Annotated in this window: 108 protein-coding genes, 1 tRNA gene and 1 other RNA gene (2 of these 110 only partly in view); 40 read left to right on the forward strand and 70 right to left on the reverse strand. The window is 69.5% G+C overall.

Going from position 1 to position 111,555, the window contains the following annotated elements:
- Positions 1–494, forward strand: partial view of an LOG family protein gene (locus MIAR_RS06350; RefSeq protein ID WP_285632966.1) — the 3' end only. 601 nt of this gene lie to the left of the window's left edge; the window shows 494 of its 1,095 coding nt (coding positions 602–1,095); the start codon falls outside the window, past its left edge; the stop codon is at positions 492–494.
- A gap of 10 nt (positions 495–504) precedes the next feature.
- Positions 505–1,344 (forward strand): transposase, encoded by an 840-nt coding sequence (locus MIAR_RS06355; RefSeq protein WP_285632969.1) that lies wholly within the window; start codon positions 505–507, stop codon positions 1,342–1,344.
- A gap of 21 nt (positions 1,345–1,365) precedes the next feature.
- On the opposite strand, the gene MIAR_RS06360 is transcribed toward MIAR_RS06355, so the two are convergent.
- Positions 1,366–1,662 carry a DUF7882 family protein gene (locus tag MIAR_RS06360; protein WP_285632972.1) on the reverse strand — a complete coding sequence of 99 codons (297 nt, stop codon included), beginning with the start codon at positions 1,660–1,662 and terminating at the stop codon, positions 1,366–1,368.
- A gap of 141 nt (positions 1,663–1,803) precedes the next feature.
- On the opposite strand from MIAR_RS06360, the gene MIAR_RS06365 reads away from it, so the two are divergent.
- Positions 1,804–2,079, forward strand: coding sequence for a hypothetical protein (locus MIAR_RS06365; RefSeq protein ID WP_285632975.1), 276 nt, complete (start codon positions 1,804–1,806; stop codon positions 2,077–2,079).
- 202 nt (positions 2,080–2,281) lie between these two features.
- Here the strand turns inward: MIAR_RS06365 and MIAR_RS06370 are convergent, their stop codons facing one another.
- The 3 genes from MIAR_RS06370 to MIAR_RS06380 form a co-directional block, all read right to left on the reverse strand.
- A complete protein-coding gene (locus tag MIAR_RS06370) occupies positions 2,282–2,800 on the reverse strand; it encodes a hypothetical protein (protein WP_285632978.1) in 519 nt (172 codons plus the stop codon).
- 405 nt (positions 2,801–3,205) lie between these two features.
- Entirely contained in the window at positions 3,206–3,541 is a 336-nt protein-coding gene (locus tag MIAR_RS06375) for a hypothetical protein (protein ID WP_285632981.1), read from the reverse strand.
- Positions 3,542–3,766: 225 nt separating this feature from the next.
- Positions 3,767–3,839 (reverse strand) — tRNA-Lys (locus MIAR_RS06380).
- 187 nt (positions 3,840–4,026) lie between these two features.
- Here MIAR_RS06380 and MIAR_RS06385 point away from each other — a divergent pair.
- Both MIAR_RS06385 and MIAR_RS06390 read left to right on the forward strand, forming a co-directional pair.
- Positions 4,027–4,836, forward strand: coding sequence for an inositol monophosphatase family protein (locus tag MIAR_RS06385; RefSeq protein ID WP_285632984.1), 810 nt, complete (start codon positions 4,027–4,029; stop codon positions 4,834–4,836).
- A gap of 31 nt (positions 4,837–4,867) precedes the next feature.
- Positions 4,868–5,452, forward strand: coding sequence for an SPOR domain-containing protein (locus MIAR_RS06390; RefSeq protein ID WP_285632987.1), 585 nt, complete (start codon positions 4,868–4,870; stop codon positions 5,450–5,452).
- 84 nt (positions 5,453–5,536) lie between these two features.
- Here MIAR_RS06390 and MIAR_RS06395 read toward each other — a convergent pair whose 3' ends face one another.
- Positions 5,537–5,737, reverse strand: a complete 201-nt coding sequence (locus tag MIAR_RS06395) for a hypothetical protein (RefSeq protein WP_285632990.1) — start codon at positions 5,735–5,737, stop codon at positions 5,537–5,539.
- Positions 5,738–5,854: 117 nt separating this feature from the next.
- Between MIAR_RS06395 and MIAR_RS06400 the strand changes: the two genes are divergently transcribed.
- Positions 5,855–6,457 (forward strand): TetR/AcrR family transcriptional regulator, encoded by a 603-nt coding sequence (locus MIAR_RS06400; protein ID WP_285632992.1) that lies wholly within the window; start codon positions 5,855–5,857, stop codon positions 6,455–6,457.
- 169 nt (positions 6,458–6,626) lie between these two features.
- Positions 6,627–8,486, forward strand: a complete 1,860-nt coding sequence (locus MIAR_RS06405) for an alkaline phosphatase family protein (RefSeq protein ID WP_285632995.1) — start codon at positions 6,627–6,629, stop codon at positions 8,484–8,486.
- 80 nt (positions 8,487–8,566) lie between these two features.
- Here MIAR_RS06405 and ssrA read toward each other — a convergent pair.
- Positions 8,567–8,936: a transfer-messenger RNA gene (ssrA, locus tag MIAR_RS06410) on the reverse strand.
- Between the two features lie 146 nt (positions 8,937–9,082).
- On the opposite strand from ssrA, the gene MIAR_RS06415 reads away from it, so the two are divergent.
- On the forward strand, positions 9,083–9,748 hold the full coding sequence (locus MIAR_RS06415; protein ID WP_285632998.1) for an SIMPL domain-containing protein: 666 nt from the start codon (positions 9,083–9,085) through the stop codon (positions 9,746–9,748).
- Positions 9,749–9,773: 25 nt separating this feature from the next.
- Here MIAR_RS06415 and hflX read toward each other — a convergent pair whose 3' ends face one another.
- Positions 9,774–11,282 (reverse strand): GTPase HflX, encoded by a 1,509-nt coding sequence (gene hflX / locus MIAR_RS06420; RefSeq protein ID WP_285633001.1) that lies wholly within the window; start codon positions 11,280–11,282, stop codon positions 9,774–9,776.
- A gap of 105 nt (positions 11,283–11,387) precedes the next feature.
- Between hflX and MIAR_RS06425 the strand changes: the two genes are divergently transcribed.
- Positions 11,388–12,032, forward strand: coding sequence for a class I SAM-dependent methyltransferase (locus MIAR_RS06425; RefSeq protein WP_285633004.1), 645 nt, complete (start codon positions 11,388–11,390; stop codon positions 12,030–12,032).
- A gap of 13 nt (positions 12,033–12,045) precedes the next feature.
- On the opposite strand, the gene dapF is transcribed toward MIAR_RS06425, so the two are convergent.
- From dapF to MIAR_RS06510, 17 genes are all read right to left on the reverse strand, one after another.
- Positions 12,046–12,918, reverse strand: coding sequence for a diaminopimelate epimerase (gene dapF, locus MIAR_RS06430; RefSeq protein ID WP_285633007.1), 873 nt, complete (start codon positions 12,916–12,918; stop codon positions 12,046–12,048).
- Between the two features lie 35 nt (positions 12,919–12,953).
- The gene (locus tag MIAR_RS06435) at positions 12,954–13,397 is read right to left on the reverse strand and encodes a GNAT family acetyltransferase (protein WP_285633010.1); all 444 of its coding nucleotides are present in this window, start codon (positions 13,395–13,397) and stop codon (positions 12,954–12,956) included.
- On the reverse strand, positions 13,394–13,951 hold the full coding sequence (locus tag MIAR_RS06440) for a dihydrofolate reductase family protein (RefSeq protein WP_285633013.1): 558 nt from the start codon (positions 13,949–13,951) through the stop codon (positions 13,394–13,396). The genes MIAR_RS06435 and MIAR_RS06440 overlap by 4 nt, the downstream gene beginning before the upstream one ends.
- Before the next feature lie 53 nt (positions 13,952–14,004).
- Positions 14,005–14,916: a tRNA (adenosine(37)-N6)-dimethylallyltransferase MiaA gene (gene miaA, locus MIAR_RS06445; RefSeq protein WP_285633016.1), complete on the reverse strand. Its 912-nt coding sequence runs from the start codon at positions 14,914–14,916 to the stop codon at positions 14,005–14,007.
- 118 nt (positions 14,917–15,034) lie between these two features.
- A complete protein-coding gene (miaB, locus tag MIAR_RS06450; protein ID WP_285633018.1) occupies positions 15,035–16,588 on the reverse strand; it encodes a tRNA (N6-isopentenyl adenosine(37)-C2)-methylthiotransferase MiaB in 1,554 nt (517 codons plus the stop codon).
- A gap of 78 nt (positions 16,589–16,666) precedes the next feature.
- Positions 16,667–17,305 (reverse strand): regulatory protein RecX, encoded by a 639-nt coding sequence (locus MIAR_RS06455; RefSeq protein WP_285633020.1) that lies wholly within the window; start codon positions 17,303–17,305, stop codon positions 16,667–16,669.
- Between the two features lie 122 nt (positions 17,306–17,427).
- Positions 17,428–18,477: a recombinase RecA gene (recA, locus tag MIAR_RS06460; protein WP_285633022.1), complete on the reverse strand. Its 1,050-nt coding sequence runs from the start codon at positions 18,475–18,477 to the stop codon at positions 17,428–17,430.
- Between the two features lie 273 nt (positions 18,478–18,750).
- Complete coding sequence (locus MIAR_RS06465) at positions 18,751–18,972, reverse strand: DUF3046 domain-containing protein (RefSeq protein WP_285633024.1); 222 nt, start codon at positions 18,970–18,972, stop codon at positions 18,751–18,753.
- A 16-nt stretch (positions 18,973–18,988) separates the two neighbouring features.
- Positions 18,989–19,297 carry a helix-turn-helix domain-containing protein gene (locus MIAR_RS06470; protein WP_285633026.1) on the reverse strand — a complete coding sequence of 103 codons (309 nt, stop codon included), beginning with the start codon at positions 19,295–19,297 and terminating at the stop codon, positions 18,989–18,991.
- Between the two features lie 174 nt (positions 19,298–19,471).
- Positions 19,472–19,954: a CinA family protein gene (locus tag MIAR_RS06475; RefSeq protein WP_285633028.1), complete on the reverse strand. Its 483-nt coding sequence runs from the start codon at positions 19,952–19,954 to the stop codon at positions 19,472–19,474.
- Complete coding sequence (gene pgsA / locus MIAR_RS06480; RefSeq protein WP_285633030.1) at positions 19,951–20,526, reverse strand: CDP-diacylglycerol--glycerol-3-phosphate 3-phosphatidyltransferase; 576 nt, start codon at positions 20,524–20,526, stop codon at positions 19,951–19,953. The genes MIAR_RS06475 and pgsA overlap by 4 nt, the downstream gene beginning before the upstream one ends.
- Positions 20,526–23,270 carry a DNA translocase FtsK gene (locus tag MIAR_RS06485; RefSeq protein WP_285633032.1) on the reverse strand — a complete coding sequence of 915 codons (2,745 nt, stop codon included), beginning with the start codon at positions 23,268–23,270 and terminating at the stop codon, positions 20,526–20,528. The genes pgsA and MIAR_RS06485 overlap by 1 nt, the downstream gene beginning before the upstream one ends.
- Before the next feature lie 59 nt (positions 23,271–23,329).
- Positions 23,330–25,006, reverse strand: coding sequence for a ribonuclease J (locus tag MIAR_RS06490; RefSeq protein WP_285633034.1), 1,677 nt, complete (start codon positions 25,004–25,006; stop codon positions 23,330–23,332).
- Positions 25,007–25,070: 64 nt separating this feature from the next.
- Positions 25,071–26,048: a 4-hydroxy-tetrahydrodipicolinate synthase gene (dapA, locus tag MIAR_RS06495; RefSeq protein ID WP_285633036.1), complete on the reverse strand. Its 978-nt coding sequence runs from the start codon at positions 26,046–26,048 to the stop codon at positions 25,071–25,073.
- A gap of 89 nt (positions 26,049–26,137) precedes the next feature.
- On the reverse strand, positions 26,138–26,899 hold the full coding sequence (locus MIAR_RS06500) for an SDR family NAD(P)-dependent oxidoreductase (RefSeq protein ID WP_285633038.1): 762 nt from the start codon (positions 26,897–26,899) through the stop codon (positions 26,138–26,140).
- A complete protein-coding gene (locus MIAR_RS06505; RefSeq protein ID WP_285633039.1) occupies positions 26,899–27,375 on the reverse strand; it encodes a dihydrofolate reductase in 477 nt (158 codons plus the stop codon). The genes MIAR_RS06500 and MIAR_RS06505 overlap by 1 nt, the downstream gene beginning before the upstream one ends.
- Positions 27,372–28,181, reverse strand: a complete 810-nt coding sequence (locus tag MIAR_RS06510) for a thymidylate synthase (protein WP_285633041.1) — start codon at positions 28,179–28,181, stop codon at positions 27,372–27,374. Before MIAR_RS06510 ends, MIAR_RS06505 begins: the two co-directional genes overlap by 4 nt.
- 96 nt (positions 28,182–28,277) lie before the next feature.
- Between MIAR_RS06510 and MIAR_RS06515 the strand changes: the two genes are divergently transcribed.
- The 3 genes from MIAR_RS06515 (at position 28,278) to MIAR_RS06525 (ending at position 29,701) form a co-directional block, all read left to right on the forward strand.
- Complete coding sequence (locus MIAR_RS06515) at positions 28,278–28,703, forward strand: TlpA family protein disulfide reductase (RefSeq protein ID WP_285633043.1); 426 nt, start codon at positions 28,278–28,280, stop codon at positions 28,701–28,703.
- Positions 28,700–29,188, forward strand: coding sequence for a DUF4395 domain-containing protein (locus MIAR_RS06520; RefSeq protein WP_285633045.1), 489 nt, complete (start codon positions 28,700–28,702; stop codon positions 29,186–29,188). The genes MIAR_RS06515 and MIAR_RS06520 overlap by 4 nt, the downstream gene beginning before the upstream one ends.
- Before the next feature lie 87 nt (positions 29,189–29,275).
- A complete protein-coding gene (locus MIAR_RS06525; RefSeq protein WP_285633047.1) occupies positions 29,276–29,701 on the forward strand; it encodes an OsmC family peroxiredoxin in 426 nt (141 codons plus the stop codon).
- Between the two features lie 24 nt (positions 29,702–29,725).
- On the opposite strand, the gene MIAR_RS06530 is transcribed toward MIAR_RS06525, so the two are convergent.
- Positions 29,726–30,169 (reverse strand): hypothetical protein, encoded by a 444-nt coding sequence (locus MIAR_RS06530; RefSeq protein WP_285633050.1) that lies wholly within the window; start codon positions 30,167–30,169, stop codon positions 29,726–29,728.
- Between the two features lie 110 nt (positions 30,170–30,279).
- On the opposite strand from MIAR_RS06530, the gene MIAR_RS06535 reads away from it, so the two are divergent.
- Both MIAR_RS06535 and MIAR_RS06540 read left to right on the forward strand, forming a co-directional pair.
- Positions 30,280–31,290, forward strand: a complete 1,011-nt coding sequence (locus tag MIAR_RS06535; RefSeq protein WP_285633053.1) for an ATP-binding cassette domain-containing protein — start codon at positions 30,280–30,282, stop codon at positions 31,288–31,290.
- Positions 31,287–32,117, forward strand: coding sequence for an ABC transporter permease (locus tag MIAR_RS06540; RefSeq protein WP_285633056.1), 831 nt, complete (start codon positions 31,287–31,289; stop codon positions 32,115–32,117). Before MIAR_RS06535 ends, MIAR_RS06540 begins: the two co-directional genes overlap by 4 nt.
- An 81-nt stretch (positions 32,118–32,198) precedes the next feature.
- On the opposite strand, the gene MIAR_RS06545 is transcribed toward MIAR_RS06540, so the two are convergent.
- The 6 genes from MIAR_RS06545 to MIAR_RS06570 form a co-directional block, all read right to left on the reverse strand.
- A complete protein-coding gene (locus tag MIAR_RS06545; protein WP_285633060.1) occupies positions 32,199–35,363 on the reverse strand; it encodes an ATP-binding protein in 3,165 nt (1,054 codons plus the stop codon).
- The gene (gene dapB / locus MIAR_RS06550; protein WP_285633062.1) at positions 35,360–36,106 is read right to left on the reverse strand and encodes a 4-hydroxy-tetrahydrodipicolinate reductase; all 747 of its coding nucleotides are present in this window, start codon (positions 36,104–36,106) and stop codon (positions 35,360–35,362) included. The genes MIAR_RS06545 and dapB overlap by 4 nt, the downstream gene beginning before the upstream one ends.
- A gap of 53 nt (positions 36,107–36,159) precedes the next feature.
- Complete coding sequence (locus MIAR_RS06555; RefSeq protein WP_285633065.1) at positions 36,160–36,762, reverse strand: histidine phosphatase family protein; 603 nt, start codon at positions 36,760–36,762, stop codon at positions 36,160–36,162.
- A gap of 80 nt (positions 36,763–36,842) precedes the next feature.
- A complete protein-coding gene (locus tag MIAR_RS06560; RefSeq protein ID WP_285633068.1) occupies positions 36,843–37,868 on the reverse strand; it encodes an aldo/keto reductase in 1,026 nt (341 codons plus the stop codon).
- Positions 37,869–38,077: 209 nt separating this feature from the next.
- Positions 38,078–40,351, reverse strand: coding sequence for a polyribonucleotide nucleotidyltransferase (locus tag MIAR_RS06565; protein ID WP_285633071.1), 2,274 nt, complete (start codon positions 40,349–40,351; stop codon positions 38,078–38,080).
- 261 nt (positions 40,352–40,612) lie between these two features.
- Complete coding sequence (locus tag MIAR_RS06570) at positions 40,613–42,553, reverse strand: GDSL-type esterase/lipase family protein (RefSeq protein WP_285633074.1); 1,941 nt, start codon at positions 42,551–42,553, stop codon at positions 40,613–40,615.
- A 143-nt stretch (positions 42,554–42,696) separates the two neighbouring features.
- Here MIAR_RS06570 and MIAR_RS06575 point away from each other — a divergent pair, with 143 nt between their 5' ends.
- Both MIAR_RS06575 and MIAR_RS06580 read left to right on the forward strand, forming a co-directional pair.
- Positions 42,697–43,308 carry a DedA family protein gene (locus MIAR_RS06575; RefSeq protein WP_285635659.1) on the forward strand — a complete coding sequence of 204 codons (612 nt, stop codon included), beginning with the start codon at positions 42,697–42,699 and terminating at the stop codon, positions 43,306–43,308.
- A gap of 5 nt (positions 43,309–43,313) precedes the next feature.
- Positions 43,314–43,487, forward strand: coding sequence for a DUF5302 domain-containing protein (locus MIAR_RS06580; protein WP_285633077.1), 174 nt, complete (start codon positions 43,314–43,316; stop codon positions 43,485–43,487).
- Between the two features lie 91 nt (positions 43,488–43,578).
- On the opposite strand, the gene MIAR_RS06585 is transcribed toward MIAR_RS06580, so the two are convergent.
- The gene (locus MIAR_RS06585) at positions 43,579–44,976 is read right to left on the reverse strand and encodes a cation:dicarboxylate symporter family transporter (protein ID WP_285633080.1); all 1,398 of its coding nucleotides are present in this window, start codon (positions 44,974–44,976) and stop codon (positions 43,579–43,581) included.
- 144 nt (positions 44,977–45,120) lie between these two features.
- Here MIAR_RS06585 and MIAR_RS06590 point away from each other — a divergent pair, with 144 nt between their 5' ends.
- Positions 45,121–46,395 (forward strand): sensor histidine kinase, encoded by a 1,275-nt coding sequence (locus MIAR_RS06590; protein WP_285633083.1) that lies wholly within the window; start codon positions 45,121–45,123, stop codon positions 46,393–46,395.
- Positions 46,392–47,081 (forward strand): response regulator, encoded by a 690-nt coding sequence (locus MIAR_RS06595; RefSeq protein WP_285633086.1) that lies wholly within the window; start codon positions 46,392–46,394, stop codon positions 47,079–47,081. The genes MIAR_RS06590 and MIAR_RS06595 overlap by 4 nt, the downstream gene beginning before the upstream one ends.
- Before the next feature lie 12 nt (positions 47,082–47,093).
- On the opposite strand, the gene MIAR_RS06600 is transcribed toward MIAR_RS06595, so the two are convergent.
- Both MIAR_RS06600 and MIAR_RS06605 read right to left on the reverse strand, forming a co-directional pair.
- Positions 47,094–47,738, reverse strand: a complete 645-nt coding sequence (locus MIAR_RS06600; RefSeq protein WP_285633088.1) for an FMN reductase — start codon at positions 47,736–47,738, stop codon at positions 47,094–47,096.
- A 1-nt stretch (position 47,739) separates the two neighbouring features.
- A complete protein-coding gene (locus MIAR_RS06605; RefSeq protein WP_285635662.1) occupies positions 47,740–48,939 on the reverse strand; it encodes an LLM class flavin-dependent oxidoreductase in 1,200 nt (399 codons plus the stop codon).
- Positions 48,940–49,100: 161 nt separating this feature from the next.
- Here MIAR_RS06605 and MIAR_RS06610 point away from each other — a divergent pair, with 161 nt between their 5' ends.
- Positions 49,101–50,228, forward strand: coding sequence for an acyltransferase family protein (locus MIAR_RS06610; protein WP_285633092.1), 1,128 nt, complete (start codon positions 49,101–49,103; stop codon positions 50,226–50,228).
- Between the two features lie 3 nt (positions 50,229–50,231).
- On the opposite strand, the gene efeB is transcribed toward MIAR_RS06610, so the two are convergent.
- Genes efeB through efeU form a run of 3 tightly spaced genes read right to left on the reverse strand, consistent with a single transcriptional unit; the run spans position 50,232 to position 53,675 of the window.
- A complete protein-coding gene (gene efeB / locus MIAR_RS06615; RefSeq protein ID WP_285633095.1) occupies positions 50,232–51,497 on the reverse strand; it encodes an iron uptake transporter deferrochelatase/peroxidase subunit in 1,266 nt (421 codons plus the stop codon).
- A gap of 7 nt (positions 51,498–51,504) precedes the next feature.
- Positions 51,505–52,737: an iron uptake system protein EfeO gene (gene efeO / locus MIAR_RS06620; RefSeq protein ID WP_285633097.1), complete on the reverse strand. Its 1,233-nt coding sequence runs from the start codon at positions 52,735–52,737 to the stop codon at positions 51,505–51,507.
- A complete protein-coding gene (efeU, locus tag MIAR_RS06625; RefSeq protein WP_285635665.1) occupies positions 52,734–53,675 on the reverse strand; it encodes an iron uptake transporter permease EfeU in 942 nt (313 codons plus the stop codon). Before efeU ends, efeO begins: the two co-directional genes overlap by 4 nt.
- Before the next feature lie 162 nt (positions 53,676–53,837).
- On the opposite strand from efeU, the gene MIAR_RS06630 reads away from it, so the two are divergent.
- Complete coding sequence (locus tag MIAR_RS06630) at positions 53,838–54,836, forward strand: isopenicillin N synthase family dioxygenase (RefSeq protein WP_285633102.1); 999 nt, start codon at positions 53,838–53,840, stop codon at positions 54,834–54,836.
- A gap of 1 nt (position 54,837) precedes the next feature.
- Here MIAR_RS06630 and MIAR_RS06635 read toward each other — a convergent pair whose 3' ends face one another.
- The 3 genes from MIAR_RS06635 to rpsO all read right to left on the reverse strand — a co-directional run bounded on the left by MIAR_RS06635 (position 54,838) and on the right by rpsO (position 56,419).
- A complete protein-coding gene (locus MIAR_RS06635; protein WP_285633104.1) occupies positions 54,838–55,155 on the reverse strand; it encodes a transcriptional regulator in 318 nt (105 codons plus the stop codon).
- Positions 55,148–56,002, reverse strand: a complete 855-nt coding sequence (locus tag MIAR_RS06640; protein ID WP_285633106.1) for a hypothetical protein — start codon at positions 56,000–56,002, stop codon at positions 55,148–55,150. The genes MIAR_RS06635 and MIAR_RS06640 overlap by 8 nt, the downstream gene beginning before the upstream one ends.
- Positions 56,003–56,149: 147 nt before the next feature.
- Complete coding sequence (rpsO, locus tag MIAR_RS06645; RefSeq protein WP_005048780.1) at positions 56,150–56,419, reverse strand: 30S ribosomal protein S15; 270 nt, start codon at positions 56,417–56,419, stop codon at positions 56,150–56,152.
- A 141-nt stretch (positions 56,420–56,560) separates the two neighbouring features.
- Here rpsO and MIAR_RS06650 point away from each other — a divergent pair, with 141 nt between their 5' ends.
- Complete coding sequence (locus tag MIAR_RS06650) at positions 56,561–57,853, forward strand: MFS transporter (RefSeq protein ID WP_285633146.1); 1,293 nt, start codon at positions 56,561–56,563, stop codon at positions 57,851–57,853.
- Positions 57,854–57,895: 42 nt separating this feature from the next.
- On the opposite strand, the gene MIAR_RS06655 is transcribed toward MIAR_RS06650, so the two are convergent.
- Entirely contained in the window at positions 57,896–58,444 is a 549-nt protein-coding gene (locus tag MIAR_RS06655; RefSeq protein WP_285633149.1) for a YceI family protein, read from the reverse strand.
- 295 nt (positions 58,445–58,739) lie between these two features.
- Positions 58,740–59,108, reverse strand: a complete 369-nt coding sequence (locus MIAR_RS06660; protein WP_285633152.1) for an FKBP-type peptidyl-prolyl cis-trans isomerase — start codon at positions 59,106–59,108, stop codon at positions 58,740–58,742.
- Between the two features lie 132 nt (positions 59,109–59,240).
- Between MIAR_RS06660 and MIAR_RS06665 the strand changes: the two genes are divergently transcribed.
- The gene (locus MIAR_RS06665; protein ID WP_285633155.1) at positions 59,241–60,263 is read left to right on the forward strand and encodes an asparaginase; all 1,023 of its coding nucleotides are present in this window, start codon (positions 59,241–59,243) and stop codon (positions 60,261–60,263) included.
- Between the two features lie 127 nt (positions 60,264–60,390).
- On the opposite strand, the gene MIAR_RS06670 is transcribed toward MIAR_RS06665, so the two are convergent.
- Positions 60,391–61,869 (reverse strand): PrsW family intramembrane metalloprotease, encoded by a 1,479-nt coding sequence (locus MIAR_RS06670; protein WP_285633158.1) that lies wholly within the window; start codon positions 61,867–61,869, stop codon positions 60,391–60,393.
- Positions 61,870–61,928: 59 nt separating this feature from the next.
- Between MIAR_RS06670 and MIAR_RS06675 the strand changes: the two genes are divergently transcribed.
- Positions 61,929–62,798, forward strand: a complete 870-nt coding sequence (locus tag MIAR_RS06675) for a fumarylacetoacetate hydrolase family protein (protein ID WP_285633161.1) — start codon at positions 61,929–61,931, stop codon at positions 62,796–62,798.
- Between the two features lie 62 nt (positions 62,799–62,860).
- Here the strand turns inward: MIAR_RS06675 and MIAR_RS06680 are convergent, their stop codons facing one another.
- The 4 genes from MIAR_RS06680 to MIAR_RS06695 are packed head-to-tail and all read right to left on the reverse strand — an operon-like array spanning position 62,861 to position 67,146.
- Entirely contained in the window at positions 62,861–64,321 is a 1,461-nt protein-coding gene (locus tag MIAR_RS06680; RefSeq protein ID WP_285633163.1) for an aspartate ammonia-lyase, read from the reverse strand.
- Positions 64,322–64,371: 50 nt separating this feature from the next.
- A complete protein-coding gene (locus tag MIAR_RS06685) occupies positions 64,372–65,289 on the reverse strand; it encodes a phosphodiesterase (RefSeq protein WP_285633165.1) in 918 nt (305 codons plus the stop codon).
- Between the two features lie 52 nt (positions 65,290–65,341).
- Positions 65,342–65,683 (reverse strand): peptidase, encoded by a 342-nt coding sequence (locus tag MIAR_RS06690; RefSeq protein ID WP_285633167.1) that lies wholly within the window; start codon positions 65,681–65,683, stop codon positions 65,342–65,344.
- Positions 65,680–67,146, reverse strand: coding sequence for an inorganic phosphate transporter (locus MIAR_RS06695; RefSeq protein ID WP_285633169.1), 1,467 nt, complete (start codon positions 67,144–67,146; stop codon positions 65,680–65,682). Before MIAR_RS06695 ends, MIAR_RS06690 begins: the two co-directional genes overlap by 4 nt.
- 196 nt (positions 67,147–67,342) lie before the next feature.
- On the opposite strand from MIAR_RS06695, the gene MIAR_RS06700 reads away from it, so the two are divergent.
- Both MIAR_RS06700 and MIAR_RS06705 read left to right on the forward strand, forming a co-directional pair.
- The gene (locus MIAR_RS06700; RefSeq protein WP_285633172.1) at positions 67,343–69,454 is read left to right on the forward strand and encodes a S9 family peptidase; all 2,112 of its coding nucleotides are present in this window, start codon (positions 67,343–67,345) and stop codon (positions 69,452–69,454) included.
- A gap of 203 nt (positions 69,455–69,657) precedes the next feature.
- Positions 69,658–69,825: a hypothetical protein gene (locus MIAR_RS06705; protein WP_285633175.1), complete on the forward strand. Its 168-nt coding sequence runs from the start codon at positions 69,658–69,660 to the stop codon at positions 69,823–69,825.
- 159 nt (positions 69,826–69,984) lie between these two features.
- Here the strand turns inward: MIAR_RS06705 and MIAR_RS06710 are convergent, their stop codons facing one another.
- From MIAR_RS06710 to truB, 6 genes are all read right to left on the reverse strand, one after another.
- Positions 69,985–71,013, reverse strand: a complete 1,029-nt coding sequence (locus MIAR_RS06710) for a 6-phosphofructokinase (protein WP_285633178.1) — start codon at positions 71,011–71,013, stop codon at positions 69,985–69,987.
- 222 nt (positions 71,014–71,235) lie between these two features.
- A complete protein-coding gene (locus tag MIAR_RS06715; RefSeq protein WP_285633181.1) occupies positions 71,236–73,383 on the reverse strand; it encodes a DEAD/DEAH box helicase in 2,148 nt (715 codons plus the stop codon).
- Positions 73,384–73,553: 170 nt separating this feature from the next.
- Positions 73,554–74,501: a bifunctional riboflavin kinase/FAD synthetase gene (locus tag MIAR_RS06720; RefSeq protein ID WP_285633185.1), complete on the reverse strand. Its 948-nt coding sequence runs from the start codon at positions 74,499–74,501 to the stop codon at positions 73,554–73,556.
- On the reverse strand, positions 74,498–74,890 hold the full coding sequence (locus MIAR_RS06725; protein ID WP_425561584.1) for a hypothetical protein: 393 nt from the start codon (positions 74,888–74,890) through the stop codon (positions 74,498–74,500). The genes MIAR_RS06720 and MIAR_RS06725 overlap by 4 nt, the downstream gene beginning before the upstream one ends.
- Before the next feature lie 123 nt (positions 74,891–75,013).
- Positions 75,014–75,382 (reverse strand): hypothetical protein, encoded by a 369-nt coding sequence (locus tag MIAR_RS06730; protein ID WP_285633189.1) that lies wholly within the window; start codon positions 75,380–75,382, stop codon positions 75,014–75,016.
- Positions 75,379–76,272 (reverse strand): tRNA pseudouridine(55) synthase TruB, encoded by an 894-nt coding sequence (truB, locus tag MIAR_RS06735; RefSeq protein WP_285633191.1) that lies wholly within the window; start codon positions 76,270–76,272, stop codon positions 75,379–75,381. The genes MIAR_RS06730 and truB overlap by 4 nt, the downstream gene beginning before the upstream one ends.
- An 89-nt stretch (positions 76,273–76,361) precedes the next feature.
- Here truB and MIAR_RS06740 point away from each other — a divergent pair, with 89 nt between their 5' ends.
- Positions 76,362–77,249: an HhH-GPD family protein gene (locus MIAR_RS06740; RefSeq protein WP_285633193.1), complete on the forward strand. Its 888-nt coding sequence runs from the start codon at positions 76,362–76,364 to the stop codon at positions 77,247–77,249.
- Between the two features lie 72 nt (positions 77,250–77,321).
- Here the strand turns inward: MIAR_RS06740 and rbfA are convergent, their stop codons facing one another.
- The 6 genes from rbfA to MIAR_RS06770 form a co-directional block, all read right to left on the reverse strand.
- Positions 77,322–77,744: a 30S ribosome-binding factor RbfA gene (rbfA, locus tag MIAR_RS06745; protein ID WP_285633196.1), complete on the reverse strand. Its 423-nt coding sequence runs from the start codon at positions 77,742–77,744 to the stop codon at positions 77,322–77,324.
- A gap of 135 nt (positions 77,745–77,879) precedes the next feature.
- Positions 77,880–80,645, reverse strand: a complete 2,766-nt coding sequence (gene infB, locus MIAR_RS06750; protein ID WP_285633199.1) for a translation initiation factor IF-2 — start codon at positions 80,643–80,645, stop codon at positions 77,880–77,882.
- A 94-nt stretch (positions 80,646–80,739) separates the two neighbouring features.
- Positions 80,740–81,012, reverse strand: coding sequence for a YlxR family protein (locus MIAR_RS06755; protein ID WP_285633202.1), 273 nt, complete (start codon positions 81,010–81,012; stop codon positions 80,740–80,742).
- A 69-nt stretch (positions 81,013–81,081) separates the two neighbouring features.
- Positions 81,082–82,071 carry a transcription termination factor NusA gene (gene nusA, locus MIAR_RS06760; protein ID WP_285633205.1) on the reverse strand — a complete coding sequence of 330 codons (990 nt, stop codon included), beginning with the start codon at positions 82,069–82,071 and terminating at the stop codon, positions 81,082–81,084.
- Positions 82,072–82,371: 300 nt separating this feature from the next.
- A complete protein-coding gene (locus MIAR_RS06765; protein ID WP_285633208.1) occupies positions 82,372–84,432 on the reverse strand; it encodes a PhoX family protein in 2,061 nt (686 codons plus the stop codon).
- Between the two features lie 87 nt (positions 84,433–84,519).
- A complete protein-coding gene (locus MIAR_RS06770) occupies positions 84,520–85,497 on the reverse strand; it encodes an alpha/beta hydrolase (protein ID WP_285633211.1) in 978 nt (325 codons plus the stop codon).
- 119 nt (positions 85,498–85,616) lie between these two features.
- Between MIAR_RS06770 and MIAR_RS06775 the strand changes: the two genes are divergently transcribed.
- Entirely contained in the window at positions 85,617–86,978 is a 1,362-nt protein-coding gene (locus tag MIAR_RS06775; RefSeq protein WP_285633214.1) for a flavin monoamine oxidase family protein, read from the forward strand.
- 99 nt (positions 86,979–87,077) lie between these two features.
- On the forward strand, positions 87,078–87,425 hold the full coding sequence (locus MIAR_RS06780; protein WP_285633217.1) for a hypothetical protein: 348 nt from the start codon (positions 87,078–87,080) through the stop codon (positions 87,423–87,425).
- A gap of 60 nt (positions 87,426–87,485) precedes the next feature.
- On the opposite strand, the gene MIAR_RS06785 is transcribed toward MIAR_RS06780, so the two are convergent.
- From MIAR_RS06785 to MIAR_RS06795, 3 genes are all read right to left on the reverse strand, one after another.
- Positions 87,486–88,520, reverse strand: a complete 1,035-nt coding sequence (locus tag MIAR_RS06785; protein WP_285633220.1) for an LOG family protein — start codon at positions 88,518–88,520, stop codon at positions 87,486–87,488.
- 139 nt (positions 88,521–88,659) lie between these two features.
- Positions 88,660–90,414, reverse strand: coding sequence for a proline--tRNA ligase (locus MIAR_RS06790; RefSeq protein ID WP_285633224.1), 1,755 nt, complete (start codon positions 90,412–90,414; stop codon positions 88,660–88,662).
- A 58-nt stretch (positions 90,415–90,472) separates the two neighbouring features.
- Complete coding sequence (locus MIAR_RS06795) at positions 90,473–91,243, reverse strand: isocitrate lyase/PEP mutase family protein (RefSeq protein WP_285633227.1); 771 nt, start codon at positions 91,241–91,243, stop codon at positions 90,473–90,475.
- Positions 91,244–91,349: 106 nt separating this feature from the next.
- On the opposite strand from MIAR_RS06795, the gene MIAR_RS06800 reads away from it, so the two are divergent.
- The 4 genes from MIAR_RS06800 to MIAR_RS06815 all read left to right on the forward strand — a co-directional run bounded on the left by MIAR_RS06800 (position 91,350) and on the right by MIAR_RS06815 (position 95,015).
- Positions 91,350–92,771: an RNB domain-containing ribonuclease gene (locus MIAR_RS06800; RefSeq protein ID WP_285633230.1), complete on the forward strand. Its 1,422-nt coding sequence runs from the start codon at positions 91,350–91,352 to the stop codon at positions 92,769–92,771.
- Positions 92,768–93,622 (forward strand): phosphotransferase family protein, encoded by an 855-nt coding sequence (locus MIAR_RS06805; RefSeq protein WP_285633233.1) that lies wholly within the window; start codon positions 92,768–92,770, stop codon positions 93,620–93,622. Before MIAR_RS06800 ends, MIAR_RS06805 begins: the two co-directional genes overlap by 4 nt.
- Before the next feature lie 158 nt (positions 93,623–93,780).
- Positions 93,781–94,671: a hypothetical protein gene (locus tag MIAR_RS06810; protein WP_285633236.1), complete on the forward strand. Its 891-nt coding sequence runs from the start codon at positions 93,781–93,783 to the stop codon at positions 94,669–94,671.
- Complete coding sequence (locus tag MIAR_RS06815; protein WP_285633238.1) at positions 94,668–95,015, forward strand: GntR family transcriptional regulator; 348 nt, start codon at positions 94,668–94,670, stop codon at positions 95,013–95,015. Before MIAR_RS06810 ends, MIAR_RS06815 begins: the two co-directional genes overlap by 4 nt.
- A 65-nt stretch (positions 95,016–95,080) precedes the next feature.
- Here MIAR_RS06815 and MIAR_RS06820 read toward each other — a convergent pair whose 3' ends face one another.
- A complete protein-coding gene (locus MIAR_RS06820; RefSeq protein ID WP_285633241.1) occupies positions 95,081–96,061 on the reverse strand; it encodes an aldo/keto reductase in 981 nt (326 codons plus the stop codon).
- Between the two features lie 76 nt (positions 96,062–96,137).
- Between MIAR_RS06820 and MIAR_RS06825 the strand changes: the two genes are divergently transcribed.
- Both MIAR_RS06825 and MIAR_RS06830 read left to right on the forward strand, forming a co-directional pair.
- On the forward strand, positions 96,138–96,854 hold the full coding sequence (locus MIAR_RS06825; protein ID WP_285633244.1) for an ASCH domain-containing protein: 717 nt from the start codon (positions 96,138–96,140) through the stop codon (positions 96,852–96,854).
- Positions 96,851–98,176, forward strand: a complete 1,326-nt coding sequence (locus tag MIAR_RS06830) for an erythromycin esterase family protein (RefSeq protein WP_285633247.1) — start codon at positions 96,851–96,853, stop codon at positions 98,174–98,176. The genes MIAR_RS06825 and MIAR_RS06830 overlap by 4 nt, the downstream gene beginning before the upstream one ends.
- Before the next feature lie 12 nt (positions 98,177–98,188).
- Here the strand turns inward: MIAR_RS06830 and MIAR_RS06835 are convergent, their stop codons facing one another.
- The 3 genes from MIAR_RS06835 to ispG all read right to left on the reverse strand — a co-directional run bounded on the left by MIAR_RS06835 (position 98,189) and on the right by ispG (position 100,694).
- On the reverse strand, positions 98,189–99,043 hold the full coding sequence (locus MIAR_RS06835) for an alanyl-tRNA editing protein (protein WP_285633249.1): 855 nt from the start codon (positions 99,041–99,043) through the stop codon (positions 98,189–98,191).
- 68 nt (positions 99,044–99,111) lie between these two features.
- Complete coding sequence (locus MIAR_RS06840) at positions 99,112–99,444, reverse strand: nuclear transport factor 2 family protein (RefSeq protein ID WP_285633251.1); 333 nt, start codon at positions 99,442–99,444, stop codon at positions 99,112–99,114.
- A 98-nt stretch (positions 99,445–99,542) separates the two neighbouring features.
- Positions 99,543–100,694 carry a flavodoxin-dependent (E)-4-hydroxy-3-methylbut-2-enyl-diphosphate synthase gene (gene ispG / locus MIAR_RS06845; protein ID WP_285633253.1) on the reverse strand — a complete coding sequence of 384 codons (1,152 nt, stop codon included), beginning with the start codon at positions 100,692–100,694 and terminating at the stop codon, positions 99,543–99,545.
- Between the two features lie 56 nt (positions 100,695–100,750).
- On the opposite strand from ispG, the gene MIAR_RS06850 reads away from it, so the two are divergent.
- Together MIAR_RS06850 and MIAR_RS06855 are read left to right on the forward strand one after the other, a co-directional pair.
- Complete coding sequence (locus MIAR_RS06850) at positions 100,751–101,377, forward strand: pyroglutamyl-peptidase I (RefSeq protein WP_285633255.1); 627 nt, start codon at positions 100,751–100,753, stop codon at positions 101,375–101,377.
- A gap of 173 nt (positions 101,378–101,550) precedes the next feature.
- Positions 101,551–103,428, forward strand: a complete 1,878-nt coding sequence (locus MIAR_RS06855) for a chorismate-binding protein (RefSeq protein ID WP_285633257.1) — start codon at positions 101,551–101,553, stop codon at positions 103,426–103,428.
- A gap of 23 nt (positions 103,429–103,451) precedes the next feature.
- On the opposite strand, the gene MIAR_RS06860 is transcribed toward MIAR_RS06855, so the two are convergent.
- The gene (locus MIAR_RS06860; RefSeq protein ID WP_285633259.1) at positions 103,452–104,573 is read right to left on the reverse strand and encodes a hypothetical protein; all 1,122 of its coding nucleotides are present in this window, start codon (positions 104,571–104,573) and stop codon (positions 103,452–103,454) included.
- Positions 104,574–104,600: 27 nt separating this feature from the next.
- Positions 104,601–105,920, reverse strand: a complete 1,320-nt coding sequence (locus MIAR_RS06865; RefSeq protein ID WP_285633262.1) for a M50 family metallopeptidase — start codon at positions 105,918–105,920, stop codon at positions 104,601–104,603.
- 70 nt (positions 105,921–105,990) lie between these two features.
- On the opposite strand from MIAR_RS06865, the gene MIAR_RS06870 reads away from it, so the two are divergent.
- From MIAR_RS06870 to MIAR_RS06880, 3 genes are all read left to right on the forward strand, one after another.
- A complete protein-coding gene (locus tag MIAR_RS06870; protein WP_285633265.1) occupies positions 105,991–106,575 on the forward strand; it encodes a hypothetical protein in 585 nt (194 codons plus the stop codon).
- A gap of 152 nt (positions 106,576–106,727) precedes the next feature.
- Positions 106,728–107,423, forward strand: a complete 696-nt coding sequence (locus MIAR_RS06875; RefSeq protein WP_285633268.1) for a DUF1775 domain-containing protein — start codon at positions 106,728–106,730, stop codon at positions 107,421–107,423.
- A gap of 85 nt (positions 107,424–107,508) precedes the next feature.
- Positions 107,509–109,128: a Mur ligase family protein gene (locus MIAR_RS06880; RefSeq protein ID WP_285633271.1), complete on the forward strand. Its 1,620-nt coding sequence runs from the start codon at positions 107,509–107,511 to the stop codon at positions 109,126–109,128.
- Positions 109,129–109,161: 33 nt separating this feature from the next.
- Here the strand turns inward: MIAR_RS06880 and dxr are convergent, their stop codons facing one another.
- Complete coding sequence (gene dxr, locus MIAR_RS06885; RefSeq protein ID WP_285633274.1) at positions 109,162–110,244, reverse strand: 1-deoxy-D-xylulose-5-phosphate reductoisomerase; 1,083 nt, start codon at positions 110,242–110,244, stop codon at positions 109,162–109,164.
- Between the two features lie 71 nt (positions 110,245–110,315).
- Complete coding sequence (locus MIAR_RS06890; protein WP_285633277.1) at positions 110,316–111,272, reverse strand: FKBP-type peptidyl-prolyl cis-trans isomerase; 957 nt, start codon at positions 111,270–111,272, stop codon at positions 110,316–110,318.
- A gap of 123 nt (positions 111,273–111,395) precedes the next feature.
- Here MIAR_RS06890 and MIAR_RS06895 point away from each other — a divergent pair, with 123 nt between their 5' ends.
- Positions 111,396–111,555 carry the 5' end (the start) of a lysophospholipid acyltransferase family protein gene (locus tag MIAR_RS06895; protein WP_425561556.1) on the forward strand. 617 nt of this gene lie beyond the right edge of the window, so the window shows 160 of its 777 coding nt (coding positions 1–160); it begins with the start codon at positions 111,396–111,398; its stop codon lies off the right edge, out of view.

The following is a 111,555-nucleotide window of genomic DNA, read 5'->3' on the forward strand; positions in this document are numbered from 1 at the left end:
ACCCGGATGCCCTCGCCGGTGCTCTGGCGATCCTCGCCAGAGCACCGGGTTTCGTTCCGAGTATCGACGCATGGGCGAAGGCGGCGTTCGCGGTGCGTGAGCTGTTCCCCGATGGGGGCGATTCCCTCGGCATCCCCACGTGGCACTACGGCCACGAGCCGCCCAACGCGTTCGCGAGCGCGATCGCGAAGTACTTCCGCAACGCGCAGCGCGAGGCGATCCTGCTGGAGATCTGCCAGGACGGGATCGTGTTCCTGCCGGGGGCCGGCGGCACCGTGCAGGAGATCTTCCAGGACGCCTGCGAGAACTACTACGCCGACGAGTCGTCGACCGCCCCCATGGTGCTGATCGGCCGAGACTACTGGACCCGTCGCTATCCCGCCTGGCCGCTTCTGAAGGCGCTGGCGAAGGGACGCGCCATGGAGCCGCACGTGCATCTGGTCGACACGGTGGAGGACGCCGTGGAGCTCATGCAGCCTGGCGTTGCGCGATAGGAGACATGTGATGGCCGAGACCTTGGAGAGCGTCGCCGCTGACCTCTGCACCACGCCGCCGAAGGGCTTCGTGAACGAGCGCGCCGCCCGCGCCGAAGCGGTCGGCGATCCGGACCTGTCCAGGCGGATCCGCGCCTTGCGGAAGCCGTCCGTCGCAGCGTGGGTGGTGAACCTGTTCGCCCGCGAGCGCGCCGACCGGCTGGGTCAGGCGCTGCACCTCGCAGAAGAGCTCCGCGACGCCCAAGCCGAGCTCGACGCCGGCACGCTCGCCGAGCTCGGGCGGCAACGACGCGCCCTGACTGACCAGCTCGCGAGAGAGGCCGCGGGGCTCGCTGAGGACCACGGCGAGCGGGTGACGGCTTCGACGCTGGAGGCGGTGCGGCAGACTCTGTCCGCCGCGTTCTTCGACCCGGAGGCCGCGGCCGCGGTCGCATCCGGTCGACTCGTGCGAGACCTGGAGCCGTCCGAGCCTGTCGACCTCGCCGCGGTCGTCGCAGGCGGTCCCCCTGCGCAGGTCGCCGTGGCGCCGCGGGCGACGGATGAGGTGAAGGCGCGCCGAGAGCGTCGCGATGCGGAGCGCGTCGTGCGCGATGCGGAGCAGGAGCTGGCTCGAGCGCGAGCCGAGCACGCGAAGGCGGATCGGAACCTGCGCGACGCAACCGCGAAAGCCGACCGGCTCAGGGCGCGCGTGGCGGAGCTGGAGTCGGAACTGACCCGGGTGCGGCACGACGCCGAGATCGCGACCGAAACCGTCGATGGGACGGCCGACAGCGCGGCCCGCGCCGCAGAGCGCATGGCGGATGCCGAGCGGGGGCTCGCCGACGCACGAGCAGCGCTGGACAGGCTCTAGGTCAGGCCCGTCCTCGAGGACCTATGACATCTGGTCGAGAACCAGGTCGCCACGCGCGTTCAGGAGCTCCATCATGTGCTCGATCCTCTTCGGGTCGATCACGGGCATGGCCGTGGAGTCGAAGGAGAAGACGAGCGGAATCGCGGGGTGCATCCACGTCGTGAGCCGCCCGGACTGCACGGTCTGGTCCGGGAGCCACGTCATCATGAAGCTCTCCTGCCTGCGCAGCTTGGTGCCGATCACCACCTTCAGGTGCGCAAGCGTGACGTCGTCCACCTGGATCGGCGGGCGAGAACTGTTGTACTCGAGGTTCCCCATGGCAGCTACCGTACGCCCAGAACAGCCGGTTCGACGCGCACACGACTCGGCGAATGCCGTCGGCCCGGTCGGAGTTGAGCGATCGAGGGCTCGGATGCAAGCCCCTCATCGGAGAGCGATCACGTCGCTATCGTCGCCGCCATGACTCAGCAACCGCGCGCACTCATTTCGATCGACGGCCACGACGGCATCCCGATCGCTCCGGGAGAGGACATCGGCGACCTGAAGCGACGCATCGAAGTCGCCGCCGTCGAGACGAGGTTCGTCGACTTCAGCACAGCAGACGGAACTCAGCTGAGCGTGCTGGTCTCGCCCTACCGGAGGGTGAGCATCGCCGTCATCGTGCCTCGGGAGCCCCCCGATCCCCCGCTGCTCGTCGACTTCGGTCATCTGCCTCCGGATGTGATGGACTTCTGAGCACGCGGCGAGGCGGAGCAGGCGTCGCGAAACGGCTGTGACCGCGCACGTGTGGGCAAATGCGGGCGGAGAATCCAGAATGAGTCGATGGGGACTCCATCGCACGTGACGATCCTCGCCGACAGGGTCTAGGCGCCCCACTCGTCGATATCGTCTGACGAAGGGCGCACTCGTCTTGGCCGACGCAGCCCAGTGCGAACCGTCACAAGGAGAACCACGGAACGGCGCTCAGTGGCTCACGGTTGTCGTCCGCAACCGACCTGATGGTGAGGACGTATCGTGGGCTGCCGGCAATTTGGCTGAGGGTGACCAGTTGCGCCCCTTCCTGTACGGGAAGCCGGATCGCGCCCGCAGCCGTCGGCGCTTCGTCGTCGAACTGCGCAGCCATCGTCAGCTGCGTGAAGTCCGTGAGCCACAGCCCTCCAGCTCCGACGTTGACAGCACTGGCCGCTTCACGCAAGGCCGGAGCGCGAGGGGGATCATCGGCCACAGTCACGGCCTCGTCCGCGTCGTCCGGCCCGGGATAGGCGACGAACAGGGACCCCTCGCGCATTTGCCCCACGAAGTGGCTCATGAGCTGCTCAAGCTCCCAATCCTCGTCGACGAAGCCCTGATATACGTCTGGGGCGACGAGGCAGAAGAATCCGTCCTCATCGACATGCAAGAGAACGGCATCACCCATGGCAGCACCGTAGCTGAGCGCCATCTCAGCGCGCCACATCCGAGGAAGGATTCTCGTCGCCCATCGATGTGAACTCGACCTCGCCGCTCGGATCAGCAGCTGGCAAGACCCGCGCCGACGGACGTCGAGCTCTGTCGGGTCTCTCGTCTACGTGCGGGGGCGGTGAGACGGGATGGGATCGGGCTTCTCTGCGCGTGATCTCGCGTCACGGATCGATGTCTCGCTCGTTGGCCTGGCGCCGTGCCAATGCTCACCTCGCGCGGCGTCCCATTCCGATGGCGGGGTGTGTTTCGAATCCTTGTTCTTACTCATCTTCGGACTGTACGCGCCCGACATGTGCGTGCTCACAGACTCACGAAGCGAAGCCCCCACCGGATACATCCCCAGGGCGGGCCCTTCCGCCAAAGCGCGACGGCGACAGTCGAAGCCACGACGGCGCAGCCATCAGGGCAACATGTCGATGATGCGCTGCAGCATCTCCTTGTCCATTCGCACTTCAGGGGTGCGCTCGTCCTCCACCCCATCGCGACCGAACATCAGCGTCACGGTCTTTCCCCGGCCCTTGGATGCCACGGCGAAGTTCACCAGGCGCAGTGGCGACACCAGCTCCTTGGTCTCGGACTCGAAATCGAAGTCTTCGCCGCTATCGACAGCGAGCCTGTGGAAGTCGCACACGAGAGCCTGCCAAGGACCCGCCTGTTCGGGACTCTGGGTCACGAAGATCGGGTTCGTCGGATTCTCGCTGCAGCCCTTGAAGGCACAGGCAGGCGTGTCTGTCATGAGCCTCAGTCTGCGCCTGTTCACCGACGCGATGGTCCGAACACGACGAAGAGCGCCTCTGGATTTCGGCTGCCGTGGCGCGGACAGCCAGTAGGGCAGCTCCTGCAGCGCGCATGCGCCGCCTGAAATCTCTGAGAGCAGGCCGGCTTGGTGTGTCGGCGACAAGTTCCGGCCCAGAACGCAGAAAAGCCCTGGTAGATGGCGAGATCTACCAGGGCTTGTCCGTGCACCCCCAGGGACTTGAACCCTGAACCCATTGATTAAGAGTCAATTGCTCTGCCGATTGAGCTAGAGGTGCGTGGCCCGGAATGTCATCCCCGGCCGAGGAATTACATTACCAGCGGGGACGGGTCGCGCCAAATCACCTTCGGATCCCGGGCGCGTTGCCCGCGATCCGTACCGGATGACGTGTCTGTGGCGGATCGTTTCACGACCGATACCCCGGCACCCCGGTCTGGCATACCAGCCCGGACTATCCTGTTGAAGTGACCGTCCCCCTCGCAGCCACAGACTTCCATGCCGACCTCGATCTCGCCCTTCGCCTGGCGGATGCCGCCGATGAGCAATCCCTCCCCCGGTTCGATGCGGCCGACCTCGAGGTCTCGCTGAAAGCCGATCACTCGCACGTCACCGATGCCGATCTCGCCACGGAACAGGCCATCCGCGACATCCTGCACGCCGAACGCCCCGACGACGGCATCCTCGGTGAGGAGTTCGGTGCAGAGGGCGTCACGAGCCGGCAGTGGATCATCGACCCGATCGACGGGACGGCGAACTTCCTGCGCGGCGTGCCCCTGTGGGGCACCATGATCGCTCTGGCGGTCGACGGCGTCCCGCAGGTCGGCGTGGTCAGCATGCCCGCCCTCGGGCGCCGCTGGTGGGCATCCGCCGGCGACGGTTCCTGGACCGCCACGAGCGACGGAGCCCGCAGACTGTCCGTGTCGACGGTCGATTCACTCGACGAGGCGAGCGTGAGCTTCCAGAGCATCTCGCAGTGGGCACAGGCCGGGAAGACCCCCGAACTGCTGGCCCTCGCTGAACGCGTCTGGCGCGACCGCGCCTACGGCGACATCTTCAGCTACATGCTGCTGGCCGAAGGACGCATCGACATGGTCGCCGAATTCGATGTCAAGGAGTACGACATCGCCGCGGCGGTTCCGATCGTTCGCGAGGCCGGCGGGCGGATGACGGCGTTCGATGGCACGGAGACCCTCTCCGCACTGTCCGCTCTGGCGACCAACGGCATCCTGCACGACTCGTTCCTCTCCTTGTTCCGCGACCTGCCGCGCGCCTGAGCGCGACAAGCACCCCTCCCCCACGGATCACATGAAAACCCGACTCCCCCTCGCTGCCGGCGCCCTGCTGGCCGCGCTGTCGCTCGCCGCGTGCAGCGGCCCCAGCACACCCGTCGACAAGACCCCCACCTCGACCGCTTCGAAGCCCCCGGCGACGCCGAAGGCCGAGGTGGAGACCGCTCCCGCCGACAAGCCCGCCACGACCACGCCTGCAGACCGGCCGACCTGCGAGACGATGATCACCAAGGGCACCGTCGAGGCGCTGAAATCTCAGGGCTGGACGTTCGAGGAGCGCGAGTTCCGCATCGGCGACGTCCTCGTCGACGGCGGACTCGAGTGTCTCTGGGCCGACTACTCGACGGCATCCGACCACGGCCAGATGTACGCGTGGGGACCCCTCAGCGCCGAGAACTCCCGCGCGGCCCAGGCGAGCCTGATCTCGGACGGCTGGCTGCGCTCGACCTCGAACGGCAAGACGTACATCACCGAGGATCCCGCCTACGCGATCGCCAAGGACGACGACGGGTTCGGCATGACCTACGAGTTCGGCGACGGGTGGGTGAGATTCGCCGACACCAAGCAGGGACTGCTGCTCGTCGACTGGGGCGAGAAGTGACCACCGGACACAGGGAGAGGGCGCCGCTGCATCAGCGGCGCCCTCTCGGCGTCTGTGGGTCGACGGCACTGCCGTCGACGACGATCACTTGTCGCCGCGCTGGTTCCAGTTGTCGACGCGACGGGTCGCGGAGCCGCGCTGCCGCATGACATATGCGAGGGCGAGGCTGACGAGGAGGATTCCCGCGGAGAAGACCACGCCCTGCGCGGTCGGCAGCTCCCACGCGAGCCCGAACAGGTAGAACCCGCCGAGGAACAGGACCATGAACACGATGAAGTCGACCACGTCGAACCCTCCCGATCTTCGGATAACCACTCCAGCTTAGTCCGGTTGCGACCCGTTCCCATGCCGGTCCGATGCGCGCGACGGCGATAGATTGGGAATCATGCCGAGGATGACACCGTGACGACCAGCACGAGGACCGCCCGCCGCGGACGGCCGGGTCATGATCGCGCCGACATCATCCGCGCCGGCGTCGAGCTCTTCAACGAGCAGGGGTACGACGCCACATCGGTCTCCGACCTGACGGGTCGCCTCGGCCTGACCAAGTCGGCGTTGTACCACCACGTCGAATCGAAGGAGCAGATCCTCCAGATCGCGCTGGAGGACGCGCTGGGCGGCCTCGAGAAGGCGCTTGAGAATGCACTTCAGCAGCCCACGGCCGGCTCCCGGTTGACAGCCATCATCGAGGGCGCCGTGCGGGTGCTCACGGAGCGTCAGCCTCAGGTCACGCTGCTGCTGCGACTGCGAGGCAACAGCGAGATCGAGACGGCCGCTCTGGCGCGGCGGCGCCGGTTCGACCACACCGTGACCGGCCTGGTCCGCGAGGCGCAGTCCGAGGGCATCGTGCGCACCGACCTGGATGCCGGCGTCGCGACGCGCCTGATCTTCGGCATGATCAACTCGGTCGTGGAGTGGTACCGGCCCGACGGTCCTGTCGATCCCGAACTGCTGGCGGGCGAGATCCTCGCGGTGGCACTGGGCGGGCTTCAGCCGAGAGGCTGATCAGCGTTCCCGGACGTTCACCCCCGGGAGTCCGCCCGGTCCCCGCACGCCTGAACGCGTCGCAAACATGTCTATACAACTTTGCGACCCGGCGGTCGGAAGGCACTCCGACCTCCGATAGTGGGAGGCGACGGCATCCGTCGTCATCCCCCCTCCCAGAAGGATCGCCATGCCCTCCCCGAACCGCGCTCACCGCGTCGCTTCGACCATCCTCCTCACGACCGCCATCGCCGGAGCATCCGGCCTAACGGCCGCCTCCGCGTCCGCCTCGACTCCGGCGGAAGGCCTCCGCGACGTCAAGACCCTCGTCGTCGGCATCGACGGCGCGAGCTTCGACTTCCTCGAGCCCGCGGGGATGCCGAACCTCGCGGCGCTCCGGGCGGACGGGCTGACCGCCACGAGCAACCTGTACGCGCTGCCGATGTCCGGCACGGTGTCAGGCCCGGGCTGGTCGACGATCGCGACCGGCGTGTGGCCGGACAAGCACAAGGTCGTCGACAACAGCTTCAGCGCGCCGAACTACGCCGAGTATCCCGACTACCTCACCCGCATCGAGCAGGCCGCACCTGAGCGCTCCACCCTGGTGGTCGGCACGTGGACTCCGATCCCCCAGACCGTGTTCGGCCCGGCGGTCGACGAGCGCATCGCCGGCGGCGATGATGCCGGAACCACTGCCAGGACCGTGGCGGCCCTCGCCGAGGGCGACCCCGACGACGTCTTCGTGCACCTCGACGAGGTCGACGGTGCCGGACACTCGGTGGGCACCAACGGCGCCGCGTACGGCGCCGCGCTGCGTCGCGCGGACAGCCAGCTCGGCGAGATGCTCGCGGCGATCGAGTCCCGTGCGACCCGAGCCTCCGAGGACTGGCTGGTCATCGTGACCGCCGACCACGGCCACACACCCACCGGAGGCCACGGAGGCAACACGCCCGCCGAGCGGAAGACGTTCGTGATCGCCTCCGGTCCGGGGATCGTCGCCGGCTCCGTGCGCAACGACGTCAAGCTCGTCGACATCGCCCCGACGGTGCTCGCAGCCGACGGCATCGCGACGGACCCAGCGTGGAACATCGACGGCAGCGCGCTCGGAGAGCTGAAGGCCGACGACTTCGACAGCGTCCGCCCGGCTCTGCAGCCACAGCTCGATGAGACGCGCCCCGGGACGGGAGTGCTCGGCTGGACGCACCAGGCCCCGAAGGGCTGGACCATCGACAACTCGACGATGCCTGCGGGCGGCGTGCGGGAGTGGGCCGGCTGGTCGTTCGCGACCGACGACTTCTACTCGAACGTCGAACGCGGACAGGGCCGCGAGACGAACGTGCGCAGCCGCGACGTGTTCGCGGTGGCCGACTCCGACGAATGGGACGACAAGGCGCATGACGCCGGCGCATTCGACTCGACCCTGGTGAGCCCCGCTTACCCGCTGACCGGTGCGTCCGATGCCGCGCTGTCCTTCGCGACGACCTACGTGATCGACGGTCCGCAGTCCGCCGAGGTGCTGGTGAGCTTCGACGGCGCCGAGCCGGTGTCGCTGAAGAACTACGCGAAGAACACCAACGCGAACGAACGCCTCGAGTTCGCGGTGCCGCAGGGCGCGCAGCAGGCGCAGTTCCGCTTCCGCTACACGGGAACCAACAGCGCGTTCTGGACCGTGGACCGCGTCGCGTTCCAGCAGGCGCAGCCGACTGCCACTGCAGCTCCGCAGGGCCTTCAGGCGACCTCGGGCGACGCCACGGCCACAGCATCCTGGCAGGCTCCGGCCTCCGACGGCCACTCCCCGATCACGGCCTACACCGTCACAGCGACGCCCATCGTCGACAAGGGCAAGTCCAAGCAGGCGACTCCCGTGTCCGTGCAGACCACTGCGCTCACCGCGACGCTGAACGGCCTGCGCAACGGTGTGTCCTACACGGTGACCGTCACGGCCACGAACGCCTACGGCACCTCCACCGCCTCGGATGCCGCGGTGGCATCCCCCACGGTGTCCCGCGCGACACCGGCGACTCCCCCGTCGAAGCCGAACAAGGGCTGAGGACGTCGCACCGAAAATGAAGAACCCCCGTCCTCCAGATGTGCATCAGGAGGGCGGGGGTTCTTCAGGTGACAACGGCTTGGTGGAGCTGGGGGGAATCGAACCCCCGTCCGACGCTGATCATCCACGTCTTCTCCGGGCGCAGTCTGTGAAAGCGTTCTGCTCGGCTCCGACCTTTGTCACAGACACCTAAGTCGACGAGCCCAGTCTGGGAAGAGTCCCACGTGACGTCCAGACGCCGTCACGCAGCAAGATCCCTAGATGACGCCAGGGTCCGTATCGGGATCACATACGGTCTGACGGACTATCGGGCTCGCTTAGGCAGCGAGGGCGAAGTCGTTGCGCTTTGCATTGGCAACTATTTTTTCGCAGGGGGCGTTCACGAGATAACCCTGCATCCTCGGCCCGCTTCCCGTCGATACCCAGACGCCGTCGAAACCGATCAGCCCCGTGGGCCTTCTTGCGAAGGAGCCGCTGTCACTCTGTGGAATTACCAGTCGGATGCTGTCGCACCCGAGCACCAAAGACTACAACGTATCCGCCCCTCGTGCCATTCCGCGCCACCGAAGGCGATCGCGTGACGTACAGTCGCACTCATGAGCGACGTCATCATCACCGTCCGCGGCGAGCACGAGCTGCGCATCGCGCCCGAGCGCGCCACCGTCCATCTGAACATCCGCGCCGAGGGGCCGCAGCGCGTCGCCGCGGTCGACGAGGTCACCCGGCTGGCCGAACCCGTGCGGCAGAGCATCGTCGACCGCAAGGATGCGGAGACGGTCGTGGAGTGGTCGAGCACCCGGATGACGGTGCACGCCGAGCGTCCCTGGAATGCGGACGGCCGCCAGCTCGCGCCGGTCTACCATGCGACGATCGCGTTCGCCGCGACCTTCCCGGACCCCTCCGAGCTCTCGCTGTGGGTCTCCGACGTGTCCCTGCGCGACGGCGTCGAAGTCGGCATCGTGGACTGGCAGCTCACCCCGGAGACGCGGACGCGGCTGGAACGGGATGTCGCCGCTGGCGCCGTGTCGGTGGCCGTCGCCCGTGCGGAGGCGTACGCCGCCGCCCTCGGCCTCGACTCCGTCGTGCCTCTCGAGGTCGCCGACCTTGGTCTGATCTCCCGCCAGGAGTCCGCCCCTCAGCCCAAGATGCTCATGCGCAGCGCCGCATTCGCGATGGATTCGGCCGGCTCCTCCGGCATGGTCTACGAAGCGGAGGACATCGTCGTCTCGGCGACGGTCGAGGCGCGCTTCCGAGCCGCCTGACCGTCCCCGGACGCCGGCGTCCGGCTCAGTTCACCGCGTAGGGCGCGAGCTCGGCCGCAAGCCGCTCCGACACATGCGCGTGCACCATGGTGCCCGCCTCCTCGTGCTCAGCCGAGATCAGCACCCCGGTCTCGTGCACGGCCGAGACCAGGTCGCCGCGGTCGTAGGGCACGAGCGCGCGCACCTCTACGGCCGGCATCGGCAGCATCCGCTCGATCGCCTCACGCAGCTCGTCGATGCCCTCGCCGGTGCGCGAGGAGACGAAGTGCGCGCCGGGCGCCAGCCCGCGCAGCACGAGACGCTCGTCCTCGTCGACCAGATCGGCCTTGTTGAAGACGACGATCTCGGGGATGCTGCGCGCGCCGACATCGCCCATCACGTCGCGCACCGTCTGCAGCTGGGCGGACGGATCCGGATGCGAACCGTCAACGACGTGCACGATCAGATCGGCCTGTCCGACCTCTTCGAGCGTGGAGCGGAACGCCTCGACGAGCTGATGCGGCAGGTTGCGGACGAAGCCGACCGTGTCGGTGATCGTGTAGATGCGTCCGTCGTGGGTCTCCGCGCGACGCACGGTGGCGTCCAGGGTCGCGAACAGCGCGTTCTCGACCAGTACGCCGGCGCTGGTCAGCGCGTTCAGCAGACTCGACTTGCCGGCGTTCGTGTACCCGGCGATCGCGACCGACGGGATCGTGTTGCGCTTGCGCTCGGCGCGCTTCGCGTCACGTGCCGGCGCGAACTCGCGGATCTGCTTGCGCAGCTGCGCCATGCGAGTGCGGATGCGGCGGCGATCCAGCTCGATCTTGGTCTCACCGGGGCCCCGCGAGCCCATGCCCGCTCCCCCGGCACCGACCTGGCCACCGGCCTGGCGGCTCATCGACTCGCCCCAGCCGCGCAGACGAGGCAGCAGGTACTCGAGCTGCGCGAGCTCGACCTGCGCCTTGCCCTCACGGCTCTTGGCGTGCTGGCTGAAGATGTCCAGGATGACCGTAGTGCGGTCGATGACCTTGACCTTCACGACATCCTCCAGCGCGCGGCGCTGGCTGGCGGCGAGCTCGGTGTCGGCGATGACGGTGTCGGCGCCGACGGCCGCCACGATGTCCTTCAGCTCCTGCGCCTTGCCTCGGCCGAGGTAGGTGGCGGGGTCGGGATGCGGGCGGCGCTGCAGCAGCCCGTCGAGCACGGCGGCTCCGGCCGTCTCCGCGAGGGCGGCGAGCTCGCGGAGCGAGTTCTCCGCGTCGTCCTGCGCGCCCTGCGGGTACACGCCGACGAGCACCACGTTCTCCAGGCGCAGCTGGCGGTACTCGACCTCCGTGACGTCTTCGAGTTCGGTGGAGAGGCCGGCCACGCGACGCAGCGCGTGCCGATCCTCGAGGTCCCACTGCTCGCCGTCGGCGGCGCCATGCGCGGCCGTGGCCTCGTTCTGCAGTGCTTGAGCGGCGCCGAACACTCTCGCCTCGGTTCGCGGCTCCGCGTGCGACAGCACGCGATCCAGCGCATCCGTCTGAGTGCTCTCGTCGTTGCTCTTCGTCATCCGATCCTTTTCTTCTCCTGCGTGCGCATGGGTGCTGGGGCTCACAGGGCCACAACCACTCAGAGCGCCTTAACCTTAGCCCCCGCCATCCGGTACGCTCACTCCATGCCGTCCGACCACTACTTCAGCGCGGCCCCGGCAAGTGCAGAGAACCTGCGCACCATCCATGTCACCCTCGCGGGACGGGAACTCGACCTCACCACTGCGGGTGGCGTCTTCAGCCCCGATCGCCTGGATGCGGGGACGGCCGTGCTGTTCGCCAACATGCCTCCCCTGCCGCCCGGGGGCGACTTCCTCGACCTCGGCTGCGGGTGGGGGCCGATCACGCTCACCATGGCCCTGGCCGCCCCTCACGCGACCGTGTGGGCCGTCGACGTCAACGAGCGGGCGCTCGATCTGACCCGGCGCAACGCCGAGTCCCTGGGCCTCACCAATGTCAACGCCGTGACGCCCGACGATGTTCCCGATGACGTGCTGTTCCGCACGATCCGCTCGAACCCGCCGATCCGCGTCGGCAAGGGCATCCTGCACGAGATGCTCGAGCACTGGATCCCGCGGCTGGACGAGCACAGTGACGCGTGGATGGTCGTGCAGCGCAACCTCGGCTCGGATTCCCTGCAGCGCTGGATGACGGCGACGTTCACCCCGGGATACAGCGTGCACCGCGCCGCCACGGGGAAGGGCTACCGGGTGCTCAAGGTGCGCCGGCACGGCACGCCGCCGACGGCTCCGATCGACGTCGCGGAGTGACCGGCGCCCTCGCTCAGACGAGGTCGATCTCGCCGCGGTAGACCAGCTGCGCCGGGCCGGAGAGTGCGACGTGCTCGCCGTCCTCGGCGGGGAACATCCGCACGCCCAGCGTGCCGCCGGGCACCTCGACCCGCCACTGGTGCGGCGCGCGCTCGCCCGCCCAGTGCCGCACCGCCAGCGCGGTGGCCGCGACACCTGTACCGCAGCTGAGCGTCTCACCGACGCCGCGCTCGTGCACCCGCATCCGCACCTGACCGACTCCATCCCGCACGAGGGGCTCCCCGGGCACGACGAACTCGACGTTCGCGCCTGCCGGCGGGGCGGGCTCCAGCACCGGCGTCGGGTTGAGGTCAAGTCCCTCGAGCTCCTCGTCGGATGCCAAAGCGACCACCACGTGGGGATTGCCGACATCGATGCCGAGACCGGGCCGCGCGACGGACAGTCCCGCCGCGCGCGCCAGGGGCTCACCGCCGGCCAGCCGCCAGCGGCCCAGGTCGACCTGATAGCCGTTCTCGGAGCGCATCACGTCGCGCACACCGGCACGGGTGCCGATCGGCAGCGTCGAGCCCGCCTCGAGCTCGGCCAGGCCGGAGCGCAGCAGGTAGTGGGCGAAGACGCGGATGCCGTTGCCGCACATCTCGGCGATCGAGCCGTCTGCGTTGCGGTAGTCCATGAACCACTCCGCTGCGGGCTCCTCGGCGAGGGCGGCCGCGCCGTCGGAGATCGCTGAGGACCGCACCACGCGGAGCACGCCGTCCGCACCGATGCCGAAGTTCCGGTCGCAGAGCGCCTGCACCTGGCTCGGCGTCAGCTCGAGGGTGCCGTCGACGTCCTCGATGATGACGAAGTCGTTGCCGGTGCCGTGTCCCTTGGTGAATGCGACCATGCCAACAGTCTAGAGAGGGGCGGACAGGCCGGCGCTCAGGCGGACGCCCCGGTCGGAGTGTCCACGATCAGCCGCTTGCCCGTCATGCCGATGTCGAACCGCTCGTAGCCGACCTGGTCGTAGAACGCGAAGACGATCTCGTTCCCCGGACGCACCATGAGCTGCACCTTCGGGCAGCCGAGCGCGAGCAGCCTGCGCTCGGCCTCGCCCACCAGCATGCGCCCGATGCCCTCGCCGCGCCGATCGGCGGCGCTGGCCAGATAGTAGATCCATCCGCGGTGCCCGTCGTATCCCGCCATCACGGTGCCGACGACCCGGTCGTCGTCGACGGCGACGATGAGCAGGTCGGGCCAGACCGCCCGCATCCGCTCGATGTCGGCGCGCGGGTCGTTCCACGGGCGCGTGAGGCCCGCCTCCTCCCACAGCGCCACGACATCCTCGGTGTCGGCCGGGTCGAAGGTCCTGATCTCTGCAGTCATGCCTGTGCTCCATCCTGCGCGTCGTCGAGGGTACCTGTGACACGGTACCGACCGCACAGGAAGTTCCGGTTGCGCGCCACATCGATCAGCTCGAGGTCGAGGGCGCGCGGGAGCACGGGAGCCCCTGCGCCGAGTGTGACCGGCGCGTACTGGATCCACAGCTCGTCGATCAGCCCGGCATCGGCGAACCGGCCGACCAGCTCTCCCCCGCCGACGATCCAGATGTCCTTGTCGCCGGCGGCCTCCACCATCTCGCTGTGCACCACGCGGACGTCCTCCTGCGTGAGCCGGATGTCGGCGCCGTCCGGCACGTCGAGCGCGCGGTGCGTGAACACCCAGGTCGGCAGCGTGTAGGTCCAGCCGCCCTCGTCGTGCCGCATGATCCATTCGTAGGTGTGCGCACCCATCGCCATCGCGCCAAGCCTTTCGCGGAACCCTGAGTACGCCATCGGGCCGTCCTCGTCGATGTCCTGTCGCAGGAGCCAGTCCAGGGAGTGGTCGACGGTGGCGATGAATCCGTCCAGGCTGGAGGCGGTGTAGTAGTGGGTGGTCATCACCCCATCGTGGCGAGGGCCACCGACACTGACAACCCCGTCAGGCGTCCCCGTCAGGCGTCGATGAGCCCTGCCGGGGCCGCTGTGCCTGCATCGAGCCACTCGATCCCCGGATAGCGCTTGAACCAAGACAGCTGGCGTCGGGCGTATCGGCGCGTGAGCGCCTGGGTCTCCGCGATGGCCTGCTGCTCGGTGACGTCGCCGCGCAGCTGGGCGAGAGCCTGCGCGTAGCCGATGGCACGGGAGGCGGTGACGCCCCGCTCCAGGCCGGCCTGGCGGAGCGCCGCGACCTCGTCGAGCATTCCGTCGGCCCACATCCGCTCGACGCGTCGGTCGAGTCGCTCGACGAGGGTCTCGCGTTCCGTGTGCATGCCAAGGATCCGGGTCTCCGGATGCCACAGCTCCGGTTTCTCGGGCAGTGCGGCGCCGTGGGTTGCTCCGCCCTGCTCGAGCACCTCGAGTGCCCGCACGATGCGACGGCCGTTCTTCGGGTCGATCCGCTCCGCCGTCGCGGGGTCCTGCTGCTGCAGTCGCGCGAACAGCGCGCCCGCGCCGCTCTCGTCGAGCTCAGCCTCTAGTCGCGCACGCACCGCAGCGTCCCTCGGCGGGAAGCGGAAGTCGAAGACGACGCTCGAGACGTACAGTCCCGAGCCGCCGACGAGGATCGCATCGCCACCGCGCTCGTGGATCGCGTGGATCGACGCGCGGGCGAGCGGCTGATACCAGGCGACCGCGGCATCCTCGGTCACCTCGCGGACATCGAACAGGTGATGCGGGATCCCGCGGCGCTCGGGAGGCGAGAGCTTGGCCGTGCCGATGTCCATGCCGCGGTACAGCTGCATGGCATCCGCGTTGACGATCTCGGCTGGGTTGCCGCGCGCGCGCAGCGCCTCGGCGAGCTGGAGGGCGAGTTCGCTCTTCCCGGTCCCCGTGGCGCCCACGACCGCCCAGACCCGCGCCGTCATGCTGATCCCCGCTCACGGCGCCGCACGACTCCGCAGCTCTGCGTGACTCCGCAGTCGACGGGCTCGAGGTCTGCAGACGTGCGCAGACCTGCGAGCGAGCGCGACGAGAGGATGCCCGTCACACCCCGACGCGCAGGGTCGGCAGTCCGAGCGAGACGGCGCGCGGTACTCCCGCCGCCTGCCCGGCGGGAGCAGGTACGCCGCAGCTGGCGGCCTGCGCACGATCCCACGCATCGCCGCCGCGGGTGCGCCGGATGCGCAGCGGAGCGCCGGTCGGATCGTCGGCCAGCAGGTGGAACGGTGCGCCGTGGGTGATCGTGACCGTCACCACGTCACCCGGACGGGGCAGATCCGAGCCGGGCGTGACCTCGAAGTGCACCAGACGGTTGTCCTCGGCGCGCCCCGTGAGGCGGTGGGTCTCGGCGTCCTTCTTGCCCTCGCCGACAGAGACCAGCACCTCGACCTCGCGGCCGACCTGCTTCTGGTTCTCCTCCAGCGAGATGCGCTCCTGAAGGGCGATCAGCCGGTCGTAGCGCTCCTGCACGACCTCCTTGGGCACCTGGTCGGCCATGGTCGCGGCGGGCGTGCCCTCGCGGATGGAGTACTGGAAGGTGAAGGCACCGGAGAAGCGCGACTGCTCGACGACGCGCATGGTCTCCTGGAAGTCCTCCTCGGTCTCGCCGGGGAAGCCGACGATGATGTCGGTGGTGATCGCCGCGTTCGGGATGCGCTCGCGTACGCGGTCGAGGATGCCCAGGTACTTCGAGCTGCGGTACGACCTCCGCATCGCCTTGAGGATCCGGTCGCTGCCGGACTGCAACGGCATGTGCAGCTGGGGCATGACGTTGGGGGTCTCGGCCATGGCAGCAATGACGTCATCGGTGAAGGCAGCCGGGTGCGGGCTCGTGAAGCGGATGCGCTCCAGTCCCTCGATCTCGCCCGCGGCACGGAGCAACTTGCTGAACGCCTGACGGTCGCCGAACTCGACGCCGTAGGAGTTCACGTTCTGGCCGAGCAGGGTCACCTCGATCGCTCCGTCCTCGACGAGGAGGCGGATCTCACTGAGGATGTCGCCCGGACGGCGATCCTTCTCCTTGCCGCGCAGGCTCGGCACGATGCAGAAGGTGCAGGTGTTGTTGCAGCCGACCGAGATGGACACCCACCCGCTGTGCGCGGAGTCGCGCTTGGTCGGGAGCGTCGAGGGGAACACCTCGAGCGACTCGAGGATCTCCAGCTCCGCGTCGCCGTTGTGTCGGGCGCGCTCCAGCAGCCCGGGAAGCGAGCCCATGTTGTGCGTGCCGAAGACGACATCGACCCAGGGAGCCTTGTCGAGCACGGCCTGCTGGTCCATCTGCGCCAGGCATCCGCCGACGGCGATCTGCATGCCCTCGTGCTTGTCCTTGCGGGACTTGAGGTGCCCGAGCGTGCCGTAGAGCTTGCCCGCTGCGTTGTCCCGCACGGCGCAGGTGTTGATGATGACGATGTCGGCGTCCTCACCCTCGGCGACCGGCACGTACCCCGCGCTCTCCAGCGAGCCCGAGAGGCGCTCGGAATCGTGCACGTTCATCTGGCAGCCGAAGGTGCGGACCTCATAGGAGCGGTGGCGACCGTCGGCGTCGATCGCGGCCGCGGAGGGCGCGATGATCGTCGGTTCGGAGGAGAGAAGAGACATGATCCAGCCATTCTACGATCCGCCGCGGGGTGCGGCGTCGCCGCCGACGGCCAGGCCCCAGCGCCCTCGGCGCAGCCGTCAGTCGGAGTCGACGAACCGCACTCCGCTGCGGCCGCTCCCTGCCTCGCGCAGCGCCGTGCGCGCGGCGTTCATCGCGACCGAGCCGCCGTAGCCGCGCCTGGCGAGCTGACCGAGCAGGCGGCGCAGCGCCGTGTCCGGCTCCAATCGTGACATCCCTGATGCCTTGCTGCGCGCGAACTCGAGGGCGCGCTCGGCGTCGTCATCGGGAAGCTCCTCGAGCGCCTCCTCGACGACGTCCCGCGGGATTCCACGCTGCGACAGCGCGCGGGACAGCGCGATCCTGCCCTGCCCCTTGCGCTCGACGCCGGAGGTCACCAGCAGTTGTGCGAGGGTGCGATCGTCGAGATAGCCGCGGTGCTGGAACTCGTCGAGGATGTCCTCGATCGTGTCCCGGTCGACATCGTTCTCGCGGAGCACGGAGCGCGCCTCGGACACGGAAAGCTGCTTGCCGCGGAGACGGCGCACCAGCACCTCCTCGGCACGACGGCGCAGTTCCTCGGGGTCGACGGGCGCCTCGGCATCGGGGCCCGCCTCGGCCTCGGCATCCGAGTGCTCAGCAGGCGCGTCGAATCTGCGTCGCGGGCCGTCGATGAGCGCGGAGCGCCAGAGGCCCTCGTCACCGGTGCGCCGGGGCACACCGTCGGACTCGGAGTCGGACTCTCGGCGCGGCGACGCGCCCGTCTTTGACGATCGCGCGCCGCCGAAGAGAGGGATGACGGGGGCGAGGTGCTCCTCGCCCCCGTTCGCGTGCCCCATGATCAGGCCGGACGACGCTCGGCGAGCTCGTCAGCCGGAGCCTCGGTCGAGGCCTTCACACCGATGCCCAGCTTCTGCTTGATCTGCGTCTCGATCGCGACGGCGATGTCCTCGTTCTTGATCAGGAAGTTGCGGGCGTTCTCCTTGCCCTGGCCGAGCTGGTCGCCGTCGTAGGTGTACCAGGAGCCGGATTTCTTGACGATGCCGTGCTCGACGCCGAAGTCGATCAGGCTGCCCTCACGGGAGATGCCGATGCCGTACAGGATGTCGAACTCGGCCTGCTTGAACGGCGGAGCCATCTTGTTCTTGACGACCTTGACGCGGGTGCGGTTACCGACGGCCTCGGCACCGTCCTTGAGAGTCTCGATGCGGCGGATGTCCAGACGCACGGACGCGTAGAACTTCAGCGCCTTACCACCGGCGGTGGTCTCGGGCGAGCCGAAGAAGACGCCGATCTTCTCGCGCAGCTGGTTGATGAAGATGGCCGTGGTCTTGGTCTGGTTCAGCCCACCGGTCAGCTTTCGGAGGGCCTGCGACATCAGTCGAGCCTGGAGGCCGACGTGCGAGTCGCCCATCTCACCCTTGATCTCGGCCTCGGGGACGAGGGCGGCGACGGAGTCGATGACGACCAGGTCGATCGCACCGGAGCGGATCAGCATGTCGGCGATCTCCAGGGCCTGCTCACCCGTGTCGGGCTGGGAGACCAGCAGCTGGTCGATGTCGACGCCGAGCTTGCGGGCGTACTCGGGGTCGAGTGCGTGCTCCGCGTCGATGAACGCGGCGATGCCGCCGGCGCGCTGGGCGTTGGCGATGGCGTGCAGCGTGAGCGTGGTCTTACCGGAGGACTCGGGGCCGTAGATCTCGATGATGCGGCCGCGCGGAAGGCCGCCGATGCCGAGCGCGGAGTCCAGGGCGATCGAGCCGGTGGAGATGACCTCGACGGGGGCGCGCTCGTCGCTGCCCAGTCGCATGATCGATCCCTTGCCGAACTGACGCTCGATGTGAGCGAGTGCGGAATCCAGTGCCTTCTCGCGGTCGTCGGTGGATGGCATGACGTGCTCCTCAGTGTCTCGAATGCTGCCGCCTGTAGGCTGTCGCGGCCTCTCCGGGATGGATCGACTCTGCGACAAGGCGTATGGCTGGTGCCACATCCATCACGCTAGAGGGGGCCTCCGACATCGAGTCGGGAGAGCCGCCTTCTGTGGATGAAGATCACACCAGGACCACTTGTGCAGAACGATACGCGCATCTCGAACACATCTTCGACGACACGCCGCACAGTCGCTCTCGAGTTTCGATCGCCGCTCGCGCTCAGTCCGCGTGACTCAACGCCGTCGCGGCTCCAGCCGGCCCACGCCGTAACGACGCTCGGCAGGCACGTCGGCCTCCTCGCACAGGGCGAGCCAGATGTCCCGCGGCGGGACGCCGGCGTCCAGCGCCTCCAGCGCCGTCCTGCCGAGCCCGCTGAGGATCAGGTCGTGCGTGAGAGCCGTCGCGCGCCCGCCGAACTCGTCGTCGACAGCGCGCAGGAATTCACTGCGTCGCATCCGTGCCTCTGGTCGATCAGTGCAGCGAGAGCTCGGGCTCGACCGAGGCGACCAGGTCGTCCGGTACGACGTCCGGGAAGCTGCTCAGGCCCTCGAGGACCGAGATGCGGTCACCGACCTCGCGCATGATCGTCGAGATGGGAACGTCGAGTGCGTCGGCGACCGAGGCGAGGATCTCGCTGGAGGCCTCCTTCTGACCGCGCTCGACCTCGCTCAGGTAACCGAGCGCGACCGATGCCTTGCTCGCCACCTGTCGGAGGGTGCGCCCCTTCTGCAGGCGGAAGTCCCGCAGCACATCGCCGATCTCCTGTCTGACAAGGATCATCGGAACCTCCTCTCCACGATCCCCCTCGGGGTCCCCGAGTGGATGGCCAGTCTAACCCGACTGGATGATGCTGAATCTACTGTTTCTCGCTGTGGTTCTGTTGTGAGGGATGATGCGGGTCTGACGGTGTGTCGATTGCTGAGCACATCAGGGACAACCCGCTTCCGGCATCCGCTATTCCCGCAGTGCGCGCAGCGCCATCGCGATCGCGGCGTCCCGCGCCTGCGTGCGGATCTCCGCGCGCGATCCTTCGAAGAGGTGGGATCCGGAACGCGCTCCGTCCGGCGTGACCACCCCGACGTGCACGGTCCCGACCGGCTGCCCGTCGGGTGAGTCGGGGCCGGCGATGCCCGTGGTGGAGATGCCGACGTCCGCGGGCCTGCCGTCGACCGCCACAGCGCGGCGCACGCCCTCGGCCATCTGCACGGCGACATCGGGGTGAACCGGGCCGTGCGCGGCGAGCAGACCGGCGTCCACGCCCAGCAGCGTGTGCTTGACGGGTGTCGCGTAGGCGACCACCGCTCCCCAGAGCGCAGCGGATGCCCCGGGAACCGACACGATCTCGGCGGCGACCGCTCCCCCGGTCAGCGACTCCGCGACGCCCAGCGTCCAGCCGCGCTCGCGAAGGGCTGCGACGAGGAGCTCGGCGTCGCTCATGCCCGGTCCCGGCGCCCGCGCACCTGCGCGACGACGTAGTCGACACCGCTCGCGACCGTGAGCACGAGCGCCGCGATCATGAGCACGAGCGTCGTGATCGTCCAGACCGGCATCCCGACCCAGACGTGCAGCGGCAGCAGCGCCCAGCTGAGCGCGACCGCCTGGACCACGGTCTTGATCTTGCCCATCCAGGCCGCGGCGACGACGTGCTCGTGCACGATCATGAAGCGGTGGACGGTGATGCCCCACTCCCGGATCAGGATGAGGATCACGATCCACCACTGCACCTCGCCGAGGATCGCAAGGCCCAGGAACCCCGCGCCGGTGAGGAGCTTGTCGGCGATCGGATCCCACAGCTTGCCGAAGTCGCTGACGATGTCGTACCGGCGGGCGAGGTAGCCGTCCACCCAGTCCGTCGAGATGGCCAGCACGAACAGCGCGCCGGCGACCCAGCGCATCGTGAGGCTGTCTGCTCCGAAGGTGCCCGCCAGGAGCAGGAGCACGAAGAACACGACCGCCAGCGGGATGCGGGCGATCGTGATCGCGTTGGGCAGCTGCCGAGGGATCGCCATCAGTCGCGGCCCGTCAGGCCCCAGGCGTCCTCGTCGCCGTCGTCCTCGCTCTCGACGACGGGGAGGTCCCGGAACTGCTGCTCGACCGGGTCCTGCGCGTACATGTCGTGCTCGGCCGGCGCGGGCGCGGGTGCTGCAGGTGAGGCCGCGGGTGCGGAAGGCGTGTCGCCGCGGAGCTTGGCCAGCACCGCGGGCAGCTGCTCGTTGGTGACGAGCACGTCGCGGGCCTTGGAGCCCTCGGACGGGCCGACTATCTCGCGGGACTCCAGCAGGTCCATCAGGCGACCGGCCTTGGCGAAGCCGACGCGCAGCTTTCGCTGCAGCATCGAGGTCGAACCGAACTGCGAGGACACGATCAGCTCCGCTGCGGCCAGCAGCAGTTCGAGGTCGTCGCCGATGTCCTCGTCGACCTCCTTCTTCGTGGCAGCCGCCTCCTGCACGTCCGCGCGGTATTCCGGGCGGGCCTGCTGCGTGACGTGCTTGACGACCGTCGCGATCTCGGCCTCGTCCACCCAGGCGCCCTGCAGCCGGAAGGGCTTGGAGGAGCCCATCGGCGAGAACAGGGCGTCACCCTGTCCGATGAGCTTGTCGGCACCCGGGGCGTCCAGGATGACGCGGCTGTCGGTGACGCTGGTGACGGCGAAGGCCAGACGCGAGGGCACGTTGGCCTTGATCAGGCCGGTGACGACGTCGACGCTGGGTCGCTGCGTGGCGAGCACCAGGTGGATTCCGGAGGCGCGCGCCAGCTGGGTGATGCGCACGATCGAGTCCTCGACGTCGCGCGGGGCGACCATCATCAGGTCGGCGAGCTCGTCGACGACGACCAGCAGGTACGGGTACGGCTTGAGCACGCGCTCACTGCCGACGGGGACCTCGACCTCGCCGGCACGGACCGCGCGGTTGAAGTCGTCGATGTGGCGGAATCCGAACGACGCGAGGTCGTCGTACCGCATGTCCATCTCCTTCACGACCCACTGCAGCGCCTCGGCGGCCTTCTTGGGGTTCGTGATGATGGGGGTGATCAGGTGCGGCACGCCCGCATAGGACGTGAGCTCCACGCGCTTCGGGTCGATGAGCACCATGCGCACGTCGGCGGGACGAGCGCGCATCAGCAGGCTCGTGATCATGGAGTTCACGAAGCTGGACTTACCCGAGCCGGTCGATCCGGCCACCAGGAGGTGCGGCATCTTGGCGAGGTTGGCGACGACGAACTTGCCGCCGACGTCCTTGCCGACGCCGATGGTCAGCGGGTGCGTGCTCTTCTGCGCGGCGGCCGAGCGCAGCACGTCGCCGAGCGCCACGGTCTCCTTGTCGACGTTCGGGATCTCGATGCCGATGGCGCTCTTGCCCGGGATCGGCGAGAGGATGCGCACGTCGTTGGAGGCGACCGCGTAGGCGAAGTTGTTGCTCAGCTGCAGGATCTTCTCGACCTTGACGCCCAGGCCCACCTCGACCTCGTACTGCGTGACCGTCGGGCCGCGCGAGAAGCCGGTGACCTTGGCGTCGACCTTGAACTGCTCGAGCACGCTGGTGATCTGGGCGATCGTCTGGTCGGTGGCATCCGATCGGGTGACCGGCGGCGGCCCGGCCTTGAGGATGCCCGGGTTGGGAAGCACGTACGGCGCCGCGGGTGGCTGCGGACCGCCCGCGCCGGGGCCGGCCGTGCCGAAGCCGTCCAGCCCGGGAAGCTCGCCGGTGGATCCGGTGTCGTCCAGCAGCGCGGTGGTGTTCTGCTCGTCGAGCAGCCCGGTCAGCGCGCTGATGTCGCTGAGGATCTCGGTCGCGGCATCCTGCGGAGCCGGATCGACGACGACGGCCTGCTCGTACGCGCCGTCCCCTGCGGGTTCGTCGAAGAGGGCTGTGATCGCCTTCGAGTCGACCCCGTCGTCGGGATCCTCCTCGCGGCCCGTCTTGTTGCGCCGCCACCAGGGCAGCTCGTCCTTGGCGCCGTCGTCCTCGTCCTTCGGGGCCTCGTCGACGGCGGCGGCACGCAGCGGGCGCTCCGCCCCGAACATCCAGGAGTACAGGTCGCCGAGCCGCTCGCCGATGCGGTTCGGCGGGGTCTTGGTGAGGATCAGGACGCTGAGCACCGCGAGGATGCCGAGCACGATGTACGCCACGACGGCGGTGAGGTGCGCGAGCGGCTCGCCCAGCATCCAGCCGAACAGACCGCCGGCTGCGCTGAGCGCCGGCATCCCGTCCTTCGGCTGCGGTCGGACGATCTCCCCCAGGCTGTTGGCCGTGCCGGCGGCCACATGGCAGAAGCCGGCCATGGCGAGCACGAAGAAGCCGAAGCCGATCCCGATCCGGCCGTTGTCGTGCACGGACGACGGATGACGGAACAGCCACCCGGCGAGGAAGAGCAGCAGCACGGGCAGCACGAACGCCACCCGCCCGACGAGCAGCCCCCAGGTGTAGGCGCTGATGGACTGCGCGATCTCGTTGCCGATGAAGAACCACTCGACGACCGCTCCGGCGCACGCCAGCAGCACCAGCAGGAACGGGAAGCCGTCGCGCCGGTCGTCCTTCTCGAGGGACTCCGGACCGAAGGCGCGGAACAGCGCACCGACGCCGTGCGCGATGCCGAGCCACATCCGCACGCCGACGGGCGGCTTGTCCGCCTCGCCCACGTACTTCTTCGGTGCCGGCGCCGCCTTCGCACCGGAGCGCGAGGTCGTCTGCCGCTTCGGACGCGACGCGGGCGTCGCCGACGCGCGCTCAGACTTCGTGGTGCTCCTGGCCATGCCTCAACGGTACGGCCAGGAGCCGACATCCAGCCGTAATGACGCGGGTTTCCGCGGGATCAGGCCTCGATGACGAGCGGCACGATCATCGGGCGCCGACGCAGCTTCTGGTTCACCCAGCGGCCGATCGTGCGACGCACGATCTGCGAGAGCGCGTGGTTGTCGCGCACGCCGTTTCCGGCGGCCTCCTTGAGGGCCGCGACGATCTTCGGGGCCACGTCGTCGAAGACGCTGTCGTCCTCGGCGACGCCTCGGGCGTGGATCTCGGGGCCGGAGATGATGCGTCCGGTGGCGGAGTCCACCACCACGATCACCGACACGAAGCCCTCCTCGCCGAGGATGCGGCGGTCCTTCAGATCCGCGTCGGTGATCTCGCCGACAGTGGACCCGTCGACGTACACGAACCCGATGTCGTGCTGCCCTGCGACGGTCGCCTTGCCGTCCTTCAGGTCGACGACCGTGCCGTTGGAGCCGATGATGGTGTTCTCCTCGGCGATGCCGGTGTCCTGCGCGAGCCGGGCGTTCGCCATCAGGTGGCGGTACTCGCCGTGCACGGGCAGCACGTTCTTCGGCTTGAGGATGTTGTAGCAGTACAGCAGCTCGCCTGCGGCGGCGTGGCCGGAGACGTGGACCCGGGCATTGGCCTTGTGCACGACGTTCGCGCCGAGCTTGGTGAGCCCGTCGATCACGCGGTACACGGCGTTCTCGTTGCCGGGGATCAGGCTGGAGGCCAGGATGACGGTGTCACCGGGCCCCGGCTCGATGGCGTGGTCGAGGTTGGCCATCCGGCTGAGCACGGCCATCGGCTCGCCCTGCGAGCCGGTCGACATGTAGACGATGCGGTCGTCGGGAAGGTCGCGGGCCTTCTTGTAGTCGATGAGCACGTTCTCGGGGACGTGCAGGTAGCCGAGCTGCTCGGCGATGGTCATGTTGCGCACCATGCTGCGGCCGAGGAACGCGACACGGCGGCCGTGCGCGTGCGCGGCGTCGATGACCTGCTGCACGCGGTGCACGTGGCTCGAGAAGCTCGCCACGATCACGCGGCGCGGCGCCTTGCCGATCACCTGGTCGAGCACCGGGCCGATGGAGCGCTCGGTGGGCGTGAAGCCGGGGACGTCCGCGTTCGTGGAGTCGACCAGGAACAGGTCGACGCCCTCCTCGCCCAGGCGGGCGAAGGCGCGCAGGTCGGTGATGCGGCCGTCCAGCGGCAGCTGGTCCATCTTGAAGTCGCCGGTCGCGAGCGCCAGACCCGCGGGCGTGCGGATCGCGACGGCGAGCGCATCCGGGATGGAGTGGTTCACAGCGATGAACTCGAGGTCGAACGGACCGACGCTCTCCTGCTGCCCCTCGGTCACCGTCAGCGTGTACGGCTTGATGCGGTGCTCCTTGAGCTTCGCCTCCACCAGCGCGAGCGTCAGCCCGGAGCCGATCAGCGGGATGTCCTGCTTGAGCCTCAGCAGGTAGGGCACCGCGCCGATGTGGTCCTCGTGGCCGTGCGTGAGCACGACGCCAACGATGTCGTCGAGGCGGTGCTTGATGGGCTCGAAGTCGGGGAGGATCAGGTCGACGCCGGGCTGGTGCTCCTCGGGGAACAGCACACCGCAGTCGACGATGAGGATCTTGCCGCCGTATTCGAAGGTGGTCATGTTGCGGCCGACCTCGCCGAGACCGCCGAGGGGCGTCACGCGGAGCGTGCCCTGGGCGAGCGGTTCGGGAGCGGCGATGGGGATGGACATGGGTGTCTCCTCAGTCGGACACCGAGTGCCCGTTCGTGGTCGGGCGCTCCACGCGCCCGGGATGTCAGCGCGTGGTGCCGTGCACCTTCGGCAGTGCGCCGCCGGCGGCGGCGTTGCGGTCGGGACGGAAGTTGGAGAAGTCGGCACCGGGCACGTCGTGGACCAGCGCCAGCTCGTCCTCGATGATCGCGGCCTCCCACTCCTCCGGTCCCACCAGTGGCAGGCGGACTCGGGGGCTGCCGATGCGGCCCAGCCCGTGCAGGATGTACTTGGCCGAGACGGTGCCCGGCACGTGGGTCATGACCGCGCGCACCAGCGGCTCGAGGCGCTTGTGCTCGGCGGTCGCGGTCTTCAGGTCGCCGCGGTTCACGGCGTCGACGATCGTGCGGTACGGCGCCGACGTGATGTTCGCCGTGACGCCGATCATCCCGGTCGCTCCGATCGCGAGGTGCGGGAGCACGTTCGCGTCGTCACCGGAGAAGTACATGAGGTCCGTCTGGTTGAGCACGCGGCTGACCTCGGAGAAGTCGCCCTTGGCGTCCTTCACGGCGAGGATGTTCGGGTGCTTGGCCAGGCGCAGGATCGTCTCGTACTTGATCGGCACACCCGTGCGTCCCGGGATGTCGTACAGGATGACCGGCAGATCGGTCGCGTCCGCGACCAGCCGGAAGTGGGTCAGGATGCCGGCCTGGGTCGGCTTGTTGTAGTACGGCGTGACGATCATGATGCCGTCGGCTCCGGCCTTCTCACTGGCCTTGTAGAGCTCGATCGCGTGCGCGGTCTCGTTGGAGCCGCCGCCGGTGATGATCTTCGCGCGACCGGCGGAGACATCCTTGCCGACCTCGACGAGCTTGATCTTCTCGGCGTCCGTCAGGGTGGAGGTCTCACCGGTGGTTCCGGTGACGACGATGCCGTCGGCGCCGTCGCTGATGACGCGGTCCAGGTGCTTCTCGACAGCGGGCCAGTCCACTTCGCCGTCGGCGGTCATCGGGGTGACCAGCGCGACGAGGACCTGCCCGAACGGATTGTCGATGTGCGTCATGGATTCAGGTTATCGCGTCGGATGCCGTGGCATGCGCCCGATGCCGTGCGCATGACGGCCTGCTCCCCCGCCGGGACCTCACCGAAAGGTCAGACGCGTCCCCGCCGGGCGACGCCCGCGGTCAACGAGCTCGGCAGCACACGCGACAGGGCGACGATGACCTTGTATCGCAGCGACGGGATCGACACGGACCTGCCGCGCGCGGCGTCCCGCAGTCCCTCGCGCACGACATCAGCGGCGTCCAGCCACATCGGCCCCGGCACCCCCTCGTGCCCCGGTGCGAGCCCCATCCGCGCGTGGAAGCTGGTGTGCGTGAAACCGGGGCAGACCGCGGTCACGCTCACGCCCTCCCTCGAGTACTCGGCGTTCGCCCAGCGGCTGAACCCGATGAGCCACGACTTGCAGGCCGAGTAGGTGGAGCGCGAGATGAACCCCGCGACCGAGGCGACGTTGATGATGCGTCCGCCGCGGCCCCGCATGGCGCGGATCCCGGCGTGCATGAGACGCATCGACGCCTCGACGTGCACGCGCAGATGGCGCACCTCGTCCTCGATGTCGTTGTCGGCGAACTGCAGTGGCAGCCCGAAGCCGGCGTTGTTGACGAGCAGGTCGATCGGATGCCCGGCATCCGCGATCCGCTCGGCGACACGGGTCACGTCGGATTCCTGAGCGAGATCAGCCGCGAGCACCTCGACCGCGACGCCGTGCTGCGTGCGCAGTTCACCCGCCAGGGTGTTCAGGGCATCCGTCCCGCGCGCCACGAGAACGAGATCCGCGCCCTTCGCGGCCAGTTGACGCGCGAACTCGGCCCCCAGACCGGCGCTGGCGCCCGTGATCAGCGCGGTGGGCATCAGCGCTCGTACCCCAGGAAGCGGTAGCCGATGCCCGTGCGGGAGGTCTCCCACTCCCCCTCGTCGACCAGTCGCCAGCCATCCCGCGAGGGGGCGAATGCGTCGCCCACGACCCGCAGGTCCAGCTCGGTGACCTCCAGCCGATCGGCCTGACCGATCACCTGGCGGAAGATGTCGGAGCCGCCGATGAACCACATGCGATCGAGCCCGCGGACCGCCTCGTCGATGTCCGCCGCGCGCCGCACGCCTTCCTCCGCCCAGTCCTGCTGCCGGGTGATGACGATGTTCTCCCGGCCCGGAAGGGGACGGAACCGCTCCGGGAGCGACTCCCAGGTGCGCCGGCCCATGATCACCGGGTCGCCGAGAGTGATCTCCTTGAAGTGCGCGAGGTCCTCGGGCACATGCCAGGGCATCCCGCCTGCGGCGCCGATGACGCCGCCTTCCGCCTCGGCCCAGATCAGCCCGGCCCAGCTCATACGGCCACCGCCGCGCGGATCGCGGGGCGGTGCTGGTAGCCGACCACCTCGAAGTCCTCGTAGCGGTAGTCGAGGATCGACTCCGGAGTGCGCGTGATGTTCAGTGTCGGATACGGGAACGGCTCGCGCGTGAGCTGTTCGCGCACCTGGTCGACATGGTTGTCGTAGATGTGGCAGTCACCGCCGGTCCACACGAAGTCACCGGGCTCCAGGCCCGTCTGCTGGGCCACCATCAGGGTCAGCAGGGCGTAGGAGGCGATGTTGAAGGGCACGCCGAGGAACAGGTCGGCGCTGCGCTGGTAGAGCTGGCAGGAGAGCTTGCCGTCGGCGACGTAGAACTGGAACATGGCGTGGCAGGGCGCCAGGGCCATGTCGGGGATGTCGGCCGGGTTCCAGGCGGAGACGATCAGGCGGCGCGAGTCCGGCGTCGCCCTGATCTGCTCGATCACCTGGGAGAGCTGGTCGATGCTCTCACCATCGGGCGTGGGCCACGAACGCCACTGCACGCCGTACACCGGGCCGAGATCGCCGTCCGCATCCGCCCATTCGTCCCAGATCGAGACGCCGTGCTCCTGCAGCCAGCGCACGTTCGAATCGCCGCGCAGGAACCACAGCAGCTCGTACGCGATCGACTTGAAGTGCACGCGCTTGGTCGTGATGAGCGGGAAGCCCTGGGACAGGTCGAAGCGGATCTGCCTGCCGAACACACTGGTCGTCCCCGTGCCGGTGCGATCGTCCTTGTGGGTGCCGTGCTCGAGCACGTCGCGGAGCAGGTCTTCATAGGGCGTGGGGACGGCGGCGCTCATGCCTGCCACGATACCCGCCGGGGCGGGGTCGGAGGCGTTCCGTCATGATCCGTCACATCGGATCCCGCATCCAGCGGACGGACTTATCCTCGGCTCATGTCCCCGATCCTCGCGCTGCTCGTCCTGGGGGCGCTCGTCGTGATCGCCGCCGTGGCCGGCGTCGTCTGGCGCGCCCGCGACGGCCGTCGTCGCCGTGGATCCGATGTCGTCGACCTCACCGACCTGGGGGTCACGCCCGGGCGCGTCACGCTGGTGCAGTTCGGCACCGAGACGTGCGCTCGCTGCCCGCAGGTACGACGGATGCTGCAGGGCATCGCATCCGCTCTGCCGACCGTCGACCACGTCGACGTGGACCTGACGCACCGCCCCGATCTGGCTCGGGCGCACCGTGTGCTCAGCACACCGACGACGTTCCTCATCGGAGCGGACGCCGTTCTGGCCGCCCGTTTCAACGGCGTGCCGCGCCGCGCGGACGTCGAGGCCGCACTCAGCGAACTGCCCGTCCTCCAGGAGGCTTCATGACCGACACCGCTCCCGCCGCACCGCGCGGCATCGATCCGCGCGCGCCGCGCTTCGCCGCCTGGATCACCTCCGCACTTCTGCTGGTGGCGACCTTCCTGGGCCTGATCGGGATCGGCGGGTCGCGCTTCGACCCCGCGTTCGTGCTGACGGTCGTGATCGCGCTGCTGTTCCTGTGGGGCGTGGTCTCCCCCACGACGTCTCCGTGGAGCGTGCTGTTCCGCCGCGTGGTGCGGCCGCGTCTCGCCCCGCCGACCGACCTCGAGGATCCCCGACCGCCGCGCTTCGCGCAGGGCGTCGGCCTGTTCGTGGTCGGCGTCGGGCTGCTCCTGCACGTGCTGGGCGTCCCGCTCGCGCTGCCGATCGCGACGGCCATGGCGTTCGTCGCCGCCTTCCTGAACGCCGCTTTCGGCTTCTGCCTCGGCTGCGAGCTCTACCTGCTGCTGCAGCGCGCCGGCGTGTTCGGACGCGGTCCCCGCGCGGCCTGACCGGTACCGCCGGAGCCGCCTCCTGGATAGGCTTGCGAAGCGACGCGAACCCGCGTCCACCGCATGATCGCGACCCCTGGAGGAAACATGCCCGTCACCAGCGAAGCCGCCGCCACCTGGACCGGTTCCCTGACCGAGGGATCCGGCACCGTCGCGTTCTCGAGCTCGAACCTCGGCACCTTCCCGATCGACTGGAAGGCCCGCAGCGAGGGCTCCGACACGACCACCACGCCCGAGGAGATGATCGCCGCCGCTCACGCCTCCTGCTTCAGCATGGCGCTCTCCCACGCGCTGACCGAGAACGGCACCCCGCCCGAGCGCGTGAACACCTCGGCATCCGTCACCTTCAAGCCCGGCACCGGCATCACCGGCAGCCACCTGAACGTGAACGCCACCGTCCCCGGCCTGACCCCCGAGAAGTTCCAGGAGATCGCCGAGGGCGCCAAGACCGGCTGCCCGGTGTCGCAGGCCCTCGCCGGCATCGAGATCACCCTCGAGGCCAGCCTGGCCTGATCGCCTCGGCGGTCCTGCGGGACGTCAGGGACGGACGCGAGCGAGGCGGATCGCCTCGCGGATGCTCGCCCTGGCGTCCTTTCTGCGTCCGGACGCCTCCTGCACGACACCGAGCCGGTACCGGGCGCGCCAGTCGTCGGTGTCCGCGTCGGCCGCCGTCGTGTACTGCGCGATCATCGGCTCGACGTCCTCACGGAGCAGGCGCCCGCTCGGGCTCAGGGCCTCCGGTGCCTCGGGCATCCCACCCTCCCCGTCGAGCTGACGCCCGAGCCGGTCGGCGGAGAATCCGAACATCAGCTCGCGCACGAGCGCCCATCCGCCGATCACCGCGATGACGATCAGGCCCACCCCGAACGCGATCGACAGCGGAGTCGCGGCGGAGAACATGAGCACGGCGAACCAGGCGGCGACGACGACGTACAGGAAGAGCGCCGCGCCCATGACTGCGACGCCGATGCGAGAGCTCATGTCTCAATCCTAGGAGCGCGCGGGGGCGACACCGTCCCGCGGACAGCGACTGACAGTCGCCGACAGCGAACCGACAGTGCGACGACAGCGGCCGGGCGGATGCTCGTCACATGACGAACTCCACCTCAGAATGGGCCATCGCGGCCGACGGACTCGTGAAGGTGTTCGGTGCGAACCGCGCAGTCGACGGCGTCGACCTGCGCGTGGCCACCGGCACCGTCTACGGAGTCCTCGGCCCGAACGGCGCCGGCAAGACCACCACCATCAACATGCTCGCGACTCTGATGCGTCCGGACGGCGGAGACGCCCGCATCTTCGGCCATGACGTCGTCCGCGAGGCGCACATCGTCCGCCAGCTCATCGGCGTGACCGGCCAGTTCGCCTCGGTCGACGAGACGCTGTCGGCGAACGAGAACCTGATGATCTTCGCGAGGCTGCTCGGGCTGACCCGCTCCGAGGCCCGCGCCAAGTCCGCGGATCTGCTCGAGCGGTTCGGGCTCACCGAGGCGGCGCGCCGTCCGCTCGCGCAGTTCTCCGGCGGCATGCGCCGACGCCTCGACCTCGCCGCCTCGCTCATCGCCCAGCCGCCGCTCATCTTCCTCGACGAGCCGACCACCGGCCTGGACCCGCGGACCCGCGGACAGATGTGGGACACCATCCGCGAGCTGGTCCGCACCGGATCCACCGTGATGCTGACCACGCAGTACCTCGACGAGGCAGATCAGCTGGCCGACCGGATCGCCGTGATCGACCGCGGTCGCGTCGTCGCCGAGGGCTCGCCGGACGACCTCAAGGCATCCGTCGGAGCATCCTCGCTGCAGCTGAGACTCACGGAGCCCGCGGACGCCGAGGACGCGCTGCGCGCGATCGAGCGCGTGCTCGGCGTGCAGGGCGTGCTCTCGCCCGAGGCCGCCCGCATCACCGCTCCGATGACCGACGCCGATCGGGTCGCGGACCTGCTCATCGTGCTCCGCGAGGCCGGCATCGGCCTCAACGAGATGAGCGTGCAGAAGCCCACTCTCGACGAGGTCTTCCTCACCATCACCGGTCACTCCACCGAGGCGGACACCGACGACACCGCGGCCCCGGCCGCCTCACAGAAGGAGGAGGTGCGCGCATGAGCACTCTCGCCCCCACTGCCACCCGCATCACCCCGGCGTCCGAACGCCGGCTCAAGAACCACGCCGGTCTCGGCCTCGCGCTGCGCAACACCATCACGATGGCCGGGCGCGGGCTCATCAAGATCCGCCGAACGCCGGAGCAGCTGATCGACGTCACGCTGCAGCCGATCCTGTTCACCCTGATGTTCACCTACATCTTCGGCGGCGCGATCTCAGGGGACGTGCAGTCCTACCTGCCGGTGATCATCCCGGGCATCCTGGTGCAGACCGTGATCACCACCTCGGTCGTCACCGGCGTGCAGCTCCGTGAGGACATGGACAAGGGCGTGTTCGACAGGTTCCGATCCCTGCCGATCGCACGCATCGCCCCACTGTCCGGCGCACTGCTGGCCGACACGGTCCGTTATGCGATCGCCACCGTGCTCACGTTCACCATGGGTGCGCTGATGGGCTTCCGTCCCGGCGGAGGCATCGCGTCGGTGATCGCGGCAGGACTGCTCGTGATCCTGTGCTCCTGGGCGGTCAGCTGGATCTTCGCATTCTTCGGGGTGATCGCGCGCACGGCGTCGAGCGTGCAGGGCATCTCGATGCTGATCCTGTTCCCGCTGACCTTCCTCTCGAACGCTTTCGTCCCGGTCGACACCATGCCCGGCTGGCTGCAGTGGTTCGTCAACATCAACCCGGTCTCGCACCTGGTGACGGCTGTCCGCGATCTCACGGCGACCGGTGCGTTCGGTGCGGATGCCTGGATCTCGATCCTCGGCGCAGCCGTGATCGTCGCGATCTTCGCACCGCTCACCGTGCGGGCGTACATGCGCAAGGCCTGACGCCACAACAGAGGGACGTCCGCCGCCGGCGAGCGTCCCTCTCGGCGTCCACGGTCCCGCGTGCCGTCCGGCGCGGCGCGATCAGCGCCCCGCGAGCACCGCCAGGCCGCGCTCGACCCGCCGCCCCGCGGGCAGCGCGGCGATCTCCGCACGCACTCGTGCGACGGTCGCCGGACCGGCCACGCGCTCGGCATCCGCCAGATGCGCCGCGAGGTCGAGCGTCGGCATGTTCTGCCTGCCGCCGAGGATCTCGGACAGCGCGACGGCCTCGACCGCGCGCTCGACGTCGCCGGGGCTGCGGAGCGCCCACGCCGACCAGCCCAGCAGCGCGGTGCCCAGAACGGGTCGGTCCACCCCTTCGCGGCGCTGCCTGCAGGCGGCGATCGTCCGGGTGCGCAGCCTCCGCTCCCAGACGGCGCACTCCTCGGCGCTCAGGCGCAGCGACCGGACCGCCGCCGACAGATAGCCCGACATCGCCATGAGGTACCAGGGCGAGCGTCGCGTGGCCGGTTCGGCGAAGGCCCGCATCGCTGCCGTGAACGACGCGGATGCCGCAGCGGCATCGCCGTCCAGAAGATCCGCCTCGGCGAGCCCGTACCGGCCGATGGAGGTGAGCTCCAGGCCCTCCTGGCTGAGACCGCCCTCGTCGACGAGTCGCTGGAACAGGGGGCGAGCCTCGCCGGTGCGCCCCAGGCGCAGCAGCGCGCCGCCGCGGACCCAGTCCTGCTGGCTCAGCTGATCCTGCGCGTCGTACTCCCGGAAGACCTCGGCGGCGCGGTCCAGCCAGACCAGCGCCTCCTCGGCGTCCCCGGTCTGCGCGGCCAGCTGGGCGGCGAGATCGGCGGCCATGCCCTCGGCCCACCGCTCGCCGATCCTCCGGGCCCGCGCCCAGGCGCTGCGGGCCGCGTTCATCGCGGACTCCGCCTCACCGTCGTTCTCCTCGGCCTGGGACACGAGGATGTCCGCGGCGAGCTGCGCACGCGGGTCGGTCTGCCCCGCACGGATCCCCGCCGCGCTCGAGGTCTCTCCGCGCGCCGCGGCGTCGAGCGCCTCGGTCAGCAGCTGCCAGGCGGGGGCGAGATGCTCTCCGGCACGCGCCTTGTGCAGCCGCAGCAGTGCCAGGCCTCTGGTCGCCCGGGGATCGCCGCTGATCAGGCATCCGAGCACGCCCATCGCCAGCGTGATGACGATCCTGTCCGCGAGGATCCGGTCAGGATCGGACGAGGCGGCCGCATCGATCATGCGCGGCGCATATCCGATGAACTCCGTGAAGGAGCCCCGGATGAACCAGGACTGGCCGAGTACGGCGAAGAGCAGCACGGCGTCGGCATCGCGGCGCTCCGTCAGCAGATGCCGCAGGATGTGGACGAGGTTGTCGTGCTCCCGGACGACGGCCAGATGCTGCGCAGCGGTGAGGCCCGCGGGGAACAGCCGCCCTCCCTCGCCCTGCTCACGGGCGAACGCGGTCGCCCAGTCGATCACGGCCTCCCAGGCCGTCCCCTCGCTTCCGGCGTCCTGCAGTCGCTGCTGACCGAACTCGCGCACGGTCTCGAGCATCCGGAAGCGCACCTCCGCGCCCGCGGCGCTCTCGATCACACCGAGGAGGGAGTGCGAGACCAGCATGTCGAGCACGTCATCTCCCTGCGCATCGCGGAGCACCGCCTCGGCGATCGATGCGGAGAATCCGCCCGGCAACACCGAGAGCAGAGCGAGCGCGCGCTGCGCCTCGGGCGCCAGCAGGTCCCAGCTCCACTCGATCACCGCCTGCAGGGTGCGGTGCCGCTCCGGCGCGGATCTGTCGCCGGTCGTCAGCAGCGCGAATCGGTTCTCGAGCCGCGACTCGATCTGCTCGGGCGTCATCGTGCGCACGCGTGCGGCGGCGAGCTCGAGCGCCAGCGGCAGCCCGTCGAGGTGGCGGCACAGCCGCGCGACGATCTCGAGGTCGAGGGTCGCACCGGGACGGGCGGCGTGCGCCCTCTCCATGAAGAGCCGGACGGCAGGAGCCGCGGGATCGGCGTCGATCGTCAGCGGATCGAGCGGCAGCACCTGCTCGGCGGCGACCGCCAGCGGCGTGCGGCTCGTCGTGACGATCCGCAGCGTCGGCACGGCCGCCAGCAGCTCGGCTGCGCACTGCGCGGCACCGTCGATGACCTGCTCGCAGTTGTCCAGCACCAGGAGCGTGCGCCGCTCCCCCAGCATCGCCGTCACGCGCGCCATCAGGTCGGGTCTCGGCACCGTCTCGTTCATCCGCCGGCCGGCCGTGATCTCGCTGATCCCGAGTACGGCGGCGACCGCGATCGGCACCCCGGTGTCCTCCCGGACGCCGGCGAGGGGGACGACGACGACCGCGGGCGCATCGGCGTCGAGGGCGATCGCCTGCGCCAGCCGCGTCTTGCCCAGGCCGCCGGCGCCGAGGATCGTCAGAAGCCGCGTCCGCGCGAGCAGTGCTTTCGCCTCGCGCAGCACGTCATCACGGCCGATGAGCTCGTTCGGAGCGGCCTGGACGCCGATGCGCACCCGCGCCCCGACCTGATCCGAGGTCTGCAGCAGCCGCGCGTTGAGCTCGACTGCGGCGGGGGACGGCGACGCACCGAGCTCGTCCCGCAGTCGAGCGCGCAGGTCGGCGAAGACCGAGAGAGCCTCGGGCGCGCGGCCGGCGCGCGCCAGCGACTCCATCAGCGCCACGTGGACGCTGTCGTCGAGTGGGCGCTCGCCCGCCAGGGCAGCCAGCAGCGAGATGGCATCGGCGTCTCGACCGTCGTCGGAGTAGGCGGCGGCGAGACCGGAGCGGATCGTGTCGAGCAGCGCGCTCGCGGTGCGGGAGAGCTCTCCGGCCACGGGTGCGTCACCGAGATCGAGGCCCGGCTCGCCGCGCCACAGCGCGACCGCGGACTCGAGCAGCTCGATCCGCCCGGGATCCCGATCAGACCGGCTCGTCGCCTCCAGGACGATCTCCCGCGCTCGCTGCAGGTCCGTATCTTCGGCGCCCAGGGCGTAGCCGCCCGGAGCGCTGCGTACGAGTGCCGAGCCGCCTGCCGCGCGTGCCCTGGAGACCAGCGTCTGCAGGGCGGCCTTCGGATTCTGCGGCTGGTCCTCGCCCCAGATGTCGTCGGCGAGAGCCACGACGGAGCGGACCGTGCCGCTGCCGGTCAGCGCGAGCGCGGCGAGCAGCGCTCTCATCGCCGCGCCGCCCGCGTCGTGGCCGGCCACCTGCACCGGGCCGAGCACGCCGACGGGGAAGGTCATGCCTTCGGGCGCAGGCCGAGGTCGATGATGTTCTCGAGTCCGATCACGAGGTCGCGGTTGTCGCGCGCGAACGGCACCGCCAGCCGGATGCCGGGTGCGTAGGCGGCTGCGGAGTCCACCGTGTCGTGCACGATCGTCAGGGACTCCCCTGCGCCGGACAGGATCGCCTCCTGCCTGGCGATCACGCCCGGCCGACGCAGGGAGTGCACCGGGATGCCCGCGACCTGCTGCCCCCGGGCGCGCTGGTCGACGTGCGGGGCGGCGAACGGTCCCTGCTCCTCACGCGCTTCGGCCATCTGCTCCGCGGTACGCACCGCGGTGCCGCTGGGAGAGTCGATCTTGGAGTCGCGATGGGCTTCTACGATCTCGGCGAAGGGGAAGAACGGCGCGGCGGCGGCCGCCAGCGCCGTGCCCAGCGCAGAGCCCAGCGAGAAGTTGGGAATGTAGACCACACCCGTCCCGGCGGAGGCCTGCAGCGGACGCACCAGGGAGATGCGCTCCTGAGACCAGCCGGAGGTGCCGACGAGGATGCTGATCCCGCGCTCGATCGCCGCGCGGACCACCTCGATGCTCACGGCCGGGGTGGACGCGTCGACGACGAGGTCGGCACCGTCGAGCTCGCTGAGATCGCTCGCGGAACCGAGGACATTGCGCACCTCGAAGCCGTCGAGCTCGTCGATCACCGCGTGGATGATGCGGCCGAGCTTGCCTGATCCGCCGACGAGGGCAACCTGAGTGGTCATGTCACCAGTCTAGATTCGCCGCGCGAGCGTCTCCGACCCGTGACAGGCGCCCGTCAGACCGAGGGGACATCGGGAAGACCCGTGCGCAGCTCCATCGGCAGATGGCCGAGATCGTTGTGACTGATCAGCGTCCACGGCCGGCCCTGCTTCTGAGCGATCACGCTCAGCCCGCAGTGCGCCTGATTCAGCGTCATCCAGCGCCAGTCCGGCGCACCCAGCACCTCGCGGACGAACCACGAGATCACGAAGTTGTGCGTGATGAGCACCTCGTGCACCTCGCCGTTGCGGCGACGGAGGAACTCGCCCACCGCGTCCGACATCTGCGCCGAGCCGGCCTCGATCTCGGCCTCGCTGACCGACCCGAAGAAGGACTCGTAGGCCGCAGGGGTGTCCTCCGTCATGCCGGTCGGAACGCAGTCGAACAGCAGTGCCGAAGGCACGGGGTCGACCGAGGGCAGCCGCTCCGCGATCGCGCGCGCGGTCTCCGTGGCACGCAGCAGCGGGGAGTGCCAGACGGCGTCCAGCGGGAGGCCCGAGAGACGGTCGGCGATGAGCTCGGCCTGTCGTTGTCCTCGCGGCGAGAGGGGTCCGTCATCGATGCCGTGCTCGGCATCCTGATGTTCACCGTGTCTGACCAGATATATGTAGTGCGTCACAACCCTGCTCGCTTCGTGCCGCCGCATCGCGGCTTCTCCAGCTTAGCCGCCCGACGGACACCCGCACCGGCGAAGCCGGATCAGGCGCCCGCCCGGGTGAGTTCGGCGATCTGCGCACGCGAGAGCGTGATGCCCGCGCCCTGCATGAGCTCGTCGACATGCGCGGTCGCGAACGCATTGACGATCGGTGCCACCACCGTCCGCTGGGCCAGCAGCCAGGCGATCGACACCGCCGCGACAGGTACGGAGAGCTCGGCGGCGATCACGTCCAGCGCCCGGAGCACGCGGATGCCGCGGCGGTTCAGCTGACTGCGCAACTGCTGCCCTCGCACCCCGCTCATGGCGGACTTGCTGCGGTGCTGTCCCGACAGGAACCCGTGCTCCAGTGCGTGCGAAGGGGTGACCGCCAGCCCCTGGGCGGCGGCCACCAGTCGCAGATCGCCCTCGAAGGCGGTGCGGCGCACCAGGTTGTACGGTTCGTCCAGCACGTCGAGACGGGGATACCCGGCGGAGGCCAGGATGCGCGCCTCGACCAGGCGCTCGGGCGCGAAGCTGAATGCGCCGACGGACGCGATCTTGCCGGCGTCCCGCAGCCATTCGGTCGTTGCCAGGGTGTCCTCGAGGTTCGTGGTCTCGTCCAGCGACGCGTCCAGATACAGCACGTCGATCCGCTCGACGCCGAGCCGCGTGAGCGACCCCTCGACGGCGCGCACGAGGTTCACCGACCCCAGCCCGGGGTTGTCGGCGTGCGCTCCGATCCGCACGCTCAGCACGAGCCCGTCGCGGTCCGCGCGCGAGCGCATCCACTGGCCGATGATGTGCTCGCTGCGTCCGCCGGAGAAGCCGTCGGCGGTGTGGATCGCGTTGCCCCCGAACTCGATGTAGCGGTTCAGCAGCGCGTGGCTGGTGGACAGGTCGACGTTCCATCCGAACTCCGCGGCGCCCAGCATGAGCGGGAAGATCGAGAAGCCGGTCTCCCCCAGTGGCACCCGGATGTTCTCGCCGACGCCGGGGCCGACGACGGGGATCGGGGCGGAGGGATGCTCGTCGAGGGCCTCGTCCGGGCGCGACCGCTGATCGGCCGTGCCGACTCCGAAGATCCTCATCTCTCACCCCCGCGAGATCCGCAACCCGCCCCGGGGTGCGTACTTCGAGGGTAAGCGAGGATCTCCGCGGCGATGAACACTGCGACAGCGGTGACGAGAAGTTCTCGTAACGATCCGGTCACATCGGATACGACACAGGGCCCGGCGCCGTGCTCATGCACTGCTCCGGGCCCTGCTCAGGGATGCCGGCTCACCGGCATCCGACGGGATCACGCCTCAGCGGGCTCCTCGACCTTCTCGCCCTCGGCGGGCGCGTCATCGAGCACGGGCTCGAGAGACAGCTTGCCGCGGTCGTCGATCTTCGTGATCTTGACGAGGATCTTCTGGCCGACCGAGAGGACGTCGTCGACGTTCTCGACGCGCTTGCCACCGGCGAGCTTGCGCACCTCGGTGACGTGCAGCAGGCCGTCCTTGCCGGGCAGCAGCGAGATGAAGGCGCCGAAGCTGGCGATCTTCACGACGGTGCCGAGGAACTGCTCGCCGACCTCGGGGTTGGTGGGATTGGCGATCGCGTTGACCTGGGCGCGGGCGGCCTCGGCCGACGGACCGTCGACGGCGCCGATGTAGACGGTGCCGTCCTCCTCGATGGAGATCTGCGCGCCGGTCTCGTCCTGGATCGCGTTGATCGTCTTGCCCTTCGGGCCGATCAGCTCACCGATCTTGTCGACCGGGATCTGCACGCTGATGACGCGCGGCGCGGTGGGCGCCATCTCGTCGGGAGCGTCGATCGCGGCGTTGAGCACGTTCAGGATGGTCAGACGCGCGTCGCGGGCCTGAGTCAGCGCGCCGGCCAGCACCGACGACGGGATGCCGTCGAGCTTGGTGTCCAGCTGGATCGCGGTGACGAACTCGCTGGTGCCGGCGACCTTGAAGTCCATGTCGCCGAGCGCGTCCTCGGCGCCCAGGATGTCGGTGAGGGCCGCGTAGCGGGTCTCACCGTCGACCTGGTCGGAGACCAGGCCCATCGCGATGCCGGCCACAGGTGCGCGCAGCGGCACACCGGCGTTCAGCAGCGACAGGGTCGAGGCGCAGACGGAGCCCATCGAGGTGGAGCCGTTGGATCCGAGGGCCTCGGAGACCTGACGGATCGCGTACGGGAACTCCTCGCGGGAGGGCAGCACCGGGACGAGGGCGCGCTCGGCCAGGAAGCCGTGCCCGATCTCGCGACGCTTCGGCGACCCGACGCGACCGGTCTCACCGGTGGAGTAGGGCGGGAAGTTGTAGTGGTGCATGTAGCGCTTGCTCGTGGTGGGCGACAGCGAGTCGATCTGCTGCTCCATCTTGAGCATGTTCAGCGTGGTGACGCCCAGGATCTGGGTCTCACCGCGCTGGAAGATGGCCGAGCCGTGCACGCGCGGGATGACCTGCACCTCGGCGTCCAGCGGACGGATGTCGGCCAGGCCACGACCGTCGATGCGCACGCCCTCGGTGAGGATGCGGCCGCGGACGATCTTCTTGGTGACCGACTTGTAGGCGCCGGAGAACTCGGCCAGTGCCGACTCGGGGAGAGTGCCCGCCTCGACGGCCGCGGCGAGCTCGCCCTTGACGCGGTCCTTGATCGCGTCGTCGGCGTTCTGACGCTCGATCTTGTCGGCGATCTGGTAGACGCCCACCAGCTCGTCGTGCGCGCGCTCGTTGACGAACGCGAAGGTTTCCTCCGAGTACGGCAGGAAGACGGGGTAGACGCCCGGCTCCTTGGAGGCGTGCGAGGCGAGCTCGGCCTGCGCCTTGACCAGCTGGGCGATGAACGGCTTGGCGGCCTCGAGACCCTGCGCGACGATGTCCTCGCTGGGCTTGGTGGCGCCGGCCTTGATCAGGTTCCAGCTGTTCTCGGTGGCCTCGGCCTCGACCATCATGATCGCGACGTCCTCGGAGCCGTCCGCCTTGGTGACGACGCGACCGGCGACGACGAGGTCGAAGACGGCCTCCTCGACCTGAGCGGCGTTCGGGAAGGCGACCCACTGGTCGGCGTGCTCGCCGTGACCGGGGATGAACGCCAGGCGCACACCCGCGATCGGACCGGAGAACGGAAGACCGGAGATCTGGGTCGACGCGGATGCCGCGTTGATGGCCAGCGCGTCGTAGAACTCGCCCGGGGCGATCGACAGCACGGTGATGACGATCTGGACCTCGTTGCGCAGGCCGTCGACGAACGACGGGCGCAGCGGGCGGTCGATCAGGCGGCAGACCAGGATCGCCTCGGTGGAGGGACGGCCCTCGCGACGGAAGAACGAGCCGGGGATCTTTCCGGCGGCGTACGAGCGCTCCTCGACGTCGACGGTCAGCGGGAAGAAGTCGAAGCCTTCGCGCGGGTGCTTGCCTGCGCTGGTGGCCGACAGGAGCATGGTCTCGTCGTCGAGGTACGCGGCGACGGAGCCCTGCGCCTGCTGGGCGAGGCGTCCGGTCTCGAACCGGACGGTGCGGGTGCCGAAGCGACCGTTGTCGAGAACGGCCTCGGTGGCAGTGATTTCAGGACCTTCCAAGAGGTCTCTCCTTCTTTGTTTAGGCTCGCGCGTCCGTATGACGCGCGAGTTCTCGCGAAGGAGCGGATGCGGGCAGATATAAGCGCGCGGGCATTCCCGCGAATCTCGCCTGCGCTGGCCACCAGTAGAAGATCACCCGGCGCCGTGTGCGACGAGGAACCCACCACAGGGGACCAGCTTCTCAGCCGACCGCTCCGTACTAAGTCGATATGCAGTTTGACGGATGCCACAGGCATCCTCCACAAGCCTACCAGTGCGATCTCAACCGGCGTGTTCGCGCACGCGGGCGTCGTTGCGCGCTATGTACACCCAGTCGTCGTGCTTGGCCACGCGGCCGTCTCCCGCCGTGCGTCCGTGCAGCCGCCGCCAGACCCAGGGCAGCGCGTGCCGTCGCCACCACGTGCGGCGCGGGATGTGCTCGTGGTCGTGCAGGGACTCGTCCAGCATGCCCAGGGCCTCGGCATGCGGCACGCCCAGCGCCTCGCCCACCCGATAGGCGAGGAAGCGGTGGCCTCGGCTGGAGAGGTGCACGAGGTCCTCGGCCCAGTTCGGGCGACCTCCGAGCATCGGATGCAGGTCCGCGTCGATCAGGATCGCGCCGGTGCGCTGCGCGACCGCGGCGAGCGCGCTGGCGTATGCGGCGAAGCGGCGGGCGTAGACGGCGGAGGCCGCGCGGCGCGGCAGCATCGGCGTAACCAGGACGACGTCGGCTCCGGCGGCGCGCAGCTGCGTGACGGTCTCCTCCACGCGCGCGGCGAGCGCGGAGACGTCGGCGCGGACCCGCACCAGGTCGTTCGACCCGACGAACACCGAGGCGAGGTCAGGCCGCAGTTCGAGAGCGCGCCGCAGTTGCGGGCCGCAGACGTCCGAGACCCGTCGTGAGCGCACGGCGAGGTTCGCGTAGTGCAGTCCGCCGCGAGCGGCGAGCAGCAGCGCCAGCCGATCGGCCCACCCGCGCTCGATGCCGTCCTCCCCCGGGTCGCCGAGGCCCTCGGTGAGCGAGTCGCCGAGGGCGACGAAGCGCTGCCAGCGCCTCCCCCGCTGCGGTTCGGCGGGCTCCGGTCGCCGCGTCCGGGGAACGCGCAGCGTGCGATCCAGCGCGTGCAGCCGCTGCGCCTCCTCGAATCTCTCCACGAGCTGATCGCAGACAGCCGTCCAGCTGCGGCCCTCCACGGCCTCGCGCCCGGCCCGGCCGAACGCGCGGCGCTTGCGCTCGTCTCCCGCGAGATCGCGCACCCGCATCCGCAGATCGTCCAGGTCCCCGGGCCGGTACAGCCAGCCGTCGATGCCCATGCGCACCAGATCCAGTGGACCGCCGCGCCCGGTGGCGATCACCGGGACGCCGCTGGCGTGCGCCTCCTGCAGGGTCTGCCCGAAGGTCTCGCTCTCTCCGGGGTGCACGAAGATGTCGAAGGATGCCATCGCCCGGGCGAGCTCGGTGCCGGAGAGGTGGCCGAGGAACAGGGCATCCGGGAGCAGGGACTCCAGGCGGGCACGGGACGGCCCGTCGCCGACGATCACCAGGCGGATGCCCGGAATGCCGCGCAGCGCATGCAGGTCCTCCACCTGCTTCTCCGGCGCGAGACGGCCCACGTAGCCCACCGTCACCAGGCCGGGGCTGCGATGCTCCCACTGCTCGTCTCCGGCATCGGGGTGGAAGCGCTCGGCATCCACTCCCCTGCCCCACCGGCGCACCCTGTCCACTCCGAGCCCGCTGAGCTGCGCCTCAGACTCGCTCGAGGGCGCCAGGGTCAGAGTGGCGCGGCGGTGCAGCCGTGCGAGATGACTCTCGGCGAGGGAGGTGGTCAGCGCCACCCCGTAGCGCGACGTGTACGCCGCGACGTCGGTCTGGTACGCGGCCACCGTGGGCAGGGCGAGCCGTTGGGCCGCCACGACGCCGCGCCAGCCGAGGGCGAACGGCGATGCCAGGTGGACGACGTCCGGCTGGAACCGGCGCAGCGAATCGACGACGCGCCCCGTCGATGTCATTCCCACCCGCACATGCCGATAGCCGGGCAGCGGCACGGATGCCACGGTGTCGACGCGCGCGCCACCGGAGCGCAGCGGCGTGTCGGGAGCGGACGGGGCGATCACGTGCGCCTGATGCCCGGTGCGCTCGAGGTGGCGCAGGATCTGCAGCACGGATCCGGTCACGCCGTTCATGTGCGGGAGGAAGGACTCGGTGACGATCGCGACTCTCACCAGGCCAGGATGCCCGGGCGAGACGCACGGAACGGGTGGAATCGGCGTCGGGAGCCGAGTGTTCACCCGATGCACGGATGCCGGTCATCTCCTCACCTGCCGGCCTCCTTCCGTTCACCAGGATGAGCGACAGTTCCGCTGTGATGCCGGAACCTCTGCTGCAGCTGCTGACCGGGCCCTGGGGTCTCGTGGTGATGTGCGCTCTCGTCGTCGGAGACGCGTTCCTGGTCGTCATCCCCGGTGAGATCGCCGTCACCGCGCTCGGCGCGATCGCGATGTCGCAGGGGTCTCCGCCGCTGCCGGCCGTGATCGGGCTGGCCGCGGCCGCCGCCTGGTGCGGCGATGTCGCCTGCTATCTGGTCGGGCGCACGGCGGGCGTGGAGCGCTGGCGCTGGATGCGCACGCCCCGCGTGCGCGCCGCCCTCGACTGGGCGCGACGCCGGTTGTCGAGCGGGACCGCGACCGTGCTGTTCACGGCGCGCTTCGTGCCCTTCGCCCGGCTCGCGGTGAATCTCGTCGCCGGCGCGTCCCGCGTCCACCCGCCTCGTTATCTCGGTCTCGCCGCCGTCGCCGCGACGGGCTGGGCCGCCTACCAGGCCGCCGTCGGCGCAGTTGTCGCGGCGCTCCTCCCGGGCGGCCCGCTGGTGGCGGTGGTCGTGTCCGTGGTCCTCGCGGTCGCCCTGGGTGCTGCCATCGACCTGATCACGGCGCGGCGGTCGCGCTCGCGTCCCGCGGATGCCGACCGGCTAGGCTGACGGACATGAGCGAAGACAAGGCAGTCTCCTCCGAGGAGATGAAGCGCAAGTTCAAGGAAGCGCTCGACCGGAAGAACGCGAAGAACCAGGGCGGCGAGGCGCACCTCGACGGCGATTCCGCCGTGCACGCGACCCCCGCGCCGCAGATGAAGCGCGAGTTCCGCCGGAAGAGCGGCTGAGCCCGTACCCACGTACGACGCAGGCCCGCGATGCTGCTGCATCGCGGGCCTGCGTCGTTCCGCCCGGTGGTCTCCAGGCATCCGGCGCCGCTCAGCGCTGGGCGGCGCCGACCTGTGCGCTCTCGGCCTGTGCACCCTCGATGTGCGCCTTCGCGCCGCCGTGGCTGTCGACGCCGTCCAACGAGGACTCGTCGAACGGCAGCTCGCCGCTGAGCACGAGGCGCACGCGATCGCGGTCGATCTGCTTCGTCCAGGTGCCGATCAGCAGCGTGGCGACGGCGTTGCCGGTGAAGTTCGTCAGCGCGCGCCCCTCGGACATGAAGCGGTCGATGCCCACGATCACGCCGACGCCGTCGACCAGGTCGGGACGATACGCCTGCAGACCACCAGCCAGCGTCGCGAGTCCCGCTCCCGTGACGCCCGCCGCACCCTTGCTGGCGAGGATCATGAACACCAGCAGGCCGATCTGCTCCGTGATCGACATCGGCTGCCCCATTCCGGTGGCGATGAACAGCGAGGCCATCGTGAGGTAGATCGCGGTGCCGTCCAGGTTGAACGAGTAGCCGGTGGGCACGGTGATGCCGACGACGGGCTTGGAGACGCCGACGTGCTCCATCTTCGCGATCAGGCGCGGGAGGGCGGACTCGGACGATGAGGTGCCGACGATGAGCAGGTACTCACGGCCCAGGTACCGCATCAGGCTGAAGATGCTCACCCGGGAGCCCAGCCACAGCACGGTGCCCAGCACGACCACGATGAAGACGATGCAGGTGATGTAGAACGCGACCATGAGGATGCCGAGGCTCCAGATCGCCGCCAGACCGGTCTTCCCGACGACCGCCGCGATCGCGCCGAACGCGCCGACCGGAGCCAGCCAGAGGATCATGCCGAGGATGCGGAAGACCAGCAGCTGCAGGTTCTTCACCGCCTCCATGATCGGGGCACCGCGATCACCGAGGCCCTGCAGGGCGAATCCGGCGAGCAGTGCGATGAACAGCACCTGCAGCACGCTCTCGCCGGTGAAGGCGGAGAAGAACGTCGTGGGGATGATCCCGAGCACGAAGTCCTGCGCGGTGGACGCCTCGGTGGACGCGGCCTCGTAGCTGGAGCCGGCCATGTCGAGCCCCGAACCCGGGTGGATGATGTTCCCGACCACGAGTCCGATGGCGAGCGCGAAGGTCGACATCACCATGAAGTAGACCAGCGCGAGCCCGCCGATCCGACCGACCGTCGCCGCCTTCGCGATGGAGCCGACCCCCACCACGATCGTGCAGAAGATGATCGGCGCGATCATCATCTTGATGAGGGCGACGAAGCCCTTGCCCAGCGCCTCGAAGCTCTGCCCCACCTCGGGCCAGATCAGCCCGACGAGCGCGCCGAGCACCACCGCGATCAGCACTGACACGTAGAGCCAGGTGTGCTTGTCCCACGACTTCCTGCCGCGCCGCCGCGGGAGCCTCGGGAACCCGAATCCGCTTGTCATCGCCATGTTTCCTCCTCGATCATGAACGTCGTCGTGTCATGCCGGACGGCGTCCTCGCCGTCGGTTCCTCCACCGTCACGGACTTCTCATCGGGGTGCCATTTGTGGTCGTATTGGTCGCGAGCAGCGCAGCGGACGACGGGAGGCGTGGATGAAGACCGTGGCCTCCCACTCACGCAGCGCCGCGTCCCGCGTCTTCGTGGTCCTGATCGCGGCATCGCTGATCCTCGCGGCTCTGGTGGCGGCCTTCCTGGTCTTCGAGACGCAGACCGCCGCGCACGACGAGGCGGAGCGCGTCACTGCCGCGACCGCAAGGACACTCGCCGTGTCGCCCCTCGTCGCCGAGTCGCTGGAGGGCGACCGCGAAGCGGCATCCGCAGCCCTCGAGCCCTACGCACTGGCGGTCACCTCCCGAGCGGGCCTGGACTTCATCACCGTCATGACGCCGGACGGCACGCGCGTCACGCATCCCGACCCCGACGAGATCGGCAAGCACTACCGCGGCACCATCCCCGCCGAGAGCCGGGAGCTGACAGAGGTCTTCACCGGCACGCTGGGGCCCTCGGTGCGCACGATCGTGCCCGTGACGGACACCGCGGGCCGGCTTGTCGGCTGGGTGGCCGCGGGCGTCACGACCGAGTCCATCTCGGAGACGCTGGTGCGCCGCCTCCCCCTCACGGTCGCGATCACCGCCGTGCTCGTCCTGCTGGGCGCCGTCGGATCGATGGCGGCCCGTCGCTTCACCCGTCGCATCGCGGGCGACCTGCCTGCCGGAGAGGTCCGCGATGCGGTGTCCTCGTACGAGTCGTTCCGCACACTCGGGGAAGCGCTGCGAGCGCAGACCCACGAGCACGGGAACCGCATGCACACCGCAGTCGCGCTGCTCGAGCTGGGCCGCACCGACGAGGCGATCGAGATCCTCACCGAGACGTCCCGGCAGAGCCAGACGCTCGTGGACCAGGTGACGGCGCAGCGCCACGGCGACCCGGCGGTGGGCGCGCTGCTGCTGGGCAAGGTGTCCCAGGCGAGGGAGCGCGGCGTCGACCTTCGGCTGCACATCGCGCAGGATGCCCCGTCCTCGGGGCTGTCGCCCATCGACAGCGTGTCCGTGATCGGCAACCTCATCGACAACGCCTTCGACGCGGCGGCCGCCTCCGACGACCGCTGGGTCGAGGTCGGGATGCGCCCGATGGCGGACGGCGGCCTCGCGATCGCGGTGTCGGACAGCGGCACCGGTGTGCCGGTCGAGTTGCGCGAGCAGGTCTTCTCGCCGGGCTTCTCCACCAAGCCGGCCGGGGCGGAAGGCCGCGGCGTCGGGCTGGCGCTCGTGCGCTCCGTCGTCGCCGAGGCGGGCGGAGAGGTCCGCATCCTGGACGATCCGAGCACGTTCCTGGTCGAGCTCCCCAGGCCCCGGAGCCGCCGATGATCCGGACGCTGCTGGTCGACGATGATGCGCTCACCATGGAGCTGCACCGCAGCTACCTCGCACGTATGAGCGGGTTCGAGCTCGCAGGCGAGTGCACGAGCGCGCGGGCGGCGATGACGGCGGTACTGGAGCGCCCGGGAGCTCAGGCGTTCGACCTCGCTCTGCTGGACATCACCATGCCCGACGGCTCGGGCGTCGACGTGCTGCGCACCATCCGCACGCGGGCGGCCGCGATCGACGTCATCGCGATCACGGGTGTGCGGGATGCCGAGACGGTGCGGCAGATGGCGGCGCTGGGCGTGTTCCAGTACCTCGTGAAGCCGTTCCCGTTCGCGGTCTTCAGCGAACGCCTCAGCGCCTATCGGGAGTACAAGCAGCGTGCGCTGGCCACCGAGGGCGAGGCCACGCAGACCGAGATCGATGCGCTGCTGGGCCGCGTGCGCCCCGCCGTCCCCCTTCCCAAGGGTCTGGCGGCCGAGACGCTGGCGCGGGTGTCCGCCGTGCTGCGCGCATCCGGTCCGCTGTCAGCGACCGGTGCCGCGAACGCGCTGGGCATGTCCCGGGTCGCCGCCCGCCGGTATCTCGAGCACCTCGCCGACGACGGGGTGGCTGTGCGGGAGGCGCGCTACGGCACGCGCGGACGGCCGGAGACCCAGTACCGCTGGAGTCTCCGGCCGCCACGCTGACCGATCAGTGCCTCACTCCCCGGCGAGGCCTCCGAGCAGGTGACCGAAGGACTTGCCCTTGCCCAGGTAGGTGTCGGGATCGAAGGGGTCGGCGTCGGTCACCGGCTCCTTGCGCGCGATCGCCTCGGCGAGCTCGCGCGCGCCGCGCTCCACACGGGCACTGAGCGGTGCCACGTCGTCGGCTTTCGCACCCCAGTCGCTGGAAGCCGCGAACACACCGGTCGAGACGGGCTCGGCGTGCAGGTAGGTGAACAGCGGGCGGATCGCATAGTCGATGGCGAGCGAGTGGCGCGCCGTGCCCGCGTTCGCGCCGATCAGAACGGGCTTGCCGGTGAGGGCGTCGGGGTCGAGCACGTCGATGAACGACTTGAACAGGCCCGCGTAGCTGGTCGAGAAGATCGGCGTGACGGCGATGACGGCATCCGCCGACACGACCCGGTTGATCGCCTCCTCCAGGGGTGCCGGCGCGAAGCCGGTGAGCAGGTTGTTCGTGATGTCGTGCGCGAGGTCGCGGAGCTCGATCACGTCCACCTGCACGTCGATGTCGCGCTCGCGCAGAGCCCTCGCGGTCTCGGCGGCCAGTCGATCTGCCAGCATCCGCGTCGAGGACGGGTTGGACAGGCCGGACGAGACGACGGCGATGCGGCGCTCGCTCATCTCACGCCTCCTTCCGGGAGAGGCCGAACGCCGCGCCGGCGGGAGCCGGGGCGTCCTGGTACGGGGAGCCCGCGGTCAGGTTGTCGCCGCGGTTCGCGGCGGGACGCGCCTCACGAGCCGGACCGTCGCCGTAGACTGCCTTCACACGGGCCGCGTGGGTCGGAGCATCCGGCACCGTCGCGGGACGGTCCTTCGCCAGCTCCTTGCGCAGCACGGGCACGACCTCCTCGCCGAGCAGGTCGATCTGCTCGAGCACCGTCTTCAGCGGCAGGCCCGCGTGATCCATGAGGAACAGCTGGCGCTGGTAGTCGCCGAAGGTGTCGCGCATGGCGGCGTAGCGGTCGATGACCTGCTGCGGCGAGCCGACGGTCAGCGGCGTCATCTCGGTGAAGTCCTCCATCGACGGGCCGTGGCCGTAGACCGGGGCGTTGTCGAAGTACGGACGGAACCGGTTGACGGCGTCCTGCGAGTTCTTGGCGATGAACGCCTGGCCGCCGAGGCCCACGATCGCGGTCTCGGGTGCGCCGTGACCGTAGTGGCTCCAGCGCTGGCGGTACAGCTCGATCAGGCGCTGGTAGTGCTCCTTCGGCCAGAAGATGTTGTTCGCGAAGAAGCCGTCGCCGTAGTAGGCGGCCTGCTCGGCGATCTCCGGCGTGCGGATGGAGCCGTGCCAGACGAACGGCTTGACGCCGTCGAGGGGGCGAGGCGTGGCGGTGAAGCCCTGCAGCGGAGTGCGGAACTTGCCCTCCCAGTCCACGACGTCCTTGGTCCACAGCTCGTTCAGCAGGGCGTAGTTCTCGATCGCGAGCGGCAGGCCCTGACGGATGTCCTGACCGAACCACGGGTACACCGGCCCGGTGTTCCCGCGGCCCATCATCAGGTCCATGCGGCCGCCGGAGAGGTGCTGCAGCATCGCGTACTCCTCGGCGATGCGCACCGGGTCGTTCGTGGTGATCAGCGTCGTCGAGGTCGAGACGATCAGCCGCTCGGTCTGCGCGGCGATGTACGCCAGAAGCGTGGTGGGGCTGGAGGAGAAGAAGGGCGGGTTGTGGTGCTCGCCGATGGCGAAGACGTCGAGACCGACCTCTTCCGCGTGCGTGGCGATCGTCACCGCCGCCTGGATACGCTCGCGCTCGCTGGGCGTGATGCCCGTGGTCGGGTCCTGCGTGATGTCGCTGACCGACATGATGCCGAACTGCATACCGGCTGTCTGGGTGCTGTTCTGAGCGTCCATGGTGTTGATTCTCCACTCGGGATGCGGTGGCATCCGTTTCTATTCAAATGAATGTACTTGGTGGAACAGCGCAGGCGCAAGGATATTCCCGCAGGCGCCGGAGAAGTCCGCCCGGGTAGCCTCGAAGGATGAGCAGTGCCGATCAGCATCCGCCCACGACGACGCCGACGGGGACGATCCGCGGGCGGCGCCGCGTTCCGTTCTGGGACAACGCCCGCTTCGCGTGCGTCGTGCTGGTGGTGATCGGGCACGGTACGCAGCGCCTGATCTACGACTCCGACATCTCCTACGCGTTCTACCTGTGGATCTACGCGTTCCACATGCCGGCGTTCGCGATCATCTCCGGTTACTTCTCCAAGTCGGCGAGCCCCACGAAGCGTCAGATGGCTCGCGTGATCACCGACATCCTGGTGCCCTACGTGATCTTCGAGGGACTGTGGACCCTCACCAAGTGGCTGGTCGAGGGACGCGCGGATCCGAACCTCACACAGCCGTCATGGACCCTGTGGTTCCTGCTCGCACTCGGCATCTTCCGCCTGGTCCTGCCCTATCTCGCTCTGCTGCGCTGGCCGCTGGCCTGGGCGCTGGCGATCTCCGTGGGCGTCGGCTACCTCAGCAATGTCGACAGCACCTTCTCGCTCTCCCGCACGCTGGGTCTGATGTTCTTCTTCACGCTCGGCTGGTGGCTGCGCGAACGCGACGTCGTGCGCCGGTTCAGCCTGATCGACTACCGTCCGTGGTGGCTGCGGATCTGCGCGGTCGCCGTGCTCGCCGCGTGGGCTTTCGTGTGCTGGCGCTGGCTGGCGTTCTGGGACGACGTCGACCTGCGCTTCTGGTTCTTCTACGACGACTCGTACTCCGGGCTCTCCGCCGATCAGTGGTGGGCGGGAGGCATCCGCCTGGGCCTGATGGCGCTGGCGATCCTGCTGAGCGCATGCTTCTTCGTGCTGCTCCCCCGTCGCGCGCAGTGGTGGACCACCTTCGGGCAGTACACGATGTACGTCTACCTGCTGCACTCGTTCGTGCTCTACCCGTTCCGCGAATCGGGTCTGCTGCGCGGGCTCGACCCCACCTGGATCTGGCTCCCGCTGATCACCGTGCTCGCTGTCGCCATCGCGTTCCTGCTGGCCTCGAAGCCGGTGCGGAGGGTGCTCCGTCCGCTGATCGAGCCGCGCCCGAAGTGGATGTTCACGGATGCCGCGCTGTCATCCGGATCGGACCACCGCAGCGATCCCACCGGCTCGCGTCGTGGATAGGCGTCACGCGTCGCGGAACAGCGCCTCGCCCACATAGGAACCGGAGCGCGCGCCGGCGGGAACGGCCCAGATGCCGGAGCCGACGTGCCGGATGTACTCATTCAGCAGATCCGTGGACAGTTTCCGCTGCAGCCCGATGAACTGCGCCGGATCGCGCTGGTAGGCGAGGAAGAAGAGCCCCGCGTCAAGACGCCCGAGGCTGTTGTTGCCGCCGACGTAGTTGAAGCCGCGGCGCAGGATGCGGGTGCCGCCGTTGCTGTCGGGATGCGCGAGCCGCACATGGCTGTGCGCGTCGAGCCCGGGCAGCTCGGGCGCGGTCCCCTCGGTGCCGCCGCTCAGGGGCGCGCCCTCGCCCTTGTCCCGTCCGAAGATGCGCTCCTGCTCGCCGAGGCGCACCCGATCCCAGGTCTCGATGAGCATCGAGATCTTGCGCGCGACGAGGTATGAGCCGCCGGCGAGCCAGGCCGGATCGTCGCCCTCCGCGACCCACACGTGATCGTCGAGCGCCTTGGCGTCGTCGGCGAGGATGTTGGCGGTGCCGTCCTTGAACCCGAACAGGTTCCGCGGGGTCTGCTGCTCCGCCGTCGTGCGCGAGGTCTTGCCGAAGCCGAGCTGCGACCAGCGCAGCTTGGCGCGCCCGAACGCGATGCGGCTGAGGTTGCGGATCGCGTGCACCGCGACCTGCGGATCGTCGGCGCAGACCTGCACACACAGGTCACCGTCGGAGAGCGTCGGATCGAGATCCTCGCCGAGGAATGCCGGGAGCCGCTGCAGCTTCGCGGGCCGACGGTCGCGGATGCCGTAGCGATCCCCGTCCTCGTTCTCGAAGAGCGTCGGACCGAAGCCGAAGGTGACGGTCAGGGAGCTCGCCGGAAGCCCCAGCGCCTCCCCGGTGTCGTCCGGAGGCGCCTCCGACGGTCCGCCCACGGCACCCGTCGCGCTGACCTCGAGCCCCTGCGTCATCCGGGAGGCCGCGTACGACCAGTCCTGCAGCAGTTCGATGAGGTCGGCGCGGTCACTGCGCGGCATCATGTCGAACGCCGCGAAATGCAGATGCTCCTGCACCGGGGTCGTGATGCCGGCCTGGTGGGTACCGAAGAACGCATGCACTCCGGATGCTGACTCCTCCCGCCGCTGAGCGGCGGCGAGCGCATAGCCTCCGCCACCGGCCAGAGCCAGGGCGGCGGCTCCCCCGCCGGCCGCGAGACCCAGCAGGCCCCGCCTGCTCAGTCCGGGCCGCTTCGGCCCCGCTTCGACGTCCTCGGTCATCGGCGGATCAGGCGAGAGCCGTGCTGGTCAGCTTCGACAGCGGCTCGGCGAGGGCGTTGATCAGATCGATCAGCTCGCGCTTGTCGGCGTCGTTCAGCTGCGTGAACGGGACGAACCCGGCTTCCAGCGATCCCTGCGCGGCCAGCGCCTTCTCCAGGTCCGCGTACCCGGTGGAGATCTCCTCCACGAGCGCCTTGCCGTCCGCACCCTTCGAGGCGACGAGGTCGCTGACGAGCGAGAACGCCATCTTCGAACCCTCGACGTTGGCGGCGAAGTCGTAGAGGTCGGTGTGCGACCACCAGTCCTCCTCGCCCGAGATCTTCCCCGTGGCGACCTCGTCCAGCAGCGCGACCGCACCATTGGAGATCCCGGCGATGCCCTGGTCGTTCAGCGCGGTGGTGAAGTCCTTCGAGTGGACGTAGTCGTACAGCTCCTGCACGTCGGCGGTCAGCAGATCACCGAACTCGCCCCGCTGCTCAGGCGTGGACGGCGCCCAGTCCTTCCACGCCGACGTCTCGCCGTCGGAGTTCAGCGCGTCCTGAGCGGGCTGCCACAGGTCCTTCTCGAGGCGGTGGAAGCCGGTCCAGTCCAGGCCGTCGGCGACGGCATCCACCTCGCGGAAGTCGATACGGGGATCGAGATCTCCGAGCGCCTCGGCGACGGGCTCGATGCGCTCGTAGTACGCGCGGGTGCTCGGGAACAGCTCGCGCGCCTTCGCGTCGTCACCGGCCTGGTAGGCGTTCACGAGCTCCTGCACCGCCGGGACCAGCTGTCCGACCTGATCCTTCACGAACGCGGCGTAGAGGTCGACGGCCTTCTGCTTCTGCTCGGCATCCGGCCCGTCGATGGCGACCTTGTCGCCGCTCACGGTGAACGCGGACTTCCCGACGCCGTCGCCCACCATGCCGGGCTTGCACACGGTGAAGTAGTCGCCCGGCTGGGCCACGACGGTCATGGTGCGGGACGCCGACGGAGCGATGTTCTCCACCTCGCCGACGATGCGCAGGCCGTCGGATGCCAGGAGGTAGAACTCGGTGACCTGGTCTCCGCTGTTGGAGATGTCGAAGGTGAGCGTGCCGCTCTTCGCCGTGTCGGCGGAGACCGTGCAGGCGTCGGCCGTGGACTTCACGGTGAAGGATGCAGCCGGGTCGGCGGTCGCCTTGGCGACGCATCCGGTGAGGGCGATGGCTGCTGCCGCCAGCGCCGCAGCGGCGCCGAGAGTGCGGGCGGTGAGGGTCATGCTGCTCCAGGGGATGTCGAGGTGAGGGAGGAGGTCTGAGCGGGGGCGGCGGCGTGGGCGCGCGGACGCCCGGTGCGGATGCCGCGGATGAACAGGGTGCCGACGACGACGATGTACAGCGCCCACACGATCACCTGCAGCCAGGTCATGTGCGGCATGAACCCCACGATGGCCTGCAGGAGAACCGCCCAGACACCGCCGGGCACGATGACGCCACTGGCATCGAACGCCCATCCGAACGGGAATCCGGCCAGGCCGGTGAGCACGACGCCCGTGCCAGGATCGACAGGGGCGAGCGCGGAGAACGGGCCCGGCACCACGCCGGCCTCCTGAAGATCCATCACGGCGTAGGCGAGCACGCCCGCGGCGACGATCACGAGGAAGCCGCCCGTCCAGGCGAAGAAGCGTCGCAGGTCCAGACGCACGGCGCCGCGGGTGATCAGCCAGCCGATGACGACGGCGACGGCGAGTCCGAGCAGTGCCCCGGGGAGCGCCAGCGGCGCATCGCCGGATGACTGCACCATGGACCACAGCAGCAGGGTGGTCTCGATGCCCTCCCGCGCGACGGACACGAAGCCGACGGCGACCAGCGCCCACAGGCCGCCGTCCGCCAGCGCGCGGTCGACGCCCCCCTGCAGGTTCGACTTCATGGTGCGTCCGGCTTTCTGCATCCAGAAGATCATCCAGGTGACCATCGCCACGGCGACCAGCGACAGCGTGCCGCCGATGATCTCCTCGGCCTCGGACGTCAGGGCATAGGCGCCGAAAGTGAGCACGGCGCCGATGCCCAGCGCCAGGGCGATCGCCAGTCCGATTCCGATCCACATCGGGCCCAGGACGTCGGCGCGCCCGAGGCGCCGGATGTAGGCCACGAGGATGCCGACGACGAGAGCCGCCTCCAGACCTTCGCGAAGGCCGATCAGGAGGGCGGGAAGCATGACTGCGAGCACGAGCGGGGTGTTCTCCGTGTGTCGGTGATCGGTAAGGGGTGCCTTACCTAACCGAGCCTAGCATTACGCCCGCCGGGCGCCTGTCGCGGGGCCGGGTAAAACAGCGCAACATTCGCGCTTCCGCACAGCCATCCGCATTACCGTCGACGCATGTCCGACTTGAACCTTCCCGTCCTGGACCTCTCCCGCCTCGATGCCGGAGAGGAGGAGGCCGCCGCGTTCCGAGCCGATCTTCGTGCGGCGACCCACGACGTCGGCTTCTTCTATCTGACCGGCACGGGCCTCCCCGTCGGGCTCGAGCAGCGTCTGCACCGGGCGGCCCGGGACTTCTTCGAGCTTCCCGAGGAGGACAAGCTCGCGATCGAGAACGTGAAGAGCCCGCACTTCCGCGGATACACCCGGATCGGCGGCGAGCGCACGCAGGGCGCGGTGGACTGGCGCGAGCAGATCGACATCGGACCCGAGCGGGATGCCGTGGCCGGTGGGCCACCCTACTCCCGGCTGATCGGCCCGAACCTGTGGCCGGCCGCTCAGCCCGAGCTGCGCGAGGTGGTCGCAGAATGGCATGCGGCGCTCTCCGCGATCTCACGCCGGCTGCTGCGCGCGTGGGCGCTGGCGCTGGGTGCCGAGGAGTCCTACTTCGACGACCATTTCGGGGAACCCTCGACGCTGATCAAGATCGTGCGCTACCCGGGCACGCATGAGCCCCTTCCGCAGCAGGGCGTCGGCGCCCACAAGGACAGCGGTGTGCTGACCCTTCTCTGGGTCGAGCCCGGCCGCGGCGGCCTGCAGGTCGAGCGCGACGGCGAGTGGGTCGACGCCCCACCTGTCGAGGGCGCGTTCGTGGTCAACATCGGCGAGTTGCTGGAGTACGCCACCGGCGGGTATCTGAAGGCGACGAACCACCGGGTCATCTCCCCCGCTGCCCCCGCCGACCGCCTGTCGATCCCGTTCTTCTTCAACCCCGCGCTGGACTCGCAGCTCCCGCTGATCGATCTCCCCGCGGAGCTGGCCGCCCAGGCCCGCGGCGTCACCGACGACCCGGCCAATCCGATCCACAGCCTCTACGGCGAGAACGCGCTCAAGTCACGACTGCGGGCGCACCCGGACGTCGCCGCCATCCACCACGCCGACCTCGTGGGGGCCTGAGTCACCCACCCGTGCCGTAGTCGACGATCGCGCGCAGCGCCTCGAGGTGCGCCTGGAACGCCCGGCGGCCGGCTGCGGTGCTGGTGACCCAGGTGCGCCCGCGAGGACCGACCTGCCCCTTGCGGACCTTCACGTAGTGCACCTGCTCGAGCGAGGAGATCGCCTTGCTGAGCGCGGAGTCGGAGACCTGCAGGATGCCGGCCAAGGTGGCGAAGTCGAGCTCGAGTTCCTCGCCGAGCGCTGCCATCAACGAGAAGCGGATGGGACTGGCGAAGCTGTCGTCGAGCCGCAGCCGCGGATGCTCGGGACTCTCACCCACGATCGGGCCCCCACCAGGCTCCGAGGACGAACGCCAGCGCGATCGCACCACCGGCGACGTAGCCCCCGATGGTCAGTGGCACGGAGGTGAACTGCGCCAGCAGCAGCAGCGCGACGATCACTGCGCCGGAGAGGGCGAAACAGCTCCACAGGAACGGCCCCCATGCCAGCGCGACCTGGGATCCCCGCGTCAGCATCGAGGCCGACAGCCACACCACCAGGGCGAGCATCGCCAGGAGGTTGACGATGTTGGCGATCAGCGCGGAGGGTGTCGCCACGCAGGCGACGATCGCCCCGACCGCGATCCCGATGCAGGCCGTGGTCAATCGCGCCCCGCGGTCGAAGGGCGCCCGCTTCCGGACGATCCGCTCGGCGGTCGCATGTCGCCACTCACCCCAGCCGAGGAGGCCGTACAACAGGAAGCACAGGACCCCGGGCGCGAACCTCAGAGCGACGGGGATGTCGACGCCCAGCATGAGCGTGCCGAGTGATCCGATGACGACAGCGAGCAGGATGAGCATCACCACCGTCCGCATCCGCTGCTCGCGACCCCGGCGCTGGTAGCCGTACTCCTCCCGGAGCGTCGTCACGAGCTGAGTCCAGACGATGAACGGCGCGACGATGACGATGATGTTGGCGCCTTCGGCGGGTGGGAACACGAGCATGAGCACGATGAGGTAGATCGCGAACGAGATCCCCTCGACGAGCAGGAGCCGCGCGGCGGCACGGCGGTCGATGTGCTGCTCGCGCCGCTGAGCCACACGCGCCGATTCGTCGAGATACGCCTGCGCGACGGCTGCGGTCGGCGGCTCGTAGGGCTCCAGACCCGGTTCCGGTCTCTGCTCCATGACATTCCCCCCACTTTCCACCAGGAAACTTAACTACTTTCCTACTGGAAACCGAGCGGGACCGTCAACCCGGACACAGCGAGAGCCGCCCCACACCGTGGGGCGGCTCTCCAAGAATGTTCTGCGCGATATACGCGGCAGCGGTGCTTATCGACGCAGACCGAGGCGCTCGATGAGCGAGCGGTAACGGTTGATGTCGATGTCCTGCAGGTAACCCAGCAGGCGACGGCGCTGACCGACGAGCAGGAACAGGCCACGACGCGAGTGGTGGTCGTGCTTGTGCTCCTTGAGGTGCTCGGTGAGATCCTTGATGCGCTGCGTCAGCATCGCGACCTGCACCTCGGGGGATCCGGTGTCACCGGGGTGCGTCGCGTACTCTTCGATGATCGCCTTCTTGACGTCTGCTTCCAGTGCCATAGATTCGATCCCCTCTCTGCTTGTTGCGCGGCGCCCGACACCTGATGTGTGGGCTCTCTTCATCCGCGGCCGATCGAACGGCAACCTCCATAGCCTACCAGCTTCGGCGCCCCGGTCGCGCACAGCCGATAGCCTCGAGAGGTGCAGTTCTCCCGCGGTCTTCTCATCGACCTCTCCCCCTTGAAGATCAGCCCGGCGTTCACGCGCATGTGGATCGGCTCGACTCTCGCGGGCATCGGCGGGCAGCTCACCGTCGTGACCGTGATGCTGCACGTCTTCGAGCTGACCGGAAGCACTTTCGCCGTATCGATGATCGCCGTCGCGGGTCTCGTGCCCATGATCCTCGCAGGCCTCTACGGAGGGATGCTGGCGGATGCCTTCGACCGGCGCCGCGTCGCGCTCATCTCCGCGACGGTCGCCTTCATCGCGACCGCGCTGCTGGCGACGCTGACCTGGACGCACACCGAGACGATCTGGTGGCTGTACGGGCTGAGCATGACGATCGCCGCGGCGAACTCCGTCGGGATGGCCACGCGCACCGCGATCGTGCCGCGGCTGATCCCCCTGGATCACCTCGCCGCAGCATCCGCCCTCAACGGCGTCGCCTTCGGACTCACCGTGATGGTCGGCCCGGCGGTCGCCGGCCTGCTGGTGGCGCTCACCGGATTCGGATGGACGTACACGATCGACGTCATCCTGATGCTGTCGATGTTCCTCGGCCTGTGGACACTGCCGGCGCTCCTCCCGGAGGGGACGATCGTGCGCCCGGGGCTCGCCTCCCTGGTCGACGGGTGGCGCTTCCTGCGGCGCGCGGGGAACATCCGCATGCAGTACCTGATGGACATCACGGCGATGACCTTCGGTCAGCCGCTCGCCCTGTTCCCCGCACTCGGAACGGTGATCCTCGGCGGTGGCGCCTTCACCACGGGCATCCTCACGGCGGCGGTCGCGGTCGGCACGTTCGCCTGCAGCCTGTTCTCCGGGCGGATCGTGCACTACCGCTGGCACGGGCTGGGCATCTCCCGCGCGGTGCAGGCCTACGGCGTCGCCATCGCGCTGTTCGGAGCGGTGCTGCTGATGGGGACGCTCCTGCCGCCGGCGTCGGAGCAGGTACCCCACGTCGCTCTCATCGTCGCCGCCTGCATCGCGCTGGCGCTCTCCGGCGCCGCGGACAACGTCAGCTCGATCTACCGGAACACGATGATGCAGGCGGCTGTCCCCGACACCATGCGCGGGCGGCTGCAGGGCGTCTTCATCATCGTGGTCGCCGGCGGCCCCCGCGTCGGCGCGCTGTACGCCGGGGCCCTCGCCACCGCGACCAGCCTGTGGTTCCCTCCCCTGCTGGGCGGCTTCCTGGTGATCGGCATCGTCGCGACGCTCGCACGGCTCAGCACCCGCTTCCGCGCCTACGACGCACTGAGCCCCGAAGCCTGACGCTGACTGCGCCGGGCCCCGGGGCTCGTGAAGGGAAGCGGATCAGGCCTGCAGGGCACCCTGCAGGTCGAGACCGATGGTGATCTCCTTGCCGACCAGGACGCCGCCGGTCTCCAGCGCAGCGTTCCAGGTGAGGCCGAAGTCCTCGCGGTTGATGACGGTCTTCGCGGACGCACCAGCCTTGTAGTTGCCGTAAGGGTCGGTGCCGAAGCCGCCGAACTCGAACTCGAAGGTGACCGGCTTGGTGATGCCGCGGATCGTCAGGTCGCCGTCGACGAGGAAGTCGCCGTCCTCGATGCGGGTGCCGGTGGACACGAACTCCATCGACGGGTGGTTCTCGACATCGAAGAAGTCCGCGGAGCGCAGGTGGGCGTCGCGGTTCTCGTCCTTGGTGTCGATCGAGGTCACATCGACCTTCGCCTCAACCTTGGCCTCGAGCGGGTTCTCGGGGGCGACCAGCGTCGCCTCCTTCACCCCGAAGGTGCCGCGCACCTTCGAGATCATCATGTGACGGACGCTGAAGGTCACCTCGCTGTGCGCGGGGTCGAGGACGTAGGTGCCGGGACGGTAGCCGGGGATCTCGATCGACATGTCTGCTTCTCCTTGAAGTGGTGGGGTGCCCGTGGGCCGTAATGAGGATAACTTGCATTCACTTGAATGCATTCCCGGTTTTCAGGATCTTTACAGAAAGCCCCCGCCCGCAGGATGCGGACGGGGGCTTCGAGGATGTCGAGGTTCAGCCGACGGCGACCAGGTCGATGCCGAGGGCCGACGGAACTCGCAAGGTCAGCCGACGGCGACCAGGTCGATGCCGAGGGCCGACGGAACTCGCAGGGTCAGCCGACGGCGACCAGGTCGATGCTGAGGGCTGACGGGACTCGCAGGGTCAGCCGACGGCGACCAGGTCGATGATGAAGATGAGCGTCTTGCCGGAGAGGAAGTGGCCTGCGCCGGCGGGACCGTACGCGAGGTGCGGCGGGATGGTCAGCTCACGACGACCGCCGACCTTCATGCCCGGGATGCCCTCCTGCCAGCCCTGGATCAGGCCGCGCAGCGGGAACTGGATGGTCTCGCCGCGTCCCCACGAGGAGTCGAACTCCTCGCCGGAGTCGTGCTCGACGCCGGCGTAGTGCACGGTGACGGTGTCGCCGGGCTTCGCCTCATCGCCGTCGCCGACGATGATGTCGCGGATGACGAGCTCGGTGGGTGCGGGTCCGGTCGGTGCGTCGAACTCGGGCTTGGTGCGATCTGTCATGGTTCCATCAAACCCGAGCCACGCACCCCGGTCAACGTCGCCGCGCGCGCCGAGAGCGAACAGCAGCGCACGCACCCGACGCCCCTCGGAATAGGATTGCGAGGTCATCAGCAAGGCCCCGAGGAGCGCTCCATGACCCGACTCGACGGAGCACGCCCGGTCGCTGTGCTCTACACCGGCGGCACGTTCGGGATGGTGACGACCCCTCGTGGCCTGGCGCCGGATCCGCACCTGAGGGAGCAGATCGAGAGCCTGGTCGGGCGCATGAACACAGGCGAGTCCGCTCCGACGTGGACGTACGAGACGACGGCCCGGGCCATCGACAGCGCGGAACTCCAGCCGAGCAGCATGGCCGAACTCGCCGACGGCATCCGCGAGATCGTGGATGCGCAGCATCCGGTCGGGATCGTCGTGATCCACGGCACGGACACCATGGCGTACAGCGCGGCCTTCGCGGCCTTCGCGCTGGCGGATGCCGACGTCCCTGTGGTGTTCACAGGCGCACAGGTACCGCTGGGCATGCCTGGAAGCGATGCGCCGGACAACTTCGCGCAGGCCTTCGCCGCCGCATCCGAGGGGACGCCGGCGGGCACCTGGATCGCGTTCGGAGGGCGTCTGCTTCCCGCGGTGCGCGCGACGAAGCGCTCGAGCCGCAGCCTGGACGCCTTCGCGGCCTCTCGACCACTCGCCCCCGGGGGCTCCGGTGCGCCGCCCGAGCTGACTGCCGCACTGACCCACGCGGCGGGACGCGACGCGCCCCGGATCGGACTCGTGAAGGTGTCGCCGGGCCTGACCGGCGGTCAGCTGGCTGCGGCGCTGACCGAATGCCCCGCAGGCGTCGTGCTGGAATGCTACGGCTCGGGCACTGCACCGATGACGGCTGGCGGACTGACCGAGGTCGTGCGCGCGGGCGTCGACGGCGGCAGCATCGTGCTGGCCATCACGCAGTGCGCCGACGGTGGCGTCGACCTCGGGCGCTACGCGGTCGGGTCGCTGCTCGCCGATGCAGGCGCCGTCGCGGGCGGAGACATGACCCCCGAGTCCGCACTCGGCAAGCTCGCTGCCCTCCGCCGCACGGACCTCTCCCCCGAACAGGTGCGCGCACTGCTCGCGCAGAACATCCTCGGGGAACGCGAAGACGCACCGACCTCTTGACTTCCGTGGACAGCCGGTGCACCCTGTCAGTAGGCCAACTCAGCGCCCGGGAGACTAGCAGGCATCGCCGCAGCACCGGGCGCTGAGTGCTGTTCAGGGGCGGAATGCTGTCCGCGGCGGCACTCGCTCAGTACGCCAGCAGGTGCGCGCGGGTCGCCCTGGTGCGCGCCAGAAGCGACTGCTCGTCCGCAGCGGCATAGGCGTCGTGCCCGTTGATCGCCCGCTGACGGACAGCCGCCAGCTCGGTCGCGTCCTTGATGAACGACCGCATCAGTTTGCGGCGATCTCCGCGCAGCCCGCGAGCCCACTGCATCCCGGCCTTGCGTCCGGCAGGGGTCGCCAGCATGACGACCTCCTCCTTCGTGAACCAGCCCGCGGCGGCGTAGTCCTCGAGTCGTCGCTGCGTGAGCCGGGCTTCCGCCCGCCGGAGAGCGACGATCGCGAAGATGAATCCGAGGAACAGCGGGATCTGCGCCGTGAGGTAGAGCGTGAAGAAGTCGCCCAGCATCGACGAGCCGTTCCAGAAGGCGTGCAGCGCCATCGCGCCGAGCAGCCCCAGCGCCCCGGCGCCGAGTGCACCGGCGACGGTGGCCCCGCGGCGTGCGGCGAGCCCGATGGCGAAGCCCGTGAGCGCCGTGAACATGGCGTGGGCGAACGGCGAGAGCAGTCCGCGGAGGATGAACGTGATGGTCAGCTCACCGGCGCCGCCGTTGACCAGGCTGACGCCGAAGTACTGGATGTTCTCGGTGAAGGCGAAGCCCGCACCCACCAGCGCGCCGTAGACGACCCCGTCGACCGGACCGTCGAACGCACGGCGTCCGATGACATAGATCAGGAAGACGCCGAGCCCCTTGCCGATCTCCTCGATCAGCGGTGCCTGGATCACCGCCGAGAAGAAGTCGTCCGGACGACCGGCTGCGAGAGTCAGGAGCAGGTCGAACAGCAGCGCGATTCCGATGGCCGCGATCGCTCCCCAGGCCAGCGCGAAGATCACCAGGCTCTTCGGCTCCGGTTCCCAGCGGTCGATGAGCCGCACCCCGAACAGCACGATGCCGAGCGGGACGAACGCGAGGATCAGACCGACGACCGAGGCGCCCGTGCCGAGGAACATCGCGAAGTAGGCGATCAGCGCGAGCATCACGAAGCCCAGAACACCGAACACCCACACCGAGACCGAGCGACCCTTGCGCACCGGCATCGGCAGCGCCGGGACACCGGCCACCGGAGCGGGCGAGAGCGGAGCCGGCGGCGCGTACGCCGCTGCGGCCGCCGGCTGCAGGGCCGGGTGCTGCGGCTGGCCGTAGCCGACCGTGGGCGCGACGGATGCCGTCGCTCCGTAGGCGTCCGCGACCGGCGCCTGCGGCGCCAGCTGATGCGCCTGCTGCCCGTACCCAGGAGCCGGCGGCTGACCGTACGCGGGAGCAGACGGGTAGGGCTGAGCGGGAGGCTGACCGTACGCGGGCTGCCCCTGGCCGTACACGGGTGCGGGCGGCTGGCCGTACACGGGTGTCGGCGGCTGGCCATACGCGGGCTGCTGCCCTTCGGGCGCCGGCTGCTCCGACGGGGGCGGCGGCTGGTAGGCCGGGGGCTGTCCTCCAAAGCTCATGAGCAAAGCCTAGAGGGAGCCTCAGCCGGCGGGGGCATCCTGGCCGGTAGCGTAGAGGCATGCGTTTTGCCCATCTGAGCGCTCGCGACTCGGAATCCCTCCAGCTCGCCGTCATCGACGGCGACGAGGCGATCCTGGTCAGCGACCTCCTCTCCCCCGGCCCGAAGACCCTGCAGGAACTCATCGTGGGCGGTGACGAGATGCTCGACGCGCTGCGCACCGCGGTGGCGGCGGGCGCCGCGCCGCGGCATCCGCTGAACGGGTTCTCCTTCGGATCCGCGGTCGTCGATCCACCCGCGATCCTCGCGGTCGGTCTGAACTACTCCGCGCACTCCAGCGAACTGGGCCTCAAGACCGACACCGCCCCCACCGTCTTCACCCTGTGGCCGAACTCGCTGGCGGGACACGGCCAGACGACCTCGTGGCCGCGCACGCTCAGCGAATCGGTCGACTACGAGGCCGAGCTGGGCGTCATCATCGGACAGCCCGCCAAGGACGTGTCCGAGGAGGACGCGCTGAGCACGGTCTGGGGCTACACGGTGGTCAACGACATCACCGCGCGCGACATCCAGTTCGCCGAGGCCCAGTGGTGCCGCTGCAAGTCCTTCGACGGCTTCACCCCCACAGGCCCCGTCGTCGTGACCGCCGACGAGATCCCCGATCCGCAGGATCTGCACATCTGGACCGTCGTCGACGGACACACCGTGCAGGACGCGTCCACGGGGCAGATGGTGCGCACCGTCGCGACGCTGGTCGCGCACCTGTCCTCTTCGGTCACGCTGCTCCCCGGGACGCTGATCTCCACCGGCAGCCCCGGCGGCGCCGGCTACTCCCGCGACCCGCAGATCTTCCTGCGCGACCGCTCCACTGTCACGGTCGGCATCGAGGGGATCGGCGAGCTCACCACGCACTGCCGCATCCTGGACTGACCGGGCACGGACGAAGAAGAGGCGGATGCTGTTCAGCATCCGCCTCTTCTTCATTTCGGAGCTCAGCTCTCCGGCAGGTCCTCCGCGGCGATCACCGGGATGGCCGAGGTGACGGTCTCGAGACCCGAGAGGCGGGCCGGCGAGATCTGCTTCATGACCTCTTCGCGCGTCATCAGACCGGCCTCGACGACGAGGTCCGCGATGTTGCGGTTGGTCAGCAGCGCGGTCTTCGCGAGGGCGGCGGATGCTGCGTAGCCGATGAACGGGGTCAGCGCGGTGACGACACCGACGGATGCGCCCACCATCGCGCCCAGGCGCTCACGGTTCGCGGTGATGCCGTCGACGCAGTTGACGCGGAGCGTCCACATCGCCTGACGCATCCAGGTGATGGATTGGAAGATCGAGTGCGCGATCACCGGCTCGAAGGCGTTCAGCTGGAGCTGCCCGCCCTCGGCCGCCATGGTCACGGTGACGTCGGCGCCGGCGACGGCGAACGCCACCTGGTTGACGGCCTCCGGGATCACCGGGTTGACCTTGCCGGGCATGATGCTGGAGCCGGCCTGCATGGCGGGCAGGTTGATCTCACCGAGGCCGGCCTGAGGGCCGGAGGAGAGCAGACGCAGGTCGTTGCAGATCTTCGAGAGCTTGATCGCGTTGCGCTTGAGCGACGAGGAGAACGACATGAACGAGCCGGTGTCGCTGGTGGCCTCGACGAGGTCTCCGGCGGTCTGCAGGTCCAGGCCGCTGATCTCGCGCAGGTGCGTGAGCACGGTGGGCGCGTAGGCCGCGTGCGTGGTGATGCCGGTGCCGATCGCGGTGGCACCCATGTTGATCTCGAACATCAGCGAGGCGTTCTCGGTGAGGCGGCTGTGGTCCTCGCCGAGGGTCGTCGCGAAGCCGTGGAACTCCTGGCCGAGCGTCATGGGCACGGCATCCTGCAGCTGGGTGCGGCCGACCTTGAGCACGTCGTGGAACTCGGATGCCTTGCTGAGGAACGACTTGCGCAGCAGGTCGAGCTCGTCGAGCAGCGAGCGCAGGTTCAGCGACAGGCCGATCTTCACGGCGGTCGGGTAGACGTCGTTGGTGGACTGGCTGCGGTTGGTGTGGTCGATCGGCGAGAGGTAGGCGTAGTCGCCCTTCTCACGGCCGGCCATCTCGAGCGCGACGTTGGTGATGACCTCGTTCGCGTTCATGTTGGTCGAGGTGCCGGCACCGCCCTGGATGACGCCGACGACGAACTGATCGTGGAACTCCCCGTCGATGATGCGCTGCGAGGCCGCGTCGATCAGGTCGGCGCGCTCGGCGTCGAGCACGCCGATCTCCTTGTTGGCACGAGCCGAAGCCTGCTTGACCATCGCCAGCCCGCGGATCAGATCGGGGTAGACCGAGATCGGGCGCTTGGTGATCGGGAAGTTCTGCTCGGCCCGCAGTGTGTGCACGCCGTAGTAGGCGTCGGCGGGGATCTCCAGGCTTCCGATCGAGTCGGTCTCAGTACGGGTCAGGGCAGGCGCGTCAGCAGCCATGTCACTTCCTTGTGGGTGGTGGCGAATGGGATGCGGGGGATGCATCAATCCTATGCCCGGGCGGAAGGCGGCTTGCGCGAGAAGGCCTCGAGCCGGCCCTCCGGCGACAGCGCGGCCATCCGGCGGACCCACTCCTCGCTGAAGTAGTCGCCGGTGGGTGCCTCCGCGACCGGGACGACGGTGTGGGTGATGACGTCGGGTCGCACGTGCACGAGCTGGAACGCCTGCGCGGCATCCATCCCGTTCACCTCGACGGCGGGCCGCCCCAGGTTCATCGTGTAGCAGGTCGAGGACGCGACGCTCACCGGGACCCCCGCGAACATGCCCGAGCATGAGTAGTGGAGGTGGCCTGCGAGGATGCCCCGCACGTCTGTGCCGCGGATGACCTCGGCGAGCTCGTCCTGATGCTGCAGCTCGAGGATGTCGAACAGGGGCACGTGGGCGGGCAGCGGCGGGTGGTGCAGGGCCAGCAGCGTGCCGTGCGGGGCCGGCTCCGCCAGCACGCCGGCGAGCCAGTCCCGCTGGGCGGCGTCGATGTCGCCGTGGTGCCACCCGGGGACGCTGCTGTCCAGCGCGATCAGGCGCAGTCCGTCGAGGTCCCAGACGCCGGTGACGGGCTCCTCGCTCGCAGGCTCGTCGAGCAGCTCCGCGCGCATCGCGGGTCTCTCGTCATGGTTTCCCGCGACCCACACGATCGGGCATCCGAGTTCGGCGGCGACGGGTTCGATCGCCGCGCGGATGCGCCGGTACGCGTCCGGCTCGCCGAAGTCGGTCAGGTCGCCCGTGACGACGATCGCCGACGGATGCCGGTCGACCCGCCGGATCGTCGCGAGCGTGTGCGCGAGGTTGCCGTCGCTGTCGGCGCCGCCCGAGTGCCGGGCTCCCCCGGCGACGAAATGCGGGTCGCTCAGGTGGATGATCGTGTGCGACGGCGGCTGATGGCGTCCGAACACCGGTGTGTCGATCATGCGCCCAGCATAGGGTCGCCCGCCGACGTCCGCGCCATCCGGACGCGATGCCTCAGTGCCCGCCGCCCAGGACGATGAGCAGGATGCCGCCGATGACCGCGGCGGCGCACAGCGCGAAGCATCCGAGCGCCGCGACGAACGCGAGGGTCTTCTGGCCCTCGGTGAGCGGACTCTTCCGCGCGGCCTTCTGCGCCTGCTTGGCCGCCCGCTTGATCTCCTTCTCGGAGAGCACCGTGATGGCGTCGGTGAACTCCGCGGGCGTCACCACGGGCACCCGCCCGGCGCGGACGAGCATCCGCAGGCCCAGCGCGTAGAACGCGACGATGGCGACCGCACCGATCAGTGCGGCGGCGAACACGCTGAGGAAGGCCAGCCAGTCGATCTCGACACTCATCGGGCTTCCTCCTGATCCTCGACGCCCAGATCCCACTCGGCGAGCTTCGCGCGGGCGCGGCGACTGGCGCTGAGCTCCTCCCACTCCGCGGCGGCCTTCTCAGCCTCCGCGTACTTCTGGGCGGCGCGCTCGGCGGCCTTGCGTGCGGCCTTGATCTCGCTGGGCGTGCCCCCGGACTTCTTGAGCTTCTTCGCCCGCTTGGCGGCCCGCTCGGCGTCATCGGCTTTGCGCTCCGCCCGCTCGAGCGCGCGCATCAGCTCGATGCGGCTGGTGCGGCGCGTGGGGCCGGGCACCTCGGGAAGCTCGACGGCGTGGCCGGACTCCGCCACGTCGCTCATCGCGTTGGCATGGGTGACGGCGTTGCGCCGCGAGCGCAGGAACAGCCCGACGATGATCACGACGGCGAGCACCGCGTCGATCGCGACACCCCAGCCACCCAGCCAGCGCACCATGACGGCTGCCAGAGCGCCGACGATGCCGGCTGCGGGCAGCGTGAGCAGCCATCCGACCGCGATGCGACCGGCGGTGCGCCAGCGCACCGTGGAACCACGGCGTCCCAGGCCCGAGCCGATCACCGAGCCGGACGCGACCTGCGTGGTGGACAGCGCGAAGCCGAAGGCACTGGAGGCGAGGATCGTGGCGGCGGTCGAGCTCTCGGCTGCGAAGCCCTGCGCGGGCTTGACCTCGGTGAGCCCCTTGCCCAGCGTGCGGATGATGCGCCATCCGCCGAGGTACGTGCCCAGCGCGATGGTGCCGGCGCACGCGACGATCACCCAGAACTCCGGGTTGTGGTACTCGGGGCTGCCCGGGTCGCCGCTCTGCCATCCGACGGTGATCAGGGCGAGCGTGATCACGCCCATGGTCTTCTGGGCGTCGTTGGTGCCGTGCGAGAGCGCGACCATCGACGAGGTGAAGATCTGCCCCCACCGGAAGCCGGAGCGGCCGTCGGGCTTGCCGTCGTAGCGGCGCGTCAGGCCGTAGGCGACCTTGGTCGCCACGTACGCGATGATGCCCGCGGTCAGCGGTGCGATGAGCGCCGGCAGGATGACCTTGGAGAGCACGACGCCGAAGTTGATGCCACTGGCGCTGAAGCCGACGATGGTGGCGCCGATCAGGCCGCCGAAGAGGGCGTGCGAGGAGCTGGACGGGAGCCCCAGGAGCCAGGTGAGCATGTTCCAGGTGATGGCGCCGATCAGGCCGGCGAAGATCAGCTCCGGCAGCAGCGTGTGCCCGACCGCGGACTCGTTGATGATGCCGCCGGAGACCGTCTTGGACACCTCTGTCGAGAGGAACGCGCCGACGAGGTTCAGCACTGCGGCCAGCAGAACGGCCGTCTTGGGCTTGAGGGCTCCGGTCGCGATCGGCGTCGCCATCGCGTTCGCCGTGTCGTGGAAGCCATTGGTGAAATCGAAGAAGAGTGCCAGTGCGATGACCAGCACGACGACGAGGGCTGCGGTTTCCACCGTTCTCTTTCGTTGGGACTGTCAGGAGGGGATGCCGGTGCGCCGGCGTGACGAACGAAGAGTTCACCGTGGGTTCATGTTCCGTATACGGGCCCGCGAGAATCCTCCCATCCTCCCTCGCGTCGGTCAACTTCGCACCCCCTCGTGCGCCGTGGCCGGCGCGCCCGGGGCAAGGCTGCTCCGATAGCGTGGACCCGTGAGCGAACTCAGCATCCAACCGCCCGTCGCAGACCGCCGTCCCGCCGCCCGCACCCACCACGGCGACACCTTCGAGGACCCCTACGAATGGCTGCGCGCCAAGGAGGACGCCGAGGTCGTGGCGCACCTTGAGGCGGAGAACGCGTACACCGACGCCCGCACCGCCCACCTGAGCGGACTTCGCGACGAGATCTTCCAGGAGGTGAAGTCGCGCACCCTCGAGACGGACCTCTCCGTGCCGACTCGCCGGGGCGACTGGTGGTACTACGGCCGCACCGAGGAGGGCGCCCAGTACGGCATCCAGTGCCGAACCGCGATCTCCGGCCCGGACGACTGGACTCCCCCGGTGCTCGAGCCGGGCGTCGCCGTTCCCGGCGAGGAGGTGCTGCTGGACGGCAACGTCGAGGCCGAGGGGCACGAGTTCTTCTCGATGGGCGCCTTCGACCTCTCCGACGACGGCACGCGGATGCTCTGGTCGGTCGACTTCGAGGGCGACGAGCTGTACACCGCCCACGTCCGCGACCTCGTGACGGGCGAGCGACTTGCGGACGAGATCCCCAACACCGGCCAGGCGTTCTTCACCCCGGACGGGCTGTCCGTCGTCTACACGACCCGCGATGAGGCATGGCGGCCGGACACCCTGTGGCTGCACCGGATCGGAACGCCGGCGGACGCGGATGTGAAGCTGTTCCACGAGCCCGACGAGCGCTACTGGCTGGGCGCGGGCATCACGCGCAGCAAGAAGTACCTCGTCATCGGACTGGGCTCCAAGATCACCAGCGAGGAGCTGCTGCTCGACCTGAGCGATCTGACCGCCGCACCGCATCCCGTCTGGCCCCGCGTGGAAGGCGTGGAGTACTCCGTGGATCACGCCGTCATCGACTGCGAGGACCGCCTCTTCATCCTTCACAACGACGGCGCCCTCGACTTCGAGCTCGTCTCGGTCGCGGCGTCCGACCCGCAGGGCGAGCGGCGCGTGGTGCTGCCGCACACCCCCGGCCGGCGACTGCTCGACGTGGACTGCTTCCGCGACTTCGCGACCGTCGAGTACCGCACCGAGGGCATGCCGCGGGCCGCGCTGCTGGACTACCGCACCGACGCGCTCGACGCCGTGGAGTTCGACGAGCCGCTCTACGAGACGTACTTCTCCGGGAACCCCGAGTGGGACGCCCCGTTCCTGCGGATGGGTTACACCTCGTTCGTGACGCCGTCCACCGTGCTGGAGCTGGAGCTCGCGACCGGCGAGAAGCACGTGCGCAAGCAGATGCCGGTGCTCGGCGGCTACGACTCGTCCGACTACGGTCAGCAGCGTGTGTGGGCCACCGCATCCGACGGCGCACAGGTGCCGATCTCGCTGGTGTGGAAGCGGTCGTTCGGCGAGCCCGGCGCCGAGGCGCGTCCCGTGCACCTGTACGGCTACGGGTCGTACGAGCACTCCATCGACCCCGGCTTCTCGACGATGCGCCTGTCGATGATGGACCGCGGCGTGATCTTCGCCGTCGCGCACGTTCGCGGCGGCGGCGAGATGGGCCGGCACTGGTACGAGGACGGCAAGGAGCTGACCAAGCGCAACACCTTCACCGATTTCGTCGCCGCCGGCCGCCACCTGGTCGAGACCGGGGTGACCAGCCCGGAGCGGATGGTCGCCGAGGGCGGCAGCGCGGGCGGGCTGCTGATGGGCGCGGTCACGAACCTCGCCCCCGAGCTGTTCGCCGGCATCCTCGCCGCCGTGCCGTTCGTCGACGCGCTGACCACCATCCTCGACCCGTCGCTGCCGCTCACGGTGATCGAGTGGGATGAGTGGGGCGACCCGCTGCACGACGCCGAGGTGTACACGTACATGAAGTCGTACACGCCGTACGAGAACATCGCGGCGGATGCCTCGGCCTATCCGCGCATCCTCGCGATGACCTCGCTCAACGACACCCGCGTGCTGTACGTCGAGCCGGCGAAATGGGTGCAGGCGCTGCGCCACGCGGGTGCCGCCGACGTGATCATGAAGTGCGAGATGTCGGCGGGCCACGGCGGCGTGAGCGGCCGGTACAACGCCTGGCGCGAGCGCGCGTTCGAGCTCGCCTGGATGCTGGACGTGCTGGGCCTGGCGGACTGAGCTCGGCGCTCCCGTCGTCGCGGTTGTTCCGCGCGTGCGGATGGCGTGTTCCAGTAGTCGTCGGTGCGTTGAGTCCGAAGCCGCCACTGCTGGGACACGCCAGAGGTATGACCCCGCACTGGCGAGTGTGGGAGTCTGCCACCGGCCGGTTCTGAGGCCGGAGAGCTGCCCTGTCGCAGAACGGGTCGGCAAGCTGCCGCGCTGTGGGAACTGGACGACCTCAGGATGCCGACCGCTGGGACGCCATCCGCGAGCGGGGCTGGCAGCACGTCCGCATCCTCAGCCACCACCTGCGCCCGAATCCACAGCTCGCCGTGGACAAGGTCGCAGTCGCGCTGTTCGCCGCGGGGTGGCGTCCGGGACGCGGATGACGTCGAGTCTCACAAGATGCGGGTGGCGTGACATCCGGCCCGCCGTTGCGGCGACACAGCCAGCCGCATGTCCCACAAGCGGCTGGTGCGGGCGCCGTGCACCCGCCGTATGTGAGACACGCCGTGGCTCCGCTCGACACGCACCGGTGTCGAAGAACATCAGCCGAAGAGCGCGGAGGCCTCCTCGTAGCGGCTGAGCGGCACGGTGTTCAGCTCGCCGAGCGCCTCCTCGAAGGGCACCCGCACGATGTCGGTGCCGCGCATCGCGACCATCTGACCCCAGCACTCGTCCACGAGGGCGTCGGCGGCGTTCAGGCCGAGGCGAGTCGCGAGCACGCGGTCGAAGCCCGAGGGGGAACCGCCGCGCTGGATGTGGCCCAGCACCGTCGAGCGGGTCTCGATGCCGGTGATCCGCTCGATCTCGGGTGCCAGGATCTCGCTGATGCCGCCGAGCCGCGGGCGGTTGAACGCGTCCAGGCCCTTGTCGCTGTAAGCCTCGTCCATGCCGCTCAGCTTGAAGCCCTCGGAGACGACGACCAGTGGCGCGCGACCGCGGTCGAAGGCACGGGTGACGAGCGCGCAGATCTCGTCGATCGACATCGGCACCTCGGGGATGCAGATGACGTGAGCACCCGCCGCCATTCCGGCGTGCAGCGCGATCCAGCCGACGTGACGGCCCATGACCTCGGCGACCATGCAGCGCTGGTGGGAGTCGCCGGTGGTGCGAAGCCTGTCCATGGCGTCGGTGGCGATGTTCACGGCGGTGTCGAAGCCGAACGAGTAGTCCGTCGCCCGCAGGTCGTTGTCGATCGTCTTCGGCACGCCGAGCACGTTGATGCCGTCCTTGGAGAGCCGGTCCGCGGCGGCCAGCGTTCCCTCGCCGCCGATCGCGACGATGCCGTCGATGCCGTGCGCGGCCAGGGTCTTCGCGATGTTCTCCGCTCCCCCGCGCACACCCTCGTAGGGGTTGGTGCGGCTGGTGCCGAGGATCGTGCCGCCGACCTTGGACAGACCCTTCACCTCGTGACGTGTGAGGGGGAAGAAGTCGCCGTCGACGACGCCGCGCCAGCCGTCACGGATCCCGACGAACTCCAGGTTGTAGGTGGTGGTGCCCTTGAGCACGATGCCGCGGATGACGGCGTTGAGTCCGGGGCAGTCGCCGCCGCTGGTGAGGATGCCGATCTTCATGCTGCTGCCTTCGTGCTTCGGGAGGAGAGGGGAATCGGCGACGTTGCCTGTTCTCGACCCTAGTGGTGATGCACCGCGGATGCCATTCCTGAAGGCGCGAAAACCAAGAATCTTGACGTCGGATCCCAGGCATCCGATGAGTTCTTGACGAAAGCTGCCGATATCGACGAAAGAGGGCGCCAAGAACGTGTGTTCTTAACGCCCTCTTCGGGAATGTGACGATCAGGCGGCGCCGAGCGCCTCCCGCAGCAGGTGCATGAGGGCCGCGAGCTGCACGGATTCGCCCGGAGCCTCCTCCACCGCCTCGCCGTCCAGGGCGCGCGCGGCGAGCCCCTGCTTCTGGTCGATGAGCTCGGCGATCTTCGTGTCGATCGTGTGCGCGGCGATGATCCGCCACGCGGTCACCGGCTCGTCCTGTCCGATGCGGTGCACCCGGTCGATGGCCTGGGTCTGCTCGGCCGCGGTCCAGCTGAGCTCGGCCAGGACGACGTTCGAGGCCACCTGCAGGTTGACGCCGACGCCCGCGGCGGTCAGCGAGCAGACCGCGATGCCCACCGAGGGGTCGTTGTTGAAGGCGTCGATGGCCTGCTGACGTGCCGGGGTGGACTGGTCGCCGCGGATCGACACCGCCTTGATACCGGACGCCGCGAAATGCGCCTCGGCCTGGTCCATGACGTCGATGTGCTTGGCGAAGAAGACGACCTTCTCCACCGAGCGCTGCAGCTGGGCGGCGTAGTCGGCCGCGAGCATCGCCTTGGCCTGGCCGATCCGGCGCACCATCGTGAAGACGTTGTCGCCGCCGGTGCCGGCGGCCTTCGACTCCTCGAGCTCGTTGTGCGCGACCAGCCGGACGATGTCGTCGTCGATCTCGTGCGAGCCCGACGGACCGTGGGCAGCAGTGCGGGCCTCGACGATGCGCCGGTACTTGGCGGCCATCCGCTCCCCCAGCTCGCGCTCGGCGGCGCGGATGCTGCGGCCGTACTCGTCGTCCAGCTGGACGGGAAGATCGGCGATGAGCTTGTCCGGGAGGTCGGCGGCGACGTCCTTCTTCTTTCGGCGCACGATGCCCATCGAGATGACGGCCTCGCGCGCCTCGGCGTAGAAGGACTTGTCAGCCGGCGTGAGTCCGGTGGCATCGAGCTTCTCCATCAGGGGCGCCTCCGGCTTCTCGCCGTTGGTCCAGCCCAGGAACCGCCAGATCGCGTCGAAGTCCTCGACGTCGTTGATCAGCGGGGTTCCGGTCAGCGCCATCATCAGTGGATGCTGCTCGCGCTCGCGGATGCGGGAGGCCAGCGCCAGCACGTTCTGAGAGCGCTGCGAGGACAGGTTCTTGATGAAGTGCGCCTCGTCGACGACCATGCCCTTCAGGCCGATCGCGCCGAGCCAGGACAGGTGCCGGTCGAGGATCTCGTAGTTCACGATGAACACGTCGGCGAAGGCGTCGATGTCGTCGCCGTCGCCCTGGATGACCGTGGCACGGCGCTGCGGCGTCCACAGCTCCACTTCGCGCGCCCAGTTCATCTTCACCACGTTGGGGACGACGACGAGCAGCGGATACGCGTCGGCGACGGATGCCGCGAGCACCGACTGGGCGGTCTTGCCCAGACCCGGCTCATCGGCCAGCAGGAAGCTGCGATGCCCGGCGCGCACGGACTCCACGAACCGCGACTGGTGCACCATGACCTCGCGACCCTTGGGCGAGATGTGGTCGTACTCGGGCAGCGGCGGCAGCTCCATGGAGGCCGCGCTTCCGCCCGCACCGGACTCGAACGCCTTGTACAGCGGGCCCATGAGCTCCCAGCCGTCCAGGCGGCGCCGAGGCACGGAGGCCGGGCGCGGCGTGAGGTCAGGGGCGAGGAACGGGTTCGCGAGCTGACGCGACTCGACCGACGGCGGGGTGACCTGCTTCTCGGCGAGGGCGGCGGGCACGACCTGCGTGGTGCGCACCGGCGCGATGTCGGTGATGATGAGCTCCTCGGGTGCGAGCTCGGCACCCGACTCGAGCAGCCAGTCGCGACGCATCCGCTTGGCAACCGGCGAGGTCGCCTGGTCTGCCTCCAGCAGCTGGATCAGGGAGGTGTCGCGTGCCGCGGTCTTGGCGAGGATGGTCGCCACGCCGTCGAGGCGCTTGAGCAGCTCGGCGCGCGCGGAGTCGCCGAGCTCGGCATCCGACTTCACCCTGGCGCGCTCCTCGCGCACGAGGAACGCGATCACCTGGAACTTGACGCGGTTCGTGGGGCCGAGCTTGGATCGCTGGGCCTTGGCCTCGATCTCGCGGACCTTGCGCGCGAGTATCGGGATCAGGGGTGCCTCTTCGTCTCGACGAGAGGTCTTCTTGCGCCGCGATGCGGCGGTCGCCGTGGTCGGCATGCTCCTCCTGAGCGTGAATGCCGAAGCGCCGAAGTGGCCTTCGGTTCCTACTGTGTTCCGCGTGTGGCGCCAGCCAGGACCGTGCGGAGTGCGGCTCTCGGACTGCGCGCGCAGCGGCGGCTTCGAGTGCCAGGCGTCAGTTTACGGCATCGGGATGCCGAATGCGGGGTTCAGCCCAGGCCGAGTCGCGTCCGCGCCTCGGCGACATCCGCCGCGATCTGCGCGATCAGAGCATCCATGCCCTCGAACGCGACCATGCCGCGCAGGTGGTCGGTGAACTCCACGGTGACCCGGTGGCCGTACAGGTCCAGGCCCGACGCGTCGAGCACATGCGCCTCGACCTGACGTCGCTCGACGTCGTCGAAGGTCGGGTTCGTGCCCACCGAGATCGCGGCGGGATGCCGGATGCCGGTGTCATGGTCGTCCAGCCAGCCGGCGTACACACCGTCGGCGGGTGCGAGCGCGTCGATGAGCTCGGAGAGGTTCGCGGTCGGGAAACCGAGCTCGCGCCCGCGCTTGAGGCCGTGCACGACCTCACCGGTGACGGCGACGGGGCGCCCGAGCGCCTTCGCCGCCTCGACGACGTCACCCGCCGCCAGCAGTTCGCGGATCCACGTCGACGAGACCCGACGCTGCTCGCCGTCGGGATGCACGTCGTCGATGACGTCGACGGTGAAGCCGTACGTCGGGCCGAGCTCGCGCAGCAGCTCGGGCGTGCCCGCGCCCCCGCGGCCGAAACGGAAGTCGCGTCCGACGAGCACGGTCACCACATGCAGCGCGTCCACCAGGATGCTGCGCACGAAGTCTTCCGCGGCGAGTGACGCCAGGGCCCTGTCGAAGGTGAGCACGAGAGTGGCGTCGAGGTCGAGCTCGGCCAGCAGCTGGACCTTGCGGTCGGTGGCCACGACGTTCTCCGGGCACAGCTCGGGGCGCAGGATCTCGAGCGGGTTGCGGTCGAAGGTCACCGCGACCGTCTTGGCGCCCACGGCGGCCGCATCCACCCGCATCCGCTCGATGATCGCGCGGTGGCCGACGTGCACGCCGTCGAACTTGCCGATGGCGACGACACTGGGGCCGAAGTCGGCGGGCACCTCGGACGGGTCACGGAAGACGATCATGCGGAGATTTCCTGCGGTTGGTGCGTGCGCAGCCACCACAGACCGAACAGCGGCAGCACGAGAGGGATGAAGACGTAGCCCATACCGAAGTACGACCACACGCTGTCGTGGCCGAAGAGCGTCGGCACGAGCAGGCTCAGCAGGCCCACGGTGACCACGCCGGTCAGCTCGAACAGGATGGCGATCCAGGCGACCGCGTACCAGCCCCGCCGATGCGCGAGGACCAGGGCGAGCGTGGCCAGGATGTACACGACCGCGGCGAGGGCGGAGAGCGAGTACGCCAGCGGGGCCTCGTCGAAGCGCCGCACGATCTGCACGAAGCTGCGCCCGGTCGCGCCCAGCGCCATGACGGCGTAGACGATCACGAGAACCCGCCCGATACCCGTCATCCGGGTGCGCCCGTGATCGCTCATCGGGTCAGCGGGCTGGGACGGAGCATCGGTGTGGGACATCGCATCCACCATCCTATGCCGCCGCGGGCAGCGCGAGCCGCGGCGGGTCGCAGCGGGCGGTCATCCGATCTGCAGGGTCCAGATGCTCTGCATCCGCCACAGCATGATCGCCAGCGACAGGCCGACCACGCCGAGCACGACCGTGCTCCAGCGGGTGCGGTCCAGCAGCGCCCAGGCGGTGCCGCCGACAGGAAGCAGGACGGCGGCGATCAGGTACACCCAGTACTCGAGCAGGTCCCCGGTGGGCGGATTGCCTGCCAGCGGCGCGATGATCGCGACCACGACCTGCACGATCAGCAGCACCTCGACCAGCAGCAGGCTGCCCACGGTGTAGTCGCTGGGACGACGTCCGACGAGCCCGGCGATCAGGCAGAAGAGCCCGGATGCGCAGGCGACCGCGATCTGCACGATCGTGAACCACAGGATCACGCCTGCACCTCCGGCATGTTCATGGCGCTCTTGATGTCGTGCCCGCGGGCCTCGATGATGCCGACGAGGACGCCGGCCGGGTCGATCGCCGCCACCTCGGCAGCATCGAGCCGGTCGCGCTGCCCGACGAGTCGCTTGCCGTGGCGGAGGTCTCGCGCCTCCTCCGCAGTGACCTCCAGCACGGGCATGACACGGGTCGCCGCCGCTGCGGGTGTGATGGTCGCGGCGCCCTCGAGCGCGTCGATGCCGACGGCATCCGTCACCTCGAACCCGCCGACTCGGGTCCGACGCAAGGCCGTCAGGTGTCCGCCGACGCCGAGCGCGTCGCCGAGGTCCCGCGCGATCGCGCGGATGTACGTGCCCGAGGAGCAGTCGACGATCACGTCCAGGTCGAGGAACCCCTCCGCTCGACGCTGGGACAGCACGTCGAAACGGGAGACCGTCACCTGCCTGGCTGCGAGTTCGACGCTCTCCCCCGCCCGCACCAGGTCGTAGGCGCGCTTGCCCGCCACCTTGATGGCGGAGACCGAACTGGGGACCTGCGAGATCGTGCCGGTGAGGTTCCGGATGCCGGCGGAGACCGCCTCGTCGTCGACGGATGCCCAGTCCTCGGCATCCGCGGTGTCGACGATGTCGCCCTCCGCGTCGTCCGTGGTCGTGCGGGCACCGAGGCGGATGGTCGCCGTGTAGGTCTTGTCGGCGCCGACGATGTACGTCAGCAGCCGCGTGGCGCCCTCGATACCGATCACCAGCAGACCGGTCGCCATCGGGTCCAGCGTGCCGGCGTGCCCGACCTTGCGGGTGCCGAACGCGCGCCGGACGCGCGCGACAACGTCGTGGCTGGTCAGGCCTGCGGGTTTGTCGACGAGGAGGATGCCGTGCGATGCCACCCGTCAAGCCTATCGAGACGGATCAGAGGACGCCGTCGCAGGTCGCGTGATCAGCCCGCCGAGGCAGAGAGCTCGTCTAGGCTGGCGGGATGCCACGCGCCGCCGTCCTCCCGCACGCCCTCGCGGCCTGGTATCGGCAGGAGGCGCGGGATCTTCCCTGGCGGCGGACCGAGTTCGCCGAGCGCTACGGCGCCTGGGGCACGCTGGTCAGCGAGTTCATGCTGCAGCAGACCCCGGTGACCCGCGTCATCCCGCATCTTCAGGCCTGGCTGGAGCGGTGGCCGACGCCTGCGGCGATGGCCGCGGCGACGCCCGCCGAGGTCGTGCACCAGTGGGCGAACCTCGGCTATCCGCGCCGGGCGCTGTGGCTGCATCGTGCGGCGATCGAGGTCGTGGAGCGGCACGGCGGTACGGTGCCCCGTGACGTGAGTGCTCTGCTGGCGCTGTCGGGCATCGGCGACTACACGGCCAGGGCGGTCGCGGTGTTCTCCTACGGCGACCGGCATCCGGTCGTCGACACCAACACGCGCCGCGTGATCGCGCGCGCCGTCGACGGGCGCGCTCAGCCCGACGCTCCCGCGAAGAGGGACCTGGAGCGCATGGCGCAGCTGCTGCCGGAGGACGTCGCGGAATCAGCGACCTTCAACGCCGCGATGATGGAGCTCGGCGCGGTGATCTGCACCGCTCGCGCGCCCCGCTGCGACGTCTGCCCGATCGCGGCCTCCTGCGCCTGGCTGCAGGCGGGTCGGCCCGACACCGGCGACAGACGGCGCCGCCAGGCGAAGTACGAGGGTTCGGACCGGCAGGCGCGCGGGGGCGTACTGCACGCGCTGCGCCATGCCGAGGGTCATCGGATGCCGGCGGATGCCGTGCTCGCCGACTGGCCGGATGCTGTCCAGCGCGACCGGGCGATCGACTCCCTGATCGGCGACGGGCTGGTCGAGGCCGTGGACGGGCTGTTGCGTCTGCCCGTGTGAGGCGGTCGCCGGTAGAGGCTGCTCAGAGCCGGCAAGTGCCCGACGGGCATTCAGCGCCCGTCAGGCCTCGTCTCAGTCCTCGTCGTCGTGCACGTACGGATCGGCGTCGCCGGCGTGCGTGGCGCCCGCGGCGAGCTTCGCCACCTCTTCGTCCCGCTCGCGGGCCTGACGCAGCAGGTCGGCGATGTGCCCGGCCGACTCCGGCAGGGCATCCGGGATGAACTCCAGCGTCGGCACGAGACGTACGTTCAGCTGACGGCCGACCTCCTTGCGGAGCATCCCTGTCGCCGAGTTCAGCGCGGCGCCACTGGCGACGCGCTCCTCGTCGCTGCCGAGCACCGTGTAGAACACGGATGCGTGCTGCAGGTCTCCCGAGACACGCACATCGGTGATGGTCACGAACCCCAGCCGCGGGTCGCGCAGCCCCTTCTCGAGGCGCTCGGCGAGGATGACGCGGATGCGATCCGCGAGCCGTGCCTGTCGTTCTCCAGCCATGTTCCTATTCCTATACCTTCCGAGCGGCTTCCGTGCGGAACCGCGAAGGCGGCTGCCTTCCCTTCACGAGCATTGGGGTAGGGGCCCCACTCTGCGAGTGAAGGGAAGGCAGCCGCCGGAGCAGCTTTCCAGGACTCAGCCGCGAGGCTTCTCGACCATTTCGGTGGTCTCGATCTCGTCGCCGATCTGGATGTCGTTGTACTTGCCCAGGCCGATACCGGCCTCGAAGTCGGTGCGGACCTCGGTGACGTCATCCTTGAAGCGACGCAGCGACTCGATGGCCAGGCCATCGGCGATGACGACGCCGTCGCGGATCACGCGCGCCTTGGCGTTGCGCGTGATCGTTCCGGAGCGGACGATCACACCGGCGATGTTGCCGAACTTCGAGGAGCGGAACACCTCGCGGATCTCGGCGACACCCGACTGGACCTCTTCGAACTCCGGCTTGAGCATGCCCTTGAGGGAGTTCTCGATCTCCTCGATGGCCGAGTAGATCACCGAGTAGAAGCGGATGTCCACGCCCTCGCGGTTCGAGGCCTCGCGCGCCTTGGCGTCCGGACGGACGTTGAAGCCCACGATGATCGCGTTGTCGATCGTCGCCAGGTTCACATCCGACTCCGTGATGGCGCCGACGCCGCGGTGGATGATGCGCAGCTGCACCGAGTCGTCGACCTCGATCTTGAGCAGCGACTCCTCCAGCGCCTCGACGGCACCGGACACGTCGCCCTTGATGATGAGGTTGAGCGTCTCGACCTTGCCCTCTTCGAGAGCACGGGTGAAGTCCTCGAGCGAGATGCGCTTGCGGGCCTTGGCCAGCTGGGCGTTGCGCTCGACGGCCTCGCGCTTCTCCGCGATCTGACGAGCCATGCGGTCCTCGTCGGTGACGATGAACACGTCACCAGCGCGGGGCACGGAGTTCAGACCCTGCACCTGCACGGGGCGAGACGGCGCGGCCTCGGTGACCTGCTCGCCGTTCTCGTCGAGCATGGCGCGGACGCGACCGTACGCGGTGCCGGCGACGATGGCGTCTCCGACGCGCAGCGTTCCGGACTGGATCAGCACGGTGGCGACCGAACCGCGGCCCTTGTCGAGCTTGGCCTCGATCGCGACACCACGGGCCGCCTTGTTCGGGTTGGCCGTGAGGTCCAGACCCGCGTCGGCGGTCAGCAGCACGGCGTCGATCAGGTCCTGGATGCCGGTGCCCTGGCGGGCCGACACATCCACGAACATGACATCCCCGCCGTACTCCTCGGCGACCAGACCGTACTCGGTGAGCTGCTGGCGCACCTTGGCCGGGTTGGCCTCGGGCTTGTCGACCTTGTTGACCGCGACCACGATCGGCACGTCGGCCGCCTGGGCGTGGTTCAGCGCCTCCACCGTCTGCGGCATGATGCCGTCGTCGGCGGCGACCACGAGGATCGCGATGTCGGTCACCTGGGCACCACGGGCACGCATGGCGGTGAACGCCTCGTGACCCGGGGTGTCGATGAAGGTGACAGCGCGCTCGATGCCGTCGTGCTCGGTCCAGATCTGGTACGCACCGATGTGCTGGGTGATGCCGCCGGCCTCGCCCTCGATGACGTTGCTCTTGCGGATCGCGTCGAGCAGTCGGGTCTTACCGTGGTCGACGTGACCCATGACGGTGACCACCGGCGGGCGGATCTCGAGGTCATCCTCGCTCTCCGCCTCCAGCTCGGCCTCGAGGTCGAGACCGAAGCCCTCCAGGAGCTCCTTGTCCTCGTCCTCCGGCGAGACCATCTGGATCTTGTAGCCGAGCTCGGCACCCAGGACCTCGAAGGTCGCCTCGTCCAGGGACTCGGTGGCCGTGGCCATCTCACCCAGGTTGAAGAGGATCGTGACGAGCGTTCCCGGCTGGACGGTGTAACCGTTCAGAGCCTCGAGCTTGTCAGCGAAGTCGGCGATGGAGGCACCGCGGCGCAGACGGATGATCTCGCCGTTGCCCTTCGAGACGTTGACGCCGCCGACGACCGGCGCCGACCGCATCTCGAATTCCTGCCGCTTCGCCCGACGCGACTTGCGCTGCTTGCTCTTGCCGCCGCCCTTGCCGAAGGCACCTGCCGTGCCGCCGCCGGGTCCACGACCACGACCGCCGCCGCCACCGGGACGACCGGCGAAGCCGCCGCCCGCGGGTGCGCCGCCCGGACGCTGGAAGCCAGCGCCGCCGGCACCGCCGGGACGACCGGGACCGCCCGTGCGCTGCTGGAACGGAGCACCGGGACGACCGGCCTGACCGCCGCGCGCGCCGCCACCGGGACGACCGGGACGCGGAGCGCCGATGCGCGGGGAGCCGGGACGCGGCGCCTGCGGACGCGGGATGTTTCCCGGCGTCGGGCGCTGGCCCATGCCCTGCGCGGAGGCGAACGGGTTGTTGCCCGGACGCGGACCTGCCGGGCGCGAGCCCATGCCCTGCGCGGACGAGAACGGGTTGTTGCCGGGGCGGGGCGCGCCCGGCTTGGGTGCGCTGCCGCCCGGCTTCGGCGCATTGCCGCCCGGCTTGGGCGCGCTGCCGCCCGGCTTGGGGGCATCCGCAGCAGGCGCGGGCGCCTCCGCCTTCGGAGCCGCGGGTGCGACCTCGGGAGCGGGCGCCTCGGCCTTGGCGGCCGGCTTGGGACCGGGCTTGGGTCCGGGAACCGGAGCACCGGGCTTGGGTGCACCGGATGCCGGTGCCTTCGCCGTCGCCGGCTTCGCCTCGGGCTTGTCGGCGGCCTTGGCCGACGGGTCCGCCTCGATGGCAGCGCGAAGCTTGCGAGCCACGGGGGGCTCGATGGTGGAAGAGGGACTCTTCACGAACTCGCCGAGCTCCTTGAGCTTCGCGAGAGCGAACTTGCTGTCGACGCCGAGTTCAGCGGCGATCTCGTGCACGCGTGGTTTACCAGCCACAATTCTCCTGTCAGGGTCGGTCCGCCCTGGCAGGGCAGACCACTAGTCGCGGACGGGTCTCATTTCGAGCCGTTCACTTTGTTTCCATAGCCGTTCAGCCTTTGTTTCGGTGGAAGTACCGTTCGGTGGTCTGCGCATCCGCCGCTTCGGGGAAACCGATGGACGGAGAGATGCGAAGTGCTCGTGCGAAGGCCCGGCGCCGCAGCGCGGCATCCAGGCACTCGGGTGACGGATGCAGCCACGCGCCCCTCCCCGGCAGCACGGCTCGCTCGTCGAAGACGAGCTCGTCATTGTGCAGGGCCACCCTGATCAGGGCGGTTCGAGAGGCACGACCGCGGCAGCCGACACACGTTCGTACAGGTTCCATCTTACACCTCGCGACGCGGATCGAAGCCCGGCGCCCGGCGTGTGCGCAGAGTGCGTCGCTCTCCTGCGATCACTCCTCCGCCATCACGCTGTCGGGCTGGATGTCGATCTTGGCACCGGTCAGCTTGGCGGCCAGGCGGGCGTTCTGCCCCTCCTTGCCGATCGCGAGCGAGAGCTGGTAGTCCGGGACGAGTGCGCGCACGGCCTTGGTGCCGGCATCGAGCACGAACGCCGAGGTGACCTTGGCGGGCGAGAGCGCATTGGCGACGAAGGTCGCGAGATCCGGGTGGTGATCGACGATGTCGATCTTCTCACCGGACAGCTCTTCGGTGACGGCCCGCACGCGGCGGCCCATCTCGCCGATGCAGGAGCCCTTGGCGTTGACCGAGGGGTCGTTGGCCTTGACGGCGATCTTGGTGCGGTGTCCTGCCTCGCGGGCGAGCGAGACGATCTCTACCAGACCGGCCGCGATCTCGGGAACCTCGAGGGCGAACAGCTTGCGGACCAGGCCGGGGTGCGTGCGCGACACCGTGATCTGCGGACCCTTGTTCCCCTTGGCGACGCTGGTCACGTACACGCGCAGGCGGGTGCCGTGGGCGTACTCCTCGCCGGGCACCTGCTCCTCCGGCGGGAGGATCGCCTCGACGGAGCCGAGGTCGACGTGGATCATCCGCGGGTTGGGGCCCTGCTGGATGATGCCGGCGACGATGTCGCCCTCCTTGCCGCGGAACTCGCCGAGAACGGCGTCATCGGCGATGTCGCGCAGGCGCTGGCCGATGACCTGCTTGGCGGCGTAGGCGGCGATGCGGCCGAAGTCCTCGGGAGTCGCCTCCTCCTCGCCGATGACCGCGCCCTCCTCGTCGGTGACGGGCTGCAGCACGGCGACGTGGCCGGTGGTGCGGTTCAGTTCGACGCGCACGCCCTCGGGCACGGCGCCGTCAGCGGAGACGTGCTTGCCGTATGCGGTGAGGATGGCCTGCTCGATGATCGAGACGAGCTCGTCGAAGGGGATCGCCTTCTCCTTCTCGATTCCGCGCAGCAGTCCGAGTTCGATGTCCATCAGCGGTCTCCTCTATTCAGCTCTCTCCGCGGACAGACGCTCCGCGGGCATCAGAAAAGAATACCCGAACCTCGAGTCACTCAGATGAGCGCGTCGATGCCGAGCCAGAAGAGCAGCACGACGCACCCCAGCAGCGCGAGCTCCACGACCATGAACAGTGCCAGCCACGACCCGATTCGGGACCGTCCAGCAGGCCCGCCAGCAGGTCCCAGATGTCCACCATGGAAGGCTAGCCGGATACGGCGCGCCTGATGTCCGTGCCGGTGCCGCGCGCCCGGAGGTCGCGGCACCGGTATCCGCTCAGGCCCGGTGCACCTGCACGACGGCAGGCCGCGGCGCCGTCGCGACGTCACCCTGCGCGGTCGAGCCGTAGTCCGGGAACAGGGAGCGCGGCTGGTCGAAGGTGCCGTCCTCCCCCGGATGCTGCACCGCGACGAACACGAGACCCTCGCGGTCGTGGATCACCGGACCGCAGGTCTCGGCGTCCCGCGGCACGGAGAGGAACTGCTGCACGTGGCCGCGCTCGGAGCCGGTCAGAGGCACCTTGAACAGCCCGTCGCCGTAGCCGATCGTGCCCGGCGCGCCGTCCGTGGAGATCCACAGATCGCCCTGGGAGTCGAACGCGACGTTGTCGGGGCAGGAGATCAGAGAGACCAGCTCTTTCGGGAAGCCGGCGAAGTAGGCGTTCTCGAAGGTGTTCGGATCGCCGCACAGCATCAGGATGCTCCACCCGAATCGGGTTCCCGGCTGTCCGGCCGTCTCGGTGATCTCCACCACGTGTCCGTAGCGGTTGCCGCGAACCGGGTTGGTCTCGTCGACCTCGCTACGCCGGGAGTTGTTGGTGAGCGCGACGTACACCTTGCCGGTGACCGGGCTCGGCTCGACGTCCTCGGGGCGATCCATCTTCGTCGCGCCGATCGCGTCGGCGGCGAGGCGGGTGTAGACGAGCACCTGCTCGGTGGTGAAGCCCGGCACGACGCTCTCGCCGTTCCTGGTGAGCGGAAGCCACTCTCCGGTGCCGTCGAACGCTCCGTCGGTCGGCAGCGCGCCGGTTCCGGTGATCTCCCCGGCGGGCGAGTCGCCGCGGAACTTGGCGACGAACAGGTCGCCCTCGCTCAGCAGCTTCAGGTTCTTCTTGCGCGAACCCGAGATGCGGTTCTTCGAGACGAACTTGTAGAGGTAGTCGTTGCGCTCGTCGTCGCCCATGTACGCCACGACACGGCCGTCCTCGGCGACACGCACGTTGGCGCCCTCGTGCTTGAAGCGCCCCATGGCGGTGTGCTTCCGCGGCGTGGAGGTGGGGTCCTGCGGGTCGATCTCGACGATGTAGCCGAACCGGTTCGGCTCGTTCACGTAACCCGCCTGGTGCGCGTCGAAGCGCGGGTCGTAGGCCTCCCAGCCGGTGGACGTGCTCGTCGTGCTCGAACCGCTGTACCGCTTCTGCTCGGCCGTGTCGGCAGCCCACGCGAAGTAGCCGTTGAAGTTCTCCTCGCCGGAGAGGACGGTGCCCCAGGGAGTGGTGCCTCCGGAGCAGTTGCCCAGAGTGCCGTGCACCCACCGGCCCTCCGGGTCCGCGACCGTCTTGAGGAGGTCGGACCCGGCCGCGGGGCCGGTGAGCTCGAACACCGTCTCGACGGTGATGCGGCGGCTCCGGCGGCCGTCGACGACGTACTCCCACGGGTCCCCCACGCGGCGACGACGGATCTCGACGACGGACATGCCCTGAGCGGCCTTGTAGATGTCACCGCGACGACGCAGCTCGGCGGCATCGTCGGTGTCGCGGAACATGAGGTTCGGGTTGACGTACTCGTGGTTGTTCACGAGCACGCCGGTCTTGCCGCTGGGATCCGCGACGATGTCGAGGTAGTCGCTGTTGTAGCCGAACTGCCCGGCCTGCGCCTCAGGCGTCTGCGCCTCGATGTCGAACGCCGGAGTGCTCGAGAAGAGCGGGTCACCCCAGCGGATGATCGGCTTCCAGGTGTAGCCGTCCGGCACGGTGAAGGCGTCCACCTCGGCCGGGACCGGAGCGATCGCGCCGAATGACAGGCCTGCGCGACCGGGCCGCGCGAAGGAAGCGCCCGGTCCCCCGACGCCTGCCGCGGAGGGCGCGGAGGTCGGTGCGCCCGTGCCTCGTCCCACGCCCACAGCCACCGCCACCGCGGCCGCAGCACCGAGTCCGAAGAGCGCCCGACGCGAGAAGACGGCCGTCGCGATCGAACGGAAGTCCTCGTTCGCGGACGTGTTGCACTCGGGGCCCAGGCACGCGTTCGCGCACTTGAGCTGGCAGGTGACCGCTGAGCGCTTGCCTCGCACGTGATCGAGCATGGGCAGATTGCGTCGCGTGGGTTCGGCCAGAGTCATCGGTCCTCCTCGTCGGATGCGGTGGATGACACGATGCCGGGCGCTGATGACGGACGGATGAACGGGGTTTGAACTCGGCGTTGCGCGTCAGCCCACCACGTCGCGCAGCCAGGAGAGGATGGCGCCCAGCGCCTCGGGATCCAGGCGCGTGCCCGGCTCGTTGTACCCGCTCCCGGGAGCGGCTGCCCGCTCCTCCGGCGAGCGCAGATCCTCCTTGAGCACATGGTTGGCGTGCTCGGGGAACGTGAAGGTCACATTCGGCATCCCGGATGCCGCCGACTGGAGCGGACCGCCGTCGACCTCGGCATCCACCTGAACGTCCCTGCGTCCGATCAGCACCAGAGTGGGGACGGTGACCGACGCGAGGGCCGCCGTCGCATCCTCGTTCCACAGTTCGCGCGCGAACGGGAGGTTCACCGGGATCTCGAAGCTCGCCAGCACCCCGCGCACCTCCGCCGGCAGGCGCGGGTCGGCGTCCATCGGCTCTCCGGCGCTGTAACGCGCAACGGCCTGCTCGACGAGCGGGAACAGCTCCTCGCCGTCGGGAAGGGATCCGATCTGCGCGCGCAACTGGGTCAGCAGGACCGCTCCGATGCTGCGGCCGGGAGGAGCCGTGAGCACGAGTCCGGCGAAGGGCAGGTCCTGAGCGCTGCTCGCGTAGTGCAGCACGTGCAGACACCCCTCGCTGTTGCCGAGGCCGACGATGCGTGCGGAATCGATGTTGTGCTGGGCGGCGAGGACGCGGACCGCCGCGACGAGCTCGTCGAGGTGGGACTGCATGCTCAGCCGGCCGGCGATCTTCGGGATGTTCTCCGTGACATGCGGCCCGGAGGCGCGCTTGTCGTACCGCAGCGAGGCGATGCCCGCCGCGGCGAGGTACTCGGCCAGCAGCACCGCCGAGCCGTTGTCGCCCGGCAGCAGTGGCGACGTCCAGTCGCGATCCGTGGGTCCGCTGCCCGCGACCATCACGACTGCGGGATGCGGTCCACCGGCGTCCGGCGTGGTGAATGTGCCGGACATGTCGATGCCGTCGAGCTGCCAGCTGACCTCCGCCGAATGCGTCATGTGCTCATGATGGCACTCCCGCGATCACCCCCGGGAGTCCCCTTCGGCGCTCGGCATGGTCACGACGGCGAGCACCGGCCATGCCCACTTGCTGGGTCGTGACACCCCATACTGAGGGCATGGAGCGATTCGACACGGTCGTCGTCGGTGCGGGGATGGCGGGTGTCACGTGCGCCAGGATGCTGGCCGACGCCGGCAGGCGCGTCGTGGTGCTGGAGGCGCGGGACCGCGTCGGAGGGCGGATACACACGGACCGCGCCGCCGGATTCCCCGTCGACCTCGGCGCCTCCTGGATCCACGGCATCGAGCACTCGCCGCTCTGGGAGCTGGTGCAGGCGCTCGGCATCCCGACGCGGGAGTTCACCGTGGGGAGCTTCCAGGCGGGCGGACGGCCGATGGAGCACTTCGACGGCTCCGGACGGCCGATGGATGCAGCGGCATCCGAACGATGGATCTCCGATGTGGAGGCGGTGGACGCCGCGCTCGTGGAGCAGATCGACGCCTCCGCCGCCGGGGACAGCTACCTGGTCGCGACCGAACGCGCGCTGGACGCCTCAGGGCTGGACGCCGAGCGGATCGACGAGATCCGTGAGTTCTTCCGCCATCGCGTCGAGGAGCAGTGCGGTGCCTGGATCGGCGACCTCGACGCGCACGGTCTCGACGAGGACGGCATCGACGGCGATGAGGTGATCTTCCCGCGGGGCTATGACGAGCTGCCGCACCGCATCTCGTCGGGGCTGGACCTGCGCACGGCGCATGTGGTCAACGCGGTCACCCGCAGGGGCGACGGCTGGACCGTGCGCACGGTCGACAGCGAGTTCACCGCGGCGGACGTGGTCGTGACGGTTCCGCTCGGGGTGCTGAAGTCCGGTGCGATCTCCTTCGAACCGCCGCTGCCGGCGGCTGCGGCGGGAGCCATCGAGCGCCTCGGCATGGGTGTGTTCAACAAGATCTTCGTGCAGTTCCCCGAGCGTTTCTGGCGCGCGGACACGTACGTCATCCGCGCGCTCGGCGAGGCGGGCGAGCGCTGGCACTCCTGGTACGACGTGTCGTCGATCAGCGGCATCCCGACTCTTCTCACCTTCGCGGCCGGCCCGCTGGGCAGGCATCTGCAGACCCGTCCGGATGCCGAGGTCGTCGCGGACTCCGTCCGAGCGCTCCGCGCCCTGTACGGGGACGTCGTGGGTGAGCCGATCGCCTCGTGGGTGACCCGGTGGGGCGACGACCCCTTCTCGGCCGGCTCCTACTCGCATCTGCCGATCGGCGCGTCGCACCACGATCACGACGCACTGGCGGGGCCGTTCGAAGGCGGTCTGCACTTCGCGGGCGAGGCCACCTGGGGCGCGGAGCCGGCGACGGTCGGGGCCGCGTACCGGTCGGGGCATCGTGCGGCGGAGCGGATCCTCGGGCGCAGCGTCGACCTCGCAGAGTTCGCGATGCAGGCGGCGGAGAGGACCGCGGATCGCGCTCCCCGGTCATGATTCTCCGTATCAGCACTGATGCGCGAGCCGTGATGCGCACCTAGCCTTCTGTCGGAACAGGGGTCGCATCGGTGCGCCCCGTCGATGGAAGGCGGAATCATGAAGCGAATGGCACTGGGGGCCACCGTCGCACTGGTGTTCGTGCTGGTCGGGGCGGGCACGGCGTATGCGGGAGAGGTGACGGGCAATGGCAAGGAGGCGCAGGGCGCGAATCACGCCTCCTCCGAATGCGCGTTCTCCGGACAGGACACCTGGGACCAGGTGGAGAACAACCCTGCGGGGTTCGACGATGACGCGCTCGCCATGCGCGGCAGCCAGAAGCACGGCTACCACGGCGTGCAGAACTTCGGCACGTTCATGCGCAACGCCGAGGTCAAGGCCTCGATGGGCGGCTTCAACCCCGGCGACGCCTGCCGGGGCAACATGACCGAGACCCCGGAGCCCTGAGCCGACAACCGGTTCTGCTCGCCGTCGGTCCTGCCGGCGGCGAGCGTTCGGCCGCCTGCGTCAGCGAGCCGAGGGGAGCTCGTTGGTCGCGCGAATCAGCGCGAACAGCGAACCCACCGAGCGCTGGGCGAGGTTCAGCACGATGCGCGGCAGCTCGACGGCATCCCCGTCGGCGACCTCCACGTCGAGCGGAGCGGTGCGCTCGATGCGGCCTTCCGCGCACATGCCGCCGAAGCGCTCGTTGAGGCTGTCGATGTCGGCATCCGTCGGTTCGTGCACCAGGCGCAGGACCAGCCTGTCCCCCACCCAGCGCAGCGAGTCGTAGTTGCGCCAGAAGCCGGTGATGTTCGCCACCGCCTCGCTGACCGAGTCGGTGATGAGCACGCGGTCGAGGTCGTCGCGTGAGATCACCCCTGCCGGGGCGAGGTGCTCGTCGACGAAGGTCTTCAGGCCGGTCCAGAACGATCCGCCCTGGGCGTCGAGAAGCACGATCGGCATGGGCTCCGCCTTGCCGGTCTGCTGCAGGGTCAGCAGTTCGAACATCTCGTCCATCGTGCCGAATCCGCCGGGCAGGCAGATGAACCCGCGGGACTCCTTCATGAGCATGAGCTTGCGCGTGAAGAAGTACTTCATCGAGACGACCTGCGCATCCTGGGCGATGATCGTGTTCATCCGCTCCTCGAACGGCAGCCGGATGGAGACCCCCAGCGACATCTTCGCGCCGGCTCCCTCGGCGGCGGCCTGCATGATGCCCGGGCCGGCGCCCGTGACGACCATCCACCCGTCGCTCGCGAGTGCGGCGGCCACATCCCGCGCCTGGATGTAGAGCGGGTCGTCCTGCGCGGTGCGCGCCGACCCGAACACCGTGACCTTGGGCACCTGGTGGAAGGGCTGGAAGAGCCGGAAGGCATCGTGCATCTCGCTCAGCGCGGCTGACGCGATCTTCAGGTCGAGCCGGTCCGTGTGCTCGACGCCGAGCTTCAGCGCGGTCTGCATCATCCGCGCGATCAGCCCGCGGTCGGCGTAGATGCCTGCACGGTCGAGAAGCGTCGTCAGTTCGTGTCGCAGGTCGTCGTTCAGCGTGGCATCCGTCATGCCCTCAGCCTGTCACAGGCGCGGCCCGGGCGGAGTCCTCGAGCAGGTCGGCCACGCGTGGGGAGGACCATCGCGCCATGGCACGATGATCCTCCTCACGGACGCGTCGGGCATCCGTGCCCGCACGGATGCTGTCAGCTCAGCGGGAGAGTCGCGCGACGGCATCCGCCGCCGAGATGGACTCACGCTCGCCGGTCGCGCGGTCCCACAGTTCGACCTGACCGTCTGCCGCACCGCGTCCCACGATCACGATCTTCGGCACGCCGACCAGCTCGGCGTCGCCGAACTTCACACCGGGCGACACCTTCACCCGGTCGTCGTAGAGCACGTCCAGGCGAGCGGCTTCGAGCTGGTTCGCGATGTCCTCCGCCACGTCGAACGCGACCTGGTCGCGCCCTGCGGCGACGACCTGCACGTCGAACGGGGCGACGGATGCCGGCCAGATCAGGCCCTTGTCGTCGTTGTTCAGCTCGGCGATGATCGCGAGGATGCGGGTGACGCCGATGCCGTAGGAGCCCATCGTGACCGTCACGAGCTTGCCGTTCTGATCGAGCACCTTCAGCCCCAGCGTCTCGGCGAAGAAGCGACCGAGCTGGAAGACGTGTCCGATCTCCATGCCGCGGGCGAGCTCGACCGGACCGGAGCCGTCGGGGGCGGGGTCGCCCTCGCGGACGTTCGCGATCTCGACGATGCCGTCGGCGAAGAAGTCGCGACCCGCGACCACCGAGTGCGCATGCTTCTCGTCGATGTTCGCACCGGTGATCCACGAGGTGCCCTCGCTCACGCGGGGGTCGACCAGGTAGCGGATGCCGGTGGCGGATTCCTCCCCGAGCACCGCACCGGTCGGGGACCAGGGCCCGATGTATCCGCGCACCAGCAGCGGGTTCTTCTCGAAGTCCTCGGGTGTCGCGGTCTCGACCTCAGCGGGCGCGAACGCGACCTCGGCGCGCTTCTCGTCGACCTCGCGGTCACCGGGGATGCCGACGACCACGAGCTCGCGGGTGCCGTCGAGGTGGGTGAGCGCGAGCACCACGTTCTTGAGGGTGTCCGCCGCGGTGTACTCGCCGTCCAGCGTCTTGTTGGCATGCGCCACGAGCGTCTCGATCGTCGGCGTCGCGGGCGAATCGAAGATCGTCGCAGCGGGCACGGCGGAGAAGTCGACCGGCTCGGGGACAGCGGTGCTGAACGCCTCGACGTTGGCCGCGTAACCGCCGGCGGAGCGCACGAAGGTGTCCTCGCCGACCGGCGTCGGGTGCAGGAACTCCTCGCTGCGGGCGCCGCCCATCAGGCCGTTGTCGGCGTTCACGATCACATACTCGAGCCCGAGGCGCTGGAAGATCCGCTCATAGGCGTCGCGCTGCTTCTGGTAGCTGGCGTCCAGTCCCTCGTCGGAGGCGTCGAAGGAGTAGGCATCCTTCATGGTGAACTCGCGACCGCGCAGCAGGCCCGCGCGCGGACGCGCCTCGTCGCGGTACTTGTCCTGGATCTGGTAGATCGTCAGCGGCAGGTCCTTGTACGAGGAGTACAGGTCCTTGACCAGCAGCGTGAACATCTCCTCGTGCGTCGGCGCGAGCAGGTAGTCGGCACCCTTGCGGTCCTGCAGACGGAAGATGCCGTCGCCGTAGGACTCCCAGCGTCCCGACTGCTCGTAGGGGTCGCGCGGCAGCAGCGCGGGGAAGTGGACCTCCTGCGCCCCTGCGTTGCCCATCTCCTCGCGGACGATCTGCTCGATGCGCGACTTGACCTTCAGCCCGAGCGGCAGCCACGTGAACACTCCTGGCGCCGCGCGGCGAATGTAGCCGGCGCGAACGAGCAGCTTGTGGCTGGTGACCTCTGCATCTGCAGGGTCTTCGCGGAGCGTGCGGAGGAAGAAGTTCGATAGACGTGTGACCACGGGTCGATTGTATCGACCGCGTGGACGCCCATCCGCCGCGCCTCGGTTCGGAGCGCCGTCAGTTCAGCGCGCGGGTGCCCGCCGGGATCGCACCGTTCGCGTAGAGGTCGGCTGCCGTGTCCTGCAGCGCGGTCAGCGCGACGCGCTGCGGCAGTGGTCCGTACGAGATGCGGGCGACGCCGAGAGCCTCGTACTCGGCCGCGGTGAGAGCACCGGGGAGGCCGATCACGCTGACCCTGCCCGCGCCGATCCCGTCGACGAGGAATCGGGTGGCGTCAGCGTCGAGGATGCCGGGCACGAAGACGGCGGTCGCACCGGCGTCGAGATAGGCGCGGCCGCGCTCCACGGCATCCGCCAGCTTGTCCGAGAGCGGCTTGTCACCGCCGCGCACGATGGCGTCGGTGCGGGCGTTGAGAGCGAAGGAGACGCCCTCGGCCTCACCGGCCTTGACGATCGCCTCGACCTGCGCAACGGACTCCGCGAAGGGCTTCAGGCGGTCCTCGACGTTCGCGCCGACGATGCCAACGCCGATCGCGAGGCGGGTGGTCTCCTCCGCGTCGCCGTAGCCGTCGTCCAGGTCGGCCGAGACCGGCAGATCGACGGATGCTGCGATGCGGCCGACCATGTCGAGCATGAGCTCCCGGGGGATCTGCCCGTCCGAATAGCCGAAGCTCGCGGCGATGGAGTGCCCCGCCGTGGCCAGAGCGCGCGTCTCGGGAAGCGCGGCGATCGCCTTCGCCGAGACGACGTCCCAGATGTTGACGACGCGGAGGATCTCGGGGGCGGAGTAGAGGTCGGTGAGGGTGCGGGCCTTGTCAGCGGTGCTCATGGCTCCACGCTAGTCCCGCTCGCGGACACCGGCGCGCGGTCAGGCCGACATGACGCGCGGTCGGTGCTCCCCGTCTCCCGAAGTGTCCGCGGCATAGGCTGACGACATGCCTCAGCGTCGATCACATGTCGCCCCGTCCGCCGAGCAGAGCGAGCTGGCCGCAGCCCTCGCCGCCCTGCGCGCGAGCATCGAGTCGCCCGTCGAGTTCTCGCCCGAGGCGCTGGCGGAGGCGGAGTCGGCGACACCTGATGCGCCGGATCTCGATCTGCGCGACGTGCCGTTCGTCACCCTCGACCCGGCCGGCTCGAAAGACCTCGATCAGGCCATGCACCTGTCTCGCGCCGGTTCGGGGTTCCAGGTGCGTTACGCGATCGCCGACGTCCCCGGTTTCGTGAAGGCCGGTGGTGCGCTGGACTCCGAGGCGCGTCAGCGTGGACAGACCCTCTATCTGGCCGATGGGAAGATCCCCCTCCACCCGGAGGTGCTCTCGGAGGGAAGGGCCTCGCTGCTCGCCGATCAGGATAGGCCCGCGCTGGTCTGGACGTTCACCCTGGACTCCGCGGGAGCTGTGACGGAGTTCCGCCTCGAGCGCGCGCTGGTGCGCTCGCGTGCGCAGCTCGACTACGTGGCGGCGCAGAAGCAGCTGGACGCGGGCCAGGACGGCCCGCTGTCCCTGCTGGGCGAGATCGGCGGGCTGCGTCAGCAGCAGGAGCAGCAGCGCGGTGGTGCGAGCCTGAACCTCCCCGATGAGGAGGTCGTGCAGAAGCCGGACGGCACGTACAGCATCGAGCGTCGGAGTCCGCTGCCCATCGAGGACTGGAACGCTCAGCTCTCCCTGATGACCGGGATGGCCGCCGCGGAGCTGATGATCGGCGCGAAGATCGGCGTGCTGCGCACCATGCCGCAGCCGGATGAGGAGGCGTTCGCACGGTTCCGCCGGCAGACCGAGGCCCTCGGGCGGCCGTGGGGTGAAGGCCGATACGGCGACTACCTGCGCGGGCTGGACAAGAGCGACCCGATGACGCTGCCGGTCCTCGAAGCAGCCGCATCGCTGTTCCGCGGAGCCGGCTACATCACGTTCGACGGCTCCGTGCCGACGGGCGACATCGAGCAGGCCGCGATCGGGGCGCCGTACGCGCATGCCACCGCTCCCCTGCGCCGGCTGGTCGACCGCTGGTCGCTGGCGATCTGCGAGGCGGTGTCGCAGGGCCGTCCCGCCCCGGACTGGGCGCGCGAGTCGCTCCCCCAGCTGCCCGATCTCATTCAGCAGTCCGCGCAGCGGGCATCGACGCTCGACGCCGAGACCATCAACCGTGTGGAGGCCGCACTGCTGCATCCGCTGGTCGGGAGCAGCATCGACGCCACCGTGATCGAGCTGCGCGGCGAGTCGCGCGCGGCCGTGCAGATCGCAGAGCCGGCCGTGACGGCATCCGCGCCCGTGCGGGCGGGGACGGCTCCGGGCGACACCGTGACATTGAAGCTGACCAGCGTGGACATCGCCAAGGGCGAAGTCCAGTTCGCCGCGTGAGCTCGCTGCCGGGTCTCGACCCCGCCCAGCAGGCGTGGGTGACGGAGCGGATGCCGGATGCCCAGCTCGTGCGCGACATGTCGTGGGGTCTCGTCGAGACCACGGTGCTGCATGTGCGGGCGGGCGGCGACGACGTCGTGGTGAAGGCCGCCGGGCCGTCGGACACGCATCTGCCTCGGGAGATCTCCGCCCACGCGGGATACACCGCGCCGCTGATCTTGACCGGTCACGCCGCACGGCTGCGGGATGCCTCCGCCGAGGTGCGCGTGATCCTGTTGGACCACCTTCCGGGTGAGCTGGTGCTGGGCACGGACGCGGAGTGGCAGGCGGCCACCTACGTGCAGGCCGGAGTTCTGCTCAGGCGCCTGCACGAGCAGGAGTCGCGGACGGATGCCGAGTACGAGGCACGTGCGACGGCGAGGCAGCTGTACTGGCTCGATCAGCCGCATCGGATCGACCCGTCGATCGCCGCACGGGCGCGTCACGTGCTGGCCTCCGCTCCCGCCCCCGCGGTGATGCTGGTGCCGACGCACGGCGACTGGCATCCGCGCAACTGGCTCATCGACGACGGCGTCGTGCGGGCGATCGACTTCGGTCGGTTCGATTTCCGGCCCGCGGCCACCGACTTCGCGCGCATGGCCGCCCAGCAGTGGCGCGAGCGCCCGGATCTGGAGGCGGCGTTCCTCGACGGGTACGGCTCTGATCCCCGAGATCCCGAACTGTGGCGGCTGGAAGCCCTGCGCCAGGCCGTCGGCACCGCGTGCTGGGCTTTCAAGGTGCGCGACGAGGCGTTCGAGCAGCAGGGCCATCGGATGCTGTCAGAGGCTCTGGCTGCGTACGACGGTTCATGACCTCGGAGATGTGCACGATCTCGGAGGCTTTCCGTGCGCAGCATCCGAGATTCTGCACATCTCGGAAACTGTGCCGCGCCCCGACCCGACGCTCTTGAACTTGTATCAATCCATCGCTACATTTTGTGTCAATCAATTGACTCATTGAGGTGGTGATCATGGACATCGTCCTGTTGATGGTGCTGGCTATGAGCGTCGGACCGCTGGTGATCGCCACCGCGATCAGGTTCCTGCTCCTGCGAAACACGACTCCGCTGGGTCGCCTCGTCGCAATCCTGACGGTGATTGCCGGGCTCCTCCCCGCGGCCGGAGCGATTCTGCCCATGCTCAGCTCGTGGATCCCGCTGATCCCGCTGAGCCTGGACCTGGCGATCCTGGCCGCGGTACCGCTGGCCCTCGGCATCGTCGCGATGCCGTTGCTCATGGTTCCCCCGCGCCGCGTGCACACCGGAGGCGTCGCGGCGCTGAACCGTCGTCACATGAGACGGTTCGTGCCCGTTCGGTGGACCTGGCTACTTCTCGCGCTCGTCGTCCTCGTGCTCGTGCCGACCATCGCGGCCGGTGCGGCCTCGAGTCGGGATGAGTACGGGCATTACACGCTCTACCGCACGTCGCTGGGGACGACTCGAATCGCCACGCGCATCTACGGCTGGCACTACTCGGTACCGTCCCTGATCATGCTCGCCCTGCTGCTCGCGATGATCTTCGCCGCCCTGTTCGTCATCACGTCACGCGCCTGGGATGACGACATCGAGGCGGATGCCGCAGTCCGACGCCTGCGAGCGGCAAACGTGCTCCGGATCGGGGGCGGCGCGATCCTCCTCCACCTCTTCGTGATCCTCCAGTCCATCGCAGGCACGGCCGGGCTGCGGGGCGCGGCCACGACGACGGAACTGGGCACCGTCGCCATGGGAACGCCGTTCGCGGCGCTGCAGCCGTGGCTGTTCTGGATGAGCCTGGCGGCGTTCGTCGTGGGGCTGACGCTGCATCTGCTCACGGCCCTGATGGCGATCCCCGCTCGGCGCGTCGCGACCGCATCGCGCTCATGATCATCTCGATCTCCCCCTCAGGCGGCACTCCCGCCGAACAGGTGCACGGGCAGCTGCGCGGGCTCATCACGACCGGGGCACTCGCCGCCGGTGAACGACTCCCGTCGGTGCGACAACTGGCATCCGATCTGGGCATCGCGGCCGGCACGGTCGCCAAGGCGTATCGCCAGCTGGAGGATGAAGGCCTCGTCACCTCTCGCGTGGGCGCCGGCACCAGGGTCAGCCGGAGCGCGAGCACCGTTTCGCAGTCGGTCGCCGGTGCGGCCCGAGCACTCGCATCCGCCGCGCAGCGCGACGGCTTGACCCGTGAGGATGCCGAGCGCGTGCTGCGCGCCGTCTGGTGACCGCCTCACAACCCCGCAGATCTGCACATCTCCGGAGTTCTGCCGCGCCCTGGCCCGCTGACCTCTCAGCCGTTGACCGTGCGCTGCATCGACTCGGGGTAGCGCTCCCCGTGCACTCCGATCCTCGCGGCGAGCGCGTCGAGGTCATCGAGCTCCCCCGGCGTCAGCTCCAGGTCGGCCGCGGCGAGGTTCTCCTGGATGCGCGAGATCCTGCGGGTGCCGGGGATCGGCACGATCCACGGCCTCTGCGCGAGCAGCCATGCCAGCGCGACCTGCCCCGTCGTGGCATGCTTAGCCGCCGCGAGCTCGGCGACATGGGCCACGAGTGCGGCGTTCGCGTCGCGGTTCTCCTCCGTGAAGCGAGGCAGACCGCGCCGCATGTCGTCGTCGGCGAATGTCGTGTTCGCATCGATCGCGCCGGTGAGGAATCCGCGGCCGAGCGGGCTGAACGGCACGAAGCCGATGCCCAGCTCCTCGAGTGCCGGCAGCACCTCCGCCTCCGGGTCTCGCGTCCACAGCGAGTACTCGCTCTGCACCGCCGTCACGGGGAACACGGCATGGGCGCGGCGGATCGTCGCGGCGGAGGCCTCAGACAGGCCGAAGTGGCGCACCTTGCCCGCAGCGACCAGTTCGGCGATCGTTCCCGCGACGTCCTCGACCGGCACGTCGGGGTCGACGCGATGCTGATAGAACAGGTCGATCACATCCGTGCGCAGCCGCCGCAGCGAGGCATCCGCGACCTCCCGGATGTGCTCCGGCCGGCTGTTCAGCCCGCCCTCCCGGCCGATGTCGAAACCGAACTTCGTCGCGATCGTCACCTGGTCACGGACCGGCTCGAGCGCCTCGCCCACCAGCTCCTCGTTGACGTACGGCCCGTACACCTCGGCCGTGTCGAACAGGGTCACCCCCGCATCCACCGCGCCTCGCAGCACCGCGATCATGTCGTCGCGCGATCCGGGGTTCGGGCCGTAGCTCTGGGACATGCCCATGCAGCCCAGTCCGATGGCCGAGACCTCCAGTCCCAGTCCGAGATTCCTCGTCTTCATGTGTGCACTCCTCATCGACTCTGCGACGAGCGTACGCCGCTGCCATGACGCAGCGGACCGAGTGCGAGACTGAACCATGCTCTACCCACCCGAGATGCGCGTGCTCGACGCCGCGCGCAAGCAGGTCCGCGCTCTGCACGGCGACCCGAACCACACGGTCGCCGCAGCCGCCATGGACACGACGGGGCGCATCCACACCGCGGTGAACGACTACCACTTCACCGGCGGGCCGTGCGCGGAGCTCGTCGTCCTCGGTGTCGCCGCAGCCGCAGCATCCGGCCCTCTGGTCACGATCGTGGCCGTCGGTGACGGGGATCGCGACGTCGTCGCTCCGTGCGGGCGGTGTCGCCAGGTGCTGCTCGATCAGCATCCGGACTGCGACGTGATCGTCCGGGACGGCGACGAGCTGCGCCTGGTGAACGTCCGCAGCCTCCTGCCCCATTCCTACCGGCATCCGGATGCCCAGCCGGAGCGGTTCGTCCGCTTCAGCGCCCGTTACTTCGAGGCCGTGCGGGACGGGGTCAAGACCGCCACGACCCGCCTGAACGACCCCTGCGCGCCAGGACCCGCGTGGTTGCTCTTCGAGTTCGACGACGAGTACCGCCGGCTTCCCGGGTGGATCGACTCGGTCGTCTCCAAACGATTCGACGAGATCAGCGACGACGACGCCCGATCGGAGGGCTGCGAGCGCGCCGATGAGCTCAGAGCCGGCCTGCGCGAGCACTACCCGGCAATCACCGATGCCGACACTGTCGAGGTCGTGCGATTCCACACCACCGGGGTGACGGGATGAGCTCGTTCGAACACTGGCTGCGCTCCTCGGCGCATCGCCTGCGCACCGTCGACCCCGATGAGCAGGACGACGACGACCTCGAGCCGCTCCTCGACATCATCGGCGATGCACGTGTCGTCGCGATCGGCGAGTCCATGCACCGCATGCACGAGTTCCTGCAGGTGCGCCACCGCGTCTTCCGCTTCCTCGCGCGTCGTGCGGGCTTCACCGCGCTGGTCATGGAGAGCGGGATGCCCGAGGGCGCACTCGTAGACCGCTGGATCCGCACGGGCGAGGGGCGACTCCGCGACGTGCTGGCCGACGGCATCGGCTACCGCTTCGGCGCCTGCCAGGAGATGCTCGACCAGGTCACCTGGATGCGCGAGCAGCATGTGCGCGGGACCGTCCCCGTGCGCTTCGCCGGCATGGACATCCCGGACTCCTCGGCGTCGGTCCTCCCCGCCGCCCAGGCCGCGATCGCCCTCCTGGACGACGCGGACCCGCACTACGCAGCGCACCTCCGCTCGACGCTGCTCCCCCTGTTCTCCTACCTCCCGGCGGACCGCACCGGCCTGGCTCAGGCCGCGCCGGCCATCCAGTCCTACCTCGCCCTGGATGCCGCCGTCCAGCACGAGATCACCGTCGCGCTGACCGACCTGGTCGCGAGGATGCGCGCCCGCCGGCCGGACATGATCGCGAGCCTCGGCGGAGCGAACGCGGCCGAGGAGCGGGTGCGGTTCGGCATCCGCGCCGCCGAGAGCGCCCAGGCGGGAGACGCGTTCCTTCACGCGATGGTGTCGGCGCCGTCACGCACCTGGCCCGCCGCCAACATACGGGACGTCTGGATGGCGGACTCCGTCGAGTGGGTCCTCGAACGCGAACCGCGCGTGCTGGTCGCCGCGGCGAACGGTCACGTGCAGCGCACGCCGTTCAGCGCTCCCCCGTTCGTCCCCGAGCCGATGACGACGCTCGGTGGCCATCTCGCGGATCATCTGGGCACCGACTACGTGGCCATTGGCACCGCCTTCGGCCACGGCGACGCGTGGTTGCACCGACCTCGTCCCGACGACGTCCCGGGCCACTCGCATCCGTTCGTCCAGCCGCTCGGAGCACCCGACCCGGCGAGCGCGGATGCTGCGTTCTCCGCCGCAGGCATCGGCGACCTTCTCATCGACCTCCGCACGGCTCCGCCGGAGGCCGCGTCCGCCCTGGATCGCACCGTGGGTCTGCGCAACGGCGACGTGCTGCAGCCCTTGCCGATACGCGAGGCCTTCGACGCGATCGCGTACATCGACGAGGTCACGCCGTGGCACACCTGGATCGACGAGAACGGGCTCGCCTGAGGCCTCAGCGGCTCAGGCCGGGACCGCCGTCGTCGTCATCACCAGCAGCTGCGGGTCGCTGAGATCGAGGGCGACGCTCATGGACGCGAACTCCGCCAGCGAGTGCACATGCGTGCCGCCGCAGAGGAAGCCGACCTCGCCCTCGGGGAGCACGCAGCGCCAGGTGCGCCGGTCCGAGATGCCCGGGCCCTCCACATCGATACGGCTCTCGCCACCCGACGCGATCCAGCCGGCCAGCAGCTCGTTGATCCGGTGCTCGCGCTGGGCGAGCGAGGCCGCGAAGCCCTCGGAGTCGAACCCGGCCTTGCGCAGACTTTTGCCGAGCCGGTACTCGTCGACGCTGCCGTCCGGGTGGATGAAGCTGGTCTGGTTCGCCCGCCCCTCGAAGTCGGGATGCCCGAGCGGGTCGACGCCGATCTCCTTGCGCCAGAGGTCGGTGAGCGCGGCATCCAGCGCCAGCGAAGCGAGATGGCACGCGGTGTGACCGCGGCTCAGCCCGGCCCGGCGTGCGGCATCCACTTCCAGACGCGCGGATGCCCCTGCGACGACGGATGCCGGGATCTCTCCGTCCACGCGATGACCGACGAGCCACGTCCATCCGTCGGCGCCTCGCTTGACCGGGATGTCGGTGCCGACCGCCAGCTCGCCCTCATCGCTGACTGCCGCCATCACCGCCTCGGAGACGTCGAGCACCACGTCGGAGACGGTGATCGTCCCGCTGTCGCCCGGCTGATCGGGCCAGGTGTGATCGACCGGGTGGAACGGCGTCGCGTCGACCACGACCACCGCCCGCTCGCGATCGACGATCAGCACATCGCCCTCACCGGTCAGAGAGCCGTCGGGAAACGTCACGCGCGTGGACTGCATGCTCCCACGCTACGCGACCTCAGCCCCGACGCACGACGCCACGGGGACCCACGGAACCCGCGGAGGCCTCAGTGGTTCGGCGGGATCGTGAAGCTCGCGAGCCTGTCGCCGCGCACGACGAACACGCCCGTCGACTCACCGTTGAAGACGTTGCTGCGCCAGCCGAAGCGGATGCTGGTCGTGTCGCCGGCCGTCTCGGCCGAGAGCACCGTCATCCGGGCGCCCGCGCCGATCGCATCGCTCTCCGCCCAGGAGCGGATCCCCTCCGGTCCGGACTTCACGGTTCCCCAGTCGTCGACGAAGCCGTCGGGCGCGAAGGCCGCGACGAACGCCTCGGTGTCGGCGGCGTTGATCGCATCGACCATGGCCTGGGCGGGCGCGGGCAGCTCTGCAGCGGGCATCGGCGTCTCCTCAGTTCGAGCCGGGTCGAACCCGGCATCCGGACGCCGAGCGTAACTCGCGCCTGCCTCCGATACCAGCCCCTGACCCCTGGGATCCGTCAGGCGGTGATGACCTGGGCGGTGCCGACCGCGGCATCCGGACCCATTTCGGCGGCGATGCGGTTCGCCTCCTCAATCAGGGTCGCGACGATCTCCGACTCGGGGACGGTCTTGATGACCTCGCCCTTGACGAAGATCTGGCCCTTGCCGTTGCCGGAGGCGACACCGAGGTCGGCCTCACGGGCCTCACCCGGTCCGTTCACGACGCAGCCCATGACGGCGACGCGCAGCGGCACGGTCATGTCCTTCAGACCCTCGGTGACGTTCTCGGCGAGTGTGTACACGTCCACCTGCGCACGGCCGCAGGACGGGCAGGAGACGATCTCGAGCTTGCGCTCGCGCAGGTTCAGCGACTGCAGGATCTGGTGGCCGACCTTGACCTCCTCGGCGGGCGGTGCGGACAGCGAGACGCGGATGGTGTCGCCGATCCCTTCGCCGAGCAGGATGCCGAACGCCGTGGCGCTCTTGATCGTGCCCTGGAACGCCGGACCCGCCTCGGTCACGCCGAGGTGCAGCGGCCAGTCGCCTCGCTCCGCGAGCTGGCGGTACGCCTTGACCATCACGACGGGGTCGTTGTGCTTCACGGAGATCTTGAAGTCGTGGAAGTCGTGCTCCTCGAACAGCGACGCCTCCCAGACGGCGCTCTCCACGAGCGCCTCCGGTGTGGCCTTGCCGTACTTCTCCAGCAGCCGGCGATCCAGCGACCCGGCGTTGACGCCGATGCGCAGCGACACGCCCGCGGCCTGAGCGGCCTTCGCGATCGCGCCGACCTGGTCGTCGAACTTGCGGATGTTGCCGGGGTTGACCCGCACGCCCGCGCATCCGGCGTCGATCGCCTGGAACACGTACTTGGGCTGGAAGTGGATGTCGGCGATCACCGGGATCTGACTCTTCGCCGCGATGATGTGCAGCACATCCGCGTCGTCCTGGGAGGGCACCGCGACACGCACGATCTCGCAGCCGGAGGCCGTGAGCTCGGCGATCTGCTGAAGAGTGCCGTTGATGTCGGTGGTCTTCGTGGTGGTCATCGACTGCACGCTCACGGGGGCGTCGCCGCCGACGAGCACCTTGCCGACCCGGATCTGACGGGACTTGCGGCGGGGCGCGAGGACTTCGGGGATGCGCGGCATCCCAAGGTTCACTGCTGGCACTCCTCAAGGCTACCGTCGCTGAGTGCATGCGGGCTGGATGCTCGTAGGCTGAGCCCATGTCGACGATCCTGCTGACCGGCTTCGCGCCCTTCGACGGTGCGGAGCGCAATCCCTCGGGAGACGCCGTCGCGGCCGTCGCCGCCGGTTACGACGGACCCCACCGCCTGATCGCGGCCACCCTGCCGGTCTCGTTCGCGGGCGCGGCAGCCCACCTGCACGCCCTGATCGCCGAGCACGATCCGGATGCGGTGATCGCCACGGGCCTGGCGGGCGGCAGCGATCGGGTGGCGGTGGAGCGCATCGGCGTGAACCTCATGGACGCGCGCATCCCCGACAACGACGGTGCTCAGCCGATCGACGTGCCCAGCGAGCCGGGCGGACCCGCCGCGCGCTTCGCCACACTGCCGGTGAAGCGCATCGTCAGCGTGCTCGAGGAGGAGGGCATCCCAGCGCGCGCATCGCTGTCGGCGGGCTCGTACGTGTGCAATCACGTGCTCTACACGGCGCTCGGAGCATCCCGCCCCGATGTGCCGACAGGATTCGTGCACGTGCCGTGGTCGACCGCGACGGCTCCCGCCGATGCGCCCAGCATGTCCGAGCAGGACCTGGCCCAGGCGGTGCGCCTGGTCGTCGACCATGCCTTCGACCCCGACGACTCGATCCCCGGCGGCAGCATCTGGTGACGTCACGCCGCACCGGCGGCCGTGTCTGATGTGATACTTTCGCGGTATGTCCGCGACCCGCACCTGGTGGCCCGCCTTCTAGGCGGTGTTTCGCGAACCACGAGAACACGACCGCCTTCCGGGGCGGTCTTTTTTCGTTCTCCGCACCGGATTCCCAGAACCTGGAGACCCCGATGACCGACCTGAACCGCCGCATCCGTGCTCTCGCCGCCGACCCCGAGACCTCCTTCGTGCTGATCGCCCGTGACGGCGTCGTCGAGCTGCTCACCGGCGAGATCGTCGACGTGGAGACGCTCTCCGACATCCCCCTGGAGGGCGCGGACGGTCCCCGCGAGGTCTTCGCGATGGTGCCCTACCGGCAGGTGCGCGAGCGCGGGTTCGAGGCGCAGGACGACGGCACCCCCCTGCGGTGCCTGCTGGTCGCCGAGCGCGAGGGGCTGGATGCCGAGGAGCTGCGCGCCGCGCTGCCCGACGCGCCGATCGACCTGCGCGGCGGCGGCTTCGACATCTCCGACGAGGAGTACGCGGGCATCGTCGAGCAGGTCATCGCCGAGGAGATCGGCCGAGGCGAGGGCGCGAACTTCGTCATCCGCAGGGACTATCGCGCCGGATACGAGTGCGACGACCGCATCGCCGCGCTCACCTGGTTCCGCGCGCTGCTCGAGCACGAGCGGGGCGCGTACTGGACCTTCGCCGTCATCACCCCAGGACAGATCGCGGTGGGTGCGAGCCCTGAGGCGCACGTCGTCGCGCGCGACGGCATCGTGACCATGAACCCGATCTCGGGGACGTTCCGGCACCCCGCAGGCGGCGCGACCCGCGAGTCGCTGACCGAGTTCCTCTCCTCGACCAAGGAGACCGAGGAGCTCTTCATGGTCGTCGACGAGGAACTCAAGATGATGAGCCAGGTCTGCTCCGACGGCGGCCGCATCACCGGCCCGCATCTGAAGGAGATGTCGCGGCTCACTCACACCGAGTACATGCTGCGCGGACGCAGCCGCCTGGACCCGCGCGACATCCTTCGCGAGACGATGTTCGCCCCGACGGTGACCGGCTCCCCCATGCAGAACGCCTGCGCGGTCATTCGCCGGCACGAGCGCGCACCACGGGGCTACTACTCCGGCGTCGCCGCGCTGTTCACCCCGAACGCCGACGGCGGCCACGACCTGGACGCGCCGATCCTGATCCGCACCGCCTACCTCGACCGAGGACACCTCCGCGTCCCCGTCGGCGCGACCCTCGTGCGCCACTCCGACCCGCTGGGCGAGGTGGGCGAGACGCACGGCAAGGCTGCCGGCGTGCTGGGAGCGATCGGCGCCATCGAGCGCGATCATGTCGCGGAGACGCGTGACGACGACGCGCCGGCGCCCGCTCGGCTGGCGGACGATCCCGAGATCGCGGCGCTCCTGGCATCCCGCAACACGCGCCTGGCCGACTTCTGGATGCAGCCGCAGGACGCAGCCGCCACGGGCCGATTCGGCGGTCGCAGCGCTCTGGTGGTGGATGCCGAGGACCGTTTCACGACGATGCTCGCGCACCAGCTGCGCCATCTCGGCCTGGACGTGACCATCGCGCCGTGGTCCGAGGTGACCGACGAGGCGGTCGACGCCGCCGACCTGGTGGTGTCCGGCCCCGGCCCCGGCGACCCGCGCGACCCGTCGTCGCCGCGCATCGCCCGCATGCAGCAGGTCGTCGCCCGGCGCCGTGCGACCGGCTCTCCCCTGCTGGCCGTGTGCCTGAGCCACCAGATCCTGGCTGACAGCCTGGGCATCGACCTGGTGCCGCTGGACTCTCCGTACCAGGGAGTGCAGAAGACCGTGCCGGTGTTCGGGCAGGATGCGTCGGTGGGCTTCTACAACACCTTCACCGCTCGTGTCTCCCCCGGCACCACCCGGGTCCGTGACGCGGAGGTCGCCGCGGATGCGGAGAGCGGTGACGTCTACGCGCTGCGCGGCGAGCGCTTCGCCTCGATCCAGGGGCATCTGGAGTCGATCCTGTCCCGCGACGGGATCGCGACGCTGGAGCGGCTGACGGCGCACGCCTTCGTCTGAGACGCCAGGCTCAGACGCCTCGATCAGTCCGCCAGCGACGGCCATTCGTCGGCGGCGAAGCGGTCGTCGTCGACCAGCCCATCGATGCTGATCGCGGATGCTGCGCCGTCATGGGCCTCATCCCACCAGAATCCGGTGTAGAGGCTTACCTCCACCGCACCGTCATCGGTGTGCTGAGAGATCGACAGCACCTCGCCGTGCGGTCCCTCTCCGCGCAGCCTGACGATGCCGACGGCACCCGCATCACGCGACACCCGCCAGCCGAGGTCGCGCAGCGCGGGCATCGACTCCTCGAGATCGAAGTCCCCCGTCGGCTCGGCGCGAAAGCCCAATTGGAACCGGTAGCAGTCCCAGAGCGTGTCGGTGCACCCGTGGAGGTCGTCGATCTCCTTCGCGTCCACCCGCCAGCCGTCCTTCGCGATCAGCGCGCGCACCTCTGCGAGCATCCGCTGCGACGCCTCATACCGCTGCTCGAGCCGCGCGGTCTGCTCCTCGAGCGGGAGAGCGGTCGCGTGCGCATGCGTCTCACCCGCGGCATCCGCCTGCTGCTGCGACAGCGCGCACCCACCGACCACGAGTCCCGCGATCAGCAACGGTGCCGCGAAGGCCGCGACCCAGGCGATGACCGTCCAGCGACGGGACTGCCGCAGCCGGCCGCGCGCGAGCGCGAGCACCACGATCGCGACCCACGAGACGAGGACCACGACCAGCCCACCGATGAACAGCGTGTCGGAGTAGCCGCTGCTCAGCTGCCCGCCGGCCAGCCCCTGCATCATCGACGGCGTCGGGGCGGCGTCGGTGGCACCCCGCATCGACATGGACGCGACGATCCAGCTCCACCAGTGCACGAACAGCACCCAGGTGATCGGCGCCGGAACCGCGGTGGAGCCGGCACGCCGCAACACGAACCGTGGCAGCGAGCCCAGAAGGCCCGCCGCAGGCACGAGGATCGGTGAGATCAGGAGCAGGAACAGCGTCTCCCAACCGCCTCCGCCGAAGAAGCCGTGGCCGACGAAGAGCACCGGCAGCAGCCAGGACATCCACGGCCACACGCGCCAGGTGAACACGTGGATTCCCGATTCCTGGCGCTGCCCCTCAGCCGCCCCCTGCTGCCTGAGCAGGAAGAAGTCGCCCGCCTCCGTCATGAGTCCCCCTCACGGAGACCCTATCGGTCAGCCCCCGAGCAGGTTCATCGGCCTGATGATGTCGGCGATGATCAGCAGCGCCCCCATCGCGATCAGCAGCACGGCGACCACGACCGTGACGGGCACCAGGCGCGTCGCATCCACGGGCGCGGGTTCGGGGCGTCCGGTGACCTTCGCCCACAGGCGCTTGATCCCCTCCCACAGCGCGACCACGATGTGCCCGCCGTCCAGCGGCAGCAGCGGGATGAGGTTGAACACGAAGAGCGCGACGTTCAGCGCCGCGAGCAGGTTCAGCAGCACCGCGAGGCGGTCGAGCACCGGAGCGTTCGTCGCCGCCACCTCACCGGCGATGCGCCCGACGCCGACGACGCTGAGAGGGCCGTTCGGGTCGCGCTGCGATCCGGTGATCAGCGACTCGCCGACGTTCCAGAGCTTCTGCGGCAGCTGGATGATCAGGTTCGTCACTCCGCCGACCTGCTGCCAGGTCATCTGGGCGCCGGTCCAGATCGGCTGGTGCGCGTACTCCAGCTGCGCCGTGATGCCCGCGTAGCCCACGCTGTGGGTGACGGGCTTGCCGCCCTTGTCGGTGACGGGCCGGCCCTGGGCATCCGTCTGCTGACGCTGAGCTGCGACCGGGGTCAGCTGCAGTGTGACGTCCTCGCCATTCCGCTCGACCACCACGTCGAGGGTGCGTCCGGGAGAATCCTGGATGATCTGCGACGCGGCCGCGAAGGTGGCGACGGGTTCGCCGTCCATGCTGACCAGACGGTCACCGGGCTCGAACCCGGCCTCCGCGGCGGGCGCGGCGGGGTCGTCCGCGGCACAGGTCTGCTGCTTCGCCGCCGTCGCGGGGATCATGCACTCGCTGACCGCGGCGACCGTCGTGCTGGCCTGCTGGATGCCGATGCCGGATGCCATGAGCGTGAAGAGCAGCACCGCCAGGACCAGGTTCATGACGGGCCCGCCGAGCATGACGATCACGCGCTTCCACACCGGCAGGCGGTAGAAGACGCGCTCCTCCTCGCCCTCGGCGATCGTCTCGTCGTTGGCCGTGCGGGCGTCCTGAACCAGGGCGGCGAACACGCCCTTCGCCGGTCCGGTCTTCGTCGAGGGCGGGTACATGCCGGACATCGAGATGAATCCGCCGACGGGGAGCGCTTTGAAACCGTATTCGGTCTCACCGATCCGCTTGGACCACAGCCGCGGCCCGAAGCCGATCATGTACTGGCCCACGCGCACGCCGAACAGCTTCGCGGGCACCAGATGGCCCACCTCGTGCAGCCCGATCGACACGCCGAGACCGACGAGCATGAACAGGATGCCGCCCAGATACAGCAGGATCTCCACCCGACCACGCTAGTGCCCCGCACCGAGGAATCCGCTGTGCCGTCGCTATGCATCCGGCTAGGCTGAAGACGTGACGATCCGCCAGCTGCGCCTCTTCCGCGGCGCAGTGGCCTCTTCCGTCGCGACGATCCTCGCCGCGGTGTCGCACACCGTCGGCGGCGGCACCGCACCGCACCCGCTGCTGATCCTCACCGTGGCGGTGCTCCTCTCGCCGCTGGCCGCTCTCCTGGTGGGCACGCGGATCCGGCTGTCGGGGCTCATCGGAGCCGTGCTCTCGACGCAGTTCGTCTTCCATGCGCTGTTCGAGCTGACCGGCGGCATCGCCCCGACGGGCCTCGTGGGCGGGCACCAGCACGGCCCGATCGTTCTCGAGCTCGCCCCTGGAACGCATCCCGACCTGCTCTCATCGTCCCCCGGCATGCTGCTCGCCCACCTGCTGGCAGCCCTCGTCACCACGCTGCTGCTCTGGCGCGGCGAACTGCTGGTCCGCACGATCGCACGCTGGGTGCGCACCCTGCTGCGCCTCCCGCAGACCGCTCCGGCGCATCCGGTGGCGGCGCCGGCGACCGTCACGCGCACCCAGGCTCCCCTCCTCGATCGGCTGCTGGCCGACTGCGCCTGGCGGCGCGGCCCTCCTGCGTCAGCGCTCAGCTGATCCTCCGGGGCGTCCAGCCCGTCATCGCCGTCCGGCCACCCGGACCGCGTCCCGCCGATCGCGCCTCGCGACGGCATCCGTCCGCGCGCTTCCGCGCGGAGCATCTTCTCGCTGCGCGCGTGCGCGGCGTCTCATCCATGAAGGACGAATCCATGTCTCATACCCTCCGTCGCGGCGGCATCGCCGCGGCCGCCCTCGCCCTGTTCCTCGTCGCAGCACCCACCGCGGCCTCCGCGCACGTGGGCGTCTCACCGGACCGGATCCCGGCCGGCCAGGTCACGCCGCTGACCTTCTCGTTCAGCCACGGCTGCGGCGAGTCCCCGACCACGTCGCTGCGCGTCACGATGCCGAAGGGCATCGGCAGCGCCTGGCCGGCGTTCGACGGCGATTGGGCGGCAGACGTCGAGAAGGATGCGGGCGGGGCGATCACCGCCGTGACGTTCACCGCCGCGCAGCCCGTGCCGGTCGATCTGCGCGGTTCGGTGGAGCTGGCCGTGATCACGGACAAGAACGCCGCCGACGAACTGGTGTTCCCCGTCGAGCAGCGCTGCGTCTCCGGGACGAACGAGTGGACCCAGGTGGCGAAGGACGGCGAGAACGCCCACGATCTGGACTCGCCGGCTCCCGTCGTCGCGCTCACCGCGGCCGACGCCTCAGGCGACCACGGTCAGCAGGGCGCGCACGGTCAGCAGGGCGCGCACGGTCAGCACACGGCCGCTCCGGAGGCATCGTCGTCGAGCTCCGAGCAGCCGGCGGCGATCCTGCCGATGCTCCTGGGCGGCGGCGGACTGGTCCTCGCCGTTGTGGCGCTCCTGGTGTCGATCCGCGGCTCCCGTCGGCGCGCATAGCGCACCCTGTCGGAGGCGTCCGGCGCACGCCGGGCGCCTCCAATCCGCAGGATCCCTCCGCTGTGCGTGAGATCATGGAGACGCTATGACCACTCAGCCCTCACTGCCGCCCGTGCTCCGCCCCGCCGACCCACCCCGTCGCGCGCTGGCCGAGCTCGCAGACCGCTTCGCAACGGAGGTCCGCGGTGATCTCGCGGGCGTTCAGCTCAGCGGCATCACCCTCGCCACCGCCGACCTCCGCGCCGGGGAGGCCTTCGTCGCCATCCAGGGCGTGAACCGCCACGGTGCCGAGTTCGCGCAGACCGCCGCCGATCAGGGCGCAGTCGCGGTCATCACGGACGCCGCGGGCGCCGACATCGCGGCATCAGCGGGTCTGCCGATCGTGATAGTCGACGATCCCCGCGGCGTGCTGGGCGAGCTGAGCGCGTGGGTGTACGGCACCGGAGCATCGGACCCGCTGCCGCTGCTGTTCGGCACCACGGGCACCAACGGCAAGACCAGCGTCTCGCACCTGCTGCAGGGCATCTTCGACCAGCTGGGCGTCGTCTCGGGCCTCTCCTCCACCGCGGAGCGGCACATCGCCGGTGAGGTCATCGTCTCCCGGCTCACCACCCCCGAGGCATCCGAGATGCACGCCCTCCTGGCGCTGATGCGGGAGCGGAACGTCGAGGCCGTCGCCGTGGAGGTGAGTGCGCAGGCCCTCTCCCGCCACCGCGTCGACGGGATCGTGTTCGACGTCGCCGGCTTCACGAACCTCTCGCACGACCACCTCGACGACTACGCCGACATGGAGGAGTACTTCCAGGCGAAGCTGCCGCTGTTCACGCCCGAGCGCGCCCGCCGCGGCGTGATCAGCCTGGACTCGGCGTACAGCCCCCGCGTCGTCGAAGCAGCGAGCATCCCTGTCGTCACCGTCGGGACACCGTCGATCGCCGCCGACCCGGATGCCGCCGCAGCGGCCGACTGGGTCGTGACCATCGACGACGAACGGCAGGCGGGCACGGTGTTCACGCTCACCGGACGCGACGGACGCACGCTGACGACCATGGTGCCGGTGATCGGCCAGCACATGGCCGCCAACGCCGGACTCGCGATCGTCATGCTGCTCGAGGCCGGATACGAGTGGGACCGCATCACCGCGGCGTTCGAGCGCGACGGCCAGATCCTGGCGTACCTCCCCGGTCGCACCCAGTTCATCTCCGGCGAGACCGGCCCCGCCGTGTACGTCGACTTCGGCCACTCCCCGGACGCCTTCGAGAAGACCCTCGCCGCGGTCCGCCGGGTCACGCCGGGCAAGGTGCTGATGCTGTTCGGCGCCGACGGCGACCGCGACGCCACCAAGCGCTACGACATGGCCCGCACGGCCGTCGAGGGCAGCGACATCCTGGTCGTCACCGACCATCACCCGCGCTTCGAGGACCCGGACTCCATCCGCGCGACCCTCGTCGCCGGAGCACGCAAGGCGCGACCGGATGCCGAGATCCACGAGTTCTCCCCGCCGGAGAAGGCGATCGTGGCGGCCGTCGGCATGGTCGGCGAAGGCGACGCGATCCTGTGGGCCGGTCCCGGCCACCAGGACTACCGCGACATCCGCGGCGTCCGCACCCCGTACTCGGCACGCGAACTCGCCCGGCGCGCGCTCATCGCCGCCGGCTGGCCCGCCCCCGACTCGCACTGGCCCGTCCCCTACGACGACCGGGTCTGACCGGGGACAGCCCTCGCGACGGGGGTTCGCGCCTCAGGCGGAGGCGATCAGCGCATCCGCCTTGGCGCGCGCCCACGTCTCGGCCTCGGCCAGCGTCTCGAGCGTGAGGTCGTCCGGCGCGTCGTGCGCCTCGATGACGCGCTCGATCGTGTCGACGATGCCGAGGAACGGCAACCGGCCCTCGTGGAAGGCGTCCACGGCCTGCTCGTTGGCGGCGTTGTAGACCGCGGGGAACGTGCCGCCCGCGCGGCCGACGGACTTCGCCAGGCCGACCGACGGGAACGCCTCGCCGTCGAGGGGTTCGAACGTCCAGCTGGTCGCCTGCCGCCAGTCCAGCGGCTTGCCCACCCCGCCGACGCGGTTCGGCCAGTCCAGCCCCAGCGAGATCGGCAGACGCATGTCCGGGGGCGACGCCTGAGCGATCGTGGAGCCGTCGACGAACTCGACCATCGAGTGCACGATCGACTGCGGGTGCACGACCACCTCGATGTCGTCATACTGCACGTCGAAGAGCAGGTGCGCCTCGATGACCTCCAGGCCCTTGTTGACGAGGGTGGCGGAGTTGGTCGTGACCATCCGCCCCATGTCCCAGGTCGGGTGCGCCAGGGCCTCCGCGGGCGTCACGTCGCCGAGCTCGGCCCTGGTGCGGCCTCGGAAGGGCCCGCCGGATGCTGTGACGATCAGCCGCCGCACCTCCGCGGCGGTGCCCGATCGCAGCGCCTGCGCGATCGCCGAGTGCTCCGAGTCGACCGGGACGATCTGGTCCCGCTCCGCGGCGGCGCGCACGAGCGCGCCGCCGACGATGAGTGATTCCTTGTTGGCCAGGGCGAGGGTCCGCCCGGCCTTCAGCGCGGCCAGTGTCGGCCCGAGCCCGATGGAGCCTGTGATGGCGTTGAGCACGACATCCGCCTCCACGTCGCGGACGAGCTGCTCCGACTCTGCCGCGCCGAGCGCCGTGTGCTCGAGGCGGAACTCCGCGGCCTGACGGGCCATCATCTCCGCGTTCGACCCCGCCGAGATCCCGACCAGTTCGAAACGGCGGGGATTGGCGCGGATCACATCCAGGGCCTGCGTGCCGATGGAGCCGGTGGAGCCGAGGACGATGATGCGACGCATGCCGCCAGCCTATGCGAGAGTGCGCCGGCCCTGCAGGAGCGGGGCCGGCGCACTCACGGTGGCGGGAATGCCTACTTGGCGGCGGGCGCGTGCTGCGTGGCCAGGATGTCGATCACGAACACGAGTGTCGAGTTCGCGGGGATCGACCCCTGCTCCTTGTCGCCGTAGCCGAGCGCCGGCGGGATGACGACCAGCACCTGCGAGCCGACCTTCTGACCGGCCAGCGCCTGCACGAAACCGGGCACGTAGGTGTTGCCGGGGATGGAGATGGGTTCGCCGTTCTTCCACGAGGAGTCGAAGCTCTTGCCGTCGGCCCAGTTGACGCCGTAGTACTGCAGCAGAGTGGTGTCGCCGTCGGCGACCGCCTCGCCGTCGCCCTGCTTGAGCACCGACACCTTCAGCTCGGTGGGCGCGTCGGTCTTCGGGATCGAGATGCTGGGCTCGCCGTTCTTGGCCAGCTTGACCTCGGGCATACCGTCGACGGGCGCCTGCTCTTCGCCCCACGCCGCCGTCGGGACGGTGCCGAGCACATCGACGATGTAGATCTGGGACTCGGCGCCGTTGGAGCCGGTCGGGAACGCGACGGCCAGGCGCGAGCCGACCGTGGCGCAGCCGATCACCTGGGCGAGGGTGGGGTTCGCGAGCACGTTCTGCGGCAGCATCTGCTCGGTGCCCGGGTAACCTGCGTCGCCGATGTGCTCGCCGGTGGTCGTGTTGAACGCGCTGAGGGCGTAGGAGACGAACTCGCCCTTCTTCACGGTCGCCCCGTCGCCCTTGGTGATCACCGTGCGCTGCAGTTTCTTGATGTCCTGCTTGAGCGTGAAGGTGGCCTTCGACGGCGTGCCGAACTGGCCGTCGACCTTGACGCCGTCGGAGATCGCACCCGGCTCAGCGGTCTGCGCGCAGACGTCGCCGCTCGTGGCGTCGGACGTCGAGGTCGGACTCGGCGACGCGCTGCCGGCGCAGCCGGCCAGAAGCAGCGCCGAGACGGCGATGGTGGACAGGAGGGCCAGGGGACGCAGGCGCAAGATGAGACCTCGGAATCGCTGATGTGAAGTGTCCATCTTCGCGCATCCGGCTTTGCCGCGGCTGAACGAACACGCGTCGAGGACATTCCGTGACCGGAATGCGGCGCTCGATAAACTTCACGGATGAGTTCTGAGCAGTCGGTCGGGTCCGAGCACGAACCGGAATCGCACACCCCCCGACATGCCGGATTCAAGTACGCGGTGGGTCGCATGGTGGCCACTCCCCTCGCCCGGATCGTGTACCGTCCCCACATCGAAGGGCGCGAGAACGTGCCGAAGCGCG

This window comes from Microbacterium arabinogalactanolyticum (assembly GCF_030268005.1).
Classification (GTDB): domain Bacteria; phylum Actinomycetota; class Actinomycetes; order Actinomycetales; family Microbacteriaceae; genus Microbacterium; species Microbacterium arabinogalactanolyticum.

Coding starts and splice junctions, on each gene's coding strand:
- MIAR_RS06355 (WP_285632969.1), top strand. CDS start 505: ATGGCCGAGACCTTGGAGAGCGTCGCCGCTGACCTCTGCACCACGCCG.
- MIAR_RS06360 (WP_285632972.1), bottom strand. CDS start 1,662: ATGGGGAACCTCGAGTACAACAGTTCTCGCCCGCCGATCCAGGTGGAC.
- MIAR_RS06365 (WP_285632975.1), top strand. CDS start 1,804: ATGACTCAGCAACCGCGCGCACTCATTTCGATCGACGGCCACGACGGC.
- MIAR_RS06370 (WP_285632978.1), bottom strand. CDS start 2,800: ATGTGGCGCGCTGAGATGGCGCTCAGCTACGGTGCTGCCATGGGTGAT.
- MIAR_RS06375 (WP_285632981.1), bottom strand. CDS start 3,541: ATGACAGACACGCCTGCCTGTGCCTTCAAGGGCTGCAGCGAGAATCCG.
- MIAR_RS06390 (WP_285632987.1), top strand. CDS start 4,868: ATGAAAACCCGACTCCCCCTCGCTGCCGGCGCCCTGCTGGCCGCGCTG.
- MIAR_RS06405 (WP_285632995.1), top strand. CDS start 6,627: ATGCCCTCCCCGAACCGCGCTCACCGCGTCGCTTCGACCATCCTCCTC.
- MIAR_RS06415 (WP_285632998.1), top strand. CDS start 9,083: ATGAGCGACGTCATCATCACCGTCCGCGGCGAGCACGAGCTGCGCATC.
- hflX (WP_285633001.1), bottom strand. CDS start 11,282: ATGACGAAGAGCAACGACGAGAGCACTCAGACGGATGCGCTGGATCGC.
- MIAR_RS06425 (WP_285633004.1), top strand. CDS start 11,388: ATGCCGTCCGACCACTACTTCAGCGCGGCCCCGGCAAGTGCAGAGAAC.
- dapF (WP_285633007.1), bottom strand. CDS start 12,918: ATGGTCGCATTCACCAAGGGACACGGCACCGGCAACGACTTCGTCATC.
- MIAR_RS06435 (WP_285633010.1), bottom strand. CDS start 13,397: ATGACTGCAGAGATCAGGACCTTCGACCCGGCCGACACCGAGGATGTC.
- MIAR_RS06440 (WP_285633013.1), bottom strand. CDS start 13,951: ATGACCACCCACTACTACACCGCCTCCAGCCTGGACGGATTCATCGCC.
- miaA (WP_285633016.1), bottom strand. CDS start 14,916: ATGACGGCGCGGGTCTGGGCGGTCGTGGGCGCCACGGGGACCGGGAAG.
- miaB (WP_285633018.1), bottom strand. CDS start 16,588: ATGTCTCTTCTCTCCTCCGAACCGACGATCATCGCGCCCTCCGCGGCC.
- recA (WP_285633022.1), bottom strand. CDS start 18,477: ATGCCATCCACCGACGACCGCGAGAAGGCACTGGATTCCGCACTCGCT.
- MIAR_RS06465 (WP_285633024.1), bottom strand. CDS start 18,972: ATGCGACGCAGTGAATTCCTGCGCGCTGTCGACGACGAGTTCGGCGGG.
- MIAR_RS06470 (WP_285633026.1), bottom strand. CDS start 19,297: ATGATCCTTGTCAGACAGGAGATCGGCGATGTGCTGCGGGACTTCCGC.
- MIAR_RS06475 (WP_285633028.1), bottom strand. CDS start 19,954: ATGAGCGACGCCGAGCTCCTCGTCGCAGCCCTTCGCGAGCGCGGCTGG.
- pgsA (WP_285633030.1), bottom strand. CDS start 20,526: ATGGCGATCCCTCGGCAGCTGCCCAACGCGATCACGATCGCCCGCATC.
- MIAR_RS06485 (WP_285633032.1), bottom strand. CDS start 23,270: ATGGCCAGGAGCACCACGAAGTCTGAGCGCGCGTCGGCGACGCCCGCG.
- MIAR_RS06490 (WP_285633034.1), bottom strand. CDS start 25,006: ATGTCCATCCCCATCGCCGCTCCCGAACCGCTCGCCCAGGGCACGCTC.
- dapA (WP_285633036.1), bottom strand. CDS start 26,048: ATGACGCACATCGACAATCCGTTCGGGCAGGTCCTCGTCGCGCTGGTC.
- MIAR_RS06500 (WP_285633038.1), bottom strand. CDS start 26,899: ATGCCCACCGCGCTGATCACGGGCGCCAGCGCCGGTCTGGGGGCCGAG.
- MIAR_RS06505 (WP_285633039.1), bottom strand. CDS start 27,375: ATGAGCTGGGCCGGGCTGATCTGGGCCGAGGCGGAAGGCGGCGTCATC.
- MIAR_RS06510 (WP_285633041.1), bottom strand. CDS start 28,181: ATGAGCGCCGCCGTCCCCACGCCCTATGAAGACCTGCTCCGCGACGTG.
- MIAR_RS06515 (WP_285633043.1), top strand. CDS start 28,278: ATGTCCCCGATCCTCGCGCTGCTCGTCCTGGGGGCGCTCGTCGTGATC.
- MIAR_RS06520 (WP_285633045.1), top strand. CDS start 28,700: ATGACCGACACCGCTCCCGCCGCACCGCGCGGCATCGATCCGCGCGCG.
- MIAR_RS06525 (WP_285633047.1), top strand. CDS start 29,276: ATGCCCGTCACCAGCGAAGCCGCCGCCACCTGGACCGGTTCCCTGACC.
- MIAR_RS06530 (WP_285633050.1), bottom strand. CDS start 30,169: ATGAGCTCTCGCATCGGCGTCGCAGTCATGGGCGCGGCGCTCTTCCTG.
- MIAR_RS06535 (WP_285633053.1), top strand. CDS start 30,280: ATGACGAACTCCACCTCAGAATGGGCCATCGCGGCCGACGGACTCGTG.
- MIAR_RS06540 (WP_285633056.1), top strand. CDS start 31,287: ATGAGCACTCTCGCCCCCACTGCCACCCGCATCACCCCGGCGTCCGAA.
- MIAR_RS06545 (WP_285633060.1), bottom strand. CDS start 35,363: ATGACCTTCCCCGTCGGCGTGCTCGGCCCGGTGCAGGTGGCCGGCCAC.
- dapB (WP_285633062.1), bottom strand. CDS start 36,106: ATGACCACTCAGGTTGCCCTCGTCGGCGGATCAGGCAAGCTCGGCCGC.
- MIAR_RS06560 (WP_285633068.1), bottom strand. CDS start 37,868: ATGAGGATCTTCGGAGTCGGCACGGCCGATCAGCGGTCGCGCCCGGAC.
- MIAR_RS06575 (WP_285635659.1), top strand. CDS start 42,697: ATGCCGGAACCTCTGCTGCAGCTGCTGACCGGGCCCTGGGGTCTCGTG.
- MIAR_RS06580 (WP_285633077.1), top strand. CDS start 43,314: ATGAGCGAAGACAAGGCAGTCTCCTCCGAGGAGATGAAGCGCAAGTTC.
- MIAR_RS06585 (WP_285633080.1), bottom strand. CDS start 44,976: ATGGCGATGACAAGCGGATTCGGGTTCCCGAGGCTCCCGCGGCGGCGC.
- MIAR_RS06590 (WP_285633083.1), top strand. CDS start 45,121: ATGAAGACCGTGGCCTCCCACTCACGCAGCGCCGCGTCCCGCGTCTTC.
- MIAR_RS06595 (WP_285633086.1), top strand. CDS start 46,392: ATGATCCGGACGCTGCTGGTCGACGATGATGCGCTCACCATGGAGCTG.
- MIAR_RS06600 (WP_285633088.1), bottom strand. CDS start 47,738: ATGAGCGAGCGCCGCATCGCCGTCGTCTCGTCCGGCCTGTCCAACCCG.
- MIAR_RS06605 (WP_285635662.1), bottom strand. CDS start 48,939: ATGCAGTTCGGCATCATGTCGGTCAGCGACATCACGCAGGACCCGACC.
- MIAR_RS06610 (WP_285633092.1), top strand. CDS start 49,101: ATGAGCAGTGCCGATCAGCATCCGCCCACGACGACGCCGACGGGGACG.
- efeB (WP_285633095.1), bottom strand. CDS start 51,497: ATGACCGAGGACGTCGAAGCGGGGCCGAAGCGGCCCGGACTGAGCAGG.
- efeO (WP_285633097.1), bottom strand. CDS start 52,737: ATGACCCTCACCGCCCGCACTCTCGGCGCCGCTGCGGCGCTGGCGGCA.
- efeU (WP_285635665.1), bottom strand. CDS start 53,675: ATGCTTCCCGCCCTCCTGATCGGCCTTCGCGAAGGTCTGGAGGCGGCT.
- MIAR_RS06630 (WP_285633102.1), top strand. CDS start 53,838: ATGTCCGACTTGAACCTTCCCGTCCTGGACCTCTCCCGCCTCGATGCC.
- MIAR_RS06640 (WP_285633106.1), bottom strand. CDS start 56,002: ATGGAGCAGAGACCGGAACCGGGTCTGGAGCCCTACGAGCCGCCGACC.
- rpsO (WP_005048780.1), bottom strand. CDS start 56,419: ATGGCACTGGAAGCAGACGTCAAGAAGGCGATCATCGAAGAGTACGCG.
- MIAR_RS06655 (WP_285633149.1), bottom strand. CDS start 58,444: ATGTCGATCGAGATCCCCGGCTACCGTCCCGGCACCTACGTCCTCGAC.
- MIAR_RS06660 (WP_285633152.1), bottom strand. CDS start 59,108: ATGACAGATCGCACCAAGCCCGAGTTCGACGCACCGACCGGACCCGCA.
- MIAR_RS06665 (WP_285633155.1), top strand. CDS start 59,241: ATGACCCGACTCGACGGAGCACGCCCGGTCGCTGTGCTCTACACCGGC.
- MIAR_RS06670 (WP_285633158.1), bottom strand. CDS start 61,869: ATGAGCTTTGGAGGACAGCCCCCGGCCTACCAGCCGCCGCCCCCGTCG.
- MIAR_RS06675 (WP_285633161.1), top strand. CDS start 61,929: ATGCGTTTTGCCCATCTGAGCGCTCGCGACTCGGAATCCCTCCAGCTC.
- MIAR_RS06680 (WP_285633163.1), bottom strand. CDS start 64,321: ATGGCTGCTGACGCGCCTGCCCTGACCCGTACTGAGACCGACTCGATC.
- MIAR_RS06685 (WP_285633165.1), bottom strand. CDS start 65,289: ATGATCGACACACCGGTGTTCGGACGCCATCAGCCGCCGTCGCACACG.
- MIAR_RS06690 (WP_285633167.1), bottom strand. CDS start 65,683: ATGAGTGTCGAGATCGACTGGCTGGCCTTCCTCAGCGTGTTCGCCGCC.
- MIAR_RS06710 (WP_285633178.1), bottom strand. CDS start 71,013: ATGAAGATCGGCATCCTCACCAGCGGCGGCGACTGCCCCGGACTCAAC.
- MIAR_RS06715 (WP_285633181.1), bottom strand. CDS start 73,383: ATGCCGACCACGGCGACCGCCGCATCGCGGCGCAAGAAGACCTCTCGT.
- MIAR_RS06720 (WP_285633185.1), bottom strand. CDS start 74,501: ATGATCGTCTTCCGTGACCCGTCCGAGGTGCCCGCCGACTTCGGCCCC.
- MIAR_RS06725 (WP_425561584.1), bottom strand. CDS start 74,890: ATGACGGGTATCGGGCGGGTTCTCGTGATCGTCTACGCCGTCATGGCG.
- MIAR_RS06740 (WP_285633193.1), top strand. CDS start 76,362: ATGCCACGCGCCGCCGTCCTCCCGCACGCCCTCGCGGCCTGGTATCGG.
- rbfA (WP_285633196.1), bottom strand. CDS start 77,744: ATGGCTGGAGAACGACAGGCACGGCTCGCGGATCGCATCCGCGTCATC.
- MIAR_RS06755 (WP_285633202.1), bottom strand. CDS start 81,012: ATGGAACCTGTACGAACGTGTGTCGGCTGCCGCGGTCGTGCCTCTCGA.
- nusA (WP_285633205.1), bottom strand. CDS start 82,071: ATGGACATCGAACTCGGACTGCTGCGCGGAATCGAGAAGGAGAAGGCG.
- MIAR_RS06765 (WP_285633208.1), bottom strand. CDS start 84,432: ATGACTCTGGCCGAACCCACGCGACGCAATCTGCCCATGCTCGATCAC.
- MIAR_RS06770 (WP_285633211.1), bottom strand. CDS start 85,497: ATGACGCATTCGGCGGAGGTCAGCTGGCAGCTCGACGGCATCGACATG.
- MIAR_RS06775 (WP_285633214.1), top strand. CDS start 85,617: ATGGAGCGATTCGACACGGTCGTCGTCGGTGCGGGGATGGCGGGTGTC.
- MIAR_RS06780 (WP_285633217.1), top strand. CDS start 87,078: ATGAAGCGAATGGCACTGGGGGCCACCGTCGCACTGGTGTTCGTGCTG.
- MIAR_RS06785 (WP_285633220.1), bottom strand. CDS start 88,520: ATGACGGATGCCACGCTGAACGACGACCTGCGACACGAACTGACGACG.
- MIAR_RS06795 (WP_285633227.1), bottom strand. CDS start 91,243: ATGAGCACCGCTGACAAGGCCCGCACCCTCACCGACCTCTACTCCGCC.
- MIAR_RS06800 (WP_285633230.1), top strand. CDS start 91,350: ATGCCTCAGCGTCGATCACATGTCGCCCCGTCCGCCGAGCAGAGCGAG.
- MIAR_RS06810 (WP_285633236.1), top strand. CDS start 93,781: ATGGACATCGTCCTGTTGATGGTGCTGGCTATGAGCGTCGGACCGCTG.
- MIAR_RS06815 (WP_285633238.1), top strand. CDS start 94,668: ATGATCATCTCGATCTCCCCCTCAGGCGGCACTCCCGCCGAACAGGTG.
- MIAR_RS06820 (WP_285633241.1), bottom strand. CDS start 96,061: ATGAAGACGAGGAATCTCGGACTGGGACTGGAGGTCTCGGCCATCGGA.
- MIAR_RS06825 (WP_285633244.1), top strand. CDS start 96,138: ATGCTCTACCCACCCGAGATGCGCGTGCTCGACGCCGCGCGCAAGCAG.
- MIAR_RS06830 (WP_285633247.1), top strand. CDS start 96,851: ATGAGCTCGTTCGAACACTGGCTGCGCTCCTCGGCGCATCGCCTGCGC.
- MIAR_RS06835 (WP_285633249.1), bottom strand. CDS start 99,043: ATGCAGTCCACGCGCGTGACGTTTCCCGACGGCTCTCTGACCGGTGAG.
- MIAR_RS06840 (WP_285633251.1), bottom strand. CDS start 99,444: ATGCCCGCTGCAGAGCTGCCCGCGCCCGCCCAGGCCATGGTCGATGCG.
- MIAR_RS06850 (WP_285633255.1), top strand. CDS start 100,751: ATGTCGACGATCCTGCTGACCGGCTTCGCGCCCTTCGACGGTGCGGAG.
- MIAR_RS06855 (WP_285633257.1), top strand. CDS start 101,551: ATGACCGACCTGAACCGCCGCATCCGTGCTCTCGCCGCCGACCCCGAG.
- MIAR_RS06860 (WP_285633259.1), bottom strand. CDS start 104,573: ATGACGGAGGCGGGCGACTTCTTCCTGCTCAGGCAGCAGGGGGCGGCT.
- MIAR_RS06875 (WP_285633268.1), top strand. CDS start 106,728: ATGTCTCATACCCTCCGTCGCGGCGGCATCGCCGCGGCCGCCCTCGCC.
- MIAR_RS06880 (WP_285633271.1), top strand. CDS start 107,509: ATGACCACTCAGCCCTCACTGCCGCCCGTGCTCCGCCCCGCCGACCCA.
- dxr (WP_285633274.1), bottom strand. CDS start 110,244: ATGCGTCGCATCATCGTCCTCGGCTCCACCGGCTCCATCGGCACGCAG.